Below are 113,757 nucleotides of genomic sequence, written 5' to 3'. Positions count from 1 at the left end.
ACTGCTGGGTTGGCTTTATGAACTGATCCCTGAGAATCACCAGCCTCTCGGCTCTGTTCCTAAGCTCTCTCACCCTCTTGTACTTCCCGTGGCTCTCAACCTGATACGCCAGCGTGCATTCCCTCAGATGCCTTGAAACCCTTGAAGGATGCCCCAGACGCACGAGATTAACCTTCCCCCACAGGCGCTCCACGAGGTTGTCAACGGCTACGTTGCTCTCGGCTGTGGCCAAAACCTTATTTCCGCGCTTAACTTCCTGCAGAATGAGTTCCGCAATGGTTCTCGTCTTTCCCGTACCGAACGGGCCGTGAATCAGGAAGAAGTCATCGCTCCCCAGTGCGAGCGAAACCGCCTCCATCTGGCTTCTGTTAAGCCCGGTGTCAGAGGGCTCAAACTCAGCACCGGAAGTTTCCCCCGGCTCCTCCATGCCTAGGGCAAACCTTAAAGCCCGCTTCCCGCTCTCACAGAGCTTTTCGAGATTCTCAATCTGCCTTTTGAACGTAACGTCATTGGCGTAGAGGTCTATCCGGGCATTTTTAAGGGCCCAGCGCGGAACGCTCTCAAGCGCCACAATCATATACCGCCTCCCTTTCTCAACAACGGTTCCGATTAAATCGCTCACAAGGGGATTTCCCCGGCTTATCACAACAAGATCCCCCACGCTTATCTCCGTCTTTATCTCCCTCTCACGGCCGTATTTGACAAGCCTGAAGCCGAACTCCTCACCGGCGACCCTGCCGTTAAGGCCCAAGACAGCCCTGCCGGCTTTCTCCCGATCCCTGCCGGAGAGCTTCCTCATCTCCTCCCTCATGGCGTCTATCTCTGCCTTTCTCTCAAGCTCCACGAGCTCTTTAAGGTGGTGTATGTACCGCCGGAGATTCATTTTTCTCACCCGGAGTCTGCAAATTAAAGAAGAGGCGGTCAGCCCATGCGAGTTTCCTCACCGCTCGGACGAAACTTCCCTCATCATTCCAAAGAAAAGTTGGAGGCGGAGATTAAAAAGCTTTGGAATTCTCAAAGGCCAGAATCGACTCAATATCCCTGCGGAAGGACTTAATTGCCCTCATGTGCTTCTCCTCGATTCCGCCGCAGCACGCGACCCTCCTGTAAAACCTCTCAAGCTCATTCAGGAGATACTCAAGCTCCCTCTTGGCGTTATCACTGTGGCCGTTGCTCAAAAGTTTGCCCCTCAGAAACGGCATCACTTCAAGAGGCCTTCCAAGAGCAGCCCACAAAAGTCCTTCCTTCAAAACTTCCTCCAGAAGCTCTATCTCAGAATAGCCCTTCTCCTCAAGACCTTTCCTACGAATGGGTTTGGTACTCCCCCCTCATCTTGGAATCACCGAATAAAGGGAGCAGGGAGAGGTTATTAAACTTTTTGCCGCTTTTTTGAACTTCTGACAACAATAGGAAAAATAACGAAAAATGTTTGAATCATGGACATTATTCCGGCAATATAATTGTCACTTTTTCAGACTGCAATTGCGAGGAGCGCAACTATCAGCAGTATCGGAGCGAGATGGGCAAGGGCTATGAAGACCTTCCTCATTAAAGATCACCCCGTGAGACCCTTCTGGATCGATTTAAAAACTTTATCTCCGGGAAATCAGTGCAAAACCGATTGTCATTCGAGGATTAACGCTGAAATACGATGGATGATCAGCTTACAGGCGCCCTCAGGAAAAAGCCCCTGCATAGCCACCGGGCACGGCATTATTCCAACGCTATTAGCCCCCGCAGGATATGCCTCCAAAGACAGCAGGAACCTCACAGCGCCAGAGGCATTAGAAACCCTTAAAAACCCGGAACAGATTCATGTTAAAAAGGGTGGGGAGGCTGAAATATTATGAACAAGAATGTGAAAAAATTCGAGGAGAAGATTCTCCATGCTATCAGAGGTTACACATTCGATGACGTGCTTTTAATCCCGCAGGCGACCGAGGTCGAGCCCAAGGATGTGGATGTTTCTACACGGATTACACCCGGAATAAAGCTTAACATCCCGATTTTGAGTGCGGCCATGGACACGGTTACGGAATGGGAGATGGCGGTGGCGATGGCTCGCGAGGGCGGCCTCGGGGTGATCCACAGGAACATGGGCATTCGTGAGCAGGTTGAGATGGTGAAGCGCGTGAAGAGGGCTGAGCGCCTTATAGTGGAGGACGTCATAACCATAGGGCCCGAAGAGACCGTGGACTACGCGCTCTTCATAATGGAGCGTGAGGGCATAGATGGTCTGCCGGTCGTTGATGGGGACAGGGTTGTTGGGATACTCTCAAAGAAGGACATAGCGGCGAAGGAGGGCCAGAAGGTAAGCGAGATAATGACCAAGGATGTAATCACCGTTGGCGAGGACATAAGCGTTGAAGAGGCCATGCACATAATGGTTGAAAACAAAATTGACAGGCTGCCCGTGGTGGATGGAGAGGGCAGGCTCCTGGGCCTCATAACCATGAGCGACCTCATGATGCGCCGCAAATATAAAAACGCCGTCAGGGACGGAAACGGCGACTTAATAGTTGCGGCCGCTGTGGGCCCCTTTGACCTTGAGAGGGCAAGGGCCCTCGACAGGGCAGGCGCCGATATCATAGTCATTGATACGGCACACGCACACAACCTCAAGGCCATAAAGGCAATGAAGGAGATAAGGAAGGCCGTGGATGCCGACCTCATCGTGGGAAACATCGCAAACCCGAAGGCCGTCGATGATTTAACCTTCGCGGATGCCGTTAAAGTGGGCATTGGCCCGGGAAGCATATGTACTACTAGGGTTGTTGCGGGCGTAGGTGTTCCCCAGATAACCGCAATATCCATGGTCGCCGATAGGGCGGGGGAGTACGGACTTCATGTCATAGCCGACGGCGGAATACGCTACTCCGGAGACATAGTTAAGGCAATAGCAGCTGGTGCAGATGCGGTAATGCTCGGTGGGCTCCTTGCGGGAACGAAGGAAGCGCCGGGCAATGAGGTTGTCATAAACGGGAGGCGCTATAAACAGTACCGCGGAATGGGCTCCCTCGGGGCGATGATGAAGGGCGGTGCCGAAAGATACTACCAGAAGGGGCATATGAAGACGCGCAAATTTGTCCCCGAAGGCGTTGAAGGCGTTGTCCCCTACAAGGGAAGCGTTGGTGAGGTGCTCTACCAGCTCGTCGGCGGCCTCAGAGCGGGAATGGGCTACGTAGGAGCGGCGAGCATAGAGGAGCTCAAGGAGAGGGGAGAGTTCGTTATAATAACGCACGCCGGCTATCAGGAGAGCCACCCGCACGACATATTCATCACGAACGAGGCCCCGAACTATCCGGTTGGAAAATAATTTCCCTCCCATTTCACCATATTGAGAAGAGTTATAAGCCCCGGCCCGGAGTTTTCTCAGGCGATGACAATGACGGAAGTCGGTGTGATAGGTGGGGGGATAGCAGGATTAACAGCAGCGATAGCCCTTGCCAGGCGGGGCTATGACGTGACCCTCATTCACTCGGGAATAAAAAAGACGAACTCCTATCTGGCTCAGGCTGGTATTGCACTGCCAGTCCGTGAGGAGGATTCACTGAAGGCTCATGTTCTCGACACAATCAGGGCGGGAAGGTATCTGAACGATGAGGAAGCGGTCTGGAATGTGATAGCCAAGTCCTCAGAGGCGTATTCATTTCTCCTGAGCCTCGGCCTTGAGTTTGAGGGGAATGAGGTGGAAGGGGGACACAGCTTTCCGAGGGTTTTCACGATAAAGAACGAGACAGGAAAGCACATGACGAAAATCCTCTACGTGAGGGCTAAGGAGCTCGGCGTGAATTTTATTCAGGGGACTGCCGAAGCACTGGCGGTCAGAGATAGAAGAGCATACGGCGTTTTTCTTGATGGAGAGCTTACGAAGTTTGACGCCACGGTTCTGGCCAGCGGGGGCTACACTGCGCTCTTCAAATACACGGCAGGCTCTGAGCTCAACCTCGGAACCCTCATCGGTGATGCGATCATGAAGGGCGCTCCCGCGAGGGACCTCGAATTCGTCCAGTTCCATCCGACGGGCTTCATCGCAGGGGATGGGGTAAAGCTTGTGAGCGAAGCCGTCAGGGGCGCGGGGGCAAAGCTGGTAACTGAAGACGGGGAGAGGTTCGTCAACGAGCTTGAGCCGAGGGATGTCGTTGCGAGGGCCATCTACCGCCAGCTTCAGAGAGGGAGGAGGGTTTTTCTCGATGCGACCGGCATAGATGACTTTAAAGGCAGGTTTCCACAGATATACGCCTTTCTGAGGAAAGAAGGAGTAAATCCGGAGAATGACCTAATTCCGGTATTTCCAATAGCGCACTATTCCATCGGGGGAATATCCGTTGACCTCTGGTACAGAACACCGATCAGGAATCTCTATGCCGTTGGAGAGGCAGCCAGCAACGGCTTCCACGGTGCCAACAGGCTGGCCAGCAACTCCCTGCTGGAGTGCGTCGTTTCGGGTCTTGAGGTCGTGAGAACGATATGCAGGGACAGACCGAGGATAAGGGATGTCCCGGAGATTGAATATTCGGCGGGTGAAGCCGGAAATGTTGAAGAACTCAGGGAGCTTCTCTGGAGCCATGCGGGAATAGAGAGGGACGAAAACGGTCTGAAGGATGGCCTCAAAAAGCTTGAAGATATAGAGACCGATGCCAGGCTTAAAATTCTGGCCGAGGGAATACTCAGAAACGCGCTGGCCAGGGAGGAAAGCAGGGGCGCTCATTTCAGGAGGGACTTTCCACACCCGCGAAAGGAATTTGAGAGACCCCTCTTCTGGGCGCTAAGCTTATAAGTCCTTTATCTTTAAAACATCCATCTAAACATTAACATGCCGGTGGGATAATGGATCTCCTGTACCTCCTCCTATCGTTTGCGGTTGTCATAGCCCTCATAAGGCTCAGGGTCAACGTCGGCGTATCAATATTCGCTGGCTCGGTTATCCTCGGCCTTCTCTTCGGGATGAGGCCATACGGCCTAGCCGATGCCCTCTACACATCCTCCACAGCATGGGGAACCATAAGGCTGATTCTCATCATCGTTTTTATAATGGCCCTGACGTCCGTTTTCTCCCAGATTGGCTATCTGAAGGATATGGAAACCGCCATTAAGGAGCTATTTCCCAAGGCGAAATACTCGCTCGCAATGCTGCCGGCCCTCATAGGGCTTATGCCCATGCCCGCGGGGGCCCTCGTTTCCGCGCCCATGATCGAGCAGGTGGCTAACAGGCTTAATCTGGAGCCCGAAGAGGAGACCCTCGTAAACTACTGGTTCAGGCACGTGTGGGAGCACTCATGGCCGATGTATCAGGCCATAATAATCGCCTCGGCGTTGACGGGGGTCAGCGTCAGGGAGTTCAGCATGAAGATGTTTCCCCTTACCCTCATAATGATCACAATTGGATACCTCCTCCTGATCAGACCGATAAAAGACCCTGAGGAGATTAAAGGAGACCGGCGAAAGGGAGCGGTTCTGCTGATAAAAACCACGTATCCAATCCTCGTTATAATCCTCATCTCTGTTGTTCTGGGCTATGACATGGTTTACGGCGCTTTAATAGGCTTTTTGACAGCCTTCATTCCTCACTACAGAAGGGTCAGCAAAAAGGAGATTATAAAACACGCCCTTCAGCCAAAAATTCTCTTCCTCCTCATCGCCGTGATGTATTTCAAGTACCTCCTTCAGGTTACGAATGCCGTTGAAACCCTCCCGAGAACAATCCTGGAGCTTAACCTGCCGGTAGTCCTTGTTATAGTGCTAACACCGTTTGTGGTTGGCATTATGACGGGAATAAGCTTTGCCTATGTGGGCATGGCGTTTCCCCTGCTTCTGCCATTCTTTACGGGCTTTGATAAAATAGCCCTTGCCTATCTGAGCGGATACATGGGCATGCTATTCAGCCCAGTTCATCTGTGCCTCGTTTTCTCCGCTGAATACTACAAAGCGGAACTCGGAAATGTGTACAGAAAGATGCTGGTGCCGGCCATCCTGCTTTTTGCCGCGGGAGTTTTATACATATACACAATCCTGAGATTTTAGATGCTGCTGGAATAAGCTGGATACGGCTTGATGGAGGATAAATTTGATTATTGCCTGGCACCTCACGGTTATCTCAACAGTATGTAGCCCGCAAACTTTTATAACATCCGGAAAGAGCTTTTATCAAGGTGGTGAGGGATGGATCTGGTTGATGAGATTTTAAAGCTTAAGGAGGAGAAGAACGCGATAATCCTCGCTCACAACTACCAGCTTCCGGAAGTTCAGGACATAGCCGATTTTCTCGGGGACAGCCTTGAGCTGGCGAGAAAGGCGGTGAATGTTAACGCTGACATCATCCTATTCGCGGGCGTCGACTTCATGGCCGAAACCGCCAAAATCCTGAATCCCACGAAGAAAGTGCTCCTCCCGACGAGAAGGGCAACGTGTGTGATGGCCAACATGCTGAAGGTTAAACACATCCTTGAGGCCAAAAAGCGCTATCCCGACGCACCGGTGGTTCTCTATGTGAACACGACCGCCGAGACCAAGGCCTACGCCGATGTCACCGTTACCTCAGCAAATGCCGCAAAAATCGTGGAGAAGCTCGACGCGGACACCATAATCTTCGGGCCCGACAACAATTTAGCGTATTATGTAGCAGAGAAAACCGGCAAGAGGATTATACCCATCCCTGAGGGCGGGCACTGCTACGTCCATAGGAAGTTCACCGTTGAAGACGTTGAGCGCGCTAGAAGGGAGCATCCAAGGGCAAAGCTTATGGTTCACCCCGAGTGCAACCCCGAGGTGCAGGAGAGGGCGGATTTAATAGTCTCAACCGGCGGGATGGTTAGAAACGCCTGCCAGCACGACGAATGGGTCGTCTTCACCGAGAAGGAGATGTGCTACCGCCTGCAGAAGCTCTATCCCGATAAGAAGTTTTACCCCGCGAGTGAGGACGCCTTCTGCATTGGGATGAAGTCAATCACGCTCAAGCACATCTATGAGTCCCTCAAAGAAGAGAAATACGAGGTTGAGGTGCCTCAAGAAATCGCCGAAAAAGCCAAGCGGGCAATAGAAAGGATGCTGGAGATGAGCAGGTAGTTAAGTACGGAGGGAAACTTTTCGGTTTTCTTTACCCTTAAACTGGACAAGGTGATGCAACATGGTTTCCATTAACTATCTCCTGCGCTTTCTGGAGGAGGATGCTCCCTTCGGCGACGTGACGAGCGAGGCCGTAATCCCTGAGGATCTGGAAGCCGATGCCGTGATCATAGCAAAGCAGGACGGGGTTATCGCCGGTCTGGAGGAGGCTAAGGCCCTCTTCGAGCACTCCGGCGTTGAGGTGGAGCTTAAAGTTAAAGATGGCGATGAAGTGAAGAGGGGCGATGTTATCGTTAAGCTCAGGGGGAATGCGAGGAAAATCCTCCTCCTGGAGCGCACGGCTTTAAACATCATCGGCAGGATGAGTGGTATAGCCACACAGGTGAGGCGGCTTATGGAGAAGGTTGGAGCCGTCAACCCGAATGTGAGGGTTGCCGGGACGAGGAAGACTCTTTTAAAGCCCCTCGATAAGAGGGCGATACTCATAGGCGGCGGAGAAATGCACCGCTTCTCCCTGAGCGACGCGATACTCATAAAGGACAACCATTTAGCGTTGATTCCGCTTGAGGAGGCAATCAGGCGTGCAAAGGCCTTCTCCGTTTATAAGGTCGTTGAGGTCGAGGTGGAGAGTCTGGAGGATGCTTTAAAAGCCGCCAAAGCCGGGGCCGATGTGATAATGCTCGACAACATGACGCCGGAGCGGATTGAGGAGGTTCTTGAGGCTTTAAAGCGCGAGGGGCTCAGGGAGAGGGTTAAAATCGAGGTGAGCGGCGGCATAACGGAGGAGAACATTCAAAGTTATGCAAAGCTCGACATCGATGTTATAAGCCTCGGGGCTTTAACGCACAGCGTGAAGAACTTTGACGTGAGCCTTGAGATAACCGGAAAGTCCGGAGCATGATAATTTCCTCCCATTCTACCTTCTTCCCCAGAACTTCACCCGGTTTTCATGGCAAGGTTTATATTCAAGTTTTGACTTGAATATAATTGAAAGAATTAGCTTGAAGGTGGTTGCCATGGGAAGGTTTGGGATAATTGAGATGAAGGGAACCGAAAGACTGAAGCGCGGATTTGCCAAGATGGTAAAGGGCGGCGTCATAATGGATGTCACAAATGCGGAACAGGCGAGGATAGCCGAGGAGGCAGGAGCGGTTGCCGTTATGGCCCTTGAGAGGGTTCCCGCAGATATAAGAAAGGCCGGTGGAGTTGCGAGGATGGCAGATCCGGAGAAGATTCAGGAGATTATGGATGCCGTTACCATCCCCGTGATGGCGAAAATCAGAATTGGACACCATGCCGAGGCCCTCGCTCTTGAGGCTTTGGGTGTTGATATGATAGACGAGAGCGAGGTTCTAACGCCAGCCGATCCCTACTTCCACGTTGATAAGAGGAAGTTCAGCGTTCCCTTTGTCTGCGGTGCAAGGAACCTCGGCGAGGCCGTGAGGAGGATATGGGAAGGGGCGGCGATGATAAGGACGAAAGGTGAAGCTGGAACCGGGAACATCGTTGAAGCTGTCAGGCACGTCAGACTTGTAAGCGAAAACATCAGGCTCATTCAGAGGATGACAGATGAGCAGATATACGGCATAGCTGAGAAGTTTGCGGAGCCGTATCTGAGGCTGGCCATTGAGGTGAGGGAAATAAGCGGTCTCCAGGGGCAGGTTCTTGAAAACGAGCCGGTTTATGAGGGCCACACATACGGGGACATTGTTGAGGGTATCTACAAAGTTCTCCTTGAGATAAGGAAGCTCGGCCGCCTTCCTGTGGTGAACTTTGCGGCAGGAGGGGTTGCAACTCCTGCAGACGCCGCACTGATGATGCAGATGGGCATGGACGGTGTGTTCGTCGGTTCTGGAATCTTCAAGAGCTCAAATCCACCAAAGATGGCGAGGGCAATAGTTGAGGCGGTAAATCACTGGGATGAGCCTGAGCTCATAGCCGAGATAAGCAAGAACCTCGGCGAACCGATGCGCGGAAAGGACATAGCCGAGCTTGAGGTCAGGCTTGAGGAGAGGGGAGTATGAGGGTCGGCGTTATCGGAGTTCAGGGGGCTGTGAGCGAGCACATTGAGGCCTCAAAGAAAGCTCTTGAAAACCTCGGCGTTGATGGTGAGGTTTTCTGGCTCAAAAGGCCGGAGCAGCTTGGTAGCCTCGATGCTATAATAATCCCCGGCGGAGAGAGCACGACGATTTCGAGGCTCATGGTGAAGAACGGCCTCTTTGATAAAGTCAGGGAGCTCGGCGAGAGCGGGCTTCCGGTTATGGGGACATGTGCTGGCCTCATAATGCTCTCAAAGGAGGTCGTTGGTGCAACGCCGGAGCAGATGTTCCTTGAGCTCCTCGATGTGCGCGTTAACAGAAACGCATACGGCAGGCAGGTGGACAGCTTCGAAGCATCCCTGCGGCTTTCTTTTGATGATGAACCATTTCAGGGGGTCTTCATCCGCGCTCCGCGGATAGTTGAGCTCCTGAGCAGGGAGGTCAAGCCAATAGCATGGCTCGGCGACAGGATTGTCGGTGTTGAGCAGAACAGCATCATCGGCCTTGAGTTCCACCCGGAGCTGACGGATGATACACGGCTCCACGAATATTTTTTGATGAAGGCCCTTTAGTTTAACAGTTTTTCATCCATTTTTACCCAAAAGCTTTTTTATTTTGCCATCAACGTGCTTAGCGGTGATCATGTGAAAACAGTCGTGTGCCCCTACTGCGGCTTCGGATGCAGGCTTCTCGTTGACCCGAAAACCATGAAGGTTAAACCCCACAGGGGTGAGCCCAACAGGGGCAAGCTCTGTCCCAAGGGGCTCCATGCGACCGAGTTCGTTCTTTCAGGGGACAGGCTCAGGCGGCCGCTTAAGAGAACGGGAAATCTCCTAAAACCTGTAAGCTGGGGGCAGGCAATAGATGAGATCGCATCCAAGCTGCTGGAGATACGGGAGCTCTACGGCCCGGATGCCGTGGCTTTTCTCGCCTCCTCCAAGGTTAGCAATGAGGAGAACTACCTCCTGCAGAAAATTGCGAGGCTATTCGGCACGAACAACATAGACAACTGCGCGAGGCTGTGCCACGAGGCCTCGGTGCATGCTCTCAAGATGGCTGTGGGCACAGGAGCCCAGACAAATCCCTATGAAGACCTTGAGAGGTTCGGCGTCATCCTCATATGGGGCTACAACCCCGCTGAAACACACCCCGTCGTCATGGATTACATACGCCGTGCGAAGAGGAATGGAGCGAGGATAATCGTGGTGGACGTGAGGAAAACCACGAGCATGGCATTCGCAGATTACGGCCTGATAACAAGGCCCGGGACGGACATAGTCCTGGCCAACGCCCTCATGCACGTTATCATCCACGAAGAGCTCTACAATGAGGAATTCGTGAAGGCCAGAACAACCGGCTTCTCAGAGATAAAAATGGCCGTAAGAAAGTACACCCCCGAGTACGCAGAGAAAGTCACGGGAATCCCCGCAGACACCATAAAGGAAGTCGCAAGGGAGTTTGCTTCAGCCGGAAGCGGCGCTGTGATGTGGGGCATGGGATTAACCCAGCACGTTTCGGGCGTTGAAAACGTGCTGGCTGTTATAGACCTTGCCCTGCTTCTCGGATACATAGGTGAGCGCGGTGGTCTCTATCCGATGCGCGGGCAGAACAACGTTCAGGGAGCGGCGTATATGGGAGCGCTGAGCGAGTTCCTCCCCGGCTATGTGCTTCTAACCGACGACAGATTCAGGAAGCGCGTTGCATCTCTCTGGGGGGTTGATGACCTGCCAACCGAGCGCGGCCTGTATCTAACGGAGCTCTGGGATGCCATAGAGAGCGGAGATGTCAGAGCTCTCTACATCGTCGGCGAGAACCCCGCCGTGAGCGAGGCCAACTTTACACGGGTCAGGAAGGCCCTCAAAAAGCTCGATCTCCTTGTCGTCCAGGACGTGTTTATGAGCAGAACCGCAAAGTATGCCCACTATGTTCTCCCTGCCTCAGCCTTCTGCGAGAAGGATGGTTCTTACATGAACAGCGAGCGCAGGATTCAGTGGAGCCACATGGTGTGCAGACCGATGGGAGATTCAAAGCCCGACTGGGAGATTCTGACCATGCTCGGCAAAGCCCTTGGTTTACCGGGCTTTGATTACAGTTCGGTTGAAGAAATCACCGCCGAGTACTTCCGCCTCTTCCCTGAGCTTGAGGACAGGAGTGTTGAGGAGCTTAAGCAGGGCGATGGGATATTCCTTCCGAAGAAGAGACTCCACACGTGGGAATTTGCAACAGAGGACGGAAGGGCACGGCTCATAGCGGTGGAGCAGATATCCCCCTGGGAGAAACCTGATCAGGAATATCCATTCATTCTGACGACAATACGGCTCATAAGTCACTACAATACAGGCGAGATGACCCTGCGGAGCCCCTCGCTCCTCAAGCTGATGGGGGAGCCCCGGGTGCTGATAAACCCGGATGATGCGGGGAGGCTCGGAATCCGTGATGGTGACTGGGTCGAGATTGAAACGAGGCGCGGGAAGATCAGGATGCGCGCAAAGCTCGGAAATATCCAGAGGGGCGTTGTTGCGGTTCCCTTCCACTTCAAGGCCAACAGACTGACGAGCGATGCCCTCAACAAGGCAGGGACACCCGAGTTCAAGTTTTCGGCGGCGAGGCTGAGGAAGCTCAGAAGCGGAAAGCCCACTCCGGGTACTCTCCCGTGAGGCACGCCAGACAGAGGTCTTCCATGCCCACCGCCCGCTTCAGCCCTTCAACGCTGAGATAGCGGAGGGAGTCAGCCCCTATGCTTTCCCTTATACCCTCAACACCCCTCCACGCCGCTATGAGTTCGTGTCTGGTGGGAATGTCTATCCCCATATAGCAGGGATACCTGATCGGGGGGGAGGCTATCCTCACATGCACCTCCTCAGCCCCCGCCCCCTTCAGCAGGGAGACTATCCTGCGCATAGTGGTGCCCCTGACAATGGAATCATCAACGAGAACAACTTTTTTACCCGAAACAACCTCCACGACCGGAGAGAGCTTGAGTCTGACCTTCAGCTCCCTGTAGAACTGTCCCGGCGTGATGAACGTCCTGCCGATGTAGCGGTTTTTTATAAGCCCCTCCTCGTAGGGAATTCCGCTCTCACGGGCGTAGCCGATGGCGGCCGCCCTTCCCGAATCCGGCACCGCTATAACCACGTCCCCGCACACATCGTCCTCCCTCGCGAGCTCCACCCCCATCCTGTATCTGGAGCGGTAGACATTCACCCCGTTGAGCGTGCTGTCTGGACGGGCGAAGTATATGTACTCAAAAACACAGTGGGCTCTCCTCTCCCTGGCCAGAACCTTACTCTCCGCATTCTCATCCACAAGAAAAACCTCCCCCGGCCTCACATCCCTGATTTCAAGGTCAAACATCCTCAGTGCGGAATCCTCCGAGGCGAAATAATGGCCGTCGCCGGAGCCGTAGCTCAGCGGTCTGAAGCCGAGGGGATCCCTGGCAACGAGGAGCCTTCCCTCAAAAAGAAAGGCAACCGCATACGCTCCCCTGACCTCATTAAAAACCTCCTTCATGGCCTCAAACTCGTCCCCGGTCTCCCTGAAGTGCCACAGAAATGAAACGCCGAGAAGCTCGCTGTCAATGGAGTATCTGAATTTAACCCCCTTCCTCTCATACTCCCTCCTGAGCGGGAGGAAGTTGGTCAGGGTGCCGTTGTGGGCCACCGCTATACTCCTTCCGCAGCAGACGACCTCCAGCGGCTGTGCCTCGTTCAGCGAGCCCGATGTGGAATACCTGACATGCCCAACAGCCGCTCTTCCCCTCAGCTGTCTGAGCCTGCTCCCCCTGAAGACTTCGGAAACCAGACCCCCTCCCTTTACGGTTCTGATTTTATTCCTCCAGACGCTTATTCCCGCGCTCTCCTGCCCCCTGTGCTGGAGCGCCATCAGGGCGTAGTATGCCTTTCTCCCGGCGTTCTCTGTCTTTGCAGCAAAAATCCCGCACTTCTCCCTCATGCAATCACCGGCTTGACATTTCAATGTAAATGGGAGTTTAATTTCCACTGGAACTTTACAGATTCCTGCTTAAAAACTTTGCCCTTTAATTAACAAAATCTTGTTAAGAAAAACCTTATATAATCAAAATTTTAACATTTTTATGGTGAAGGCTATGGAGGTCTACGAGGGAAAGGCCAAGAAGATGATTCCGCTCGATGAAAAGAAGCTCATCATGGAGTTTAAAGATGACGCCACCGCATTTAACGGCGAAAAGAAGGCACAGTTTAAGGGAAAAGGCTGGCTCAACGCCAGGATATCGGCGAAGCTTTTCAAACTGCTTGAGGAGGAGGGGGTAAAGACGCACTTCATAGGGGTGGCAGGAGAAAACAGGCTCATCGTTGAGAGGCTCGACATGTACCCCCTTGAGGTCGTTGTCAGGAACGTCGTTGCCGGGAGCCTGAAGAAAAGGCTGCCCCTCCCCGAAGGAACGGAGCTTGATGATCCCGTGGTGGAGCTGTACTACAAAGACGATGCCATGGGAGACCCGATGATAAACCGCCACCACGCAAGGGTTCTCGGCATAAGAAAGGATGAGCTCAGGGAGATGGAGCGGATAGCCCTCAGGGTCAACGAAATCCTCAGGGAATACTTCGGAAAAAGGGGTATCATACTCGTCGACTTCAAGCTTGAGTTCGGGAAGAACGAGCGCGGGGAAATTGTTCTCGCAGACGAGATAAGCCCCGATACCTGCCGCTTCTGGGATGCCGAGACCAAGGAAAGCCTTGACAAGGACGTTTTCAGGTTTGACAGGGGAGATTTAATCTCAGCCTATGAGGAGCTTTACAGGCGGCTCTCATAGCATTCATTCCCTCCTTTTATCTCCAATTCGAGCAGAGATTTTTGTTTCAGACCCGTTTCAGTCCTCAGTCCCCGGCCCCAAGAACCCTCCTGAGCACCGTCAGCTGCCTCTCGCTCCATGCCCCCTCCTCGAGCACAACTATTATGGTGCCACCATGAAGAAGAACATAGTCCCTTAGGATGCTGAGAAACTTTGCTATGGAGCGGAACTCGTTATACATCATCAGGTATTCGAGGCAGTCTATGACGATTATTCCCCGTGAGCCGATGCTTTCAGCCTTCATGAGATAAACGTGGGGAGTTCAACGGCCTTCTCCAGGCCGGTGGGCGGCACCGTTCGGGGACCCGGAACATTGCTGACGAAGTATGCCTCCCATGTGCCGGGGACATCCCTCATATCCCTGAGGAATGCGAGAACAGGGGAGTTGCTGAGGCGCTTTTTCATCTCCTGAAACTCCTTCTGGCCCACCACAAGGACATGAGACCCGAACTCCACCATGAAGGGTGTTGTGCTGAGCTTTTTGAACTTCTCGGAGGAGATTATGTTGAGGAGCAGCACAACCTCGATGAGCGTGAAAAGAGCACCCAGGATAAAGCCTATGGGAGCAAACCACGCCACCGGCCTCAAAAACGGATAGTCCATCTTATGGATGCCGTAGAGCATGAAAACGGCTGCAAGATACATTCCCTTCCGGGAGTATATCTCCCTGAGGCCGACGAGCAGAACTCCCGTGAAAAAGTAGAAAAAGCCTGCAATCCCATAGACGAGCGCCAGCTCATCCGGTCCCCAGCCCCTGAAGGAGGAATACCCCAGGACATACATCGTCAGTATCAGAGGGGCAATGCCCGCGGTGTTTCTGATGTAAGCGGGCGAGAATCCGATGTTCTCCTCATCGAGGAACATGAACGTACCGTAGAACAGGAGCGACACAGCGACCGCCTGAGATACCGCAAGCTCGTAGTCCCTGTTCATCACATCAAAAAGTATTGAGAGGGCGTCGACCAAGAAAGCCATCGACCATACGAGTGCAGACTTCCGCAAATGCTTTGTGTATGCCCTGAGGAGAAAAACAAAAGCGATCAGCTTCAGCAATGTGTTAAACGACTGTCCTGCAATCAGCATGCCATGCTCCACATCCTTCCCCGAATGGGATATCTTTCTGAAGGATATAAAGTTTATCACTCTCTCCGAAAGTCTGGCTACAGCCTCACCCCGTAATTCTCCACGGTGATACCGGGTTTCTCCGTAACCGCTCCGAGCTCGAAGCTCCTGAAGTATCTGTTGAGCACATCAAGCGCTTCCTCCCTCTCCTCCGGCGGCACTATGACAGCCATACCAACGCCCATGTTGAAGACCCGGAACATCTCATCAAGGGGAACGCCGTTTTCGTGGATAAGCCTGAATATCCCGTCTATCCCGGGCATTTCGAGGGAAAAGCCGTGGTGCGTGAGGCGCTTGAGGTTCAGAAGCCCGCCGCCCGTTATGTGGGCAAGTCCGTGAACCTCAACGCTTTCCAGAAGCTCCAGAATCGGCTTCACATAAATCCTCGTTGGCTCCAGAAGCCACTCCCATAGCTCCCTCCCCTCATACTCGTAGTCGAGACCGTACTTCGGGATCAAAAGCTTTCTAGCGAGGGTTAAACCGTTTGAATGTATCCCCGAGCTCTCAATGCCTATCACCGCATCTCCCGGTTTTATGTTCCTCCCCGTTATTACCCTCTCCTTCCCGACAACACCGATAGCGGTTCCCGCAAGGTCGAAGCCCTTTACGAGCTCCGGCAGAACTGCAGTCTCCCCTCCCACAACTGCCATACCGCTCTGCTCTGCCCCCTCATATATCCCCCTCGCGATTTGGGTAAAAACCTCATCGTCGGGCTCCTTAACCGCCAGATAGTCCACGAGGGCTACCGGCTCGGCTCCAACGCATATGAGGTCGTTGACGTTCATCGCCACCATGTCAATGCCCACGGTGTCGTACTTCTCAACCGCCTCGGCCACCAGGATTTTCGTGCCCACACCATCGGTCGTCATAGCGAGGTAGAACTCCCTGAAGTCCATCAAAGCGGCGTAGTGGCCTATATCCTCCTTGGGCTCGCCGAGCCTCCCCTTTCTGAACTCAAAAGATGCCTTTGCGAGTGATATGATGCCCCTAAGGGCTTTCCGGGTTTTTTCATCATCAACACCAGCCTGAGCGTAGGTTAGCATCCCAATCACCGGAGGATGTTTGGGAGCGGACTTTAAAAGTTTTGTCATTTCCATGTAAATTAAAGCAGTTGTTTCACAGGATATAAACATTAAAATGTCTAAAAACGATTATAAGTATCGGTACCGATACTAAGTATCGGGGGCGATACATATGCTTTTTGACCCGCAGCCGAAAACAAGGAGGGAGGATGTTTTTGATAGAGATGAGGAACTGGAGAGGATAACCGGCTCGATTGAAAGTTACCCCATAACCCTTATCCTCGGAATCAGGCGGGTTGGCAAATCATCCCTTCTAAAGGTTGCGCTCAATGAAAGCACCGCCACCGGGGTTTATGTTGATGCAAGGAAGCTGTATACAAATGTTGGCGGATGGATAACAAAAGATGAGCTCAAACATGAGCTTAAAAATGCCCTGCTGAATATGAAGCCCAAGGCTCTGAAGTCCCTGCTCTCATACCTGAACATATCAAAGCTCTCCATAAAGGGGTTTGAGCTTTCGTTTAAGGAATGGAGTCTGGTGGAGCTCCTTGAAAAGCTCAATAAATTTGGAGAGGAAAACGGCAGGCCTGTTGTACTCGCCTTTGATGAGGCTCAGTATCTAAAATTCTACGGAACCAAGGGGGGCAGGGAGTTCCTGGCCCTGGTGGCCTACGCCTATGACAATCTGCCCAACATACATTTTGTCTTTACAGGCTCGGAGATTGGCCTCCTTCATGATTTCCTGGGCTTCAATGATTACGGAGCATTGCTTTTTGGGCGGATATACAGCGAAATTACCATAAGGCCGTTTACAAGGGCAAAATCCCTTGAATTTCTTGAGAGGGGTTTTGAAGAGGCCAATTTAAAGGTAATGAGATGGGAGCTGGAAAAAGCTGTTGATGTTTTAGATGGAATTCCCGGCTGGCTTGTTGAATACGGATTCCACTACCTGCACACCAGGGATTCCCAGAAGGCGCTGGAGCTCACCATGAAACGGGCACGGCAAACCATGCTGGAAGAAATCAGGGAGCTTGAAAGAAGAAGCAGACGATATACCCTAATATTACGGGCGGTTGCCCTGGGATTTAACCGCTGGGAAAAAATAAAGGGATATCTTGAGGCCCATGATGGCAGAATAACAAACGCCCGTTTCTCCTCCCTCCTGAAAAACCTCGAAAAGATGAGCTGGATAAAAAGTGAACTCCGGGAGGGGAAGAAGGTATATTCCATAACCGACCCCGTGATAGAAAGGGTTCTGAAGGAAGTTTGAGTCCCCATGTGCCATTTTTTATCATTTTCATGTTCAAAAACGCTTAAATATTTGCAAATTTTAACATTATAATGTCAATCAAGTGGGTGGTGGATATGGTCATGATAAGGAACGAGATGGGAACTCCCCTGACGGATTCCGCCGTTAAGATAATGCTCCTTGGAAGCGGCGAGCTGGGAAAGGAGATAGCCATTGAGGCCCAGAGGCTGGGTGTTGAGGTGGTGGCGGTTGATCGCTATGCCAACGCCCCCGCGATGCAGGTTGCCCATAAAAGCTATGTTGGGAATATGAAGGACGGGGACTTCCTCTGGAGCGTCGTTGAGCGCGAAAAGCCCGATGCAATAGTGCCCGAAATTGAGGCCATAAACCTGGACGCTCTCTTCGAGATTGAAAATGAGGGCCACTTTGTCGTGCCGAACGCCAGGGCCACATGGATTGCCATGCACCGCGAGAGGACGAGGGAGACCCTTGCGAAGGAGGCCAAAGTTCCGACGTCACGCTACGCCTATGCCACAACGCTCGATGAGCTCTACGATGCCTGTGAGAGGATAGGCTACCCCTGCCACACGAAGGCCATAATGAGCTCCTCGGGAAAGGGCTCCTACTTCGTGAGAGGCCCGGAGGATGTTCCAAAGGCGTGGGAGGTGGCGAAGAAAAAAGCAAGGGGCAGCGCTGACAAGATAATCGTCGAGGAGCACATTGACTTTGACATCGAGATAACGGAGCTGGCGGTCAGGCATCTCGATGAGAACGGCAAAACAGTTACAACCTTTCCAAAGCCCGTCGGACACTACCAGATTGATGGCGACTATCATGCGAGCTGGCAGCCCGCGGAGATAAGCGAGAAGGCCGAGCGCGAGGTTTACCGCATAGCCAAGCGCATAACCGATGTCCTTGGAGGGCTTGGCCTCTTTGGGGTTGAGATGTTCGTTAAGGGGGATAAAGTGTGGGCCAACGAGGTCTCACCGAGGCCCCACGACACGGGGATGGTTACGCTCGCCTCTCACCCAACGGGCTTCTCCGAGATGGGGCTCCACGTCAGGGCGATTCTAGGGCTTCCAATACCCGCTGTTGAGGAGAAGGGCGTAAGGATGTTCCCTCTCCTAACCCCGGCGGCGACCCACGTCATCCTGTCGAACCAGGAGGGCTACGCTCCGAGGTTCAGGAACGTTTTCAATGCACTGAGCGTTCCGAACACAACAATCAGGTTCTTTGGAAAGCCCTCAGCATACAGGGGAAGGCGTTTGGGCGTTGCCCTCGCGTGGGACGGTGATGTGGGTGAGGCGAAGAGGAAGGCCGAGAGGGTCGCCCACATGGTGGAGCTCAGGACGAGGAGCGGGGAGTGGCAGGGGCAGGAGTTCATTAAAAAGATGCACCTGCTCTGATTTTTTCTTTTTCATAAAAATAAAGATATTAACCCCGCATCCTCTCCCTGTACTCCTCAAGCTTTTTCTTTAAGCCTTCATCCTTTAAGGCCAGAATTTCTATGGCGAGCAAAGCCGCGTTCCTGCCGTTGTCTATTCCCACCGCAGCAACCGGAACCCCGGGCGGCATTTGTGCGATGCTCAGCAGGGAATCGAGCCCGCCTAGCTTGGCCGAGACCGGAACCCCTATCACGGGTCTGGTCGTGTGGGAGGCTATAACTCCCGGTAGGGCCGCGCTTAGGCCCGCTATGGCTATGAAAACATCGTAGTCTTTCTTTGCCAGCTCCTCAACCTTCTTGGGGTTCCTGTGGGCGGATGCAACCTCAACGTCGTGCTCAACACCGAACTCCTCCAGAACCTTGGTAACCTTCCCGGCGATGTGAGAGTCGCTTTTGCTTCCCATTACCACAAGGACTTTCATGCTATCACCGCTTTCTTCTCGAATTCTCGCCTTTATAAATTTTACCATTTAAATGTCAAAATAAAGCTTAAAAACATTAAATTTTAACAAAAATTTGGTGATGGTCATGAAAGTTCTTTTAGTGGGTGGTGGTGGAAGAGAAAACGCCATAGCCGAGGCCCTTGTAAATGGCGGTGCCGAGCTTTATGTGGTTGCCAAGCATGTTAATCCCGGCATCAAAAGACTCTGCAGGGATTATGGGCTGGCCAGAGAAACGGATGTTGGAAAGGTTCTGGATTTCGCCGAAAAATGGGGCGTTGAGCTCGCATTCATAGGGCCCGAGGCACCTCTGGAGAAGGGCATCGTGGACGTCTTTGAGGAGAATGGAATTCCTGCGGTTGGCCCCTCAAAGGAGGCGGCCCTGCTTGAGACGGACAAGGCCTTTGCGAGGCGCATAATGGAAAAATACGAAATTCCGGGGAGGAAGCTCTTCAGGGTTTTTACCGACGTCGGGGAGATGAAGGGATGGATAGATGATTTCGGCAAGCCGGTTGTTGTAAAGCCCCTCGGGCTCACGGGGGGTAAGGGCGTTAAAGTTGTCGGCTACCAGCTGAGGGACAACGAGGAGGCGAAGGAGTACGCAAAGGCCCTAATCGAGAGGGATGGGAAGGTTCTGGTCGAGGAGAGGACGGACGGCGTTGAATTCACATTTCAGGTCTTCACGGATGGAAGAAAGGTAATCCCAATGCCCCTCGCCCAGGACTATCCCCACGCCTATGAGGACGATGCTGGACCCATAACCGGAGGAATGGGCTCGTATTCGTGCGAGGATCATCTATTGCCCTTCGTAACGGAGGAGGACTATAAAAAAGCATTTGAAACCCTGAAGGCGACCGTTGAGGCGATGCGGAAAAACGGAACGCCCTACAGGGGCATCCTCTACGGCCAGTTCATGCTCTCCAAAGATGGCCCGGTTATAATCGAGTACAACGCCCGCTTCGGAGACCCGGAGGCGATGAACGTTCTTCCGATTCTAAAAACGCCCCTCCTTGAAATTGCGGAGGGAATAGTTGACGAAGCACTCAAAAAAGCCGAATTTGAGAAAAAGGCGACGGTTGTCAAGTACCTCGCGCCAAAGGGATATCCCTCTGATCCAATAAAGGGCGTTAGGGTTGAAATCAGAGAGGATAAAATCAGGGAGGAGGGGGCCAGGGTTTACTATGCCTCGGTGGATGAAAACTTCAGGATGCTCGGTTCGAGGGCACTGGCGGTCGTTGGAATCGCCGGTTCTCTTGAAGAGGCGGAGAGGATTGCATCCGCAGGGATAAGGCACATTAGAGGGGAGATTTTCCACCGCACCGATGTGGGGACGAGAGAGAGCGTTGAGAAGAGGGTTAGGATTATGAAGGAGCTCAGGGGTGAATGAAATGATTGAAAGGGAGCGGATTCTGGAAGTTCTGGAGAAATACGATAGGGAAAAGGTTGTTATCGGAGCAATAGGGAGCCATTCGGCCCTTGACATAGCCGATGGTGCGAAAGCTGAGGGGCTTAAAACACTTATCATCGCTCAAGAGGGAAGGCACAGAACATACGCCGAGTACTTCAGGCAAAAGAGGACGAAGGACGGCTTAATGAAGGGTTTCATAGATGAGGTAATCGTTCTGGAGAGGTTCGGCGGAATCATCGACATTCAGGAGGAGCTGAGGAGGAGGAACGTTATCTTCGTCCCCAACCGCTCCTTCGTGGTTTATACGGGGATTGACAGAGTGGAGGACGAGTTTTTGGTGCCGCTCTTCGGGAGCCGCAATTTGCTCAGGAGCGAGGAGAGGAGCGAGGAGAAGAGCTACTACTGGCTGCTTGAGAAGGCGGGGCTTCCATACCCGGAGCCCGTGGAGCCGGAGGATATAAACGAGCTTGTAATCGTCAAGCTACCACATGCGAAGAAGAGACTTGAGCGCGGCTTCTTTACCGCCGCAAGCTACAAGGAGTTCCGCGAGAAGGCGGAGAAGCTGACAAAGCATGGCGTGATCACGGAGGAGGACCTCGCCAAAGCGAGAATCGAGCGCTACATAATAGGCCCGGTCTTCAACTTCGACTTCTTCTACTCGCCGGTTGATGAGGAGATTGAGCTCCTTGGAATAGACTGGCGCTTCGAGACCAGCCTGGACGGCCACGTGCGCCTTCCGGCGAGCCAGCAGCTGACCCTCCAGGAGCATCAGTTCGAGCCAGAATACACCGTATGCGGTCATGCGAGCTCCACCTTGAGGGAGTCCCTCCTTGAGAAGGTCTTTGACATGGCCGAGCGCTACGTTAAAGCGACCCAAAAGTACTACCCGCCCGGAATCATCGGGCCTTTCACGCTCCAGACGGCCGTTGACAAGGACTTGAACTTCTACATCTACGACGTGGCACCGAGAACGGGCGGCGGAACCAACATCCACATGGCCATGGGCCATCCCTACGGCAACGCCCTGTGGAGGAAGGAAATGAGCACCGGAAGGAGAATTGCGCTTGAGATAAAGCGTGCGATTGAGCTGGACGAGCTTGAGAAGGTTGTTACTTAACGGTGTTGAGCAAAATAAAGAAAGGAAATCATGATACCAGCGCCATTATATCCTTTTCATCTTTGCTTTTTGCGCATACATACCCGAGCTTTCTTTTCCTTGAGTAGCCCACCACAATGTTCTTTCCATTGTAGAATACGACATCATCATCCCAGATGTTTCTATTTAACTCTCTGAGTGCTCTTTCGTTAAGTCTGCCTCTAAAGACAGCGCAGATTCCATCCCTGCACTCCCAGATCTCGGTTTTTTCGGGCCAGAGGAGGTTTAGCCTTAATGCATGGCTTAAAACCTCCTCCTGGAGCTCTACACCCGGAGGAACTCCCCTAGAATGATTGTGGTTGAGTATTATCATAAGTCCCCGGGTTAGAGCCCACAGTGGAGGATCGTTGTGCTCGTAGTCGCCTCCGAGGTTAATGTACGGGTTAGCATAGAGGAATTCGGGAATCCTGCGCTTCCACATCATGAACTCGGTGATTCTCGTTAGCCGTATTATTCTGTTGGAGATGACGCGGTAGTCCTCGTACCACTTTATGTCGTTGCCCCACTTGAGGTTCACACGTTTGAGCTTTCCAAGCCATATATCCTCACTGAGCTTCGTCTTAAACAGGTTGTTTTCTTTTGCAAATTCGTAGGCTTTAAGAAAAATCTCGTAGGCTTCCCTGACGAGTTTGAACCTCCGCAGGGCGAAGTTGTAAACCACTCCCCCGCTCAGGTTCCAGATGACCTCTTGAATTGAGCCTATTGGGTCTTCAGTGTTTCCGCCCTCCACAAGCTCCCATTCTTTCTTTGCCTTCTCGTGGAACTTCCTGCCGTTCTCCTCAAATTCTTTCAGCGTTTTCTGATATTCCTCCCAGTAGTTGATTTCTTTTGGCTTAGGGAACTTGCCCAAGGTTTCTATGAGTTCTTTTGGAACTTCATAGCCTTGGGATTCAAAGTATTCTTTAAGCGTGAGAAGGATCTCTCTTGATGGAACTAAATTGCATAATTCTACGATATTTTCCTTAGATATGGAGTTGTCCTGAGTAATTTCAGAGTAAATATCACATATAATGTTCGCAATCCTGAAACTCCTGTGGATGTCTGGATATTTCCTCAAAATATTATCAATGTTCACATTCTTGGCCCTTGAGTATTCTACTATCTCCCTGAAATATGAGCATGCCTCTTTGAGGAGAATGTTTCTATCTGATGTTCCCAATAGAATAATGGATGGCCCTAGTTCATTTTTAAGTTTTGTCTCGTCACTGCTGAAAAATCCGATTATTCCCCATGAAAAAAAAGAAAGTAATTGAGGCAGCCGTTCTTCGAACTGGATCAATTGTTCTTCCATAGACAATGGTTTTCTAGTTATTAAGCTTATTCCCTCCTTGATGTCCTTCCACATACGTATGGCGGAGGTGTAGTTTCCTGCAATCGAGATGAGGTTCATAGCTATCACCTCAGCCATATATAAATGCCACATAAAGATTTGATCCTTTCATCCTGTAAACGGAAACTATACCCGGCTGACCTTCCAGATTGCGATAGTACCCGTCCCTTATCAGGGAGGTAACTCTAAAAACTGTGGTTCCCTTTGCCTCCCATTGTGTCAAAGGAATATTCGGGATATCAACATAAGGGAAATCGGGTCCTTCTTCATTGGGCTTTTTAGGCAGGGTTATATTCTTAGCATTATACACCTTTTCTATTGCAAGATATGCCACAGCCTCTCCCGTTGCTCCGATGATAAATCGAATTCCCTTTAAAGCCGCCAGTTCCCAGTTGCCCTCCTTTAAATTTTTCACAGTTGCATTGAGGGCGAGCCTCCCTGATGGGACAATGAGTATTGCCCCGACCAGTTCTCCTACAGTAACTTTGAAATCCTTATCTTTTACATGAACAAATTCCTTCACGTAAATTCTCTTGGGGAGACCTCAATAAAACTCTCTTTCATAGATGTGGATTGTCTTTTCGTCCTTTTTTCTCTCTTCTATGTAATTATAGAAGTACTGATAAGCGCTGTCGAGCTTTTCACGAATTTCGTCACCATATTTGGCATATGCAACTGCGATGCCCGCTACTATTATTGCCATTGCAAACAGAGCATATGGCCCGGTTAGAATGAAAGATCCTACAGAGAAAACTTCCACGATTCCCGAAATAACTGTGCCAACCGGGGTAGTGCCGATAGGTTTCTTCAAAAAATTCGTAGCGATGATCTCATTTTGTCTCTGCTTTTTTAAGGAAGCCTCTGAAGTATCCACCACAGCGCCGTTTATGAACTCTTCCTTACTTAGATGACTTTCAATGAATGCTTTAACCTCTTCAGGGGTTTTCAGGATGGAGTTTTCGGTTATAATAATCCTTGCCGGAACTCCGTAAATTTCGATTTCACATGCAATTACCCTGCTTTTGTCTGCTGAACTGCATTTCCTGTGGCAAGTGCTGGATTTACTATTAGTCCGAAGATCAAAATAATAACAAACATGCTAATGATTCTTTTCATCGAATCACCATAATATTAAAGCAGTTTATAAAAGTTGTTGCCAATAGTAATCTTAAAAACAACGGAAAGCTAATTTATTGACAAATTTATGTTAAAACAAACCTTAAAAACCAAAAATTTTTACATATTTTTGATAAGGTGATACCCATGAAGTGGAAGGCAAAAGTCATCGTGCGTTTGAAGGAAGGCCTTAACGACCCGGAGGGGAGGGTCATTGGAAAGGCATTCAAAAATCTGGGCTATAAAATTGAGGAGCTGAAGGTGCCGAAATACTTTGAGCTCGTTTTTGAGAGCGAAAATCCTGAGAAGGACGTCGAGGAGATGTGCAAACGCCTGCTCGCCAACCCCATTATACACACCTACGAATACGAGATAGAGCCTTTAGGTGAGTGAGATGCCGAAGTTCGCCGTTATAGTGTTTCCAGGGACAAACTGCGACTTTGAGACCCTTGAAGCGATTAGAAAAGCAGGGGGCAAAGCGGAGAGGGTGTGGTATAAAACCAGGCTAAAGGACTTCGATGGAGTTGTTTTGCCCGGGGGATTCAGCTACGCTGATTATCTTAGGGCCGGAGCGATAAGCGCTAGGGCCGGGATAATGGAGGAGGTTAAAGCCCTCGCCGGCGAAGGCAAACCGGTTTTGGGAATATGCAACGGCTTTCAGGTCTTGACCGAGAGCGGGCTTCTGCCCGGAGCGTTAAGGCCCAACAAAATACCGAGATTCCTGTGCAGGTGGGTTTACCTCAAAGTTAGCGACACCCAAACCGCGTTTACCCAGCTCTATGAAGAGGGAGAGGTCATCAGAATGCCGATAGCCCATGCGGAAGGGAATTACTACACCGACGGGCCCTCAAAGGTTCGCATAGCCTTTCAGTACAGCGATGAGAAAGGAAATATCACGGAGGAGGCAAACCCAAACGGCTCGCTCTTGAACATAGCAGGGATAGCAAACGAGAGGGGCAACGTCCTGGGAATGATGCCCCACCCGGAGAGGGCGAGCGATACATGGCTGGGAAGTGAGGACGGATTAAGGCTCTTCAGGAGCATGGTGGAGTATGCTAAGAGGTGATTCTCATGTTCCCCCACGAGGAGAAGATCATCAGGGAAAGGCTCGGCAGAGAGCCGAACGAAGTTGAGTGGGCCATGCTTGAGGTGATGTGGAGCGAGCACGCCTCCTATAAATCGAGCAGGCCCTGGTTAAAGCTTTTACCTACCAAAAACGAGCACGTAATCTTGGGCCCTGGAGAAGATGCTGGTGTTGTAAAGTTTGATGAGAACACTGCCATAGTTGTCGGAATAGAGAGCCACAACCACCCCTCGGCTGTCGAACCCTACGGCGGGGCCGCAACGGGCGTCGGCGGAATTGTTAGAGATATTCTATGTATGGGCGCCCGCCCCATAGCTTTGCTCGACCCGATACGCTTCGGGCCCCTTGAGAAGGAGCGCAACCGCTATCTCTTCGAGTACGTGGTGAAGGGTATAGCCGACTACGGCAACAGGATAGGTGTTCCAACGGTTGGGGGAGAGACGGAGTTCGATGAGAGCCTTGAGGGCTATACGCTCGTGAATGTGGCGTGCATAGGCTTAATGAGGCCCGAAGAGCTTGTGCACAGCTATGTGGAAGAGAGCGGCCTTTTGCTCGTTTTAGTTGGAAACAGGACAGGAAGGGACGGAATTCACGGGGTTACCTTTGCGAGTGAAGAGCTGAGCGAGAACGCAGATCGCTCCGCGGTGCAGATTCCAGACCCCTTCACGGAGAAGCTTTTAATCGAGGCAACGCTTGAAGCGCTGAAGACCGGGAAGGTTAGGGCCCTCAAAGACCTCGGCGGCGGCGGGCTAACGTGCGCTTCCTCGGAGATGGCGGGAAAGAAGGGTTTTGGCGCAATAATTTATGCGGATAGGGTTCCCCAGAGGGAGCCAGACATGAACGCAATGGAGGTCATGATTTCCGAGAGCCAGGAGCGGATGCTCTTTGCCATCAAGAAGGAAGATCTGGAAGAGATAACAAAGATCTTCGAGAAATACGAGCTCGAATGGGTCGTGGTCGGGGAGACCATTGAGGAGCCCCGCTACATCGTCTACTGGGGCAATGAGAAGGTTGCTGACCTGCCAGTAGACCTCTTGGCAGAGGTCCCCACGATAGAGTGGGAGGCAAAACCATATGCTCTCGAAAAGGACGTGGAAACGCCGGAGATAAGCGTCGGGGAAGCCCTCCTTAAGGTGCTCTCAGGTCCCAATGTGGTGGGCAAGGAGTGGGTCTACAGGCAGTACGACCACGAGGTTCAGGGGAGAACGGTATTAAAGCCCGGCCTTGATGCGGCGGTGCTTAAGATAAACGACGAATACGGGCTGGCTTTTGTGAGCGATGGGAATCCCTCCTACTCGTATTTAAACCCCTACCACGGCGCGATGGGGGCGGTTGCCGAGGTCGTTCGGAACCTGGCGAGCGTGGGGGCCAAACCTCTGGCGCTGGTGGACAACCTTAACTTTGCATCTCCGGAGAGGCCCGAGGTTTACTGGAGCTTCATAGAGACCATTAAGGGATTAGCAGATGGGGCAAAGGCCTTTGGCTTAGCTTATGTGAGCGGGAACGTCAGCTTCTACAACGAGGTGGGGAACAAGCCGATAAAACCGGCCCCTGTCGTTGCGGGCCTTGGAAAGGTGAAGCTTGAGCACGTCATGACCATGGACTTCAAAGACGAAGGAGACCTCATAGCCGTCGTGGGGGTAACGAAGAAGGAGCTCGGGGGAAGTGAGCTCTACCGCATCCTCGGTATTGAGGGGGGAGTGGCCCCGAGGGTTGACCCGGAGAGGGAAAGGAGGAATGCGGAGGGCATTTTGAGGGCAATAGAGCTCGGGTTGGTGAAGGCCGTTCACGATGTGAGCAAAGGCGGAATGGCTGTGGCGCTGGTGGAGATGGCCCTCGCCGGAGGGGTTGGCTTTGAAGTTGACATAAGTAAAGTTCCAGTGGAAATGGAGCTCTCCCCCGTGGAGGTGCTCTTTTCGGAAAGTCAGGCCCGCTTCGTGGTCAGCTTTAACAGGGAAAGCCTCGAAAAGCTCAGAGGGCTGTTTGACGACTTCGCCGTGATAGGGAAAGTGGGGGGAGAAGAGCTACTCTTTAAGGACAGAGAGAAAGAACTGGCAGGGTTAAGCCTGGAGGAAACCCGGAGGGCCTATAATTCGCTCCCACAACTTCTGGGTGATGGAGAATGATGATAGGCACCTACGCCTCTCACTCCGCCCTTCAGATTCTCAAAGGGGCTAAGGATGAGGGCTTTAAAACGGTCGCTTTTGGAAAGGAAAGGGTTAAACCGCTCTACACGAAATACTTCCCGGTTGCGGATGAGTTTTTGGTGGGGGAGTATCCCGAGAGGGAGCTTCTGGAAAAGGAGGTAATAGTAATCCCGACGGGCTCATTCGTGGCACACCTGGGCATTGAAAGGGTTGAGTCCATGAAAGTGCCGTACTACGGGAATAAAAAAGTCCTCAGATGGGAGAGCGACAGGAATCTGGAGAGGAAATGGCTCCAGAAAGCGGGGCTTAAGGTTCCAAGGGTCTATGGAGACCCCGACGATATTGATGTGCCCGTCATCGTGAAGTTTCACGGTGCCAAGGGTGGTAAGGGCTACTTCCTGGCCAGGGATTCGAGGGACTTCTGGGAGAAGGCCAAAAAGGCGGGCATCACGGGCAAGGAGGGCTTAAGGGGCGTTCAGATTCAGGAGTACATCCTCGGGGTCCCCGTATATCCGCACTACTTCTACTCAAAGCTCAACGGCGAGCTTGAGCTCATGAGCGTTGACAGGAGGTATGAGACCAACGTGGACGGCATCGGGCGTATAAACGCAAAGGATCAGCTTGAGCTCGGCATTGAGGGCTCCTACGTCGTTGTCGGCAACATCCCCATAGTCCTGAGGGAGAGCCTCCTGATGGACGTTATAGAGATGGGAGAGAGGACGGTTAAAGCGGCCGAAGAACTCATGGGCGGCCTCTGGGGCCCCTTCTGCCTGGAAACGATACTCACGGACGAGATGGAGTTCATAGTCTTTGAGATTTCCGCGAGGATTGTGGCGGGGACGAACCCCTTCGTAAACGGCTCGCCCTACAGCTGGCTCCGCTATGATTTCCCCATGAGCACGGGGCGGAGAATTGCAGGGGAGATAAAGCAGGCCATAGAGGAGGACAGGCTGGAGGATATTTTGACATGAAGATGATAAATAGTCTTATAAATGGTTAAATTTTATGCAAAAGAAAGTAGAAAGTAAAGGTGATCGTCATGTGGGAGAGCTTCATAGATGAGAAGGTAACCGAGGTCAGGGAAAAGGTGGGAGATGGAAAGGCCATTATAGCGCTCTCGGGGGGAGTTGACAGCTCAACGTGCGCCATCTTAGCGCACAGAGCCATCGGCGACAGGCTCTATGCCGTCTTCGTCAATACGGGCTTCCTGAGGAAGGGAGAGCCGGAGTTCGTCATAAAGACGTTCAGGGATGAGTTTGGCTTAAACCTAATCTACGTCGACGCTCAGGAGCGCTTCTTTGAAGCGCTGAAGGGAGTGACGGACCCGGAGGAAAAGCGCAGGATAATAGGAAAGGTCTTCATAGACGTCTTTGAGGAGGTTGCCCGTGAGATAGATGCCAACTTTTTAATTCAGGGCACCATAGCCCCGGACTGGATTGAGAGCAAGGGGAAGATAAAGAGCCACCACAACGTCGGCGGATTACCGGAACGTTTGAACCTTGAGCTAATCGAGCCCCTGAGGGACTTATACAAGGATGAGGTCAGGGAGGTTGCGAGAGAGCTTGGCCTTCCGGAGAGGATATACAACAGAATGCCGTTCCCCGGGCCGGGCCTGGCCGTCCGTGTGCTCGGAGAGGTAACACCCGAGAAGGTTGCAATCGTCAGGGAGGCGAACGTCATAGTCGAGGATGAGATTGAGAAGGCCAGGCTAAAGCCGTGGCAGGCCTTTGCCGTGCTTCTGGGAGTTAAGACCGTTGGTGTGCAGGGGGACATAAGGGCCTACAAGGAGACGATAGCCGTCCGCGTCGTTGAGAGCCTCGACGGAATGACGGCCAACGCCATGAACGTGCCCTTTGAGGTGCTGCAAAGGATCGCCTTCAGGATAACGAGCGAGGTTCCCCAGGTGGGGAGGGTGCTCTACGACATAACGAACAAGCCTCCGGCGACGATTGAGTTTGAGTAACTTCGATACTTTTATCTATTTTTAAAGCGAGGTATTGCTGAGGTGGAGGTTGTGGATATCATAGAGGTTGTGTATGAGAACGGCGTGCTGAAGCCCCTTAAGCCCCTAAAACTGAAGGAGGGGCAGAGGTTAGTGGTCAGAGTCTACGAGGGGAATGTTGTAAGGAAAACGGAAAAGTTCAGGAAGATTATAGCGCCGGAGAAGTTCAGCGAGAGTCCGGAGGAGTACCTGCTAAAGCTCAGGGAGGAGAAGATATGAAGGTTGTCGCGGACACTTCCGTGATGGTTAGCCTTTTCTCCAGTTTTTATCCCTATCGAACGGAGATTTCAAAGCGTATAGCCTCTCTCACAGAAATGGGAGTAATTGAGCTTTACTCTCCCCGTCTTGGTGAATTTGAGTTCATAGCTGTGATTACCCGGTTTCTTTCCAGAGAACTTGCGGAGGAGGCGTGGGGCATATACAGGTCGTTGATTACCGAGTTCCTCGGTGAGGGAGTACTATCAGACCTCCTAAGGGAGTTTTCCTTTGAAACGTCTCACCGAATCCCAGACCTCTACTTCATCGCAACCGCCCGCTATCTCAACGCTGTTCTCATAACCAACGATAAGCGAATGGCCGAGCTGGCAGGGAAACTTGGTTTGAGAGCATTTTACTTAGTTGAAGACTCCGATGAATTTTTCAAATCTCTGGAGGTGAAAGAATGATAATTATAATGGATAACCACGGGCAGTATGTGCACAGAATCTGGCGCACCCTTAGATACCTCGGCGTTGAGGCGAGGATAATCCCGAACACAACTCCTCTGGAGGAAATTAAGGCACTTGAGCCAAGGGGCATAATCTTCTCGGGCGGGCCAGATATTGAGAGGACCGGAAACTGCGGGGCAATTCTGGAGCGCTACGACGAGTTCAACGTGCCCCTTCTGGGAATATGCCTCGGCCACCAGCTCATAGCAAGGCACTTTGGCGGAAGGGTTGGAAGGGGCGAGAAAGCGGAGTACAGCCTCGTTGAGGTGGAAATCCTGGACGAGGATGACATCTTCAAGGGACTCCCGGGGCGCCTCAAAGTCTGGGAGAGCCACATGGACGAGGTTAAGGAGCTCCCGGAGGACTTCGAACTTTTAGCCAGGAGCGAATTCTGCCCGGTTGAGGCAATGAAACATAAAACTCTCCCCATCTACGGCGTCCAGTTCCATCCAGAGGTCGCGCACACGGAGCGCGGTTCGGAGATTTATAAAAACTTCGCAGAGCTATGTGGCGAGCTTTAGCCCTTTCTGTTCTTCCCGCTTTTTTTTTGGAAAACTTAAACACTTATTGGATCATGGTGGGAATATGATATCACAAGGTGGATTCGAAGGGACGTCTCTATATTCCCAAGAGCATGAGGGACAGGGTTGGAAAAGAGGTTTATCTTGTGGAAACCCCGGACGGAATACGGGCTCAAGGTTTTCGATGCCTTCCATGCCGCCAGCTGCGGAGGAGCATTATAAGCTCAGACTCCGTCTACGACAAACTCGGTATAGCACTGATAAACCTTAGAAAGCCCCCTGAGTAATTTTTTCTACCCCTTCATTTTACGATGTCAAATTGCAAAATCGAAAACCTTTTAATGTTCTGCATATTACTAATTCTAAGGGTATTGGAGGGCGCGCTCATGGGCTACACGATTTACTACAGAATAAAGCTTGATGAGCCTGAGAAGGCATTCCGCTTCATCGAGAGGGTCTGCAGGGGGCTCGGCATGGAATGCGAGCTCGAAGGGGAGGGGATACGAATCACATGTCCCTCCGTGGAGCCCCTTATAATCAAAAACGGGGAGGGCTTTGCAAAGACCTATGGAAGGGAGCCGTGCACATCCCTCTACCTGCTGCTGTTGCTGTCGCTCTCGGCTTTTGGCTCGGTTGGGCTCTGGGAGGACTGATCCCCGAGATAGACTTCCATGATTTTTCTGGGCACCGCCCCTTTCATGAGCCTCTCCTCGACGAGGAGCTTCACTATCCTGCCCTCCTTCAAATCTCCAACTTTATCGACCCAGTAGTAGCCGGGCTTCACGTTGGCGGCTATGTCATCATGGACAAACACCCTGACGAGGTCGCCCTTGATCTCCTCGACAACACCGTATGTCCAGTCCCTGCCGTATTTCGCCCTGAACATCTGTCTGAACAGCAGAACAACCGCAAATATAACTATCAGGTATGCATAGTAGTAATAAACTACGTGGGTGAGCCTTCTGAGCACCGTGTATCCCACAAAAGCCAGAAACGCTATGAGGGAGAGCCCATAGTAAAAGTATCTGTAGGGTTTAAAGTCAATGAAGAAATAGTAGTTCCGCCAGAGAAGCCTGTGGATGTAGAGGAAATAGACGAGCGCCGTGAGCATGAGCAACGGGATGCTGCGGATCAACAGCAGAATCAGCAGATTAAGGAGCAGATATGCCAGAAAAACAAGCTGAAGCTTCAGGCTTAGAAATTCATGAATGGTAATACTCTTTTTAACCAGCCTCCTCAGCAGCCTGAAATCCGGTGGCAGTTCCCTCGGTGAGGGAAATAGGAGCTCTCTAAAGGCTCCCGACAGTTTTACCGCAGCTGATTCTACCCGCTCGCCCACCACATAAAAAAAATCTTCAAGCTTCATGATTTCACCTCACTCATCTCTGAAGCAAATCCTGAGCCCCCTGGGTGCCGAAGATCGCGGCTGCGGTTTGGTTGTCTATGAACAGATATACGTCGGATCTATCAGGGGTATCCGAAATTCCATAAACCCGATATCCGGAGACCGTTGAGGCGCTTCCGAAATACTTCTGCAGGAAATAATAATCCACGCTGCTCTCCTGATTGGAGTTTAAGTCCGCAGTAGAAACACCAATGGTGCCCAGCAGATTCAGCAGAGCTTGATCATATGGGGCAGGGCCGGGAACCATGAAGCTAACAAGGCCAATTGGATAATACTGGCTTCCGTATTTAACACCGAGTTCATCCTGCATTTCGTGGGCAAGGGTTACGTACGCGTCGTGGTTTGTGCTGCTCCCCTCAAGGCGCTCAAAGAAAGACCATCCTCCATATATGCCGAAGTAGCGGTTGTCCTGAATGCAGTTTATGAAGGGCTGGATGTCGTAGGCTCTGGCAGAGGTCGCAGATACTAAAGTAGAAACTGGTTTTTGTTCCACCTGCGTTGATATTGAGACTGTTGGAGGTGTAGAAGCATATTTGCGAACGCGTATCCAGTTGATATATCCAAATCTCGTGGTTGAATCAGTGTCCGCCGCAATCTGAAGATAGAATGGACTGAGAGGAGGTGAAACAGCCGCTGTAAGCCAGCTGTTTGTATATGAATCCCAGAATTGTATCTGGGTTCCGGTATAGATAATTTCAAAGCTCTGCCAGTCTGTGGAGTATATTGGGCTCCCAGTAGCAGAGTAAACACCATAGACCCGAAGATTCTTCTCATTATATGCGTTCACCCAGAATATCCCTCCATATCCGTCGTACCATGCATAAATAGCAGAATTGCTGAGCCATGGTGTTGTATCCGTAGGAACAAGGCCTACGGTCAGATCCGTGTCATAAAAGAAATAACCTCCTAACCTCCAAACGCCTTCAATAACAACATTCGGAGTGAAGCTTCTGAGGGTGTTTATGTAATATTGATTGTTCCAGTTACCCCACATTTCAATATATCCATTTGAGACAACATATTGATTCGTGTTTGTTGTCCATTTCGTTGTGTTTAACGATGTGCCACTGAAGTCATCATAAAACTCAAATACTTTATTTGGATCCCCAAGCGTTTCTGTTCCGCTTGAATCAAAATATATTTCCAGGGTTACTTGGGAACTTGCGGGGATTGTAACGTTTACCCAGATTATGGCTTCTTCAGTGCTCGTGTTCCACTTCTCAACCCAGAAGTTGACTGGAGTACAGTTGCTGTATGTGATTTCTATTATTGGAATATTATCACCATCGCTATCCGCAGTATTGAAGAATGTATTAAGGAGCGTCAGATTTGTAACATGTGAACTATCTATATAAATAGGGACCTGGAAATCCGTTAAGTCTTGGGCCAGATTATTCTGGATTGTCACATTGAAACGATATCCTAAGAGAGAACACCATCCTGTTGCGGGGGTTACACCACTAACATTTTCAAAAACCAGAACTCCCATATCACCATCATTGAACACGTCACCCGGAGAGGTTCTCTTTCCGTCCGAGGTTGTGTTGACGATTATTGGAGAGGTTACATTGATGCTTCCGTTCGCCAGAACATATGCCTCAGCGCCGGCACCGGGATAACTGTCGCCGAAATAAATCTTATCACTTGCTATGCCTGTAGAAAGCTGCCCGATAACCGGGGACTGGGTGCTGCTTCCATTCCCCTCCAGAACCTCCAGGGGCTTGCTGAAAAGCTGGGGAAACGGTATCTGACATGCTCTCAACGATCTCTGATACTTCCCCCCGGTCATTGCAGAAAACATTGGATCCTCAAGATCCCTGATGTCAATTATAGAATAAACCCACCCCGTTCTCGGAAGTGTGCCGGAATAAACCACATTGCCATTTTTGCTTCTCACAGTCACGTTCAAAATTCTGGCTTTTATAACTATCCTGAATGAATCCAGAGGCGCCACGGTTATCTGTATGTGATCAGCAATTGTGGTGGAATTCGGCTGTATAGTGAACCCCTGTTTCCCGAGTTCGGTACTTATATTCGAAATCCAGCTTTCAATATCCTGATTTCCCATGAGTGTGGTGAGCCTTGGATAATTCTGTATCGAGGGAGAACTGCTGTTAATAATCAAATCCCGAATGGTGTTATTGACTTTATATGCTGGATTAATAAAGTTCCCTGTTACTGCAACATAATCAACAACGGCCACAATGGCTCTTTTACCCGAAATTTCCAGTGCTTTCTGAAAATCCAGCTCCAGATATGATACAACATCAAACGTGGTTTCAAGACGCATCCTTTCGCTCTGGGCATGAACAATCTGATAGGAAACATCCTCATACGTGGCCAGCAGCAGCATGAGGGGGATTAAGAGCAGAATAACTGATGAGTTTATCAGAAAGGCTCTCCTCTTCATCAGTGCTCCCTCCATACTCTGAGGGTTATCTGTACCGGGGCAAAGAGGCCGCTTGGAATGTTGCCCATTGAAGCTGTGCTTATGCTAACACCGCTCGGGAGGTCAACGTCTATGGGATTTGACGATGAACCATCATAGGGTGTGCTTTTCCACTCCCCAGGGTTCACATCACTCACATAATTCAGCTTATCAAAGAGCCTTAAAATTGCATCGTCAACCGCGTATTTATTTGGATCAAGGTCATCCACCGTCATCGATTTATACGGCGGGCTTCCAACGAGAATAGATCTCTGATAAACTGTAGAGCCGTCACTGTAGTAATATGTGAGATTATATCCCCCATATACAGGGTATCCTTGAAGAAGTTCAGGGAACACATCCCCATAGCCGGCATACGCCTGGATGAAGTATTTTATAATTCCCCTTGTCTGCTGGTAGCGGAATCCGTAGTTGCTGTCGTAAGATTCACCGTAAAATGTGTTGGTTGTCCCGTTCTGCATTATTGCATCTTTAAAGCGTGAGTATCCAAAACGGTAGAGGTACCAGTCAGCAGGACCGTTATAGATCGTCCCGTTTGTCTGGTCATTTTCCCAGAATACCAGCGGGCCTGTTGGCGAGTCTGTAAATTGAATGGCAATCAGATAGTCAGCATACCATGGTTGAGCATTTTCTGGCAGGGTGTACTGAGCTTTTATCTGGGAATAGACACCGCTCAAAGATGTTGTGCCGGAGTATTCAAAGTCATCATAGTTCAGCGAAATCGCAAGCGGTATTGAATATCTGGTTTCGAGTATTCTGGGTATCACATCCACCTTTACCCACGAGTCCCCTCCACCGTGTATAACTCTGAGCCTGACTGCACTGTCATCAAGGCCGGAGTAGTACCAGTTGCGGCCCGATGCTATGCCCGGAGAGTACCGTGCGTCAAATGCAAGAACCAGCGTGAATGCATGGTCTCCGAGGTCGGAATATGTTACACCGCAGTTCTCCAGTCCCGAAAGTATTTCCTGAGAAGAATAATCAACGACCCCATTTGAGTCAGGGGCTTTAGCGATGTTCATGTCACATACATTAGCCCCATACTGGTAGTAGAGCCTTACGGTATCAATATCAGATGTGCTCAGATGGATTGATATGCCTGTTACATTCCCTGTTGGGACTATGGAGAGGAAATACACAATCCCGGTATAGGATGTTGTGTCGTAAAGCTTGATGAAGTTTGGATTTTCTGTTGCCGTGGAATTCGTGCGGTATTTTACCAGCAGAGAGCTCCCGCTTCCAAAACCCGCCTCAAAGCTCGGCCAATCAAACCACCAAGTAGGCCAACCACAATAATTCGTCGTTATATCGGCATATACCCAGTTCAACCCGGCCCGCAGATAGTTGTGATAGGAATTATCGGAATAATAACCGGTATAATACGGGCCATGCCCGTTTATCCATGCCTCAAAGTTGTTGGCAGAAGACCTTGTGGCAAACATAGCATCTCCGTAGAACACCTCTGCATCCGAGGGAATTGTGAAGGTAACATTGGCAGTAAAATCGTTGGAATTCCCATAGTAGGTGCAACCCCCACCAAGAACCCTCTGGATTACTACCAGATTTGCATTTTCGTGAGTGGCCTTCGTCAGATATGCCCTCGCCATATACCCCCTCGGCGTCTGGTTGTATGCATATCCTGTCAGGGTTATGGTGGCCGAGGATACATCACGTGCTGTCGAATAATTGGCACCTCTTCTGGAAAGATAGGGACTTGTATAGTTGTTTATAATGAGCTGGTAGTTGTAACCCTTGAGGGTGTTGTTCAGTATATATCCGAGGATTATGTTGGCTTTGCCGGTAAGGTTTGCGGAGGGATAAACCGGAGCCGCAGCCCAGTAAGTTGCAGCTATGTCGAGCGGGGACATGCTGGGACTGACGAGGGTGGTGTTTAAAACACCGGTGGATATCCACTCATTGATCTTCTGGGGCGAAACGAGGTTCTCAAGGGACGCTGTTCTCATCAGCTCCAGTGTGCTCTGCGCGGTGCGGGTGTTCTGGGAGCGCATGTAGGTTGAATAAACGTTCATCCCCTGGCTCTCAACTGAGACCACACTAACGACGAATATCATGACCAACACAAGCGACAGAAGAGCATCAAGGGTAAATACGAATCCCCTCCGCTTCATGGCTCCCACTCCCCCTGGGTCACGCTGAACACCATAACCAACACAGGGGTAAATACAGAGCTCTCCCTCCTCATGACTCCCACATCCAAAGCTTTAACACACCGGGCTCAAGCCTCGGGGCAAGAAGGACGCCGAGTCCATTGAGGTCTCTCATGGTTACAGTACCTGCAAAGGTGTCATCATAAACCCTCATGCCCACAATCTTAACCGTGGTCTGGGTGTTGAACTCCTCGAACAGTGAAACCCACGGGACTGAAACCGCTGTGCTGTTGCCCGTATATGAATACAGCGTGGTGCTTCCCTCTATGATGCTTGCCACCACATCCGATGTTGAAGATTCCTTTTGAACTACTAAAGCTTTTCCTACATCACCGTCCAGCACTGAGAATATCACATATCCGCTCTCATCAGCCGGAACGGTTATTTCAAGCTCAGCATATGGTGGAACATTCTCCTTGAGAACACCCGCCAGAACCTCCTGCCCCTGGAATACATTAACCGTGGAATAGTACACCCTCCTGGCAACGATTACATCCTTATAATGATAGCTTATCCATCTTGCCCCTGCCTTGGAGCTGTTTATCACGCCCTCATCCGTAACGAGGGAGCCATTTATGAATGCTATCCTAAACGTGGGCTCGGAGAGGTTTGATGCGTATGTGTAGGAGATATTCACGACCTGCACCTGCAGCGGGGATGTCGATACAGCCAGATTAACGCTTATGTTGGTCAGATAGATGTCCAGCTGGAAGTCCTTCCATGAGCTGAAGTTGAGGAGGCTCTGCTTTACGGAGGAGAGGTTAACATTTCTGACCATGGCAATAAGCTTTCCATAATCTACAACATATGTGTAGTTTATGCTGCGCAGCCCCACGCTCTTCAGCCCCGAAAGGTTGCTCTCCCAGTTCTCAGGTTCTCCCGCACTCTTTGTGAGGACGTCGAGCATGTTGTCACCGAGGTTGGCCCGTTCATACCATCCCATGATGCTGTTTATCTCCGCCATCACGGATTCGTTGGTGTTGATGACTACCCCGAGCACTATCATCACGAGCACCAGTGAGAGCAGGGCATCGAGCGTGAATATCTGACCTCTCCTCATTCCACCGTCACTTCCACACCTATTATGACCTTCCGTCCGTTATAAACAATATCCCCGTTTACAATCCTTGCGGAGGAGTGCGTCACGAGATACGCCCGGATAAAGTTCAGAATTCCTGCCTCGACGGCATTTACATTGGAAATCGCTCCAAAGTTGGTTATGTTGACCGTGAGGTATATCGTACCATTGACCTCGGAGTATCTAACATCGTTCAGATACAGGTTGTATTTAACCCCCGAACCCAGCAGGGCATTCAGGGAAGAGTAGTTATATCCACCTCCGCTGACGGCAACACCCATGTTGAGATAGCTGCAGGCGATTCCAGCTGAAGAACGAACCAGTGAGAGGATTGAGGCCCCCGTATTGATGCTGATGTAGTTGGGGACTATAACCACTGCCCCGAACATTATTATCCCCATTATGATCAGAGCTTCCAGTGAGGTCTGGGCTTTACGTCCCGAGAGTGACATATATCTCATCCCCCGTTCTGTTCGCATATATCCAGAATTCGGTGGTTGCGCTGGTCAGCGTTATATTCGAGGTTACATGTAGGGGAACCGTGATGTTCTGGACGATGTAATAGCTAACACCGCCAATCGTGGCGTTGAGCTGAAGGGTGTTCGATGTGGAGTTGAGGACTATGGCTATGCTGTCCCCCGCATTTAACCTGAAAGGCAGCTCTTTCCTGATGGAATACCCGTCGCCCATTGCATAGGCCTTTACAATGCTGTCCCTGAGGCTGATCGAGAATATTTTCAGCCGGGCTGTTGCATCAAGCGTCTGTGTGTATGCAATCTGCTCGTTTGCCGTGTAGATTACACTCAGCATCGTTATCGCTATGAGGGTAACCGCAAAAAGGAGATCAAGGCTTAGCTGACCCCGTCTCATTTCAACCACCGGGGTTTATGTTTATTCTCAGCTCCCCTTTGCTGGAATCAAAGCTCCAGAGCTCGCTTATGCTCGGGTTCCACTCAACGATCACCTTTACAGTGGAGCTCAGATTCTCAGGAATGAACCTCAGGCCGTACACGGTCGTTCCGTTTACTGTAATTGAAGACCTGAATGTGGCGTTCCACACTGCGGAATCGTTATACAGCGTCCCGGGGTAGAGTGACGGTGACCAGAAGATGTTTTTATTGGGGCCTTCAAAATTCAGGGAGGGGGTCGTTGAGTTGATAACGGTTATGTTGACCCCACTGTCATATGTTATGAAGATGTAGGGGTTGTTCATGCCAAAGGCCTTTTTGAGCATTTTTGAGTCCCTTAAATATACAAGCCTGACATAACCTGTGGCCTTTGCTCCGGGGCCCTGGGCGTAGACCTGTGAAATCGTGTTTGATATAACGTTTGCAAAATTCTTCTCTTCGAGGCTTATCTGGACAAGGAGGGCCTGCTGTGAAGCGGAATTGCTGCTGAAGGATATGTTGTCTATGGAATAAGCTAACATGATCACCATGATGGCAAAGATGAACATGAATTCAAGGGAAATCTGACCCCTCCTCATCAACCACCACTCTCTGCATTGTTATTTGAGGGGGATGTATTTAACGGTTGCCCACGGGAGATAACCGCGTATCTCTGGCCACCGATTTTCCTGGTCAGAATCCCAAAATAGTCATAGTTGAAAATTTTAAACCCGTACCTGTACGGATCAAGGCCATGCTTATCCAGGAGCTCCCTCATCTCGTCTATGAAGAACTGGGAAAGCTCGTAATATATCAGGTCAAGCTTTTCCCTGCGGTAGCTCCGGGCATACAGCATGAGGGGAATATATGCGAGCCCCAGCACAATCCATGGAACACCCGTGATGGCTGTTGCGATTCCCGTGAGCACTATTATCGCCCCTATAACCCCCCAGGTGATTCCCACAATTCTCTTTATCCTCTTGGCTTCATAGACCTTCTTTTCCCATATGTCAAGGAGCATCGGATTGTAGAAATCAAATGCCGTATGCCTCTTTCCCTTCTGGATTCTCTGCCTGATAAGATCATCCCAGTCATCCTCATAATAGATAACCTCGCCCTTATTTCTCGCCCTCTCGGCATCGATGGAGGAGATAATTCTTATCATGTCCTCAGCGCTCTCGTGGGCGATATGGGAGTAAACCTCCTTCTCATCAAGCTCAAGGGCGACTTCCACGGAATCCTTTATCGCATCAGCCATCCACCTCACCCGGATAGATATCATCAAAGTCGGGCAGCCCCTCCAGCAGCATGCTCTTTTTGGTTTCGGCCTCTTTTTTTGCCTCCATGAATGAACGGGCATACCTCTTGGCGGTTATCACGATGTCCTCTATACTCTGACTCTCGTAAATTCCGCTCAACAGCGTGACGACCTCTATCTCCCTCTCCCTCGGATCAGGATAGAAGCCCCGGAAAATCTGCTTCCCCCTTATCTTTCTCGTCAGATAATCGAGGGCTTCAAATATCTCGCTCGCCTTGAGAACTTCGGGAGGGCCGTGAATTGCGACCAGCCCGTAGAGAGCTGACTCAATGTTTGCCTCCAGATAGAGTCCCTCAGATTCGAAGGATTTTACTATGAGCTTGGAGAGATTTTTAACCTTCTTTGCATCGGCCTTTGCATAGCCCACAGTGGCGAAGCTCCCGAAGGCCTTGAGAACGAACTTCAGGTCGCTGGCATCGAGAGTCTGCTCACCCGGAACATCAATCAGGGCCAGGAGGGAGGCTATTCTCTCCACTATGGTGTAGTTTATCTTCTCATATGCCCTCGTTATATCCTCCCCGCTTTCCTTGAGCTTGTTGTTGTCTATGGCTATTATGGAGTCAGCAACCTTGGAGAGCTTGTCTATGGTTATGGCCGCATTTATGGTTGGCCTTATACCCTCCTCCCTGAGCGGAAGGGCACCGATCGCCACAACGAGGGATTCGGGATACTCCTCCTTCAGAGCCTCCGCTAAGACAGGGGTTCCTCCGGCTCCAGTGCCGCCTCCAAAGCCAAAGGTCAGGAAGAATATGTCGACGTCCTCATAGCCGATCAGGGAGCCTATCTTCCTCATTACCAGCGGCAGATCCCTTTTCATGGCCTCCCTTCCAAGCACGGGATTGGCATTTACCCCCTTGCCGCCTGTAATGGATTCTCCAACCAGGATTCTCCTTTCAGGGGGTATGTGCTTCAGGTACTCAAGGTCGCCCCTCGATGTGTTTACCGCGAGCGTCTCAAAGTCGACGAGTGCAAACAGGTCTGCTATTTTAGTCCCGCTCTGTCCTATTCCTATTATCAGCGCCCTCATTTATTTAATCACCCCACCAGGATTGCCTCCATCTCGGTTAGCTCTATCCTCCCATCTCCGTTTTTGTCCGAATACCTTATTATCAGATAGTCATTGTGGAGATAGCGCACGAATCCGGACTCAAAGAGTGTCCTGACGGCACTCGTGCCCAGGGTGCCGTTGTAAAGAACGAAGAGCACATGCCCGTTTTCGGTTACCCCGGGGATGATGAGAACGGTATCCTTCGTGCTGTACTTCCTGCCCTCAATGCTTACGTAGCTTCCGTTGAACATGTATGAGATGTAGGGGTTGTAGTCATCCACGTTGAAAGTGTTGAATGTTCCGAGTGCAATGTAGTTGTCCTTCCCGGGAACGGTCTCATTTGATATCGTGGTATTAACCCCGAAAAACTTCTGAATTGCCAGCGCCACGGTTTCGGCTGTGCCATTGTCCCCGTTGGGATAGATAACCTTAAACTCCTCCCTGGACAGGGCAATGGCTATATCATAGAGATTGACGTGTGGAATAACCTTGATCTTGCTCAGATACGTGGCCGCCAGGGAGATATCAATCGGGCTGTTCAGATTTATCCTGTTCTCATCGGCCCACTTCATGAGGAGCTCCTTCGTCTCCGATGTAAAGTCATAACCGAACTTCTGCAGCAGATTGGTTACCCTCACGGTGGCTTCAACCTTCGAGCTCTCAGCAATATCCGAGATTTTTGACGAGACCTTCCAGTAGCTCCAGCTCCCATCGGGATTCCTCTGGGATATCAGCCAGCTGATGTACGGCTCTGCCTCGTCCCTTGAGAGGATGGGCTGGAGGGCATTCAGAACCTCCACGGTGGTCATGAGGTTCGGCGCTGTCATGTATGAATAAATGTAGCCTGAGACGTACATACCCCATCCTTTCTTTGAGAGTGAGAGGAGCCATGACTTTGCCCGCTGAATATCGGCATCGCTGGCCGGCACTCCAAGTTCAAGGAGGGCTCCAGCAGCAAATGCGGTATCAAGGGGCTGGGGACCGAGGAGGTCATTCCCCCACAGGCCGGACTGAAGCTTCACGCTCCTTATGGTCTCAATGGCAACCTTCCTCTCCTCATCGGTGAGCACGCCGAATTCGACGAGCGTCTTTATCAAATAATAATAGGCGGGCGTAACCGTGTGGAGCTCTTTAACCCTCTCCGTTTCCCGGATAAAATCCCTTTCAGTCCAGTTCAGCCCCTCAAGAATCCTCGGGCTTCTGAGGTAGCAGGCCTGAAGGCCTTTGAGGGCAAAGTAAGTGCTCCTGGGGTCGGAGCTGTAGCCGGGGTATCCCCATCCCCCGTCGAGGTTCTGGAGCACGCCGATGTAGGTGCAGAGCTTCGAATACGGTGTCTGGGGGCGTTCCTCAGGCTTAAGGAATGATCCTGTAACGGAAAGCGCCAGGAGGGCGTAGGATGATGTGGTAATTATATCCGATGAGGAGAACATCCAGGTCTGAGTGCTCCAGAAGAAACCCCTCTTTTCATCCTCAAGCAGAAGCAGAGCCTTGGCAATATCAAAGTTGAAGGGTTCGTAAAGCGTCAGCGCATAGGTCATTATCGCCCTGGCCTCCGTGCTCGGGGTCTCGTTGAACAGCTTTTCCTTCAGCTGCTTTAGGGTGCTGTTATCCACGGGATAGCCCACAGCCCTGTAGGCGATGAGCTTCAGTCCGAATGCCTCGTCCTCCGGAAGCTCGCATGAGGTGATGTGATTCAGATAGTCAATGGAGCCCTCTATACGCTGATCCTTCCATGTATAGCCAAGCTCCCCGAGGGCCCACACGGCCATTAATGTCGGGTAGCATGCTTCCGCTGTGTCAGGAACATAACCCCACCCGTTTTCACCCCTGCTGTCCAGGATATATCTCCTCCCTTTATCAATTGCCCCGATAATGCTGGAATAAACGTCCTGCCCCTGCATGTACATTCCCTTTACACGGGCCAGCGCAATGAGGGCGTATGAGGTATCCACGATGTCACTCGGACTGTTGGGATAATAACCCCAGCCGCCGTCCTCATTCTGCCACAGGAGGAGTTTTCGGGTTAGTTCATCCAGAACGGGTGAAACATCGACCTCCGTCTTCCCCTTCACCGAATCCAGGGCCATTATGACAAGGCTCAGCTCCTGGGTTCTGGAGATTCTGTTATAAGAGGTAACCAGAAACTGGGTTGAGCCCTGGAGAACAGGAACAGCTCCGACATTTGCATACGGAACAACCATGATTATCAGCAGGATGAGGGTGATTGCTCTCTTCATTGTACACACCTCTAAAATACTGATGCTGCTTTTGAATAAATAAACTTTTCCAAAAAAGGAGGATACTGTTAGTGGATTTAATAACGCCTTAAGGGAAATCGGAAACTTCACAGCTGCCAGATATCCGGCTACCCTGACAACATCAAAGGGAGTTCAGTGCTTTATAAAGCGCTCTTTCTTCGGCACGTCATCCCTCATTATCAGGACAACCCTGCTCGGCTCGTATTCGTCCTCCAGGTGGTATTCCGGGAGGTGCTTGAGGAGTTCTTCGGCAAATGCCCTGATCTCCCCATGATTTGGCATGTTGTTGATTGTAAGGCGGTTCCTCGAAAAGCCGACGAACATGTAGGCTTTGGCCTCCACAAACATGGGGTTTGCCTTCCTTATCAGCTTCGCGTAGCCCTTAGCGTTGTGCATGTTCTCGCCTTTAACCAGCGTTAGCCTGACCACGGTTCTCGTGGGGATGCCGTTCATCAGTTCAAGGAACTCCTTTATCCTCTCCCATCCATCCGGAATCATCGGAACGTTTACGCGGTTGTAGGTTTCGATGTCAGGTGCTGTCAGCGAGACGTAGAGCTGGGTTGGAAGTTTGTCCTCCCTTATCATCTCCTCCAGCCTTTCAGGAACGGTGCCGTTGGTTACTATGAAGGTGGTAAATCCCCGCCTGTGGAACTCCTCAACGAGGTCGCCCATGTATGGGTACAGCATCGGCTCGCCGGAGAGGCTTATGGCTGCATGCCTTGGGTTCCACGCCTCCTCGAACTTCTTCATGTTTATTCCGGGCATTCCTTTGTAGCCCACTATAAGCTTCCTCTGCGCTTTTATGCTCTCCTCAACGATGAATGCAGGATCATCCCATGGTTTTGGCAGTTCCGTTCCAAGAAAACCCTCCATCGGACGCCAGCAGAATATGCAGTTGTGGGTGCACCATGCCGTTACAGGAGTCATCTGCAGACAGCGGTGGCTCTCTATGCCATAGAACTTCTGCTTGTAGCAGAACCTCCCCCTCTTTATGCTCTCCTTTAGCCAGTGGCAGAGCTTGACGGAGCTGTGTTTGCCCACGAGGGCGTAATGCTGCTTCTGAAAGAGTCTCGCAATCTCCTCAGGCATGTTTGGATCAGAGATAACCTTAATCACCATTAGACTCACCTAACCGGGTGTTGGGGAGTGTATTTAAAAAGGTGTTGGAGTTTTATCGCCGAAAAATATTTCGGCAATCGCCAAAAAGTTTAAAAAGGGTTTGTGAATATTGGCATCTATGCTGAGGGCACAATCACTGATGGTGATAAAGAACAGGGAAAAGGTCTTCGAAGTTGAGGCTGTCGAAGAGGAATACGAGCCCCCCGAAAAACCGCGGGTCAGGTTTCTTCAGGAGGTTCGGAGGGTTCACTCAGCCTGAGCTGGTATCAGGAGTATTAAAATTCTGATCATCAACCAGCCCCATGAATTAGCCGGGCTCCTATAAGGACTATATCCTCAAAGAAGAGATGCTTCTTGGCTGTTACCTCCGCTTTAAATCCCGCATTCTCCAGTTTCTCCAGGGTCTCCTCCACCCCTGTTATTGAGCTCTGAACGATTTGAATCCTCCCCCCCGGCCTCAAATAATGCCCGGCCTCCCCAATAAATCTATCCAGAACCTCCCTTCCCCTCTCTCCGCCCACAAGAGCCATATCTATCGGTTCTTCAGGTTTGCCCGGCAGGTAGGGAGCGTTGAATGTTATGAGGTCAAATTTTTCATCTTCATCTATGCCCTCAAAGAGGTCGCTCAGACGGAATTCCACGTTCTCTACCCCATTAAGCCCTGCATTCTCCCGTGCCAGTTCAACCGCTGTGGGGTTTATGTCAGCTCCTATCACAAATTCCGCTTTTCTCGCCATCAGAAGGGCTATTATACCTGTTCCCGTCCCCATGTCAAGGGCAAAATCACCCTCCCTGACATCCAGATTCTCGGCGAGAAGAAATGTATCCTCAGCGGGCTCGTACACCTGCGGATGAAGCCTGAGCTTGAGGCCCCTGTAATGCAGCATGGCAAACACCGGGAAGGGAAATAGGAGTAGAAATGGAGAACTCAGGTCTCGGCTCTGGCCTCGATTATGGCTTTGACCCTCTTGAGCCTGAAGAAGTTCTCCCTCTCCATCTCATCGAGACGCTGCTTTATGAACTTAACAGTCTCCTCCATCCTGGGGATTATGATGTACTCAAGGGCATTTACCCTTCTCTTTGTCTTTTCGATTTCATTTGCAAGCCTCTTGAGCGTCTCCTCCACCTCGGCGAGGCGCACCGCGAGCTCAAGGACTTCCTCAAATTTCTCAGCAGCTGAATCAACCCTTGGGGAGCTGGAGATGAATGCATATCCCCTTTCGTCAGGCCTCCTCCTGAAGCTTTCCGCCTCTATCAGAGGAACAGGGACGCCCATGATGTTCCTTCTCCTTATCTCGACTTCCCTGTTGGGTTTAACGCTCAGGGCAATCTCCTTAAGCCTCAGCATGCCGGTATCTATCTCCGCCATGCGGAGCACCTCAAATGCCTCGGCCATTTTGCTGTTCAGCTCCCGCCTCAGGCTCAGCGCCTCGTCGTAGATTGTGAAAAACTCCATTACGAGGGCGTCCTGTTTATCCTTCAGGAGTTTGTGGCCTTTTTTAGCCAGCTGAATTCTCTTCCTGAGCTTGAGGAGCTCCATTCTTGTGGGCTTGACGTTGAGTATGTTCGCCATTGAAACCACCTGAGGAGCTCAGTGCTCCCTCTTCCTGTACTTCGGGTGGTATTTGAGGATGTACTCCTTCCTGACACGCTTGAGCTCGCTCTCCGGAAGTCCGGCCAAGAGCTCCCAGCCGAGGTCGAGGGTCTCAAAGATGCTTCTGTCCTCATCGTATGCCTGGGCAATGAACTCCTTCTCGAACCTGTCGGCAAAGGCCAGATACTTTTTGTCAGTCTCGCTTAAAGCTTCCTCACCGACAACCGCAACCAGATCTCTCAGAGATCTGCCCTCAGCATAGGCTGCATAGAGCTGCTGGGCAAGCTGTGGATGCTCCTCCCTCGTCCTGCCCTTTCCTATACCGTCCTTCATCAAACGGCTGAGCGAAGGCAGTACATCAATCGGCGGGTAAATTCCTTTTCTGTGAAGGTCTCTGCTGAGAACTATCTGGCCCTCCGTGATGTAGCCCGTCAGGTCTGGAATTGGATGGGTTATGTCATCGTCTGGCATCGTGAGGATGGGCATCTGGGTAATGCTCCCCTTCTTGCCCCTGACTCTGCCCGCCCTCTCGTAAATCGTGGCCAGATCAGTGTAGAGGTAGCCGGGGTAGCCCCTCCTTCCCGGAACCTCTTCTCTTGCGGCGGAAATCTCACGCAGAGCCTCACAGTAGTTCGTCATGTCGGTCAGTATAACTAAGACCTGCATGTCGTAGTCGAAAGCCAGATACTCGGCAACCGTCAGCGCCATACGCGGGGTGATTATTCTCTCTATCGCCGGGTCGTCGGCGAGGTTCAGGAAGAGCACGGCCCTCTCTATTGCACCTGTTTCCTCAAAGCTCTTCTTGAAGAAGTTGGCCTCCTCGTAGGTGATTCCCATTGCAGCGAAAACCACCGCGAACTGCTCCTCCTCACCCAAGACCTTTGCCTGCCTGGCTATCTGTGCAGCGAGCATGTTGTGCGGCAAACCTGAGCCGCTGAAGATTGGCAATTTTTGCCCTCTAACGAGCGTGTTCATACCGTCTATTGCCGAGACACCTGTCTGAATGAAGTCCCTCGGGTAGGCCCTCGCAACCGGATTGAGCGGAGCACCGTGCACATCCCTTCTGTCCTCCGGGATTATCTCAGGACCCCCGTCAATCGGCTTTCCGGTTCCGTTGAAGACCCTTCCGAGCATATCCATGCTGACAGGGACTTTAAGCGTCTCACCTGTAAATCTAACACGGGTCGTTTTAACGTCCAGGTCACGGGTTCCCTCAAAGACCTGAACAATCGCCATGTCCTCCCTGGCCTCAAGAACCTGTCCCTTCCTTTTCTCCCCGCTTTCCGTTTCTATCTCAACAACTTCGCCGTAAGCCACCCCCTTAACTCCCTGAACGATCATGAGCGGCCCGTAAATTTTGCTGACTGTGGAATACTCCATTCCCGGCATCTCAATCACGCTCCATATTTCTTAAGAAGTTCTTCAAACTGCTCATCCGTCTCATTTATGAGGGCCTTGACCTTCTCAATATCCGGCTCGAACTTCATTCTTCCTATCTTCTCCCTCACGGGGAGCTTCGCTATCTCCTCAACAGGAACACCCTTGTCCACGGCCTCCATGGTTTTATCGTAAAAGTTGAGCAAAACGCGCATCATCGTGACCTGCTTCTTCGGCGGGCAGTATGTATCGACCTCATCGAATGCATCCTGCTGGAGATAGTCCTCCCTTATCATCCTCGTCACGATCAGAACAGCCCGCTCCTTCTCGGGCAGCGCATCCGGACCAACTATCCTCACAATTTCCTGAAGTTCCGCCTCCTTCTGGAGCAGACCCATTGCCCTGTCCCTCATGGCCTTCCATTCAGGGTCGACGTTCTGATGCCACCAGTCCTTGATGGCATCTATGTAGAGGGAGTAGCTTGTGAGCCAGTTGATGGCAGGGAAGTGCCTCCTTCTGGCCAGATCAGCATCGAGGGCCCAGAAGACCTTGACAACTCTCAGCGTGTTCTGGACGACAGGCTCGCTGAAGTCACCGCCGGGCGGTGAAACCGCTCCTATGACCGAGACGCTTCCAATCCTCCCGTCGCTTCCGAGGGTTATTACACGGCCTGCTCTTTCGTAGAACTCGGCAATTTTTGATGCAAGATATGCGGGATAGCCCTCCTCACCTGGCATCTCCTCAAGTCTCCCGGAGATTTCCCTCAAAGCCTCCGCCCACCTGCTCGTGGAGTCAGCCATCAGAGCCACGTCGTAGCCCATGTCCCTGAAGTACTCCGCTATTGTAATTCCGGTGTAGATTGATGCCTCCCTTGCTGCGACGGGCATGTTGGAGGTGTTTGCTATAAGCACAGTCCTCTCCATGAGAGGCTTTCCGGTTTTGGGGTCTTTCAGCTTCGGGAACTCCTCAAGAACGTCGGTCATCTCGTTTCCGCGCTCACCACATCCGATGTAGACAACAACCCGGGCATCGCTCCACTTTGCGAGCTGGTGCTGGGTAACCGTCTTGCCGCTTCCGAAGGGCCCCGGAATTGCGGCGGTTCCACCCTTGGCCTGGGCGAAGAAGGTGTCTATCGTTCTCTGGCCTGTGATTAGAGGAACTTCCGGCGGGAGCTTGGTCCTGTAGGGCCTCTTCTTTCTGACGGGCCACCTCTGGTACATCTTAATTTCCCTGACCTCTCCGGCGGGGGTTCTGACCTTCGCTATGACCTCCTCGATTGTGTATTCTCCCTCATCCACTATCTCAACGATTTCACCCTCAATCCCCGGGGGAACCATAACCCTGTGTTCTATGATGCTCGTCTCGGGGACGACGCCGAGTATATCCCCGCCGGTAACCTTATCGCCGGCCTTAACCCTCGGCGTAAAGTGCCATTTTTTGTCCCTCGGCAGTGCAGGGGCTGTTAAACCCCTTGCAATGAAATCACCGCTTTTTTCCCTGAGAATTTCAAGGGGTCTCTGAATGCCGTCGTATATTGATGTCAGCAGACCCGGCCCGAGCTCAACGCTCAGCGAGGCACCTGTTCCGATCACAGGTTCTCCCGGCCTTATACCTGCCGTTTCCTCATAAACCTGAATGATAGCCTTGTCCCTTTCGAGTCTGATGATTTCCCCGATGAGGCCCATTTCACCGACCTTGACGACCTCGTACATCTTGGAGCCTCTCATATCATCCGCAACAACCAAAGGCCCGGTAACCCTAATTATCCTTCCCATTTTCCTTCACCTCTACCATTATCCTTACCTCTTCAGCTCAACACCTATCGCCTTCCTTACAATTTCCCTAAGCTGCTCTTCACCGAAGCGCGAACCTGTCTTATCAGGAACCTGGAGGATGATTGGAAACGTGACATCAGGGATTTCAATTCTCTGAGCCAGCCTTTCCGTTATGAAGATTATACCAATATCCTGCCGTTCAATGAGCTCCTTAATCTTGTTTCTTGCCCGCTCCGTATCGAGGGCGGTTTCTTCAAAAGAATAAACCTCATGGACTCCGGCAAGCTTAAAGCCCAGCGCAGTGTCCGTGTCGCCCATGACAGCTATCCTCATGTTAGCTCACCCACAATCTCCTTTATCCTCTCGGGGGGTATGCCATCCTCAATGAGCTTTGCAATGGCCTTAAGCTTTCTGACCTCGGCCTCTTTCCTGAGTATGAAGTTTAGGGGCACTGCCACACTCAGGGAGTAGAATCTGGTTAGCTCCCCAATTCTCTGCCTGATGTATCTCTCAAGCTCCCTGTCGAGAATTGAAAGATCCCTCTCAACCTCCTCCCTGACATTCCTTATGACCCCTCCGTACTTTGTTGAGTCGAGCTCGGCGAGCGCCATTCCAAGGTCATCCACATTGAGCAGCGTGTCGAGGGTCCTTCTGTTCAGGGTTCCGCCGGGAATCAGGGAGGGCTTTATGACATCCGCCTTCAGCCCGTGAGCCTTGCCCCTCAGGATTGTGAGGAGGTTGAGCCTGTCGATTTTGAGCCTCACGAATTCCCCGAGTATTATCCTCTCCTCGTCCTTTCTGGAGTCTGCATATTCGAGGAGCTTTGAATAGTGCATCCTGTAAAGCTGTGTCTCAAACTCATCAACACCTATCTCTCCAAGGAGGAGTCTCTGGTAGATTTCCTCATACTCGGTTCCCTCAAGGATAACGAGAATCTCCTCCATGCTCTTGGCATCCGCCATTGCCTTTATCCTGGGAACCATTGTGCCGAGGTCGGTTATATAATTAACAGCCGGCTCTCCGCTGATTTTAGCCTTAACAACGCTTGCGATATTCCGGATATCCCATTCCTGCAGGAGCAGCCTGAAGAAGGGATTAACCCTTCCGGGCAGAATTTTAAACATCAGGCTGTAAACCCCGGCAAGAGCCCTGTCCAGAGCCCTGTCTATTGATTCCGCATCATAGCTTGGAAGATTGCTCAGATAATCCCTGTAGTCGCTGTCCTCAAGGTTGATGACGAAGTTGCTCAGGGTCTTTGACTCCGCAAGCTCGTTGAACCTCTGATCGCTGAAGAGCCTTGCCTCCATTGCCATAATCCTGGCATTTGGATAGGAATACGGTGTGTACTTCCAGAGGATTCGGGTCGTCTTGTATCCCACCCAGGTGAATATCAGGGCAAGTGTGGTGTCGAGGATTCCAGTTACAGCGGTTACTTCCATCCCGATCACCCGAATAGCACGCCGGCGATTTCAGCCCTCAGCTCGCTTCTGAGCCTCTCCATTCTCGCCTCAAACCTGTTGTCCACCCTGACCGTTCTTTCCGGGCTCTCGATCAAAACTCCCCCTATAGTATCCACCTCTTCCCCGAGGGTAATCTCAACATCCCTGCCGAACTTCTCCCTGACCCTGGCCGCGAAGTCCTCGAAGTTCCTTTCAATAAGCTCAAGGGTGGCCTTATTGGAGCTTATGAAAACCCTGTCCTCATTGATCTCCCGAATACCCTGAACCGTCAGGTCAACCAGCATCCTGTAGTATTCCTCCTCCGGGAGCTCCATGAGTTTTTCCCTGAGGGCTTTCAGAACTTCCCCTATAAGCTCCTCCTGAAGGGCGAGCTTCTTCTTCCTGACCTCCAGCTTGGCACCGGCAATTATCCGCTGTTTTTCAATCTCCGCCTGCGTCTGGGCTTTTCTGAGTATCCACTCTGCTCTGGCCCTTGCCCTCCTCTCAGCCTCGGCCCTGATCTTCTCCGCCTCTTCCTTTGCCTGATTCAGGATATAGTTTATCTTCTGCTCTGCTTCCCTGTTGATTTCCTCAATGATGAGCTGTGCCCCTTCCATCGTTTCTCCTCCCGTTAAGGATTGGAGGAAGTTGGGTCAGAACCCAACTCCCGTGACTATCATTATCAGAGCACCGACGAGACCGAATATGGCCATTGTCTCAGCCATGGCGGCGAATATGATGCCCTGTGTGAAGGTCTTGGGGTTCTTGGCAACAGCACCTATGCCAGCCGAGGCAATTATTCCCTGCGGGATTGCGGAGAGGCCCGTGAGACCGACTGTAAGACCGGCACCGAGCAGTATGGCACTCTTTACGATGTTGGTCATATTATTCGGGTCAGAGAATTTGAAGCCGCCTCCGAGGATTCCTGAAACCATCAGTATCAGGAAAAGCGTGATGAGGCCGTAGATACTCTGGGTCATTGGGAGACCCTCAAGTATCAAAGCGTTTTTGAAGTTCTTTTCGTCCTCCGCGACTGCCCCAGCGGCAGCTGCACCGGCTATACCGACACCGAAGGAAGATGCCGCTCCGGCTATTCCGGCGGCCAGAGCCGCCCCCAAAGATACGTAAACTATCGGATCCATCCTTCAACACCTCCTTAAGCTTCAAACTCCAGTTCCAGTTTTGAGATTTCTCTTTTGGCCCTGAAGGGCTCAAATCTTCTACCTTCACCTGAGTAAAATGTCCCGAAAAATTCAACATAATGCAAACGTAAGGAATGAACGAAGGCTCCAAGGGAGTTTATTGCGGTCGAGAAGAACTGACCGCCTATGAAGAGAGGGATGCCGAGCACTATGCCTATCGGGACTGCACCTATCCTGATTCCCCAGACCATCTGGACGAGGATGTTGACAACCATTGCTATGCCTGCAGTCGCTAAAGCCAGCGCCATCAGCCTTGCGTAGCTCAGCCAGTTGCCCACAAATCCAAAGAAGTCGGAGATTATGAGCAGGGCTGCCAGTCCGCCGTTCTTGAGTTCGCTGAGCACGAAGAGCACAAACCCCGCTCCGAAGAGGCCCTTGGCCGGTAATGCAAGTCCCGGATAGTCCTTTGAGATTACGAAGAGCACCACGGCTATTATTATGAGCATCCATGAAAGCTGTTCCAGCAGAGCCTCCTTCGTCTCACCGTTCCTGAGTTTAACCATGAAGCCAATCGTGTAGCCTATGAACATGTGGATAAGGCCTATTGCAAGGGCAATTTCAAGCACAGTCAGGGCGCCTTTCATTGTATCCAGCAGCCTCGGCACGTGGATGCCCGCAAGGTCAAGGGCATTGCCGAAATAGCTGCCGAAGAGGATTCCAAGGAGCATCGTGAAGAAAGAGCTGAAGAGGAGTATGTTTGCAAACTTCCATGTGCCGTCCCTGAGGTGTTTGTGCCCCTTTATCAGCAGTGCAGCAACGATGCCTATTATAAGGCCGTACATGAAGTCAGTGAGCATGAAGCCGAAAAAGAACGAATAGGTGAATGCCATTATCGGCGTCGGGTCAAACTCGTTATACTTGGGAACACCGAACATCTCGGTGAGCATCTCAAATGGCTCTATAAACTTCGGATTTTTGAGCTTGATGGGGATTTCGTCCAGCTCTCCGGGTTCGGGGTCTCTGATGCTTATGTATGCCTTATTCTCGGTTATCCTTCTGATTCCACCCACCACATCGGGGACCTTCTCCTTCGGGAGCCAGCCCGTCAGGGCAAATGTCATATTGGTTCTCGCAAGGCTGCTCAGTATCGTGGCTTTGTCCCTCTCATTCTCCATCAGCTCGTGATAGAAAAGGACATCCTCATAGTACCGCTCTGAGAGCCACTCGGCCTCTTTTCTGGCCTTTTCGAACTCCGCCTCCTTCTCCCTTAGCTTTTTTCTGTATTCAGCTGCAAGCTCCCCGGGGGTTCCCTTCCCCTCCGGAATCTCAAGCCTCTCCAGGGAGTGTTTGGCCAGAACCGGGTTTGCCTTCTCATAATCCTTCCTCAGGAATACAAAGAGCACCAGATACCTGTCCTTGAGCTCCTTTGAAATGCCAACGAATTTTTCACCAACTGTCCTCTTCAGGTCTTCAAGCAGGGGTGCGTGTTTATCCTTGTCCACTGTTCCGACGACTATTTCGAGCATATCGGTTGATTTGAGGTACTCCACCTCGATGTTGAGGACGGAAAGGAGCTCCAGTATTGCAATGCCTGCCCTTATCCTCTCCATCTCGGTCTGCGTTGCGTTCAGCTTGCCCTCAACAGCCTTTATCTCCGGCTCAACCTTCTCAAGAAAGGTCTCCACATCCTTTATCAGCTGCTCGATTCCCCTGTACCTGTAGGTTTTTTTCTTCTTTTCGGGAGGGAAGAAGAACTCCCTGAGTCCTCCACCGCCCTCCTTTTTATGGGCCCTGAGAAAATCAACGAGGCGGGAGATTCCTATGCTGTACGATGCCGCTTTTCTGTAGAATTCATTGGGAACATCCTTCTGGGCGAGCTTGACCTCAACCTCCCTGACCTCAACAGCCCCCTCCTCATGAAGGTACGTCAGGACCCTGTCCTTATACCTCCCGAGGCTGATAACCTCGATCTTGGCCATCTCCTCAGGTTTAAACATTTCAGCTCCCTCTTACGAGCTTTATTCCTGCATCAATGGCCCTTTCAAAGTTCTCAACCGCCCTCGCCTTCAGCTCCTCAAGCTCCTCGTCACCCTGTTTGAGAATGAGACTGGCCTCTTTTTCACCTTCCCTCTTCTTCTCCTCGATTAAAAGAGCGCCTTTCTTCTCCGCCTCCTCAATGATCTGCCTTTCAATGGCTTTGGCCTCCTCCCTTGCCTTTAAAACGATCTGCTTGGCCTCTTCCTTGGCCTTTTCAATCCTCCCCTCTGCTGCCTTCTCAGCATCAACAATCTGTTTAATGACCTCCTCCATGATGAGCCCCCCGATGAATGTGAAAAAATACACACCAGAATTGGCTTCAGCACCTGCCTTAAATAATTTATGGTCTGCACTTGGCTACTGTATTCCCGCTATGGGCCTTAGAACCCTGAAATGACTACTGTGTCGCTGTTAAGAACGTCAAAGCCCTGAAATTGAACATGCATGAACACAGCAAAAGGAAGAGAATAAAAGAGCAAAGGAATGCTCAACCGTGTTCTTCTTTTTTCTTCTTCTCAAGTATGGATTTAATTTCATTCAACGCACTGTTCTTTGCAAAGACTATAACCTGTCCCTTGCCGGGCAGCTTGGTATCACCCGAGGGGATTGTGAGGTTCCCCTTTTCATCGTAGACCGCTATTATCAGGGAATCCCTCGGGAGATTCAGGTCCTTAACGGCTTTCCCTGCGATATCCTTCCCCTCATCGATTTTGAACTCGACTATCTCCGCTCCCTCACGCGGGAATAGAACCCTGTTGAATCCGGGGGTTATTATGTTCCTGAAGATGTACTCTGCGGCTATCTCCTCAGGAGAAATTATGAAGTCAAAGTACCTGCGGAAGTCCTCAATCTCCTCAAACAGGGCTTTGTTTTTCGGATTGCTTATCCTCAGTATCGTCTTGATCTTCGGGTTGAGGTGCTTGGCCAGAATGCAGGCAAGCAGATTGGCATCGTCCTTACCTGTGAGGGCGGCAAAAGCGGAGGCCTGCTTTATGTTTGCCTCCTCAAGGATTTTCTGGTCCGTTGCGTCGCCTTCTATTACGAGACCGTTGAGGAGGAACGAGAGCTCCTTGGCCCTCTCCTTGTTCATCTCGATTATTGTGACGTCATGCCCTTCGTTCTCAAGCATCTTGGCCACAAGGTAGCCAACCCTGCCCGCCCCCATTATGATTACGAACATCACTTCTCACCCGCAAGGAGGTATTTGGCGATTTCAGCATAGGCGGGTCTTGTTATGCCTATTCCTATGAGGACGCCGAGTATGGTCGTCACGGCAAATCCCTTGAGGCTTCCGACGAAATACACGAGCAGGAATGACATTGCCACAACGGTTGTGGTGGCCGAGGCGAGTATGACGAAGAACGCCCTCCCCATTCTCCTCAGCATGCCGAGCCTCCTCGAGATTCTGCCTGTGCTCTTTCCTCCGAGGAGCTCGTCCGTTATAACGATCTGCTGGTCGACACCGGTACCTATGGCAGCTATTATTCCCGCTATACTCGGCAGGTCGAGGTTCCACTTTATGAGGGATGCCACCCCGAGGATGATTATAACCTCAAACAGGCTTGTCGAAGCCACCGGAATGGCTATCTTAAGCCTCCTGTAGTGGAAATAGACTATCAGCAGCACGGCAATCAGAGCACCAATCCCTGCATAGATCGCCTGATTCTTGAAGTCCTCACCGAGCCTGGGCGAGATGAACTCCATGCCCACGACCCTGAGCTTGACAGGCAGCGAACCTGTCTGGAGCACCGTTGCTATTGTATGGGCCTCCTGCATGGCGCTGAGCCTGTCCGGGGAGGAACCCTGTATCTGGACGTCCTGCCTCGGAATACCCTCTGCCAGCCCGGCCCCAACAGCATAAGGCCCATAGAGACCGAGAACCCTTGTTATCAGCGCTTTGTTGCTCTCTCCATTGGCCTGAGTCGCCGTTCTGACGGTCAGGCCTTCGGCCGTAGCCTTTTCCTCAACCGCCTTTGCAAGATTGCTATCCACGTTGATAAGGACTATCCTGTCCTTCTTCATATCCCTGGCCATTTTGATTATCTCATCGGCGCTCTGGTTTTTGTATATGACCGGGGTTATGTGAAAGGCCTTTGTAACCCTCTCCATCAGGGTGGGGGCTGTGGGGGCCTGGGAATTGAAGTCGGTGCTGTTCATCTCATCGTAAATGCTCTTGGGCATTATCATGAGCGAGTTCTCTGGGACATCAAGGAAGAAATCAACCGGATAGCCGGCCTTACCCTTGGCAAGCTGGGCAAACTTTTCAGCCGCAGCCTTTGAAATCCTGAAGGGAACCTCCCAGCTGGTGTCCTGAACCTTGTACGGGAACACCTGTTCAACATCCTTCCCTGTTGCAAAAACATCCCCCAGGAATTCCATGTAGAAGACACCCTGCTGCTCAATTACCTGCTTTATTCCCTGTGCCTGCTCCGCCGTCGTGACATTGGCGACCTTGACGAGGATTATCTGATTCCCCTGAGCCTCCACGGTTATATCCTTAACACCAAACGTGTTGAGCCTGTTCTGGAGCGACATTACGACCGTGCTCATAACATTGGATGAGACCGGTTTCTCCGTCTCCACGACGAGGGCGACTCCACCGCTGATATCTATACCGTAGGTGAGAGGCCTGACGGCCAGCGTGAGAATTGACCCAAGAAGCACGAAGGTAAGGAGCAGCACCCTCCAGTTCCTGAGCAGATTTTTTCTCTTCTTACTCATTTTTTAACCCTCCCTGCACCCTTGCGGAGAATATACCATCTGAGAACCCCGGCATTGAAAACCCAAGTGTTCATGAAATCAGCTAAAAGACCGAATATGAGGACGATGGCTATGCTGTCTATAACCTGGGATGTTGATATTGCGAGCAGCACTATAAGGGCTCCAAGGGTCGTTGTGCTCATCGTAAAGCCCGTCGAAACCGCGGAGAGGTAGGCCTCTTCAACGGTGTCCTCCTTTCTCCTCAGCAGCCTCGTTGTCAGGAGGATGTTGCTGTCGACGGTGTAACCTATGAGCATCAGCAGGGCGGCTATTGTCGCCGTCGTCAGCTGAATGCCCACAACCGACATGAGGGCAAGCGCTATCGTCATGTCAGAAAAGGCTGAAAAAACTATGGCGCTTGCAGACACAGGGTTTCTGAAGAAGAGGAAAACAACAACAGCCATACCGATGAAGGCAAAGACTATTGCCTTGATTCCCTGCTGCTGGGCTATCTTACCGAACGTGGGCTGAACCTCACTGTGGGTATATTCAGCGTTCGGATATCTGGCCCTCATAATCTTGATTATTGCGGTTGGATCGGTTCCCACAGGAGCGTATATCCTGACACCCTTCTGATTTATGCCCGAGAAGCTCTCAACCCTTACCTGAACCCCGAGCTCCCCGCTCACATACTTCGCCAGAGCGTCGGGATTTGCGTCAATTCCCTGGGCAGTTACGACAACGCCGCCCCGCAGGTCAATTCCGAGCGTCGGAAAATGCACCGCAAGGATCAGAGCGGCGATTATGAAAACCGCCAGAGGTATCATTATCATCTGTCTGATATTCATCCTTACCAGAAATCCCAGTTTTTCCCGCTTTTTATTTCGCATGCTCTCTGAAGCAGAACGCGGGATGAAGTCTTCAGGCTTTTTCTTTTTGGTTCTGGCCTTTGCCATAATTACACCCCTTTAAGATTTTTTACACAGTGCTGGATTTCCATGTTCTCAATTGCTCGATAGTTGGGGGTAATGAGTTTTAAAATTAATGGTCGCTGTTAATCAACCTTGGTGTGGTTTTACCTTCCGGGGCATATTCCACCGGCAGGGGCTTAAGTTTAAAAGGCGAATGTGGGAAGTTGAAGATAGGTGAGAGCCATGGAGACGATAGGATTTCACTATGTTGTCGAGGCAGCGGGCTGCGATGAAGAAATCCTCCAGGATGCTGACAGGATAAGAAGAATTTTCCTTGAAGCCGCTAAAGCCGGCAGCATGGAGGTTAAAGCGAGCTACTTTTTTAAGTTCTCCCCCACAGGCGTGAGCGGTATGGTTATAGTTGCCGAATCCCACATATCCATCCACACATGGCCTGAGAAGAGGTATGCGGCCATAGACGTCTACACCTGCGGCGAGACAGCTGACCCCGAGAAGGCAGTGGATTACATACTCGATGCTATTAAGGCCGAATACGCCCACGTCTCTGAAATAAAGAGGGGCATAGAGGAGGACGATGACACATTTACCCACATGATCCTCACATGGGAGGAGAAGCTCGACAGGAAGAACGGGAAATAGGCTAACGTCTCCTCCTCAGAAACTCCCCCACATCGGTAACGTTCAGGATAAATTTTTTTCTGCTCCCCGGATTTATTCTCCCTATCCCAAGGGGAATGCCATTTTCATCCAGGATAACCAGCTTCTTTGTGCCCTGCCAGCTGTATCTCCTCACGCCGCTCCTCGGCACGTCCTTTCCGGTCGTGAAGAGGAAGCCCGCCTTTGGAGTCAGAACCGCGTAGTTCTTCCGAACATCAACGAAGTAGAAAAACTCCACGTTGGGGTAGAACTTCTCGACGAGGTTCTTATCCACCTTTATGGTGCCGACGAAGCTTCCAAAGGCGTAGGGCTTGAGCTTTAGATTTTCAATATCCCTCCAGACACGCTCATTGACGGCATAAACGTCCCTGAATTTGCCCTCCACCACGGCAAAGAAGTTATGTCTAAGCTCGCCGTACTTCTCTGCCTCCCTCAGTATGAGGTCAAGCTCCCATGATGAGGCACGGCGGTATCTGAGTTCCCTCTCCATGATTTTCCCCTCAACCTCAGGCTTAAAAGCTTAGCCCGTCGTGTTTGAAGGACTGACGTTCTCGGGAGGGGCAATGATAACGGTGGCGTTATCCGGGATTTCCCCTGTGTGGACGTGAGCGTGGTAGTCCTGAACGACCCATTGTGCCGTTAAAGCACTCACGAGAGCCGAGATACCGAGGAGGGCCATCACCACGAAGGCGAGCCTAGGAGAAACCCCGGCCCCACGGAAAAGAAGAAACATTCCAACGAGAGACGAGATAAACCAGAGTGCGAAAAGTCCCATGAAAAATGGTGATTCATTGAGGGACTCCATGATAACAGCACCAGAGCCAACCGCCCCAATCCCGAAGTAAGCCACGCCGAGGGGCCTGCCCTTACGGAAATCAGGGGTGGAAAGATTGTAGAGAGCAAAAATCCCCAGAGCGAAATAGCCGATTACAAGAGGAGGCAGGGCCCAATGGAGGGAGTTCGGAATTATTACGGAGAACATAACGGCTGGAAAGCCGTAGAAGGCCAGGTTAACCCCTGCCTGAATGAGGAAGAGAGCAGGCAGCAGGTAGGATTCCCGGTCCGCCATGATAAAAGTTTGTCCAGCATGTATATTTAAGTTTCGAGTTCATTGAGCTCGGCCATGGTTCTCTCGAACTCCCTCTCGAATTCAACACCGAGCTCCGCTATCTCCTCGGGGGTTATCGTCGTTTCCGGCTCCTCCGCATTTATTCCGGGACAGCTCTCATCGTAGTAGAGCCACAGGATTTCGCCTTTGTACTCGAAGGGCTCTTCGCCATCAACGCCGAGGGGTTTATGGGAGACCATGAACGGATAAATCCGGCAGACCAGGGGATTGTAATCGTGGATTCTGCATTTCCCTGTTTCCGGGTCGTGGAAGACGCAGCCGAGATCCCACTCCCTGTAAGCCATGACAAATCTTATCCTCCCGTTTTCAGCCGTGAGGAGGACGAAATCCTCCACATCATGCCCCTTCCCGGCTATGCGCTCTATATCGTGCAGCGTGAGATAGATAAAGCGCTCCCGGCAGCAGTCCAAACAGAATTTGCACTCAAAATTAACCTTCTCCCTGAAGGGTTTCGGTTTGAATCGCATGCTTCTCCTCCATGGTATGAAAGGTGCCAAAACTTTTAAATCTCCCGGAGCCAAGTTAAAATCATGAAAGCACGTTCTGCCGTGGTAATCATCGCGATGGTATCCATTGTGGCACTGCTTTTAGCATACACGCCGCTGACTGTTTTTGAGGGGATTGCATTTTCGAAGGCAGACAATGCAAGGCTCCTCTTTGAGAGTAACGACGTAATCGGCGGGGCAAAGGTTCATATCTCGCTCGATATAGCCTTTAACGGATGGAACGCCACAATAACCGGAGTCCAGGATGTTGAGCTCTCCCTAAAGTCGCCTGCTGTTGTCCCCCTCCTCTTCGAGAACTCGTCCGTTTTGAGCATGAAAATCAAGAGGATTGAGGTGAGCGGTGCGGAAGCGGCTTTAAATGCCTTTTATGATGGAAGATACGGTCTCATTCTACTCAGGATAACCCCAATTGAAGAGGTTCAGCGGATCAGGATATTCTACACCACCAATTACCAGCCCCTGCTGGATATAGACACGAGGGATCCAATTGAATGGGAAATGAAGGCAACTGAAGATTCCTTTTATCTCCCGCCTGAAGCCTACATGCCTGTTCTCCAAGTAAAAGGGAATTTCACAATGAATGTGAAGTCATATCCAAAAGGATATACTCTTGCAGGCCTTCTAAAGTTACCGAACGCTGAATACAAACCACTTCTCCCCCAGAATGCCACATTTCGTACCGGCGGGAGCAGGCTTTATATCCTCCTCGGAAGGTGGAATGTTTACAGAAAGAGCGTCGCAATAGGCGGGAAAAATGTGGAGGTAATAGCACTCACAGATGAGGGGAGCTGGGCTGTCGATGAGCTTGCAAAAATACTCAAAGTTTATTCTTCCTATCTCATTCCCTATCCCTATGATGATCTGATATACATACAGTTTAAAGGACATGGCGGATACAGCGGGCACGGCCTTTACGGTGGAGCGCTGGCAACTCAGTTTAATAAGGTGATTCCCCATGAGGTCGCCCACAACTGGTTCGGGGCATACGCAAGCCTCTGGATACTGAATGAACCCTTTGCCACGTACATCTCAGTTTCTCTGAACAATCTGACCCCTGAACGTGCGGATCTATGGGAGGGGCTCTGTTTCAGCTCAAAGAGAAGAACACCGATAGTTGAGATGAACGGGGTGGATATATCCCGGATTAGCGACACGACCGCAAACCTCTACTACCGCGGCGGCTTTGCTCTTCGCTCCCTTCAGTTCGTCGTTGGAAACAGGACATTCTTCAAAGGGTTAAGGGAACTCCTTGAGGTGTGCCACGTCAGGAACTGCACCAAAACTGAAGAAACGCCAAGCCTTTTCGAGGGAATCCTCGAAAACATGACCGGCGAGAACTTGGGGTGGTTCTTCAGGGAGTGGTTCTATACAGCGGATTATCCAAACTTCACGGTTTCCAATCTAACGCTCGCTCAAAATGGGGATTACACCCTAACACTCGGCATAAGCGAGGAAAACGGCTTTGCGATGCCCCTTGAGGTGAGGATTGTCACACCCGCGGGGAACATAACGAAGAGGATTTTCGTGAATGGATCGGCGGTTTTGGAGGTTGAGACCAAGGAGAGACCCTTAATGGTGATTTTGGATCCCAACGACTGGATCGCAAACGTCAACGGCTCATCCTACAGATTTAACTGGGAAAAACTCGCATTCGAGAAAATCAAGAAAGAGGAAATGGAGATCAGCGGAATAAGAATACTCATCAACTGATTCATGTGTTTAAATGCCCGTCGAACTCCTCACCTGCCACGAAGTCGGCATACCTTTTATCCAAACGTTTGCTCACATAGGGCCCGTCCTTTCTGTAGCCGAACTTCCTGTAGTAGCCCCTGACGCCGACGCCGCTTATGACGAGCATCTTCCTAACGTCGAACTCCTCCCTCGCTATCCTCTCGGCCTCGGCCAGAAGCTCCTTACCATAGCCGCGGTGCTGCCACTCGTATCTGGGCTTCCCCCCTATGGGCACGAGGGGTCCGTAGACGTGGAGCTCCCTGACAATGGCCGAGGGGATGCGGTTGATTTCCTTCCTGTGGGCCTTCTCGCTCGGTATCCTCAGCCTCAGGAAGCCTATCAAAATGTCGTTCTTAACGTCCTCGAAGCTCAGGAATACCTCATGGCCCCCGCTCGCCTCGTAGTCCTCCCTCAAAAGCTTTACATGCTCAACATCGGGCTCCACCCCGAACTTCTGCATCATGTGGCCGACTTCTCTAAAACGGATTTCTCTTGGGCGAATACCGCGCTTCACAAGCTCGTTAAACACAAGCTGGCCAAGGTTGGAGTGTTTGACCCCATCAACGATGAGCTGAACCGGAATGTCGCGCTGGATTCTCATCACCCTGACCCACTTGGGGAAGAGCTTATAGGCCTCAACTAAGAGTTCAAGGGCTTCCCCGGTGCGGTAGGGGCGGTATTTTCCAGATTTCCACCAGCGGTAGAGCGGGGCATCTGCAGTAACGAGGGTTGGATAAACCTTCAGCATATCCGGCCTGAAGCGGGGGTCGTCGAATATTATCCTGAACGCCTTTAAATCCCTCTCAAAGCTGCTCCCCGGAAGGCCGGGCATCATGTGGTAGTTGACTTTAAGACCTGCATCTTTGAGGAGCTGCGTCGCTTTAACAACATCTTCCACGGTGTGGCCCCGCTTAACGCGCTCGTAGATGAAGTTGAAGACGGTCTGAACGCCGAGCTCAATCCTCGTGGTGCCAAGCCTGAGCATCCTGTCAATTTGCCTTTCAAAAGACCAGTCCGGCCTCGTCTCTATCGTCAGGCCGACCATTCTGACCTTCGCCCTCTCGTTTCTGCGCTGCTCATCCTCAAGGTAGTAGTAGGGTTTTTTGTGGGTTTTCTCCCAGGCATTCCTGAACTTCTCATCTTCCTCAAAAACTGACCCATCTTTGTGGACTATCAGCCTGACGAGCTTTTCCTCAAGGTTTTCCACATCTTTGAAGTGCGGGAAGTCGTTCATCGCTTTGAATGCCTCTTTAACAAACCACTCCTGGTAGTCCAGATCAACTGCCGGGAAGGTTCCGCCCTGAATTATAACCTCCACCTTATCAACATCGTGGCCTATGTCTGTGAGCTGCTTAAGGCGGCGCATCATGATTATGTAAGGATGATAGGCGCTCTGAACGGCCCTCAAAGCCGAAGGCTCCTTTCCGGTGTAGCTCTGGGGGGAGCCGACGCTCGGCCCGCCGGGGCAGTATATGCACCGCCCGTGGGGGCAAGGGAAGGGCTTCGTCATCATCGCCACTACCGCAACACCGCTTATCGTTCTCGTCGGTTTTTTCTTCAGCAGTTCCCTGAACTCCCCTCTCCTCTCCTCCGGAATCGCCTTGAGAATGTCCGAATTAGCCGGAATCTTTGAGAGATGATACTTCCTTGATACAGCCATCTTATATCTGTTAAGCTCCTCCCGGCTCTTTATCTCGCCGTTCACAACCGCCCTCGCCAGCTCTTCAATGGCCCTCCTATAGCTGCCCATTCCAACACCTCTCGGCTTAAATTGATGGAGGGTTTTAAAAGGGTTTGTTTGTGAAAAATACAAAACGACTCTCCCAACTTAAATGTCGCTACCGATTATTCTCCATATCTTCCAAAGACCTATTAACAACACAAACAGGAGCACCGTAATTGCGACGGTCAAAGAAATTAAAATCACTCCAAGATAACCAGACGTAAAAGAAAATAGGTATATTAAAATGATAGATATCTCAATAAAAGCCAGCACTGAAACTAGAAAACATCCATCCAAATAATCTTTAAACAAACTCCGAAGAGCATCATGGTTTTTTTCACCCTTAGCCATGGGGGATATTTTCGATAATGCATCATAAATAATAGGTACAGAAACAAAAGGAAACAACAGAACTGCTACTGAATAAGCTAGTAGTACATTTAGTATATTAGAGTTAATGTTTACAGGACCAACTATCAATACAATGAGTGCAAAGGATATTATGGCCACCGAGATGCTAAGTATTATGCTTGTTCGGTTTTCAAGCATCATTCCACCTCCTCTAGGTACTGAATAATGCCATGAGGACATTAAAAAGGTTAAGAACTAGTTTTAATCTGGCTGATGACATCAGGAACCACACTTTTTAAAGTATTAATAGCATGCGTAGTACTTGTTGAACGATAAACATTACCATTTGCGTCTTGAGCTAATTCAAACTTCCTTTTGAATATTATTGCTTGTTTTTTCAGATCAATTTTTATCGGTTTTCCCACGTGTCCTCTACGAGCATATATCACAAATGACTTAGTAAAGTCATAAAATTCCTCAAAGATAGCCCAAAGCTCATCAAGGCTTATATCGAGTTCACCTCCCTTAGAACTTTTAAATGAAAGCCCCAATCTCTTAGGATTTGAACTAAACAAAGAGGCTAAGAGATTATGTGGGATATTTCTAGCGAATTGTTGGATAACTGAGTTAGATTCTAGCTCAATGTGGACCCGTTTTATGCTGTCATACCCCCACAATAACTCATGAACATCCCTAACAAAAAGCCGATGTGCTTTAATTTCGATATTTGAATTTCCGCCAGACTGAATCCAGAAATGTTTCAAGTACTCACATAATTTACCAATCCTCGGTGCAAAGAAGTTATACTCATGAAGAGCATATATCCCCCAATCAAACTCGAATAACAAGAAATGTGCAGGTTCAAATAGATACGTTCCAGAGGGCAGGTTCAAATATTGAGTTGCCCCGTTAGATGCGTCCAATGTCTCAGGAAGACCAGTTTCTCTAGCCCATCCAAACTTCAACCACACAAAACGGATAGAGTTTCCATTTACAAACTGTGTGCCAGTGCCATGTTGTGCCAAATACAAATAACTCACATTACTAATAGGTAACAATAAAGCGGAAGGATTGTTCTGACGCTGAACATTAAACCAAGACATTAGACTAAGGACATCATTAAAAGATATATTTCTCACATTCAACTCGTAAGTGTGGATACTTCTCTCTACCGAAACCATTACAAATCACCAAATACTTCAAAGTAATTAAGGATTTAAAAATATTGCCTTTTATTACCTTTATTTAGCAATTTAGTTAATGATAATGGATAATTAACATATTGTGGATGAAATTTTAAAGGGTTTGCGGGACATATTCAGTTACTGAATAATTCACCAAGTGAATAGGTGATAACCATGAACCGCGATGAGCTCGTTTCATTCCTCGACGAATACCTCAACATCTCCGCCTTTCCGGATAAATCCAGCAACGGTCTCCAGGTTGAGGGAAAGGAGGAGGTTGAGAGGATAGCCTTTGCAGTTGATACGACGCTGAAGACCATAGAGAAGGCCGCCAGAGGAAAGGCGGATATGCTTATCGTCCACCACGGCATGATATGGGGCGGTCTCGGCTATATCACAGGAATGCACTACAGGCGTTTGAAGGCGCTGATAGAGAACGGCCTGAACCTCTACGCGGCCCACCTGCCGCTCGATGCCCACCCAGAGGTCGGGAACAACATCGGGCTTTTGAGACTCCTCGGTCTTGAGCCTAAAGAGCCCTTTGGAGAGTACGGGGGCCTGAGCATAGGCTTCATCGGCGAGTTCGAGAAAGAGGAGCCCATCGAAAAAATCGCCCAGATTATGGCGGAGAGGCTCGATACAGCGGTGAGAACATACGAGTTTGGCAAAAGAAAGATAAAAACCGTCGGGGCTATAAGTGGAGCGGGAGCCTTTGCCCTTGAGGAGGGGAAGAGGAGGGGCGTTGACCTGCTCATCACGGGGGAATTCACCCACGCAGACTACCTGACCGCCATCGACCTCGGGATGAGCGTTGCTGTGGCGGGGCACTACAAGACGGAAACGCTCGGCGTTAGGGCCCTGATGGAGGTTGTCAGAGAGCGCTTCGGGCTCAGCGTTTTCTTCATAGACGAGCCTACCGGGCTGTGAGCTCCCCAATTTTTTCAACAAACTCCTCCGGCTGCAGTATTAGAAGCTTCATCTCAAGCTCTTCCTCAATGAATGAAGCAACCCACCCAAGCCGGGGCATCTTAAACGGATAAACAACCCACAGCTCGGGGAAGCCGGCACGGTGGGCTTTAACAGCATTATAAAGAACCCTCTGGCGGATCCATTTGAATGAATTCTCCAGCTCGATGGCGAGGAGCTTTTCATCACCCCTGAGAATCGCCAGATCAATTCTGCCTCCATCCTCGGTTCTGTACTCGGGAACAGCTCTCAGACCGAGTTCTTGAGTGAGGGAGATGATTTCCCGGGTTAGGGTTTTGACTTTGATAGCAATCACCTAACCAAACATCGTTGGAAAGCATAAAAACCTAGAGCATAAGCATAAATCACCTAAGATCCACTCTGCTAAAGATAACCAGTGAAAGGATAAGATAAAGTCCCGCCGAGGCTATGCCTATGAGTGCATCATCTGCAGAGAGCGTTCCGTAATCCAGCGTGCTTTGAATTGAAAGTGCCGGGATGAGGAGCTTCTCAGCAATGTTGGGAGATGTAATACCCACCATTGCCCCAAAGAAGACAAAGACAACACCGACTGACCAGAAAATCCTCAGCTCCCTGCCGAGGAAAATTGCAGGGATAAGGGAAAAGGCAGCCACGCCGAGGAGGAAAAGCATCAGTGCCGAAGCTGTCAGCAAAATCGTATGGGTATTGGGATAGTAGTGCCACTCGATGGGCGTTGCTATCACGGCAAAGAATACCGAAAGAAGCGCAACCGCCCCGAAGTGCTGAAGGAGCGCCGAGAACCTCTTGACTGGCTTCGACATTACGAGCGGCTCCCTAGGAAGCTCGGTAGCGTGAAACGCTATCAGAATCCCACCGAAAATGGTCATGAAGAATGTGTAGTTGCTGACCACAGTCTGGGGCGTCAGGACTTTGTCAGGATCGCTGAAAAAGCTCACAGTGTACAGGATAGCTATAAGGAAGAGGCCGTAGAGGGTCTTCGAGTGCAGATACTTCATGAACTTAAGCTTAATCAACCACATTTCAATCCCTCCATTCGCGTTTTTTCATCACGACGAGATAAAGCAGGGAGTAAAGGCCGATTGACATCAGCTGATAGAGAACACCGTGGTAGGAAGAAAGGAGAGGGTTCCAGAGTGAAAGGAGGGGGTTAAGCCGGAATAGGGTGAGGAAGGTGAGAAGGAAAAGAATCGGCAGGAGCGTCGAACGTTTCACCCCAACGCCAACGCTCCCGAAGAAAAGGCCCGCAGATACGCCGGAAACCACCGTAAGCACCGCGCTGAGAAAGTTTTTGGTGAGGACAAACGGGACAAGAGGAATCAGAAAGACGACGAGGTAAGAGAGCATCAAGCCAAGGGAGTACTCAAGTCTCGACACCGGATTTTTAAGCTCAAAAGCAACGCTTTCAAATGCTATCGAGCAGAGAGGGAATGCAAGAATGAATAGGAAGAGCGAATAAGTCATTGAGGGAGTAGTCGATGGAGAAAGCAACAAGTATCCCACTCCAACCACCAGAAAGACAGCAACAACCTTCCACAGGCTTAAAAGACGGGCCTCGATGAGCCACAGCAAGCCAATCCCCAGAATCAATAACGAAGAAGAATTTAAAAGGATTACTCAAAAATATAAAATCAGCCAAGCCTCTTCTTCACCGCTTCAATCGCCTCCTCCGCCTTGAGGATGTTCTTTATTTTACCCTGTGCGAGCTCCTTCCTTCCGCCACCGCCACCGCCCGCAACCGACGTTATAATCCTTACGAGATCACCTGCTTTCAGGTCAAGCCCGTCACCCACACTGATGACCACGGCATTTGTATCCTCGCTTATCAGGGCAACCACCCTTCCCGGCTTTCTGAGGCTTAATGCGGCTTCCCTCAGGTTGTCTATGTCACCCTCAACAACCGCCCCTATGAACTCAATGTTTCCAACCTTCTCGGCCTTTCCTTCAAGCTCATATACGAGGAGCTTCGCGAGCTCCTTCTTCAGCCTCTCAGCTTCTTTCCTTGCCTCCTTCCACTCGTTGAAGAATCTCTCGGCGGTCTCGGGGAGCTTTTCAGGTGGCACGCGGAAGACCTCGCTCGTCCTCTTGAGTATGCTCTCGGTCTCCTGCATCCAGTTTATCGCTGCTTCACCGCATGCAAAGATTATCCTCTCAACTCCGTCCTGTATCCTCTCAGTCCTCAGGATTTTAATCGGGCCTATCAGACCGGTGTTCGGCAAATGCGTTCCGCCGCACGCCTGAACGTCCCAGTCCTTGATGTTGAGCACCCTGATAATCCTTCCCGGCACAACTCCGCCCTGGTAAAGACGGAAGCCATACCTCATCTCGGCCTCGGTCCTCGGGAGCCACTCCCACCTGACGGGTCTGTTCTCCATCACAACCCTGTTGGCGAGCCGCTCTATCTCCCTCAGCTCCTCCTCGCTTATGCGCTTGTAGTGAGCGATGTCTAAGCGAGCCCAGTCGGTGTGGAGCTGGCTTCCTGCCTGCCAGACGTGCTTTCCGAGAACTCTAACTAAGGCCCCCATGAGGACGTGGGTTCCGGTGTGGTGGCGCATGTGCTGGATTCTCCTCTCCCAGTCGACCCTTCCACGGGCTTTAGCCCCTTCTTTGAAAGCTTCAGGCCTCTCCACCCTGTGGAGGATAACCTTTCCGACCTTCTGGACGTCCAGAACCCTAACGCCGTTCAGTTCGCCAAGATCGCAGGGCTGGCCCCCTCCCTCGGGGTAGAATGCCGTCTGATCAAGGATTACCCACTCACCGATTACCTTGAGGACGTTCGCCTCGAACTCCTTCATCATGGGGTCTTCATAGTAGAGGGTTCTCGTATCCGGAATATCCTGAAGGAGCTCAAAGTCCACCATTTTCCCTGCCTTTTCTTCTTTCTCCCCCGTTTTCTCCGCTTCCTTTGCCACGAGGGTGTAGAAGTTGTCGGGAATGTGAACCCTGATTCCCTCCTTTTCAGCAACCTCCCTCACTATCTCCGGGGTAAGACCGTGGCTCTCATAGAAGAGTATGAGCTTTTCAAGGGGTATCTCATCTTTTCCAGCTTTCTTCAGTTTCGCTATTTCCCTCCTCACGAGGTCGCTTCCCCTCTTAAGTGTCTCCTGATAGCGCTTTTCCTCGATGCTAACAATATCGAGGATTACATCCTCCATCTCCTTAAATTCGGGGTAAGTTCTGTGGAGGGCCTTGATGTGCATGGCCATTATCTCGCTCAGCGGCATCTGAAGACCGAGCTCCCTCAGATGCCTTATGCTCTTCCGTATTAACAGGCGCGCCAGATAGCCGGCCTTGACGTTTGAGGGAATAACACCATCGGCGAGCATGAAGGTCAAAGCTTTGGTGTGGTCTGCTATGGCGTAGATGAGCTCGTAGGGGTGCACTGCCTTTTCAAGCTCCTCAACGCTTATCCCCACCTTGTTTGCAACCTCTCTCCTGAGAACCCTGAGGTCTCCCATGTCCTCGATGTCGAACATCCCCGCTAAACGGGAGTTCTCCATGAGTATCCTTTCGTCTATCTTCTCTATCCCTGCCTCCTTCTTCAGCGGCTCTACGACGTAGCCCAATACAGCATCGTAGGCCGTAGGCGTCCCCTGGCTCATCCAGACCAGACGCTCAAGGCCGTAGCCCGTATCCACGACTCTGGTTTCCATCGGGACGTATTTATCGCCCTTAATCTCAACGATGCGGCTCGGGCTGGCATTTGGAGGAGCCAGCTTATACTGCATGAAAACGAGCGTCGCAACCTCCAGACCGCGATACAGAACTTCGAATGCGGGCCCCGCGTTTCCTCCCCCCGCCCACGGGTTCTCCTTGAAGGTTATGTCCTCTCCCTTCATGCCGAGGTCTTTTGTGAAGAACTCATATGCATACTCCACAGTCTCATCCATCCAGTAAATCGGCTTCCCCGGGTAGTTAAAGGCATGATGGGCCATCATCTCGAATATCGTAAAATGCCTCCCAGTTATCCCCACATTGTCTATGTCGGTGAACCTTATGGAAGGCTGGGAAATTGTCAGGGGATTTGCAGGGGGATCAGCTTCACCGCTTATGACCCAGGGCTGGAAGTCCATTATGCTCGCACCAACGAGGAGGACATCATCCCTCCACCTCGGAAGAACGGGATAGCGCTTAACCCTCCCGTGTCCGTGCCTCTCAAAGAAGCCTAAAAACGCCTCACGCATCTCCTCAAGGCTGTACTTCTTCGGTATCCCCGGCTTTCCTATGAAGGCATACTCATCACACGGCGGGTCTCCGCAGGTCTCTCTGTCCGGGTCGAGCGTCCAGAAGGGCTTGCCGCAGACCTTGCATGTTTTCCTGATCCATCCTTCCTCCTTGAACATGCGCGTGCTCATATCCATTGACATTTTTATCACCTTTCTACTTTCCAATCCGACAATCACAGCAACCTAAGCTATGATGAATCTCCACTTAAAAAAGGCTTTCGTTTGAAGTTAACTTTACCCGAAACGGGCTGGTGGTCTGCAGGTGTGGTCTTAAACCGGATGGTCTGGAGCGTTCGTGAGGGGTGAGGTCGATGAAAACGGGAGAACGTTTACTCACATCTCCCAAAACTCACGGACAGACCCTCACTCCTCCTCATTCAGGAATATGATGGGAAACTTCATCTTCTTCAGAAGCTCAACCATCCTCTCATACGTCTTTTTCTGCATCTCCAGCCTGTGCTGAAGGCTGAGATTCTCCGCCGCAAGCCGGTTGACCTCATCGTTCTTCATCCTCAGCTGGGTCTTCAGCTCGATTATCTCCTCCTCAAGCTCAACTATTGACCTTTCCAGCCGCTCTATTTCTTCATACAGCTCCCTGCAGAGACGCTCCCTTATCATTTGGGTCAGCCCCGCGAAACCTCTTCATCACTCAGGGGGCTCCAGACTCATCATCCCATCTTCAACTATTGTCCTGCAGGGTTATATTATTTGCCATGCCTGACGTATTGACGGATTCTTGAGGAGTTTTTCATATAACAATCAAAAGCCTTAAATATATTGCAGTACTTAAATTTCCTTTGTAAAATTCAGCTATATACCAGCGGCCTCTGTTTTGACGTACAGTAATTCAGCAGCGCACCACTACATGGAGGTGTTTGTATGGGAGCTGTGATGAACTTTATTAACTGGCTGGATGGTATGGTTTGGGGTCCCCCCATAATGATTTTGCTTGTTGGTACCGGGCTTTTCCTGACCATCGTACTGGGAGGAATCCAGATAAGGCGTCTTGGATGGTCGATCAGGTATACCTTCGGTAAGGAAGGAAGGGCAAAGACTGGAGAGGGAGATATCAGCCCGTTTCAGGCATTGATGGCAACGATTTCCGGAACAGTCGGTATAGGCAACATAGCGGGTGTGGCGACGGCAATTTACCACGGTGGCCCGGGCGCACTCTTCTGGATGTGGGTTACAGCCGCGGTTGGTATGGCCACGAGATATTCAGAGGGTCTCCTTGGTGTGGCATTCAGAGGAAAGCTTCCTGACGGCACAATGATTGGAGGTTCATTCAACGCCCTGGAAAGGGGATTCGCGGAGGTTGAGGTTTCGCCGAATGCAAGGTATCTCGCATCAATATTCATGCTGATATTCGCGCTCTTCATAGGCCACGACGCCACAAAGCTCGGCGGAGGACTGATGGTAGTAGCCTATATCATAGCACTGCTGTTCCTCATACTGGCATACTACCTCATCAGGGGCCATGCCATGGCCTCACTCGGAAAAGTCCTTGCAATACTGTTCTCAACTTTCGCGGCAATCGCAGCCTTTGGAATTGGAAACATGACCCAGTCAAATTCGCTGGCATTGGGTATGAAGGTTGCATTCCACGTGCCGTTCTGGGTTACGGGTGTTGCATTTGCCATCCTGACCTTCATAGTCACCATCGGAGGAATCAAGAGAATCGGTGAGTTTACAGAGTACCTCGTTCCGTTCATGGCAATAATTTACTTCATCTTCGCAATCGGTGTGTGGATCAAGTTTGCAGGTAAGCTGCCAAGCGCAATAGCGCTGATATTCAAGGACGCCTTTACGGGACAGGCCGTTGCCGGCGGTGCCATCGGTACTGTCATAAGATGGGGTGTCGCAAGGGGTCTGTTCTCCAACGAAGCCGGTTTGGGAACGGCGAGCATGGCGCACTCGGCCGCAAAGACTGACAACCCCTCAAGACAGGCCCACGTCGCAATGCTCGGTCCCTTCATTGACACACTCATAATCTGTTCGCTGACAGGAATCTCAATCGTCGCCACAGGTGCATACACCACAGGCAAAACGAGCACAGCCCTGACACAGGAAGCCTTTGCAAGGGCCTTTGGACATGCAGGCGAAGTTATGGTCGTTATAGGCGTCATACTCTTCGCATACTCAACGGTTCTCGCATGGAACTACTACGGAAGACAGAACATCATGTATCTGACAAAGTGGATTACCGGTGACCCCGAGAAGTTCGCAAGCCTCTATCCAAAGTTACACCTGGCGTATAACATACTGTGGGTCATATTCATCTACATCGGTGCAACGACCGTGCTTGAAAACGTCTGGACATTCTCCGACATGATGAACGGTCTCATGGCAATACCGAACCTGCTCGGACTTGTTGTGCTGTATACAGTCATCAAGAAGTACACCGACGAGTTTGTATCCGCACATCCATAAACCCCTTTCTTTTCTTTCCCAGTTCTGAAGCTGCTTGGAGGTGATTTGATGGCTTCTAAATCCGAGAAATCTGGGAAACCTGAATATCCAAAGCTGGTCACAGCTCCCCCCGGCCCCAAAGCCAGAGAGCTCATCGCGCGTGAGAAAAAGGTCGTTTCTCAGGGGCTCGGCGTCAAGCTTTTCCCGGTTGTTCCCGAGAGGGGCTACGGAGCTTTAATAGAGGATGTTGATGGTAACGTCTTCATAGACTTCCTCGCCGGAGCTGCTGCAGCCTCAACGGGCTACGCACACCCGAGGCTTGTAAAAGAGGTGCAGGAGCAGGTTGCAAAGATCCAGCACTCCATGATAGGCTACACCTACAGCAAGAGGGCCATAGAGGTGGCCGAGATTCTGGCCGAAAAGGCCCCCATAAGGGATGCCAGGGTTCTCTTCGGGCTCAGCGGAAGCGATGCAATGGATTTAACCATGAAGGTCGCACGTTTTGCAACGAGGAAGCCGTGGTTCATAGCCTTCATAGGGGCATACCACGGGCAAACCTACGGGGCGACATCCATAGCGGCATTCCAGAGCTCCCAGAAGAGGGGGTTCTCCCCGCTGGTTCCCAACGTTGTGTGGGTTCCCTATCCCAACCCCTACCGCAACCCATGGGGAGTAGACGGCTACGATGAACCGGATGAGCTCATAAACCATTTCCTCGACTACCTTGAGAGCTACATCCTCGCCCACGTGGTCCCCCCCGACGAGGTGAGCGTTTTGATTGCGGAGCCAATCCAGGGCGATGCCGGAATAGTTGTGCCTCCGGAGGGCTTTTTCAGGGAGCTGAAGAAGGTTCTGGACGGATACGGCATTCTCCTTGCAATGGACGAGGTGCAGACGGGTATCGGAAGGACGGGAAGCTGGTTTGCCAGCGAGCACTTTAAAGTCGAGCCCGACCTTTTGGCCTTTGGAAAAGGCGTCGCCAGCGGAATGGGACTGAGCGGCGTTATCGGAAGGGTCGAACTTATGGAGATGACGAGCGGTTCGGCACTGCTGACGCCCGCCGCAAACCCCGTGATTTCAGCCGCAGCATATGCAACGCTGAGGATAATCGAGGAGGAGAACATCCTTGAAAACGTCCGGAAAGTCGGAGATTTCATCATCAATCGCCTCAGGGAAATGCAGGAAAAGTATGAGGTCATAGGCGACGTCAGGGGGAAGGGCCTGATGATAGGCGCCGAAATAGTGAAGCCCGGCTCGAAAGAGCCCGACCCCGAGCTCACGGGAAAGATATGCTGGCGTGCCTTCGAGCTTGGCTTAATACTTCCAAGCTACGGCATGTTCGGGAACGTCATAAGGATAACGCCGCCCCTCGTGATCACGCAGGAACTGGCTGAGAAGGGCCTTGAGATTATGGAGCAGGCGCTGAAGGATGCTCTGGCAGGGAAGGTGGCGCACAGGACTGTCACGTGGCACTGATACCTATATTGATGAAGCCCTTTTCATAATTTATTTTTTAAACTCCTGCTCCAAATTTTTTCCGGGTGATATAATGGGATTCAGGGAATTTCTGGAGGAGTGGCGCAGGAGATGCCCGTTCATAAGAACAATCGAGAAATGGAGGTTCGAGAGGAAGAGGAATAAGTTTGAGGTTAAGAAGAGATAGCCGGAGTGGAGGTGACAGGGTTTTGAAAGTAAAAGGAGGGCCTTGACAATTCGTCACCCGAGCATCCTTTTAACTTCCTCCACCACTTTTTCAACTTCAACCGCCTTCTGCTCCCCGGTTTTCATGTCCCTCACCGTTGCCCGCCCTTCGGCGAGGTCTTTTCTCCCTATGATGATAACCACGGGCACCCCAAGCCTGTTCGCGTGATCCAGAGCCTTCCTCAGCTTTCTCCCCTGAAGGTCATATTCGGCCTTTATTCCAGATTTCCGGAGTATCCGGGTTATTTCAGCAGCCTTCAGCCGGATTTCAAGTTCTTTCCCGATATAGACAACGAAGACGTCCGGTCTGAGCTCAAACTCCGGGAGAATGCCCCTGCTCTCCAGTATCGGGATCAGCCTCTCAATTCCTATTGCAAACCCCGTTGCAGGCGTTGGTTTCCCGCCGAAGACCTCAATAAGGTTGTCGTATCTCCCGCCGCCTCCTATCGAGCCTATTCCAAGATCATTGGGCGCTATGGCCTCGAAAACTATGCTCGTGTAGTAGTCAAAGCCCCTCGCAATCCCAAAGTCTATCAGGGCATAATCATAAACCCCGTAGGCTTTGAGCAGTTCAAACAGCTCCTCAATCCTTTTCAGCTCTTCTTTTGCCGCTTCACCCGTAAAAAGCTCACGGGCCTTCGGCAGAACCTCATCGGGTTTTCCTTTCAGTTCAATGAGGAACAGAACTTTTTCCACCGCATCGTCGTTCAATCCGAAGTCCCTGAGCGAGGCAATGAACTCCTCCCTGCTCATCTTGTCCTTCTTATCCACCAGGCGCATCAGGCCAACATCATCCTCGACGCCGAGCATTTTGGCAAACTCATCGAGGAGGAGCCTGTCCCCTATGTTGACCGTGAAGTCCTTCAGGCCGGTGGCGAGGTAGCTCTCAACCATGAGGGCTATAACCTCAGCATCGGCTTCAACATTCGGCGAGCCTATGAGCTCGACTCCAGCCTGCCAGAACTCCCTGAGACGGCCGCTCTGGGGCTCCTCATAGCGGAACATGTTTGCCATGTAGTACCACTTCACGGGCTTTGGGGCGTTCTGGAACTGGTTGACAAAGAGGCGGGCGACGCTTGACGTGAGGTCAGGCCTGAGGGAAACCTCCCTTCCCCCCTTGTCCCTGAAAGCGTAGAGCTGATTGACAACCTCCTCACCGCTCCTGAGCTGAAACAGCCGGGTGTATTCAAACGTTGGGGTTAGAATCTCGCTGAAGCCATACAGCTCGAAAACTTCCCTGATTCTCTCGAAGACATACCTTCGCTTTGCCATCTGTTCAGGAAGCAGGTCTCTCGTCCCTTTAACTCTCTCAATCTTTCCCATTCTCTCCACCTAAGCTTAAAATATTGGGTGGGTTTATAGGTTTTCCGCATGGAGCATGGAGAGGTATATTCCCGCAGCACCCTGAACCATCATCTGGGCACCTATGGCCATCGTGAAGAGCCCTATGATCCTTATGAAGACCCCGAGGGTCGTCTTTCTGACGTTCTTCATGGCATAGAGCGCCGCGGCCATCACCATAGCTGTCAGGAGAATCGCGATGAAGATTGCAGCCGTGGAAACAGCCATCCCGTACTCAGCCGTCAGCGTTATAGCCGTCGTTATTGCAGCAGGTCCTGCTATCAAAGGGGTGGCAACCGGAACAGCGGCCAGGGCAAGTATGTTCTTCTCCTTTTTCAGCGTTACCATTCCACCGCTTTCCAGAGCTTCGAGACCTATCTTGAACAGCACGAAGCCCCCTGCGACGCGGAGGGCGTTCAGGTCTATGTGGAAAATCTCCTGCAGGATTATCTTGCCAGTGAGTGCGAAGAGAACGAGGAGAATGAATCCTATCATGTTTGCCCTCACTATGAGGGTCTTTATGTCCTCTATGTGAAAGTCCTCCCTGAGAAGGCTAACCAGGAGTATCTTATCGCTTGGGTCTATCATAATGAGCATCAACAGGGCCGAGCTGAGTATTTCAGCCATCATCAGTTCCGGGAAATGAAGGGGACTTTATAAATTTATGGAATGCCCAAGGGGAGGAGTCAGGCAATCCCGGTGTATAACCACTTCAGGAGGGGAGGTGTTATGAGGGTGGTGGTGAAGACCATCAGTATCGCCACCGTCAGGGCATCGGCCCCTATGGATCCGCTTGCCATGGCAACAGCGAGCATGGCAAGCTCAACTCCAAGCCTCGGTATCATCCCGACCCCTATCCTCAGGGAGGCCTTTCTGTCAAAGCCGCTTATACTGGCACCGAAACCGCACCCTATTATCTTGCTCACTATGGCTGCGATTGTGTAGAGAACCGCAAAGAGGCCGGCATGGATGATGTAGTCAAGCTCAATCCTCATACCCACCTCAACAAAGAAGAGGGGTATGAAGAGCGAATATCCGATAACATTGACGTGGTCGAATATCTGCTTTTTCTGGTGGCTCTGCCCGAGGGCAAGGCCCGTTAGATAGGCTCCGAGAATGGAGGCGAGGTTGAGATGCTCGGCCAGATATGCAAATAGCATCAGAAATACGAGGGCGAATGCCGTGGTTGCCTCTGGGAGCTCTATCCTCGATATTCTCCTGAACGTAATCTCGGCCAATTTTGGTCCAAAATACAGAAAGACGAGAAGAAATCCGCTGACCTCAAGGAGAATCTCGGTTATGGCGGTGTATTCAACGTTTCCCCCTCTTACGATGGAGAGCGCTATCGTGAGGATGAGTATTCCGAGGACGTCATCAACCACGGCAGCCGCAAGAATCGTGGTGCCCTCCCTCGTGTTCAGCTTCCTCATCTCCATGAGAACCTTGACGGTTATGCTGACGCTCGTTGGTGTCATTATTGCTCCATAGAGGACGGCCTCGTGGATTTCGACAAAGGGATAAGCGACCAGAAATCCCATCAGGAAAGCCACAGCAACTCCAATGCCCGCAACCACAATGCTCGGCCTCCCAACACGCCTGAACTCCTCCATATCGCTCTCAAGGCCAGCCAAGAAGAGAAGGAGGAGAACACCGAGATTTGAGAATTCCCGGATTACAGGGTTAGTCTCGAAGAATATGCCTATCAGGAGCCCCCCGATTATCTGACCAAGAACCACCGGCTGGCCAGCTTTTTCAAACAGATAACCGAGCAGCTTGGCGGTTGCGAGCATGAGGGCGATGAAGAGGAGTATCTCCATATCACTCCCTCGAAAAGGCCCATTTAAGGAGGAACGGGGTTACAAGCGTCGTTATGACGACCATGGTAACCGGAATCGAGAATACCCCCCTGTCAAAGACCCCCTCATTGAGGGCAACGTTGGCCATGATGAGGGCGACCTCCATTCTCGGTATCATGCCAACACCGACCTGAAGGGCTTCAACCGGCCTGAAGCGGGATATAATTGCACCTGTGCCGCAGCCGAAGACCTTGCCGAAAATCGCGAGCATCGAGTATACAAGTGCAAACATGCCCGCGTGCTCCAGTATGTGTATATCGGTCTCTATCCCTATGCTGACGAGGAAAACAGGTATGAACAGGGAGTAGCCTATTGTCAGGGTTTTATCCGTGACCTTTCTGGCCTCGCTGCTTCCGGCTATTATCAGCCCCGCCAGATACGCACCGGTGATGCCCGCTATCTGGAACTGCTCGGCGAGATATGCAAAGACGAGCATTATCGCTATTGCCGTTGCTGTAACGGTCTCAGGCAGGGTTATCTTCTCGGATGCCCTGAGGGCCTCCTTGACGGCGGGTGTTCCGAGCAGGAGTCCCAGTATGAAGAAAACGGCGATTTCACCGAGGATTATAAGCAGGTCTTCTGCATAAACACTCCCCTTCGTGTTCAGACCGACGAGAATCGTGAGGATTACAATGCCGAGGACGTCATCAACCACGGCAGCCGCAAGAATCGTGGTGCCCACCTTGCTCCTGAGCCTCTTCATCTCCATCAGAATGCTCGTGGTCAGACCGACGCTCGTCGCTGTAAGGATACCCCCGAGGAAGAGCGACTGCACCTTGGGATATCCCCAGACCAGAGCGCTCACATACCCGAGCGTGAAGGGTGCCATGACGCCGAGAACGGCCACCATAAAAGCGGGCACGCCGACGTGCTTGAACTCCTCAACATCTGTCTCAAGACCCGCCAGAAAGAGCAGCATGACAACACCGAGGTCTGCTATGAGCTTAACTCCCTCATCGAAAGCGACGACATCAAGGAGGGAGGGACCGATGACCATGCCTCCCACGAGCTGCCCGAGGGCTGCAGGAAAGCCTAAACGAACCGTCAGATAGCCAAACAGCTTTGCAACTACCAGTATCAGCGCAAGCTCAAGGAACACGTCCATAGCTATCATCTCGTTGCCCGGGCTATCCAGAGACCACCCTGATCAGGCGGATGATATCCTTCACCTCAAGGACGCCGTGAACTCTCTTTCCCTCATCAACAACAGGGAGGTGGTGCTTGCCGGTTTCTATCATAATCTTTATGGCCTTCCCGAGGTTGTCATCAACACGGATTGTGATGGGCTTTCTGACCATTATGTCCTCCACACAGGAGGCGCGTGAAAGGGAGTATTTCTTCAGCAGCCCGACACCGACTATGGAGTACCTCCTCGGGGGTTCAAAGAGATGCAGTATGTCCTTCATTGTTATAAAACCGATGAGTCTGCCCTCCTCATCAACCACGACGGCGGAGCTCTCCTCCCCCCTCAGTTCGTGAACGACTTTAACGAGAGAATCCGACGGGTGAAGCTTCAGAAAATCCCTGTCCATGGCTATCCTGACAGGCACCTTTGAGATGTACCTGATGTTATAGCTCAGCTCCTCCCTGCGCCTGAGCCGGACAAGATGCCTCTTGCCCACTATGATAGACATTTTTTTGGCTTTATTCTCCTTGCTCCTGGAGGACATCATGAACACCACTGAAATAATTTACATATGGGAATGTTTAAATGTTTCGGATGCGGAAAATCTTTTTTACATTATCATGTGAATTCATGAAAGGATTTGAAGCCGAATGAACAAAAACATTTAAATACCCCGGGGCTTAGACTTTGACAAGGGAAATATGGTTTCCGAAAAAAAGGCTGATGTTCTGATAGTTGGGGCAGGCCCTGCAGGCCTTTTTGCGGCCTACGAGCTTGCAGAAAAAAGTGATTTTAAAGTTCTCGTCGTTGATGAGGGAGGGGATATAGACCAGCGCGTTTGTCCGATGTACGAGCTCGGCTACTGTGTCGCCTGCAAGCCGTGCCACATAATGAGCGGCATAGGCGGAGCAGGTGGCTTAAGCGACGGCACCATCAACCTGCGGCCGGACATAGGCGGAAATCTGACGGATTTAACACACGACGAAAACTATTCATGGCAGCTCGTCTGGGAGGTTGACAGAATTTTTCTCAGACACGGTGCTCCAAAGAACATCTTCAAAGGGAATCCGGAGCAGATAAGGGATTGGGAAAGGAGGGCAGCACAGGCTGGGGTAAAATTCATCCCCATAATCCAGAGGCACATAGGCTCCGACCACACGCCGGAGGTTATAGGAAGCATAAAACGGCACCTGGAGAGCAGGGGCGTTAAATTCCTCCTCTGGACAAAGGTGCTGGAGTTCAGGCAGGGCGAGGCCGTGCTGAAGAGGGGAAAGGACATTTTTACGGTCAGAGCAAGGTATATCATCGTTGCTCCCGGAAGGGGAGGGGCGGACTGGTTCCACGATGTTGCCCGGAAAATAGGTCTGAAGGCCCGGCACGGCCCCATAGATGTCGGCGTGCGCGTTGAGGTTCCGGCAATAGTTATGGAGCCCATAACGGGCATAAACCATGATCCCAAGTTCCACATCTACACCGACACCTACGACGACTTCGTGAGGACTTTCTGCACAAATCCAAACGGCTTCGTTGTTGAGGAGCGTTATGACGGCTATGTTGGCGTCAACGGCCACTCCATGAGGGACAGAAAGAGCAACAACACCAACTTTGCCTTTTTGAGCAGAATAGAGCTTACGGAGCCGGTGGAGGATACGACGGCCTATGGAAAGAGCATAGCACAGCTCGCAACGACTATAGGCGGGGGAAAACCGCTCCTCCAGAGGCTCGGCGATTTGAGAAGGGGAAGGAGGAGCACATGGACGAGAATAAGGAGAAGCGATGTCGAGCCGACTTTGAGGCACGCAACCCCCGGGGACATTGCGATGGCACTGCCGCACAGAATTGTCACCAACATTCTTGAAGGCCTTGAAAAGCTCGACAGAGTAATTCCCGGAGTTGCAAGCGACCATACACTGCTCTATGCTCCGGAAATAAAATACTATGCCATGCGCGCCGAGGTGGATAAAAACCTCGAAACGAGCATAGAGGGCATCTTTGCAGCAGGTGATGGGGCGGGGCTTTCAAGGGACATAGTAAATGCCGCTGCAACGGGAATTCTGGCGGCGAGGGGGATACTCAAGAAGGAGGGCCTCTTCACGGAGAAGGACTTTAGAAGGCCGGGGAACTGGAGGCATGCCATAGAGGACATGGAGGAGTAAGTTTTTAACTTCCTCCTTCTTCCACATTTCGGTGAAGGGAGATGCCCGTGAAATGCAGGTTCTGCGAGAGGCCGGCGTTTATAAAACTTCACTATCCCAAAATGTACCTCTGCCCGGAGCACTTCACCGAATACTTCGAGAGAAAGGTGAAGAGGACGATTGAGAGGTATAAACTCCTCAGGCCGGATGAGAGAGTTCTGGTCGTTGTGAGCGGAGGAAAGGATTCCGCGGTTACCGCTCACGTCCTCAAGAAGCTCGGCTATTCCATAGAGTGCCTCCACATCAACCTGGGAATAGGGGAGTATTCCGAGAAGAGCGAGGAATATGCCAGAAAGCAGTGTGAAGGCATAGCCCCACTCCACATCGTGCGCGTTAAAGAGCTCCTCGGAAAGGGCATCGGCGAGGTGAGGACGAGGAGACCGACCTGCTCCTACTGCGGGCTAACGAAGAGGTACATCTTCAACAAGTTTGCCTACGACAACGGATTCGATGCGATAGCGACGGGCCACAACCTCGACGACGAGGCGAGCTTCATCTTCGCCAACCTGATGAACTGGAACACGCAGTATCTGGCCAAACAGGGGCCCCTCCTGCCGGGAGAGGACAGGTTTGTTAAGAAGGTGAAACCCCTATACGAGCTCACCGAGAGGGAGGTCGTTGCATACGCTTTAGCGAACGGGATAGAGTATCACATGGAGGAGTGCCCGCATGCGGCGGGGGCAACGACGCTTGAATACAAAAGCATACTCAACGACATGGAGGAGAAACGGCCGGGGACAAAAATCAACTTCGTCAAGGGCTACCTGAGGAAGAAAAAACTCTTTGAGGCCGAGCTTGAGGAGTATGAGCTCGGAAAATGCAGCGTCTGCGGCATGCCGGCACAGGGCGAAAGGTGCTCCTTCTGCAGATTCTGGGGGCTTGAAACGGCTCTGGACTTCAAAATAAATAAAAATAATAAGACGATAAAAACCTAAAACCTTAAAACCCTTTGTGCACGTATTACCCCCAAGGTGGTACCATGAGGGTTGTTTTTGAGACGCTCTGGGATTCGATAATCCCCGGAGAGGTAGTGATAATGGAGCGCCTGAGCCCGGGTTTATCATATATAGGCCTCTATGATCTGGTCACATGGGGAATCAGGAAGGGATATTCAATACTCATAGTCGATGTTATGGACTCCCTGCATCTATACAGGGCAAAAATGGAGCTCGCCGGGCTGAATGCAGAGGTTCTGGACGATGTGGAGGTCATAAAAATCGGAGGCATGATTGAGACCGGCAGAGTGCGCTACAGGATTGATGAAACCTCTGAACCTAGGATTATGATGCAGAAGTTCAGAATGGCCTATGACTCCATACTTGGGGAGAGAAAGGACGGAATCTCGCTTGTAATTTCCGTCGGCATGGACAAGCTGTTTCTAACGCCGGCCTCCTCGGGAGATGTCCTCACGATAATAAGCGCCCTTCATCGATACGTTGGGGACAGAAGGCGCATAGCCGTGTATATGCTGAAGGTGAATGTGCTGGCCCACGTTGCGCCCTACGTAATTGACCTCATGGAGGATCTCGGCACAACAATTATCAGAGTTTCGAGAAAGGGGAGGCAGGCGGAGTTCAACGTCGTCAAGGCAATAAACAGGGAGATTATGGGACTAACAGTTAAAATTTAAAATTAAACACATTAAATAAAATTAAAATTCCCTGAACCTCAGCCTGAAATCAAGCTCCCCCTCAACGGGGAACAGCAGGGTGTAGCTCACCCCCTGCTGGATGAAGTCCCATCCGGCCTCGCTCTGGGAGAGCGTCTTTATCGGGAACTTCCAGACCCTTGCCTCTCTGCTCACCTCTATCCCGATTTTTCCGATGCCATAGGGGTCGTTCACTTCAAAGCTCTCGGCCTCAAATTCTCCCGGCTCCTCCATAACGCTGTGCACGGCTAGGTTTATCTCAACCCCGAAGAGCGCCTTCACGGGACTTTTAACCCTGTAAGCTGCCTCAAAGCCGTCATTAAGGAGTCTGAAATTCTTCTCTACTTTAGCCGGTTTGGAGTCCACCAGTCCATCGCGCCACAGCCTCAGGCTCTCCCCGAATTCAAAGCGGTATGGCTGGTTTATGAAGTCCCCGAGCTCTCTGTAGCGCACGAGGCGGTAGCCGTCAAGCCCTGCATCCGGGCTCAGGAAGTGATCCTGGAGGATTGCCCTCAGCTGCCAGTCGTATGCCAGCTCGCGCTTTATTTCATCGGGGATGCTCCTCCCGACCTCGTGTATGCTCGCAACGCCGTCCTCGGATCCCTCCGAAGGGGTGGCGGCCTCAGGAACATCGTGGTAGTGCTCCCACCTCCTCGCCAGGACATCGTTGTAGTTTACCGCTTTTTTCTTTGAGCTGAACTCAAAAAGCGCCCCGCCGTAGGAGGGCTTGAAGACAGCGTAGAAGCCTTCATTCTCCACAAAGACCTCCTCCCTGCCATCAAAATCAATGTCCCTCACAAAGCTTCCGGTGGGAATGAAGCTGTTGGCCCTGATTATGTTCTCCCATACAGTCCTGCGCAGGTGCGGGAGATAAACACCGCCAAAGACCCCGTGCCAGTATGCATCGTTGCACTGGGCCCTCAGCAGGAATCTTCTCGCCTCGGGGCTGTCCCTCACGAGCTTGCTGACCATCAGCATCCTCTTGTGCATGTAGTTGCTCTCGGGGTACTTGAAGAAGAAGTTCTTCCAGATGCCGCCGCGCACAAAAACACGGTACTTCTCAAACTGCCCCTGCTCCTTCAGCTTCTCAACGAACTCAACGAAGAGCTTTGCCTGCCTCGCAGGTAGAGACCACTCGCTCATCTCGAAGTAGGAGGCTATGGGCAGGTATACAAGCCCCCGGGGTTTGAAGTTTGAGAGATATTCGCTGTATGTCATGAGGTTGATCCTTTCATTACTTGTTACGGCCTCAAAAAAGCTCTTTAGCCAGCCCTTCTCATAGACCCACTCATGGGTTCCAGGCCAGACACCGAACTTCTCACCATCATCATGAAAGACGGCGACCTTTGATGGGTCATCATCCGTGAGGCCACCCAGATACTCCACAGTCTTCTCCACGGGCCTGAAGGGGATAAGATAGCGGAGCTTCTCATCTATCGGAAAGACCGCTATGACCTCACCGCCGTCCTCGGTGTAGTATGGCCAGTAGAGCTCCTCCTTGCTGAGGCCGGCGCTCATGAAGTGGTAATCATCGACTATGACGTATTCTATTCCTGCCTGACGGAGGCTCTTCACAAGCTCCGGCTGCCATACGCGCTCCGTCAGCCAGACGCCCTTCGCATCATACCCGAGCTTTTTTGCAAACTCCTTTAAAAGCCTGATCTGCTCGATTCTGTCCTCCTTGGGAATCGCAGCTAAGACCGGCTCATAAAAACCCGCCACGACAATCTCAAGCTGCCCCTTCCTCACAAGGGAGCGGAGAAGATCAATATATTCCGGTTTGTTCCCCTCAAGCCATTCAAGGAGGGGGCCGCTTATATGAACCGAAACCTTCATACCGGGATAATCTTCGAGAATCTCCATAAACGGGCGATATGAGTGCTCATAGGCACTTTCAAACACCCATCCAAAGTTCCCCAGCGGCTGATGATTATGAATCCCAAAGATGAAATTCACCATCCGGACACCTCCATCGGTATTATCACTATGAGTGATATTCAAAAAGGTATATAAATATTTTATGCACATATATCAGCAAGGGTGACTAAGTATCACCCGGGGTGAACAAAGATGAAGAAGGGTATGGTGCTGTTTTTAGTCGCGGTTATGATTTTTGGAGTAGCGCCTACGGTAAAGCTTGCAAGCGCCCAGCCTCCCCAAGTAACCATAGACGGAAACCTAAGCGACTGGCCGGCAAACCTCCTCTACAGCGACCCCGTTGGAGACGGCAAGTGGGGTGCCAACAATGACATAAAGACCTTCGGATTCTTTACCGACGGAAATTATCTTTACATAGCAGGCGTATTCAAAAAAGAGGGCTATAACAACTTTATGGCAATGATTGACCTCTCAACGAGGACTGGATACCCGGTAACCACAGGCCATCCATGGGGCAGAAGATATCAGTTCGCCGAGGGAGACATTGATTTTGTTATAGAGTCATGGGAAAGCGGCTTTGTTGCATGGGTTGTAAACAGCGACGGGAGCTTTACAGACATAAGCTCACAGGTAACCTCCGCCTACGGCTCGGACAACGGATGGGTTGTTGCGGAGTTCAGGATTCCCCTCTCCGTGTTCGGGGACATATCACTTGACGGACTGAAGGTCAGGGGAGTTTCGACGCTCACGGGAGGATTTGATGGAACCAACCAGTGGCTGAGCGATGTGTGCCCCGACCAGGATATCTTCCCGAGCTGGGGAACATGGGGAGACGTTCCGGCACCCGCGGTTCTGTGGAAGTTCCTTGAATACGACCCGGCAACAGAAACACTAAGCCTCGTCGTCACAAAGCTGGTGAGCTTAAGCGTTGGCATTTCCTCAAACGTCAGCGATGTGGAAGCAAACCAGCCCGCAAACATCACGGTAACCGTCACCAACGATGGGGCCTTCGCCGCTGATAACGTCAATGTAACCCTCTACGACAACGATGTGCTGATTAAGAACTGGACGGTCATGGTTCCGGCCAAAGGGAAGGTGTCCCTGAGCTACATCTATGAATACGACGAGCAGAAAACAGGAGTCCATCAGCTGAAGGCAGTGGTCGAGTATGAAGGAAAGAACATAACGGCCTCCTACAGGCTCTACGTGGGAGAAATCGAGATCAGAAGACAGAAGATGATGACCGCAGGGATGTATATCTGGCCGAACTTATACATGAAGAGGTACGAATGGAGCCTGAAAGCCCTTGAAAAGGCCAAAGGCCTGGCGCTCACAAATGAATCCATGGCCCAGATAGAGGACATTGAAAAGAAGCTTGCAGAGAACCACAAGCTGTTCAGAAAGGGATTCACGCTCCTGCAGGGGAACAACCCCTCACCCAGAGGAGCATTCCTCGTGGCCTCCGCATACTACAGGATAAGACGCATTCAGGGCGAGATAACCTCCCTGCTCAAGGAGCTTGAAGCAAAGGGAGTTATGAGCAAGGTTACCAAGGTTGCAGAGGATGTGAAGCACGGCCAGGCCGGAGCAAACCTGAAAGCCCTCTACCTCGGATCGGATGACAAATACTATTACGTGGTCGTGACGACCAACAACACCGAGAACTGGGACGTCGCCTATGGAATCGCCATAGACGCAAAGGATGGCGGCTACAACGGAACCTCAGATTCATGGGGAAGGAACCTGTGGTTCTCCTTCAGCCCGGATTATGAGGCCTATGTATACTGGAATGCGGAAGACAAGTCCGTGGATGCTATGAGCTTTGCAGAGTGGAAGGCCGGAAAATGGGAGTACTTCAAACCGGGCGGGGCAGGAGTTAAAATCTCATACGTTACCGGTTCCCACGGGATAAAGCAGCTCGTGTTCATGATTCCGAGGTCGCTCATCCCCGACCCGGAGAAGGCCAGGGTCAGTGCGTTCGTCACAGGGGCGGATTCGGGAACCTCAGCCGTCGACTGCCTGCCCTACGACAGGACAATGAACGACCAGGCGAATGAGTGGAACGACCTTGACTGGATAACCACATACGCCACCCTCAACGGAACCGGGAGTGAAGTCCCGAAGAAGATAACCATTGACGGAGCCCTTGCGGACTGGACGAACGCCAAGGTCGTGGTCAGAGGAAAGAACTCCGGATATGCAGGGGCAAACCTCGTGATGCTCGGCGTGGACTACGACGATAACTACCTTTACATAGCCCTCGAAGCAAACAACAGCGAGAACTGGGATCTGAGCTATGGAATTGCTCTGGACGTTAAGGAAGGAGGCTACACCGGGGACAGGGACGCATGGGGCAAGCTGATAAAATTCACGGAGGGAGTGGACTACGAAATCTACGGCTGGTGGAACAGCAAAACGAAGAGGCTTGAGTACAACTTCGGCAAGGACACTGGGATGCAGATGGTCAAGTATGAGGATGGGAAATGGACGTACGACTGGAACAAGCAGTTTGAGGGCTTCAAGACGGCATACTTCGGAGGAGCCTCAGGCCTGCAGACGGTCGAGATCAGAATCCCATGGAAGGCCATAGGAGGAAAGCCGAAGGAAGTGAAGATTATGGCATGGATAGCGGGAGGCGACAACACGTCGGCGGTTGTAACGCTCCCGGACGACAAGGCGGTTCACGACAGCGCAAACGAGTGGAGCGACACGGACACGCTGAGCAACTTCGTTAAGGTTATGATTTCCTGATTCTGATTTCTGTTTTATTTTTTATCCTTTATCCTTTTCATTATTAATTTTAGTCATCAAAAATTTTGATTCCCGTTCTCATACAAGCACTTTAAACAGGTAGATGCTCATGGCCACCGCCAGCTGATTTGAGAAGTTGTCATCCGGGGGAAGGTCGTAAAATTCGGCCAGCATACCCGCAAGAGCCCCCACAGCGGCATATGGAAAGCTCATCAGGAGGAGCAGAATGGCAAGGGCGGAGATGAGGTATGCCATACTGCCCTCAACACTCTTACCGTTCCTGAAGCGATATCTTCCAAAGGTTTTGCCTATTATCGCCGCCATCGCATCCCCCACCGTGGCGACTGCAATCGCTCCAATCGCCATATCCCTCGGAAAGAAATAGACAACTATGAATGCCCCGGCAGCAAAGTATATGTGTGCCGCAATTCCGCTCCGCTCCTCCTCACGGGTTATCTCATCTATGTTCTTCTCAAGGGTAGATATGACCTCCTCCTGAACATAAAGGCGGAGTATCTTCTTTATCTTATCCCTGAAAGCCTCGACAATCCTGAAGGGCTCCAGAATAAGGAAGGCAACCATGGCAGCCCCGATAAACGTGAGCGTGAATGTTCTGTCGGATACTGCATAAACCGCCGGAACTATCAGGCCCGTGAGGTGAAGGGCCTTTCTCTTAAGCTCTCTTTTCATGCTCACGTCTTATCACCTCCAGAGCCTCAAGGAGGTTCCTCACGACATAGTCTGCATTCTTTGCCCCCCTGCCCCTGAAATAGCCCCGGTTTACGAGAATCGTTACCGCTCCAATCGATTTTCCTCCCCTCATGTCGGTCTCGTCCCTGTCGCCGATCATGTATACCTCGGATTCCCCAGGGAAGAGCTTCCTTGCAAGGATGAAGTTGTGGAGCTCAAACTTGCTGTGTCCGGTTTCCCCGCTTATTATGATGCCGTCAAAATAGTCCTTTATGCCGAGGTACTCAAGCTTTTTTCTCTGCCAGTAGCTTGAGGAATCCGTTATCAGGACAAGCCTTGCACCCATGTCCCTGAGTCCGTCAAGAAAAGGTTTTGCATCCGGAAAAAGCCTGAGATTGGAGAAGAAAACCCTGTCGACAAGCTCGAACATCTCGTCAAGCTCATCCTGCGGCACGTGTTCGTAGACCTTCCTCATGACCTTTTCAAGTATCCTGTCGAGATCAAGCAGATGAAGCTCCCTTATCTGCTCCAGATCCCTGTATCTGCTGGTAACTATGTAAAAAAACGCCCTGAACTTCCTCTTTCTGAGCAGGTGGGGGAGCAGTCTCAGAATGGTGTATTTCCCCGCCTCCCACGTGTTGCACAGCGTATCATCGAGGTCAACGAGCACAAGCATATTCAAACCTCCACCTTCCGGTTTTTAATTTTTGGGTTTTCAAACGATATTCTGGCCTCCTCAGCTCTGAAAGGTGAGGTCTGGAAAAGAAAATTAGGATGGATCGGCCGCCTTCTTTCGAGCCATTATTTAGCTTATCCCAGCCGCATCTTAAAACAAGAAACCAAGAAACAAGATTTAAAAAAAGAGTGCATAATTTCCATTGATGGGCATGAGAGGGGAACTCCTGATAGCCGGTGGAATCGTGCTTATCCTCATTGGATTCATGATGATATTCTTAGGAACGATTATGAGCGCCAGCGGTCAGGGCGAAGTCGAGGGCGGGGGAGTCATAATGATAGGCCCTGTTCCCATAGTCTTCGGAACGCAGAGGGGCGCAACCCTGGCGATGATACTTGCTTTGCTCCTGATGATCCTGTGGATTGCAGGAGCACTGCTCTGGAGGAGGGGATGAGGTGAATTTTTCATTTGTGGCAACGGAGAACATGCATAGAGCACTCCCCAAGGAGGGAATGATGTGAATTACCTCTTCGCACTGGCTATTCTGCTGGTTGTTGCAAAGAGCCTTGAGTGGCTTTTTGAGAGAAGAAGCATCCCTCCCATAATAGCCCATGTTCTGACGGGAATAATCCTCGGGCCCTTCATCCTCGGAGTAATTCAGCCCCTCGGAGAGCTCAAGGTTCTATCCGAGTTCGGACTGCTCATGATGATGCTGTACATGGGTCTAACGAGCAATTTCTCAGCAATAGCCCAGAACACAAAGAAATCCATCATCGTTGCGGCAATGGGGGTTGCGTTCTCATTCTTCCTCGGGTTTGCCACGGTGATGACTTTCGGGGAGGGCCTGGCAGCTGCCATATTTGTCGGCATAACCCTCGGGAACACCGCCATAGAGGTTACGAGCGGAATACTCGTCAAGGAGAGGGTTAAAAGGGAGGTCTCGTCAATCCTGATGGGCGCCGCTTTCGTTGATGACATCATAGCCGTCTATCTCATAGGCATAATCACAGCTCTGGCCAGAGGGGAGTTTAAACCCCATTCTCTGCTCCTGCTCACGATTAAAATCGCCCTGTTCATAGCCGGCACTTTACTGCTATCGGAGTTTGTTTTCAAACGCGCCAGGAGTTTCAGCCATATAATCAAAAACCTGAACGTCTTCTTCACATTCACCCTCATACTGACGTTTTCACTGGCGCTGCTCGCAGAGACAGTCGGACTGCACTACATCATCGGGGCCTATCTGGCAGGGCTAACAATCAGCAGGCTCAGGGAAAGAAGGGACCCAATGATAATAAGCCGTATAAAGCTGAATGAGCTCATAGAGAACCTGCAGGTGGTTCTTACAGAGTTCTTCATCCCACTGTTTTTCATCTATGTGGGCCTGATGTTTAACCCGAAGGTTAGCGAGATAAACCTCGCCCTGATACTGACCCTCTACGCCGCGGCAGTCCTCGGAAAGCTGATAGGCTGTTCGCTGGGAAGCAGAATCTTCGGGATTGAATGGAAGGATTCCATACTCATAGGGATAGGCATGGGCGGGAGGGGAAGCCTGGAGCTTGCAATTCTAAAATTCGGCCTTGACACCGGCATAATAAATCAGGCCCTCTTTGCAGGGGTTGTAACGGTCTCCATGATGACAGCCTTAACGACGCCCTTCTTCTTCAGGAAATACCTCAGAAGAATTAGAACCGAGAGATAGAGCTGGGTTTGAGGTTTTGCGCTGTTCGAACACGCTCCCCCACATACAAACACCAAGAGATGAAGGCAAAGCTTAAATTGAAAAGCCTGAAGCTTAATCAAGCGGGTGAGAAAATGCTAATGTTTCCGGAAAAAGGTGCGGATGAGAATGAGGTTCTGGCTGAGCTTGAAAAGAAGATTGAGAAAGATTTAACCTTCGATTCTGGGAAAATCTTGGGGTCAATGTGCACCTATCCCCACCCCCTCGCCCGCAGGGTAATCGGGAAATACATTGACAGGAACCTCGGCGACCCGGGCCTCCACCCCGGAAGCCAGGAGATAGAGCGGGAAGCTGTTCGTATGCTCGGCTCCCTCCTCCATCTGAACAGAGCATATGGAAATATAGTTTCCGGAGGGACTGAAGCAAACATCCTGGCAGTAAGGGCATTCCGCAACACGGCCCGGGTTGAAAAACCGGAGCTGATTCTGCCGGAGAGTGCACATTTCTCGTTCCTCAAGGCCAGCGATTTGCTTGGGGTAAAGCTTGTGTGGGCTGGGCTGAAGGAAGACTATTCTGTGAATGTTGAGGATGTTGAGGACAAAATCACGGATAACACGATTGGAATAGTCGGTATAGCCGGAACCACCGGCCTGGGTGTCGTCGATGACATCCCAGCGCTGAGCGACCTCGCAGTCGACTACGGGATACCCCTTCACGTTGATGCGGCCTTCGGCGGCTTTGTAATACCCTTTGCAAAGGCTTTAGGTTATGATCTGCCCGATTTCGACTTCAGGCTCAAAGGCGTGCAGAGCATAACGATAGACCCGCATAAGATGGGCATGGTTCCCATCCCTGCTGGAGGCATAATATTCAGGGAAAGGAAATTTCTGGAATCAATAAGCATACCCGCACCGTATTTAGCCGGGGGGAAGGTCTGGCAGGCAACAATAACCGGAACACGCCCCGGAGCAAACGCTTTAGCGGTGTGGGCAATGATAAAGCACCTCGGCTTTGAGGGATACAAGAGGGTCGTGAAGGAGGCTATGGAGCTGTCGAGGTGGTTTGCCGGGGAGCTGAAGAGAATACCGGGCGTTTACCTCATCAGGGAGCCTGTTCTGAACATAGTCTCATTTGGAACCGAGAACCTTGAGACAGCGGAGGAGGAGCTTAAAAGGCGGGGATGGGGTATAAGCGCCCACAGGGGCTACATAAGGATAGTCATGATGCCCCACGTGAGGAGGGAGCACCTGGAGGCGTTTCTGGGTGATTTGATGGAGATTTTGAAATGTGTATAACCAATTAATACTCATCCAACTCAACCAAAAGAGTTTTATAAATTCAGTTTACGTTATTATAAGGTGCTTGGGATGATTATCCATCTAAGCACTAAGAAAATGGCAACATATCTCCTGATTTTTTTACTAATCGAAACGGCAAATGTCTCAGCATATCATCCAATCATTGTTGGAGATGCCTTCAGGATTGAATTCTATGGGGATATGTTGAACGACATTAAAACTGATTATCATCTTGAATTCCTTCACAACACAGTTCAGGCATGGATAGGTTACACTCCTTGGGCGAAATATCCCGGAGAATGGAGGAATATCCAGTCACTCATTTCACTTTCTCATGCATATGATATACCCGTTGGAGTAGCCACGGGATGGCATGTTGGGGATTCCGTAGATGATCCATACAAGTCTGAGATTGGCTTTCTGTATTATTACAGGCATTTAATTCCCTATTCAAAAAAATGGAGGTATCCCAACGGAACTATATCCGAAGATCCATACAGTGTGGGCCTATCCAGATCATTTTCCGGATATTTAACGATTAGAATTCTGGGAGAAGAACTTGGGAGAAGGGACTTTTACGGGATGATGCAGCCCCAGAATCCATACTGGAGAGATTTTCTCCTGTACTGGACAAGAAAAGGCATTGATTCTGGAGCGGATGCAATATTCTTTGACAGTCCCGACGCCATTTTCACATTCGTCTGGGGCGGAGGTTGGGGATGCAAGGACACATGGGAAGGCCGGAGCTTCATAGAACACCTGAAATCAAAATTCACAAAAACACAGCTTTTCGAAATGGGAATTAAAGACATCGATAACTTCTGCTTGAAAACATATTTGAAAAACAAATACCGGTTAAAGGCAACATATTCAAACCCTATCCCCTTCAGGGAAAGATTTTTAACCTCGTGGCCACCTGAATCGGTAGAATTTGATAACAATATTGAGGTTTTATCGGATCCTGTTGTAAAGGAAGCACTGCTTTACTGGTATCAATCCGCTATATCTCTGGTCAAGAACATCTCAGTAGAAACCAAGAAATATGCCAGAGATAGCGGAAAAACGGTGTTCCTAACAACAAACGAGTACTTCTCGTGGATTCCCCATATAACCCTGACACCGTACATGGATGCCGTTTATGTTGAAGACAGTCAGTTCAGACCGTTTCCATATCAGACCAACGGATTGGTGTGCAAGCTTGCAGGCGCTTCCTCCAACTTTACAAAGCCGGTTTGGGTTGGGGAATTTATCCTCTGGTTTGCAAACCCGTTTGAGCCAGACGAACCACCTGCAGACGTCTCCACACTTATAAAGCTGAGGGTTGCAGAGATATACAGCAATCCAGACTGCATAATGCTTGTGCCTTTTGGAACCGGATCACCCAACGAAGGATGGCCACCCCACAGATTGGTGGATGGACCCGAAAGGAAAGAAGTGTCCAAGTATTACCGCTTCATTGCAAATCTGAGGGATCTGTTCGAAAACACCCGCTCCTACTCTAACGTCGCCCTCGTAGTCTCACTTCCAACAGCAATATGGCAGTATTTCCCGGCACTGGGGATTTACGATAGCGATGAGTATTACGATGAAATCCGTGGCTGGGCAAGGGCTTTGGAGGAAATGCATATCCCATATGATGTCCTGTTTCTCGGAATGGATGATATATTGGACACAGACTCTTACAGAAGATTAAAGAACTATAAACTTCTGATAGCTCCCGGATTAAGCAGGATTTCTTCACGTGACTTGAATGAAATGGAGAAATTCCTAAGAAGCGGAGGCCGGCTGATCACCAACAACGATTTTGCTCTTTATGATGAGATGAACAACAAGCGAAACGACAAGGATAGAATGGATATCCTCAACAATAGAAACGTCATCATTGTAGATAAAGTAGGTAAATCCTACTGGGACTCTTTAGGAGAGAGAAAGCCCGATAGCACTTTGTTCAATTATATAAGGACAAAAGTGAATTACGCCTTGGAAACACACAGGATCCTTTACACAAATGCATCTAAAGAAGTTATGATAACTCCTCTCAAAAAATCCGGTACTGATGAACTCATTCTAAGCCTCGTTAATTACAACTATCATTATGATAAAATACACGACTGGACAACTCCAGAGAAAAACATAGAAATCAAGCTGAAGATTCCGAAAAACTACGAAATTCTGCAGGTTTTCTCCATCTCCCCTGAAGAAGGCAGGGGATATCTTAAATACACCCAGCATGGAAGTTCTGTAATATTAAATATTGATAGGCTGGACACATGGAAGCTTGTGGTAATTGAGCCCGTGCGAACTGGCCTCCCGTTAAATCTGAACGGCGTGCTTTACGCGGTATAGACGCTACTCTGTAACCCCCTGAATATCCACGTGCACAAATGCAGTATCCACAGCATCAAGCCTCTCTATCCTCCGCTTCACCTCCTCGCTTATGTCATGGGCTTTCTTCAGATCAAGCCCCGGCGGAACCTCTATATGGAGCTCAACATGGAGCTTTGGCCCGACATAGTGCGTCCTCAAATCGTGCACACCCACGACGCCCTCAACACCAAGGGCGGTTTTCTTTATTCTCTCACAGATTTCAGAGGGTGCCGAGGTTCCTGTGAGGAAGTTTATGTTCCGCGTGACTATCTCCAGAGCGACCTTTGCTATGAAGAGGGCAACGGTCAGACCGGCCAAGGAATCCCCGTACCTGAACCCGAATTTCTCGGTCAGCAGTCCAAAAAGCACCGCTATTGTGCTCAAAACATCGCTTCTGTGGTGATATGCATCGGCTATGAGTATCTGGTTGTTGAGCTTTCTCCCCACATTGAGGGCATATCTGGTCATGAACTCCTTAAAGGCTATTGAAAAAACCGCAACACCGAGCATTATGGAGTTCACTTCGATCGCCCTGCCCTCCATCATTCTCCCCAAGGAATCCCTCCCGATTTCATAGGCAACCAAGAGCAGCGCCAGCCCCATGAAAAATGCAAAAAGCGGCTCAAAACGGGAATGGCCGAAGGGATGGTTTTTATCCGGAGGTCTGGAGGATATCCTTATCCCGATGAGGCCGATAATACTCGTCACCACATCGCTGAGGGAGTGGACTCCATCGGAAATTAGAGCCAGACTTGAATACGCGAGACCCGCAGCTATTTTAACCGCCGCCAGAAAAACGTTCCCGATGATGCTGAACCAGATTGGCTTTAATTCCTCCCTCATGATATCACCACGATTTTGTGCATATGCACATAACATTTAAACCTTGCCGTCTCCCATTCGAGAATTTAACTTTATTAAACTTTCTAAATTTATTAGGGCAACCTAAAAAACACAAATAAAAATAACGGTCAGTCCGTCACTCCATCATCACACCTCAGCCAAGGCTGAAATCATCATCCCAAGAAAAGTATGGGAAGGGATTTAAAAGGGTTGCTCAGAGATCACCTTTCCTTCCTCATCAATCGGTTCGCCCATCACTCATCATTGCAGTTGATTATCCAACCTTCAGCTTAAAGGGTTTTCCCAGACACATTCGCACTGCAGGGTCCGGCAGCTGGAGTTACTGCTCCGCATATATGCTGAGGGCAACCCGGGATACATCTGTCTGGCACTCATTGCCGGCGTTCTCCGAAAGCTTCAGGGTAATTGAGACCTCTATGCTATCCCCTTCGGTCAGTTTTCCCGAGAAAATGGTTATCACGGTGTTGTTGAGATCCGCAAGCGTTTTTCCCACATAGCCATCAAGGGATGTGCTCTGTCCGTTATGTTTCACCTCAAAGCCTGTTATCACCAGATTCCCGCTCAGCTCTCCAGTCTCTGGCGTATTATCGACCAGAGCCTCAGCGGCCGAAAGCTCGCCCTTCTCAGCATCCGTGATGTTGAACCTCATGGAAATCAGGGAAACCGGGTAATCTCCCCTGTTTTTTATGTAAAACCTTACCGTCTTCTCATCTCCCGGCTTTAGATCAGAAAACTCGAACAGCTTGTAATCGTCGTAGTATCTGCTTCCGTCCCTGCTTATCCCGATATCAAACTCTCCCGTGGAGATTTCGTTTCCTGTGGACCTGGCAACGTCGCTGAAGTAGGACACCCCAACCTTAATCCCTCCGGCAAACAGGAGTACCGACATCCCCAATGCTACCAGCCAGAGTCGTTTCATTCATACCACCCAATGAAGTTATCACTCAAGATTCTAACTGGAGCTTTATATATTTTTCGGTCATTGACAAGTAAAGACTGCGGGGAATGCTTTTATAAACATTCACGGCAAGTTATGGAAGATGCCGGAAAGCCTGAAATTGAAACTTATAAAGAACGCAGGCTGGCTTTTTGGGGCCGAGGTAATATCCAAGCTGCTAGCTTACGGTCTGATAGTTCTCATAAGCCGAATCCTCGGTCCAGAGGGGCTGGGGCAGTATTCATTCATCTTCTACTATGTCGGGCTGCTTGGGATATTCTCCGACCTTGGAGTTGGCTTCTACTTCATGAGGGAAGTAGCGAGGGATAAAAACAAGCTCCCGAAGCTCTTGCCGGACGTTCTCGGATTTAAGATGGTTCTCGCCGTCATTAATTTTGCAATAATTATGATTCTGACAGTCTTCCTCCCCAAGTCGGGATGGATGAAGCTTTTGATAGTGCTGGCCGGGGCCGAGGCTATGCTGACATGGCTTTCCTATCTCTTCATCAACATCATGTATGCTCACGAGGTAACGAAATATGCCGCTCTCGCCCGGACTGCTGAGAGAGTATGGGCATTCATTGTTGGAGGCATCGTTCTCTATTATTCCAGATCACTTTCGCCCTTTGTTGTTGCCCTCCTTGCCGGATATGTTCTCAGGGAAGTTATGAGGATAAAGTTCGGGATGAAGTTCGTGGATGCAATAAGGATAAGATTCAGACCGGGTGTATGGATCAGCCTGCTAAAAAAATCCTACCCCTTCTGGCTCATCGGGCTTTTTACCATGATTTACTACCGCACGGACATGGTGATGCTGAGCCTGCTGAGGGGGGATTATGAGACCGGGATTTACAGGGCGGCTTATACGCTGATTGAGGTTTCGCTATTTATTCCGAACATAGTTGTCTCAACGACCATGCCCTCGATGGCGAGGCTCCATAAGGAGGACAGAAAAACGCTCGAAGTTCTTTTCAAAAAGAGCTTTCAGATGCTCATCCTTATGGGACTTGCTGGGGCTGCAGGATATATAATCTTTGCGAGGTTTGGAATACTCGTCGTGTTCGGGGAAAAGTTTCTTCCAAGCGTCTCGATTTTGAGGATTCTGGCGGTTGCAGTGCCATTCATGTTCTTGAACTCCCTCTTTGGGAGCTACATGAACGCCACGGGAAGGGAGCTGACGTTTACAAAAATAACGGGGTTTACTGCACTGCTTAACGTCCTTCTTAACTATATCCTCATACTGCACTACGGAGCCGCCGGGGCGGCGGTGGCGACGGTGGTGAGTCAGGGGATGGCAAGTGTTTTAACCCTTATAGTTATATTGGGAATGGGGTGAGCCTTATGAGTGTCTATCCCCTTATAAGCATTATAACTCCAACTTATAACCATGAAGAGTTTATCATAGATTGCATCAGAAGTGTTTTATCTCAAACATATAAAAACTGGGAAATGATAATTATCGACGATGGGTCAAAAGACAACACGATTGCAATCGTTGAAAAATACAGGGATTATGATGATAGGATCCACATTATAAAACAAAAACATCGAGGAATATGGCAGTTAAACAAAACATACAACAAAGCTTTCAAATTCTCAGATGGAGATCTCATAGCGATCTTGGAAGGAGACGATTTTTGGCCTCCATACAAACTAGACATTCAACAAAGAGCATTTAAAAAGGACGAGAGTATTGTCCTAGCTTGGGGAAAAGCATATCTATTTTATCAAGGCCGTATTTTGGGAATAACTCCAAAAAATATCAAAGTCTCCCGGATAAACAAAGAAGAGTGGTATATACCCCAATTGCTTCTTAAAAATTACATTCCTGCCGTCACTGTCATGATAAAGAGAGAGGCGTTAGAATCAATCGGCGGTTTTAAACAAAACCCAATTGCACCATATGTTGACTATACCACTTGGCTAGAGTTGTCATTACTCGGGAAATTTAAATTCATCAACAACATTCTCGGATACTGGCGAAGACATCCTTCTCAAATTACCAACAATGCTACTATTGAGATTGCAAAAGCTGCAAAAGAAATTTCAAGTGAATTTGTCAAAGGTCATCGCATTATATTAAAACAGAAGGGGATTAATATAAAGAGAATAGAACAGGAGATACAAGAAACATACGAAAAGAGACTCTCTGTGGCATATTTTATGAAAAGCTTATCTGAATTGAACAAAGAAAAATTATCTTTTTTCATAGATGAGGCCTTATTTAGAGGTAATCTTACAATCAAGTTAAGAGCATTATTGATTAAGAATCATATAAAAGCCCCACATTATATCATTCTACCAAAGTTTTATTATAAATCTTGATCATGTGTTTTGCCACATTTTTCCAAGTAACCTGTTCCGCATACCTCCTTATCTTTTCTCTGTCCCATTCTTTATCGAGGGCTATTAAAATTTTCTCAGCAAGGCACTCCGGATCAGCAGGCGGACAGAGCAGACCGTAATCTCCGGAGATTATTATCTCGGGAACGCCCCCAACGGCTGTTCCCACAAAGGGTAAACCAACACCAAGAGCCTCAGACATAACAGTTGGATTACCTTCACTCAAACTCGGTAAAACGAAGATGTCAGCAGCATTCATCCAAATTGGAATCTCAGAATGAGGCCGAGCTCCCACAAGCCTGACTATTCCCTCAAGGTTAAGCCTCCTAATCTGAGCCTCCAGCTCTTTTCTTAACGGGCCATTACCCACAATATAGAGCACCACGTCTTTTTCAACATTTGCTATTTTCCTGATTGAGTCTATAAGGTAACTGTGACCTTTAACCGGGACTAAATTTGCAACGTTTAGCAGCACCCTTTTATCCTGAGGTATCCCTAGCTTTACCCTTGCCTCGAATTTGTCCATGGGCCTGAACAGTTGAGAATCAAAACCATTTGGAACTACGCTCAATCTGTCCTTTGGGACACCAAGCTTTTCCGTTAATATCTGAAAGTTGCTTTTACTGACGGTGATTATGTGATTTGCAGAATTCAGTGCAAACCTAATTTTCTCAAACCATTCCCCGCTCCGAAATGGACTCTCATAGACATCATAGCCATGGGCTGTGATAATTAAAGGCGTCTCAAATCGATCTTTTAACTTTGCACCAGCATACCCGCTCGGCCAAGTAAAGTGAGCATGAATCAGGTCAAATTCAAGCTTTTCAGCAGTGATAACTCTCAAAGCAGCTTTAAAGAAGTTGTCTCCAAGTCGTTTTCTATAGAATTCAACCGGTAAATGGAAAAATCTTGGAAAGAACACCCTTACGTTATCATGCACATAATCCCGAAGATTCCTGTTTACTCCCCATGGCTGGGGAGAGATAACATAAACTTCATCAAAATAATCCTTCAGATAACTAACCTGCTCCTTAACAAATATTCCCCCATAATGAGAATTATCCTCATTTGGATACGAGTTCGTGATTATTAAGAGATTGCGCATAAAGCATCACCAGCTTTTTCTCTTCATTTTTCCAGTTCCACTTCTTAATAATCCTGCTGGGGCTAAATTTGAGCTTTTTATTTTCAACGAACTTTAGGACTTGTTTCAGATGATGCAGATTTAACTTTTTAATAGCAATTCCGCATTTATATTCCCTTACAAAATCCTCCATTAGAGAATCTGCATTAACTATACTTGGTATGCCCATCACAGCAGCCTCAAAAACTTTTATTGCAATAGCTCTTTTTATGTTCTCTCTTTGGGGATACCATGCAAAAATAACATCACAAAGCATGTAATAGTTAGGAATTAGTCTGTAGTCAATGCTTCCGATAAATTCAATATCCAGCTCAGGATATTTCTCTTTTACAAGTCTCTTTAATTTGTCCGTAACCCTCCCCTCACCGACGAAGAGAATTTTATATCTGTGTGGGGTGTTTTTTGCAACCTCAAACAGCGGTATGAAGTTTGAGACTGTTCTCTGTGCTCCTATAAAGCCAATTGTAAATTTTTTTGATGGTTTAACTCTGAGTTGGGGATAATTCAAGAATGTTTCGACATCTGGAACATTCCATATTGAAATAACCCTTTCCGGAATAATTCCTTCTTTAATATAATATTCTCTCAACCCTTCATGTTTTCGTCCTATCGACTGTGTTGCTACTATAAGGATGTCAGTACACTTTGCAAAGAGTATGTCTATGATTTTGACTAACTTCCCAAGCAAATTTTGATCCCCTTCCATAGAAAAAAACGTGAAGTAAAGATCATGCACATCATAAACCCACTTTATCCCCTTAAGTTTTTTGAAAATAAATCCCAAGATAGCGGTATCGAAGTCGTGAGTGTGGATAGCATCGGGCTTTAACTTCAATATAACTTTAAACGCCTTGAGATAGAAAAGGGGAAGCTTCAAAGCCATTAACGGGCCGTATTCAGCTTTGGGGCCAAGACGAATGACCCTAAATCCTTCAATTTTTTCTTCTTCTGGGTATCTCCCCTCCCTATCCCAGGCAATAACATAAACCTCATGTCCTGCTTTGGCCAAACTCTTAGCTTCTTTGTAAACCCGGGGATCCGGTTTGAAGGGATTGCTAACCGTCATTACAATTTTCATTTTATCACCTGAACGCTCTCTTTCCAAACAACAGTCCCGCAATGAAGCCGAGGCTTATTAGATTATGAAATACGAACATAATTGGAGACAACACGATGGAAGAGACATCCTTTGACTTTAAAGCAAGTCTTATGCTCTCCCCAACCAAAATCATCCAGTATCCAAAAAACAGCCAGAGCAAAGGTCTTAAAAATGGGATGGCAAGTTCAAAGCCCAAAAATCCCATGGGGAAAAGCCAGGGGAGAGAAAAATATCCCTTCCTGATGGCCATACTCTTAACCGCACCGTAGTTGAAAGTCTGTCTCAAAAAGCCCCTCCATGTTGAGCGGGCGAAGTAGTGGCTTTTAATTTCCGGGTTGAAGAATAGCTTATACCCCCGTTTATTTATCCTTAGATTGAACTCAAAATCATTCCCCGTCAGCATATCCTCGTCAAAACCCCCAATTTCCTCAGCTATCTTTCTATCGTACAGGGCAAAAGCGACCGTCCTTGCAAAATGGGGCTTTTCTTCATACCAGAAGGTGCTCGCTCCGCTGAGGGGGGAGGAATATATTAACGCCACGAGCCTTGCCAGCCAGTTTTCATAGAGCTTTATTATCTTCCCACCAACACCGGTCAGCTTTGGTTCTCTCTTCCTGACCTCAAGAAACGTTTCGACGCTCTTCCTCAGAAAATCTCGATCTGGGTATGCGTGAGCGCCGAAGATTATGAAGAGCTCCCCCTTTGCGTCTCTGAGCCCCATATTGAAAGCATAGACCTGTCTGCGCTTTGGATTGGCTTTATAATGCACCAAGCCAGGGTAGCGCCTTTCAAATTCCCTTATTATTTCCGCAGTCTTATCAATGCTCATACCGTCATAGACAAGAATCTCATATCTATCCTTTGGATAATCCTGATTAACCCACTCTTCAAGACACTTCCGGATGTATTTCTCCTCATTATAGGCAGGGATTACAACACTCACAAAGGGGAGCATGATTCCACCGCTGGCAAAGTTTATATTGGAGGGGGCTTTTAATATTGTTGGTGTTCAAAATGGCTCAAAAGTTTTTCGTCCATCCTCTGGCTGTTGTTGAGGAAGGGACCGAAATCGGCGAAGGAACGAGAATATGGCACTTCGCCCACGTCCGCAGGAACGCGAAAATCGGCAAAAACTGCAACATTGGAAAGGACGTTTATATTGATGTCGACGTTGAAATCGGGGACAACGTGAAAATCCAGAACGGCGTAAGCGTCTATCACGGCGTTAAGGTCGAAGATGACGTTTTCCTCGGCCCGCACATGACGTTCACGAACGACCTTTATCCAAGGGCATTCAACGAGGACTGGGAGGTCGTGCCCACCCTCGTCAAAAAAGGCGCAAGCATTGGAGCCCACGCCACGATAGTCTGCGGGGTTACGATAGGCGAGTACGCGATGGTTGGCGCTGGGGCGGTGGTTACAAAGGACGTTCCGGCATTTGGTCTCGTCTACGGCAATCCAGCAAGACTAAAAGGCTTCGTCTGTTACTGCGGGAGAAAACTGAAGGAGAAAACTGGCGAGGATGAAGAACATCTCATCTTCAAGTGCTCTCACTGCGGAAAAGAAGTTAAGATAAAGAAGGAAGATTATGAAAAATACCTGAAGGAAAAAGACCTGTGAGGCGGTGAAAACACTTAAATATGTGAATTCACATAGTAATGCCTGGTGATCCCATGCCCAATATAACCCTGTCAATCCCTCCGGGAGTATACGAAAAGATGAAAAAGCACAAAGAGGTCAAGTGGAGTGAGGTTGCCAGGAAAGCCATAATCGAATACCTTGAAAAGCTGGATGAGGGGGCGCTTGAGGTTCCCGGCGAACAGCTTCTTGAAGAGCTTGGGGAAGATTTTGTAAAAGATCTTGAAAGCATACCGGATGAAAAATTTGAGGAATATTACAAAAAAGCGAGGGAAGCAGAATGGAAACGCCTGAAAAGCTTTATGACACGAACGTATTAATAGAGGCCAGGAAAAATAAGAAATCCCTGCAGGGATATACCACTGTTTTCAATCTCGTTGAATACCCAAAAGGCGCGTTATTTAAGCTTACTCTCATCTACCCCTCGAAAAAAGAGTATAGGCTAGCCATAAAACTTTCAAAAGAACTTGTCAAAAGAGGACATCCACTTCCGGCTGTTGATGTCCTTATTGCCGCAATTGCATTGAATAGAAACCTCACAATAGCCACGAAGGATAGACATTTTCTTTTAATTAAAGAGATATATCCCGATCTCAAGATTGAAATATGGGAGGAATGAGGTATGATACCAATCGCAAAACCCCTAATCGAAGAGGAAGAAATTAATGCGGTTGTTGAAGTTTTGAAGAGCGGTATGCTCGCCCACGGGAAGGAAGTCGAAGCCTTTGAGAAGGAGTTCGCCCAATACCTGGGAGCAAAGCACGGGATAGCCGTCGCCAACGGAACCGCCGCGCTGGACGTCGCTTTGAAAGCCCTCAAGATCAAAGCCGGGGATGAGGTCATAACGACACCCTTCACATTCATAGCCTCGGCCAACTCAATACTCTTCCAGGGTGCTAAGCCTGTTTTCGCCGATATCGATCCAGAAACCTTCAACTTGGATCCGAACGAGGTTCTGGAGAGGATTAACGATAAAACCAGGGCGATAATAGTCGTCCACCTCTACGGCCAGCCCGCCGATATGAGGGCCTTCATGGAGATTGCGGAGGATCACAACCTCTATCTCATCGAGGATTGTGCTCAGGCGCATGGAGCGGAGTTCGAGGGGCAGAAGGTCGGCACTTTTGGACACATTGCGGCATTCAGCTTCTACCCGACGAAGAACATGACGACGGGAGAGGGGGGAATTGTGGTTACGAACGATGAGGAGCTGGCTAAGAGGGCTAGTTTAATACGGAACCACGGGCAGGCGGAGAAGTATTTGCATGAGGAGCTCGGCTATAACTTGAGGATGACAAACATTGCTGCAGCCATTGGAAGAGTCCAGCTGAGAAAGCTCGATGGGTGGAATGCTGAGAGGATTGAGAACGCCAGGCTCTTGACGGAGGGAATAGGCAAGATTGAAGGCTTAACGCCGCCTCACGTTGATTCCCGCGTGAAGCATGTTTTCCACCAGTATGTGATTAAGGTGGAGGACGAGTTCCCGCTGGGCAGGGATGAGCTGGCTCAAAAGCTCAGGGAGAAAGGCGTTGGGACGGGGATACATTATCCGATGCCCGTTCACCACCAGCCCCTATATCAAAAGCTCGGCTATCCAGAGGATATCTGTCCAAACGCTATAGAAGCGAGCAGGAAAGTCCTGAGCCTGCCGGTACATCCCGCCGTGAGCAAGGAGGACATTGATTATATACTCGAAACGCTTAATAAAATAGCGGGTGAGTGAGGTGGAAATAATAGAGGTTGTGTATGAGAACGGTGTTTTCAGACCATTGAAAAAAATCAAGCTGAAAGAGGGAACCAGGGCCAGGGTTATACTCAACTCTCCCAAGGGTCTCCTGGAGATTATAAGGAAGTACCAGAAAAAAGTTGACACGGATGTGCTTGAGGAGTTCCTGGAGGAGAGGAGATGATAGTTATTGATACCTCCGTTTTCATTGATCTATTTTTTAGATACAGGGACGAAAGGACGAGGAAAGCAGAAGCCGTGTTTGAGGTAATAGAGCAAAAGAACATCCCAATCCTGGAGCCCGAGATTTTTAAGCTTGAACTGATCTCGCAGCTCGTGAGGAGAATGGAGAAGAGTGACGCAATCCTCACGGGGGAAGAGGTGTTTAAGAGAACAAATTTCGTATCACTGGATACATTGATGGAGCTGGCGTTTATGATATCCCTTGAGACCGGTTCAAGGGCTACGGATTCATTTTACATCGCCGTGGCAAAGATCAATGACGTGCCAATAATCTCCAACGACAGGTTTCAGGTGCGTAGTGCGCGCGAATTTGGTGTAACCGCTTTTTATATTACCGAAAATCTGAATACTGCCATTGAGTTTTTGGAGGGATTGTAATGCTCCGCGTTGGTGTTGTTGGCGTTGGAAACATGGGGTATCATCACGCGAGGGTTTATTCTGAGCTTGCCAGGGAAGGGAAGGTGGAGCTCGTTGGAATTGCCGATGCCAACTTCGAGAGGGCCAAAGAGGTCGCCAAGAGGTTTGGCGCAATCCCCTATGCGAATTACAGAGAGCTGGCAAAAGAAGAACTGGACGCCGTCAGCATAGCGGTTCCGACTTCACTTCACAGGCAGGTGGCATTGGAATTCATAGGGAAGGGAACGAGCGTTTTGGTGGAAAAGCCGATAGCAGACACGGTTGAGAACGCCAGGGCGATAATAGAAGCCTCCAAGGAGGAAGGAGTTACGCTCATGGTAGGCCACATTGAGAGGTTCAATCCCGCAGTCCTGAAGCTCAAGGAGGTAATAGAAGGAGGGGTTCTCGGAGAAATCGTCACAATGAACGCCAAAAGGGTAGGGCCCATGGTGGTCAGAATCGCCGATGTCGGGGTGATAATAGACCTCGCGGTTCATGACATTGATGTAATGGGGTTCCTAGCAGGTTCGAGGGTGAGGGAGGTCTATGCAAAGGCGAGGAACGTCAAGCATCCCGCAAATGTTGATGACTATGCCCTCATAATGCTAACCTTCGAGAATGAAATCAGCGGCGTCGTCGAGACGAACAGGCTAACGCCCCACAAGACGAGAACCCTGAACGTGGTGGGAACCAGCGGGATAGCCTATCTCGACTACATAAACCAGAGCCTTACAATCTACGATGAGCAATGGGTCAAGGAGGCGAAGATACAGAAGAAGGAGCCGCTGAGAAATGAGCTCGAACACTTCATCGAGTGCGTTGAGGGCAGAAAGAGACCCCTAGTATCCGGGGAGGAGGGGCTTCACGCACTGGAGGTAGCGATTAGAGCTTTAGAGAGTGCGGAAGAGGATAAAATAGTAAAACTGGGTGAGTGAGGATGAAGCTCATCGGGCTGGGGAGGGAGGAGGTCAAATCAGCCCTCAAAAATGGGGACATTACTATAGCCGTCTACGGCATGGGCAAGATGGGGTTGCCTCTGGCCGCGGTTTTCGCTGACCACGGGGCCAGAGTCATAGGTGTTGACATCAACGAGCGCATTGTGGAGAGGATAAACCGCGGCGAAAACCACGTCAGGGAGGAGCCCGGGCTGGACGAGCTCGTGAGGAGGAACGTTGAGGCCGGCCGCTTAAGGGCAACTGTGGACGGTGTTAAAGCTGCAAAAGAGGCCGATGTAATGATAATCCTCGTGCCCACCCTGACAGACGAGAGGGGCAACATAAAGCTCGGCCCGGTCTACGATGTGGCGGAAAAGATTTCTCAGGGACTTGAGGAGGGTGATATAGTCATCACCGAAGCAACAATGCCGCCCGGCACGACTGAGAGTTTAATTCCAATCCTCAAAAAATCCGGCTTGAAGCTTGGCGAGTTCGGCTTAGCGCATGCCCCCGAGAGAACCATGACCGGAACCGCCATTAGAGACATCACCGGTCAGTACCCCAAAATCGTCGGGGCGAACGATGAGAAAACGCTTGAAGCGGTGGTTGGAATCTACGAGACCATCAACAGGAAGGGCGTAATCCCGATAAGTTCCATCAAAGCGGCTGAGGCCGTCAAGGTCTTTGAAGGCGTTTACAGGGACGTGAACATTGCCCTGGCCAACGAGCTGGCGATGTGGTGTGAGGAGCACGGGCTGGATGCGCTTGAGGTCTTTCGGGCTGCCAACACTCAGCCTTACTGCCACCTGCACATGCCCGGGGCCGGGGTTGGCGGGCACTGCTTTGCAAAAGGCGAGTTTGTCTTTCTGGACAAAAACGGGCTCGAACCGCTAACCGTTGAGGAACTATTTGATGTGATTGAGGGAAATGTTGAGGAGACCAATGGAGTGCTAATAAAACGCCCCGAAAGGGAATACCGCATACTGTCCTTTGATCCAGTTTCCGAGAGGCCCACCCTTGAAAGGGTAACTCTGGCTACGAAAAGAAGGCTCAAACCCGGAGAGAGAGTCCTTGAGATAAAAACAAGAACCGGAAGGAGCATTAAGCTGACCGAGAATCACATAGTATGGGTTTATAAGGATGGCAGTTTCATTGAAAAGCTGGCAAAAGACGTCAGAGCCGGGGACAGGATAGCCATACTGACCGAGTTGCCCCAGAAAGAGACTCCCAGGGTTCTTGATGTCATATCAATACTCTCCGAGAATCCGGACGGCTACAGGGTGAAGTTTGCGGAGATGCCAAAAGATGTCAGGGCACTTCTTCACTCCAAACTTGCCCCAAAATCCTATGAGTACGTGAGAAATAATTATATACCTCTTGAATACTACGGTGAGTTCCGGAGAACACTTCCCGAACCCAAAGCGATAGCAAGGGGCAGGGGACCAAGCTACTCGGAATTCCCGCCTGAAGTCATGATTAACAGGGAATTAACAACCCTCTTGGGATATTACATATCCGAGGGCTGTATAACCGCTGACAATTCCTCGAGAACAAGATTCTCATTCAACATTAATGAAACTGAGTACATTGAAGAGGTAAAAAGCACCCTCAGGAAGATTGGCATACGCTATTCTGAGTATACTCAGGACAGCGTCCACCACATTAAAGTCTCATCAAGAGCTTTTGCCGAGCTCCTCAAGTTCCTTGGAACGGGCGTTAACTCCTATGATGCCAAAGTTCCGGGTTTCATCCTCTACAGCAGAGCCCTTCAGAGGGGAGTTCTAAGGGGGATAATAAATGGGGACGGAAGCGTCTCAGTATATGAGGGCAAACACCGGATGAAAAAGAACGGCAGGGAGTATATTACCAACAGAGTAAGCGCAAGCGTTGAAGTGGCAACTGCCAGCGATAAGCTCGTCCAGCAGCTTTTCCTCATGTTCCAGAACCTCGGCGTTGTTCCATCCTACAAGAGGAATGGAAACGTCCATATACTGCGTATCTTCGGCCCTGACAATCTTGAAAAACTCAGGGGAATCGTGAGCGGTGAGAAGGGGAAGAAGCTCAACTACTACCTGAGCAACATAAAGAAACGGGAGAGGAACTCAACATTTAAACTCATGGGAAGTTTTGCACTCGTTGAAGTCAAAGAGATAATGCCAGTTGAATACGATGACTACGTTTACTCCTTTGAGGTTGAAGGAACCAACACCATAGTGACAACTTCAGGTATAATAGTGCACAACTGCATTCCGGTGTACCCCTGGTTCGTCATTAATCTCGCGAAAAAGACCAATCCTCGCTTAATAAAGACCGCAAGGGAGATTAATGATTCGATGCCCCACCATGTTGTTGAGCTTACTGTTAAAGCGCTCAACGAGGCTGGAAGACCGCTTAAGGGAAGCAATATTCTCGTTCTCGGTCTAACCTTCAGGGGCGGTGTGAGAGAGTTCATGAAGGCCGCTGCGAAGCCGATAATTCAGGAACTGAAAGAGTGGGGTGCGAACGTTTACGCTTACGATCCCCTCTGCACTCCCGAGGATGCGGAGCGGTTTGGTGCCGAGTGGAAGGAGGACTTCAAAGGCGTGGATGTCATTGTAATCACGGCAGACCACAGGGAGTTCAGGGAGCTCGACCTCGAAAAGCTTGCGGGAGAAATGCGGAGCAAGGTGATCGTGGACGGAAGAAATGTCATTGAGACAGAAAAAGCCCGGAAACACGGATTCATATACGTTAGGGTAGGCAGGGTATAGTTCATTGCTTTTTTCTTTTGAAAACTCCGGGGATGCAGCATTCGGAGGGGGCGCTAAACCAATAATCCACCGAGGGATAAGATTGAGATGTGTCTGTGGAATGAACTGACAGAAGTAGTGATGTGCCCACAGGCTGAACCCTCGCAAATGGAAGGAGGTCAGTTTTTTAAACCTATCCCCCCATGTGATATTAGGTGAATCAAATGAGCATCACTCTCATCACGGTACTCTTTGGCATAGCAGTTTTCTGGATACTGATGTATCTGCTCTTCGGCAGAAACCCCGAAGAGAAAGAGGAAGGGCTTGAGGTAGACGGGATTGTGGCTATGTGGAGGACAAAGAGGCTCCTCGGGTTTATAGAGGGCCTTGCCCGGAGATACAGGCGTTTCTGGGGGATTTATGGAGACGTAGGCATAGTCCTCGGTTTTGCAGGAATGGCCTTCGTATTCTACATGCTCTTCAAGACCGCCATGAAAACCGTGACCAGCAGGGGTGCGGCTGCGGGAGTCCAGCTCGTCATCCCCGGCGTCACAATCCCCCTGTGGTACGGACTCATAGGGCTGGCGGTTGTTCTGGTTGTGCATGAGCTGAGCCATGGTGTCGTTGCCCGTGCCGACGGCATACCCCTGAAATCCGTTGGGCTTGTTTTATTTCTGGTGCTGCCAGGGGCGTTTGTCGAACCCGATGAGGATGCCATAAACCGGGCCCCGCTGAGAAAGAGGCTGAGGGTCTATGGAGCGGGATCAATGGCCAACATAGTAACGGCCCTTGTTGCCCTTCTGATAATAAATCTGGCTATAGCCCCACTCCTCCAGCCGAATGGAATTCAGGTTGCGGGGGTTATCCCCGGAAGCCCGGCCGATGGGGTGCTGCAGAAGGGAGATGTTATAGTGGGCATAGACGGACATCAGATCACCACGGTGGAGGGCTTCATGAGGTTCATGAACACAACAAAGCCGGAACAGGTGATAACCCTCCAGATTCTAAGAGGGGGGAAGGAAACGGAGGTCAGGATAAAACTGAAGGAGCACCCCGAGAGACCCGGAAAGGGCTATATAGGAATTTATCCTGCACAGAGCGTGAAATCCAAAATCGGAGGGGAATCCGCGGTTATCCCGCTCTTCTTCACGCTCTACTGGATATACGTCCTCAACATAGGCATCGGCCTGATGAACCTCTTCCCCCTCGTTCCCCTCGACGGCGGCAAAATGCTGGACGATGTCGTGAAGGAGTACCTCCCGGACAGGATAGCCAGACCGGTCAGATACGCCACCATAGGCGTGGCACTCTTCCTGCTCGCCCTCAACCTGCTCCCGGCCTTCAGGAATCTGCTGGGGTGAGCACCTGCCATTTAATCATCATTTAATAATTACCTTCCCCCTTTTCAGCCTGAACTCATACGTGCGGGGTTCGAAGTCAGGGAGAGGGGATTTTCTGATGAACATCTCCTCAAAAGCCGATGATGTCGAGTTGAACTCCACGATGTACTGGCTGTAGAGGCTAACCCATGAGACAAACTCCTTTGATACCCTGTCCCTGTTGAGGAGGAAGATGTTTAAAGGTCTCTTTCTGCTCTCACTCAGGCGTGCTTTTTCCTTTTCAGCGAGATTTCTCTGGAGAATCTTTATCACATTTTTCTCACCGAGCAGAAACGCAAGGCCCTCAAGGGTCACATTTATTCCCACGCTCCTCCTCTCACTCCCCACCCTTTTCAGGATTTCCCTGTAGAGAGCCGTGAACTTGGGCAGATACGTCGATATGTCGACACCCTGAGTTGAGTAGACGTAGGCTGTTTTCTAAGTAATGTCTTTCAAAAGATTTAAATACTTTTGTTGCATATTCTTACTTGGGTGTCAGTGATGCCAAAGTATTACAAACCTTCGGAAGTTGCGGAGCTTCTCAACTACAATAAAGTCACCATAATCCGCTGGATTCACGCTGGAAAAATCAAGGCAATTAAAATAGGCCGGGACTTCAGAATTCCTGAGGAAGAAGTCCAAAAACTACTCGGCAAGAAAAAAGAAACAACCAGAGCAATCCTCTACGCCAGAGTCTCAGGAAGAGATCAGAAGAAAGACTTGGAAACCCAACTCAAAACCCTCGAACAATACGCCATCAGCAAAGGCTACCAAATCGTGGATGAGGTTAAGGAAATCGCCTCAGGACTGAACGAAAACAGGAAAGGCCTCAAAAAACTCATCAATTCAGCCAAAAACAGGGAGTATGACGTTCTCATCATAACCTACCCCGACAGACTCACACGATTTGGGTTCAAATACCTGGAAGAACTCTTCTCAGCCTACAACGTGAGAATTGAAACAGTCTTCAAGAAGGACAAAACTCCAAAAGAGGAACTCGTTGAGGATTTAACCGCCATAATAGCCAGTTTTGCGGGCAGACTTTACGGGTTGAGGAGCCACAAGAACAGGAAGCTCGTTCAGGGCTTCAAAAAACTCCTCACGGAGGTTGAGGGTGAGTGAGACTAACCCGAACAATCGTCCTTGAGAGCCTTCCACTCACGAAAAGAAAGTTCGAGGCGATAAAAGAAGTTTATGGCGAATATTCAGAAATTCTGGAGTTCCTAACAGATTACACCGTCGAGAACAAGGTGAAGAGCCACCTGAAACTTCGGAAACTCTTCTATCAAAAACTAAAGGAAGAGCATGATTTACCCACCCACTATTACTACACTGTCTGTCAGGATGCAGTAACGAGGGCGAAGAGTTTCCTCGAACTGAAGAAAAAAGGGAAGGCCAGAACAGAGAAACCAGTAATCAGAAAAGTTTCCCTCTGGCTGGATGACGTTCTGTGGGATTACAAACGATTTCCACAGTTCAACTCACTTAGAGACGGGAGGAAATTCCTCATAATCGGCCTGACGACGAAGAAAGGACGGATAAAACTCCCGTTGAAACCACACAAACTCTTCTTCAAGTATCTCAACGAAGGATGGAAAGTCAAGGCGGGCGTGAAACTCAGGTTAATTGAGGAAGAACGAAAAATCATCGCATATTTTGTTTTTGAGAAAGAGTTTGATGACTCATCGCTGAGTGGAAACTTCCTCAGCGTGGATTACAACGCTGACAACGTTTCTCTTGGCACCCGTGAGTTTTTGATTCAGGTTAGGACGGATTTGGGGAGATTGACGAGATTTTATTCTGACGTGAGGAGGAGGATTCAAGAGACTCATCCTATTGGTTGGAAACGAAAACTCCCCTCAAGGAAGGGGAGAAAACTCCTCAAGAAGTTTGGACGGAGAAAGAGGAATAAGAGAGTTGATTTGCAGAGGAAGTTGGCAAAACGGCTCGTTGAACTTGCAAAGAAGTTAAACGCTACGGTCGTTCTTGAGGATGTCCCAGAGAACTTCAATCAAAAGATTGTGAGAAAGAGGAAAAAGAATGAGAAGAGGTTAAGGAATACGCTCCACAATATTGGTATGAATGGTTTTCAAAGGTTTGTCCTCGAAACGGCAATTAAGTGTGGTGTTCCAGTCGTTTTTGTTAATCCGTCTTACTCCTCCCGTGTTTGCCCTCGCTGTGGCGCGTTTAAGGTTAAACCTGATGACGACGCTCTGCGTCGGAGGGTTTTTGAGTGTCCTGTTTGTGGGTTTTCCCTTGACAGGGATTTTGTTGCCGTGTTAAACTTGTTGGGGCTGTTTCCGTTCAGCCCGAAGGTCAATGAACCATTAGTTAAGGGCTTGGTAAGCCCCGTGACGCTGGTGGTTGAGGCCAACCTCCTGCACCACAAGAACTCATTAATAGTGATTACTCAGGCAATACAACAAAAATAGGTGCAGGAGGAAACGGTATATCATAGTCTAGCCCGTAAAACGACCCGAACACCTCTATCACGCCTAGGTCACCGCTCTTCCCGTATCTGTGAAGGTCAAAACCCACACTGCTGAGTTCCATTGAAAGGGGAGTTACCGGCATTGAATTGTTGATTATGATGCCGAAATCCCCCTCTTTAATCCTGTTTTCCAGGATTTTAACCCCCAGGCCCCACCCGTAGGAGTATGTGTCGTATATTATGAGGAAAATGCTATCCTCCAGAAACCCTCCGCCAATGGCAGAATCCAGCTCCCCAATTCCAGTGCTCAAAAGCTCCATGGCAGCACCCCCATGTATACTGGAAAATCATGACTTAAATTTTTTCTTTGAAGACGGTGAGATTTTTAAAGATTGTCGAGATTTCAGGGAGGGGAGAGAAAGATGAAGTGTTCAAAATGTTCAAGGGATGCCGTGTATCATGCCCGCTATGAGGGGAAGTACTACTGCAGAAAACACTTCAACGAGATGGTCGAGAGGAAGGTTAAGGGGCACGTGAAAAAATACAGGTTGATTGAGAAGGGTGAGAGGATAGCTGTCGGTGTTTCCGGCGGGAAGGACAGCGTTGTCCTGCTCCACCTCCTCGCAAAGCTCCGCGAGAGATTTCCCTTCGAGCTGGTTGCGGTAACGATAGACGAGGGTATAGCGGGTTATCGCCCGCCAAGCGTTGAAATCGCAAGAAAAAATGCGAAGAAGCTCGGAATAGAGCACAAGGTTTATTCGTTCAGGGAATACATCGGTTTCACCCTCGACGAGACGGTTGAGATAATGGGGAGCTTTGAAAGGGGAGAAAGGGTTGGGGCCTGCTCCTACTGCGGCGTCTGGAGGAGGTGGCTCCTCAACTATGCGGCCAATGACGTGGGGGCGGATAAGCTTGCCGTGGGTCACAACCTCGACGACGAAGTCCAGATGTTTCTGATGAACATAATGCGTGGCGATGTGGCGAGACTGGGGAGGACGGGGCCGTACTACGAGGTAATCCATGAAGACCTCGTTCCGAGGATCAAGCCGCTGAGGGAGGTGCCGGAGAAGGAGATTGTGCTTTACGCCGTGCTGAACAACATTGAAGTTGATTTTTCAGAATGCCCCTATGCGGTTGAGGCCTTCAGGGCGGAGATAAGGGACTGGATCAACGAGATGGAGGAGAGACATCCGGGAACGAAGTACCAGATACTGCGGAGCTACGACAAGCTCTTCCCGCTCATAGCAAAAACATACGTTAAACATGAGCTCAACCGCTGTAGGATATGCGGCCAGCCCACAACAGGTGAGATATGCAAGGCCTGCGCCTTCAGGTTGCAGGTTGAGAGGAAGGCGAGGGAGAAGGGAATAAACTTCAGGGTTGGTGACTGACCTCCTCCCTGTCCTGAAGGGCGAGGGTTCCAACGAGCTAACCCCTCGCTATTGACGGGGAGGTTTGAGGGGTCTCCATCGGGAACCCTTTCAAGGGTTCCCTGAACCCCTCGGGGAGGGTCTTCCCCCCATTACCCCTACCTGCCAGAGCAGGCAGGCTCGGGGTTATCGCTTCAAAGCCCCCCTCCAAACTCCAACTGCCCGAAGGACGCCCGTCATCCCCGCTCTGGCGGGGACACGATGAAAGCCCTCCAAGAGGGCTATCCCTGAAAGGACTCTCTCCAAGTCCATTACCACTCCAAAACTTAAAAGGCTTTCGGTGATTTGAAAGGCAGACTCAAGAACACTGCATCCCCTGGCTTTCGGAAGGGTTAAACAACACTTTATAAATGGGTGGTTAGTATACTGAACAACCTTTAGCTTTCCGGTATAACCAGATGGGGGTTTCTCCTTGAGAATCCTTGAGACCGCGGTTTCCTTTGAGGAGCTCAGGGATATAAAGAGAATGAGCGGAGCGGATATCAGGCTCACCCTTCTAAAAAAGGTCGAGAGAAACGGCATTCTCCTAAACGTGGTTCTGATAGAGGGCAAAGCCGGGGAAGTCGAGCGCTTCATGGAGAAGCTCCGACTGGCCAGAGCCGGCGGATAGTTTGGAGGGCAAACTTCTGGCAGGGTATTTAAAGAGGGAATATCAACTTTTTCCGGTGGGAACATGGAGGAGCTGAGTGAAGCGTTAAAGGCGGTTGAAAAACAGCTCAACTTCGCGAGGAAAGCCTACCGCTCAATCGTCTACCTCTACTGGGCGGTTGCTTTTCCCGTGATATACGTGGTTTCATCTGTCGTTTCAGCCTATACCGGAATGTCTGTGGGCTCAGGTTTGGTTCTCCTCTCCGCCGCTGGGATACTGCTCTTTGTTGTGGAAGAGAGCAGAGCGTTGAGGAATGTGATCAGAATAGAAACCGCCCTGGGAAGAAAAAGGGGAGTGAAGGTAAAATACCTCCTCGCG

General features: G+C 50.3%; 113 protein-coding genes (2 of these 113 only partly in view). 53 read left to right on the top strand and 60 right to left on the bottom strand.

What is annotated here, in order from left to right; genetic code table 11:
- Positions 1-883, bottom strand: partial view of an IGHMBP2 family helicase gene (locus ACYQ27_RS00880; RefSeq protein ID WP_456453900.1) — the beginning only. 1,103 nt of this gene lie to the left of the window's left edge; the window shows 883 of its 1,986 coding nt (coding positions 1-883); the start codon lies at positions 881-883; its stop codon lies beyond the left edge, outside the window.
- A gap of 112 nt (positions 884-995) precedes the next feature.
- A complete protein-coding gene (locus ACYQ27_RS00875) occupies positions 996-1,202 on the bottom strand; it encodes a hypothetical protein (RefSeq protein ID WP_456394132.1) in 207 nt (68 codons plus the stop codon).
- A 330-nt stretch (positions 1,203-1,532) separates the two neighbouring features.
- Here ACYQ27_RS00875 and ACYQ27_RS00870 point away from each other — a divergent pair, with 330 nt between their 5' ends.
- The 9 genes from ACYQ27_RS00870 to fdhF all read left to right on the top strand — a co-directional run bounded on the left by ACYQ27_RS00870 (position 1,533) and on the right by fdhF (position 11,761).
- Positions 1,533-1,850, top strand: coding sequence for a hypothetical protein (locus ACYQ27_RS00870; protein WP_460040788.1), 318 nt, complete (start codon positions 1,533-1,535; stop codon positions 1,848-1,850).
- A gap of 8 nt (positions 1,851-1,858) precedes the next feature.
- Entirely contained in the window at positions 1,859-3,316 is a 1,458-nt protein-coding gene (gene guaB, locus ACYQ27_RS00865; RefSeq protein ID WP_460041754.1) for an IMP dehydrogenase, read from the top strand.
- A 69-nt stretch (positions 3,317-3,385) separates the two neighbouring features.
- Positions 3,386-4,780 (top strand): L-aspartate oxidase, encoded by a 1,395-nt coding sequence (locus ACYQ27_RS00860; protein ID WP_460041753.1) that lies wholly within the window; start codon positions 3,386-3,388, stop codon positions 4,778-4,780.
- Between the two features lie 50 nt (positions 4,781-4,830).
- On the top strand, positions 4,831-6,024 hold the full coding sequence (locus ACYQ27_RS00855) for a TIGR00529 family membrane protein (RefSeq protein ID WP_460040787.1): 1,194 nt from the start codon (positions 4,831-4,833) through the stop codon (positions 6,022-6,024).
- A 138-nt stretch (positions 6,025-6,162) separates the two neighbouring features.
- Positions 6,163-7,065 (top strand): quinolinate synthase NadA, encoded by a 903-nt coding sequence (nadA, locus tag ACYQ27_RS00850; RefSeq protein ID WP_460040786.1) that lies wholly within the window; start codon positions 6,163-6,165, stop codon positions 7,063-7,065.
- A 61-nt stretch (positions 7,066-7,126) separates the two neighbouring features.
- Entirely contained in the window at positions 7,127-7,966 is an 840-nt protein-coding gene (nadC, locus tag ACYQ27_RS00845) for a carboxylating nicotinate-nucleotide diphosphorylase (RefSeq protein WP_460040785.1), read from the top strand.
- Between the two features lie 115 nt (positions 7,967-8,081).
- On the top strand, positions 8,082-9,089 hold the full coding sequence (gene pdxS / locus ACYQ27_RS00840; RefSeq protein WP_460040784.1) for a pyridoxal 5'-phosphate synthase lyase subunit PdxS: 1,008 nt from the start codon (positions 8,082-8,084) through the stop codon (positions 9,087-9,089).
- Positions 9,086-9,676, top strand: coding sequence for a pyridoxal 5'-phosphate synthase glutaminase subunit PdxT (gene pdxT, locus ACYQ27_RS00835; protein ID WP_456453767.1), 591 nt, complete (start codon positions 9,086-9,088; stop codon positions 9,674-9,676). The genes pdxS and pdxT overlap by 4 nt, the downstream gene beginning before the upstream one ends.
- Before the next feature lie 72 nt (positions 9,677-9,748).
- Positions 9,749-11,761 carry a formate dehydrogenase subunit alpha gene (gene fdhF, locus ACYQ27_RS00830; protein WP_460040783.1) on the top strand — a complete coding sequence of 671 codons (2,013 nt, stop codon included), beginning with the start codon at positions 9,749-9,751 and terminating at the stop codon, positions 11,759-11,761.
- Here the strand turns inward: fdhF and purF are convergent.
- Entirely contained in the window at positions 11,724-13,055 is a 1,332-nt protein-coding gene (gene purF / locus ACYQ27_RS00825; protein WP_460040782.1) for an amidophosphoribosyltransferase, read from the bottom strand. The genes fdhF and purF overlap by 38 nt on opposite strands.
- A gap of 154 nt (positions 13,056-13,209) precedes the next feature.
- Here purF and purC point away from each other — a divergent pair, with 154 nt between their 5' ends.
- Complete coding sequence (gene purC, locus ACYQ27_RS00820; RefSeq protein WP_456394158.1) at positions 13,210-13,896, top strand: phosphoribosylaminoimidazolesuccinocarboxamide synthase; 687 nt, start codon at positions 13,210-13,212, stop codon at positions 13,894-13,896.
- Between the two features lie 64 nt (positions 13,897-13,960).
- Here purC and ACYQ27_RS00815 read toward each other — a convergent pair whose 3' ends face one another.
- The 3 genes from ACYQ27_RS00815 to purM form a co-directional block, all read right to left on the bottom strand.
- Positions 13,961-14,179 carry a DUF835 domain-containing protein gene (locus ACYQ27_RS00815; RefSeq protein ID WP_460040781.1) on the bottom strand — a complete coding sequence of 73 codons (219 nt, stop codon included), beginning with the start codon at positions 14,177-14,179 and terminating at the stop codon, positions 13,961-13,963.
- The gene (locus ACYQ27_RS00810; protein ID WP_460040780.1) at positions 14,176-15,030 is read right to left on the bottom strand and encodes a hypothetical protein; all 855 of its coding nucleotides are present in this window, start codon (positions 15,028-15,030) and stop codon (positions 14,176-14,178) included. Before ACYQ27_RS00810 ends, ACYQ27_RS00815 begins: the two co-directional genes overlap by 4 nt.
- A 65-nt stretch (positions 15,031-15,095) precedes the next feature.
- The gene (gene purM / locus ACYQ27_RS00805; RefSeq protein ID WP_460041752.1) at positions 15,096-16,100 is read right to left on the bottom strand and encodes a phosphoribosylformylglycinamidine cyclo-ligase; all 1,005 of its coding nucleotides are present in this window, start codon (positions 16,098-16,100) and stop codon (positions 15,096-15,098) included.
- A gap of 151 nt (positions 16,101-16,251) precedes the next feature.
- Between purM and ACYQ27_RS00800 the strand changes: the two genes are divergently transcribed.
- The gene (locus tag ACYQ27_RS00800) at positions 16,252-17,349 is read left to right on the top strand and encodes an AAA family ATPase (RefSeq protein WP_460040779.1); all 1,098 of its coding nucleotides are present in this window, start codon (positions 16,252-16,254) and stop codon (positions 17,347-17,349) included.
- 95 nt (positions 17,350-17,444) lie between these two features.
- On the top strand, positions 17,445-18,734 hold the full coding sequence (gene purT / locus ACYQ27_RS00795) for a phosphoribosylglycinamide formyltransferase 2 (protein WP_460041751.1): 1,290 nt from the start codon (positions 17,445-17,447) through the stop codon (positions 18,732-18,734).
- Positions 18,735-18,762: 28 nt separating this feature from the next.
- Here the strand turns inward: purT and purE are convergent, their stop codons facing one another.
- Positions 18,763-19,194: a 5-(carboxyamino)imidazole ribonucleotide mutase gene (gene purE / locus ACYQ27_RS00790; protein WP_460040778.1), complete on the bottom strand. Its 432-nt coding sequence runs from the start codon at positions 19,192-19,194 to the stop codon at positions 18,763-18,765.
- Between the two features lie 106 nt (positions 19,195-19,300).
- Between purE and purD the strand changes: the two genes are divergently transcribed.
- Both purD and ACYQ27_RS00780 read left to right on the top strand, forming a co-directional pair.
- A complete protein-coding gene (gene purD, locus ACYQ27_RS00785) occupies positions 19,301-20,599 on the top strand; it encodes a phosphoribosylamine--glycine ligase (protein WP_460041750.1) in 1,299 nt (432 codons plus the stop codon).
- A 1-nt stretch (position 20,600) separates the two neighbouring features.
- Positions 20,601-21,737, top strand: a complete 1,137-nt coding sequence (locus tag ACYQ27_RS00780; RefSeq protein ID WP_460040777.1) for a formate--phosphoribosylaminoimidazolecarboxamide ligase family protein — start codon at positions 20,601-20,603, stop codon at positions 21,735-21,737.
- A gap of 28 nt (positions 21,738-21,765) precedes the next feature.
- Here the strand turns inward: ACYQ27_RS00780 and ACYQ27_RS00775 are convergent, their stop codons facing one another.
- The 3 genes from ACYQ27_RS00775 to ACYQ27_RS00765 are packed head-to-tail and all read right to left on the bottom strand — an operon-like array spanning position 21,766 to position 23,980.
- Positions 21,766-23,166 (bottom strand): hypothetical protein, encoded by a 1,401-nt coding sequence (locus ACYQ27_RS00775; protein WP_460040776.1) that lies wholly within the window; start codon positions 23,164-23,166, stop codon positions 21,766-21,768.
- A 10-nt stretch (positions 23,167-23,176) separates the two neighbouring features.
- Complete coding sequence (locus ACYQ27_RS00770; RefSeq protein WP_456452278.1) at positions 23,177-23,629, bottom strand: hypothetical protein; 453 nt, start codon at positions 23,627-23,629, stop codon at positions 23,177-23,179.
- Positions 23,630-23,650: 21 nt separating this feature from the next.
- A complete protein-coding gene (locus tag ACYQ27_RS00765) occupies positions 23,651-23,980 on the bottom strand; it encodes a hypothetical protein (protein ID WP_460040775.1) in 330 nt (109 codons plus the stop codon).
- Between the two features lie 389 nt (positions 23,981-24,369).
- Here ACYQ27_RS00765 and purS point away from each other — a divergent pair, with 389 nt between their 5' ends.
- The 9 genes from purS (at position 24,370) to ACYQ27_RS00720 (ending at position 31,336) form a co-directional block, all read left to right on the top strand.
- Positions 24,370-24,615: a phosphoribosylformylglycinamidine synthase subunit PurS gene (gene purS / locus ACYQ27_RS00760; protein WP_460040774.1), complete on the top strand. Its 246-nt coding sequence runs from the start codon at positions 24,370-24,372 to the stop codon at positions 24,613-24,615.
- A gap of 1 nt (position 24,616) precedes the next feature.
- A complete protein-coding gene (purQ, locus tag ACYQ27_RS00755) occupies positions 24,617-25,288 on the top strand; it encodes a phosphoribosylformylglycinamidine synthase I (RefSeq protein WP_460040773.1) in 672 nt (223 codons plus the stop codon).
- A gap of 5 nt (positions 25,289-25,293) precedes the next feature.
- Positions 25,294-27,432, top strand: coding sequence for a phosphoribosylformylglycinamidine synthase subunit PurL (purL, locus tag ACYQ27_RS00750; protein WP_460040772.1), 2,139 nt, complete (start codon positions 25,294-25,296; stop codon positions 27,430-27,432).
- Positions 27,429-28,424: a formate--phosphoribosylaminoimidazolecarboxamide ligase gene (locus ACYQ27_RS00745; protein ID WP_456452676.1), complete on the top strand. Its 996-nt coding sequence runs from the start codon at positions 27,429-27,431 to the stop codon at positions 28,422-28,424. Before purL ends, ACYQ27_RS00745 begins: the two co-directional genes overlap by 4 nt.
- 68 nt (positions 28,425-28,492) lie before the next feature.
- Entirely contained in the window at positions 28,493-29,416 is a 924-nt protein-coding gene (gene guaA, locus ACYQ27_RS00740) for a glutamine-hydrolyzing GMP synthase (RefSeq protein ID WP_460041749.1), read from the top strand.
- Positions 29,417-29,458: 42 nt separating this feature from the next.
- Positions 29,459-29,674 carry an antitoxin AF2212-like protein gene (locus ACYQ27_RS00735; protein WP_456452672.1) on the top strand — a complete coding sequence of 72 codons (216 nt, stop codon included), beginning with the start codon at positions 29,459-29,461 and terminating at the stop codon, positions 29,672-29,674.
- The gene (locus ACYQ27_RS00730; RefSeq protein ID WP_456395263.1) at positions 29,671-30,120 is read left to right on the top strand and encodes a type II toxin-antitoxin system VapC family toxin; all 450 of its coding nucleotides are present in this window, start codon (positions 29,671-29,673) and stop codon (positions 30,118-30,120) included. Before ACYQ27_RS00735 ends, ACYQ27_RS00730 begins: the two co-directional genes overlap by 4 nt.
- Positions 30,117-30,683, top strand: coding sequence for a GMP synthase subunit A (locus ACYQ27_RS00725; RefSeq protein ID WP_456452668.1), 567 nt, complete (start codon positions 30,117-30,119; stop codon positions 30,681-30,683). The genes ACYQ27_RS00730 and ACYQ27_RS00725 overlap by 4 nt, the downstream gene beginning before the upstream one ends.
- Before the next feature lie 341 nt (positions 30,684-31,024).
- Complete coding sequence (locus tag ACYQ27_RS00720; RefSeq protein WP_460040771.1) at positions 31,025-31,336, top strand: hypothetical protein; 312 nt, start codon at positions 31,025-31,027, stop codon at positions 31,334-31,336.
- Here ACYQ27_RS00720 and ACYQ27_RS00715 read toward each other — a convergent pair.
- The 11 genes from ACYQ27_RS00715 to twy1 form a co-directional block, all read right to left on the bottom strand.
- Positions 31,276-32,049 carry a DUF2101 family protein gene (locus ACYQ27_RS00715; RefSeq protein WP_456452662.1) on the bottom strand — a complete coding sequence of 258 codons (774 nt, stop codon included), beginning with the start codon at positions 32,047-32,049 and terminating at the stop codon, positions 31,276-31,278. The two genes, ACYQ27_RS00720 and ACYQ27_RS00715, sit on opposite strands and share 61 nt — an antisense overlap.
- 13 nt (positions 32,050-32,062) lie before the next feature.
- Positions 32,063-34,498 (bottom strand): DUF2341 domain-containing protein, encoded by a 2,436-nt coding sequence (locus ACYQ27_RS00710; RefSeq protein WP_460040770.1) that lies wholly within the window; start codon positions 34,496-34,498, stop codon positions 32,063-32,065.
- Positions 34,498-36,666 carry a TPM domain-containing protein gene (locus tag ACYQ27_RS00705; protein ID WP_460040769.1) on the bottom strand — a complete coding sequence of 723 codons (2,169 nt, stop codon included), beginning with the start codon at positions 36,664-36,666 and terminating at the stop codon, positions 34,498-34,500. Before ACYQ27_RS00705 ends, ACYQ27_RS00710 begins: the two co-directional genes overlap by 1 nt.
- A 70-nt stretch (positions 36,667-36,736) precedes the next feature.
- Complete coding sequence (locus tag ACYQ27_RS00700; protein ID WP_460040768.1) at positions 36,737-37,765, bottom strand: hypothetical protein; 1,029 nt, start codon at positions 37,763-37,765, stop codon at positions 36,737-36,739.
- Complete coding sequence (locus ACYQ27_RS00695; RefSeq protein ID WP_460040767.1) at positions 37,762-38,244, bottom strand: hypothetical protein; 483 nt, start codon at positions 38,242-38,244, stop codon at positions 37,762-37,764. The genes ACYQ27_RS00700 and ACYQ27_RS00695 overlap by 4 nt, the downstream gene beginning before the upstream one ends.
- The gene (locus ACYQ27_RS00690) at positions 38,216-38,653 is read right to left on the bottom strand and encodes a hypothetical protein (protein WP_456393975.1); all 438 of its coding nucleotides are present in this window, start codon (positions 38,651-38,653) and stop codon (positions 38,216-38,218) included. The genes ACYQ27_RS00695 and ACYQ27_RS00690 overlap by 29 nt, the downstream gene beginning before the upstream one ends.
- Before the next feature lies 1 nt (position 38,654).
- Complete coding sequence (locus ACYQ27_RS00685; RefSeq protein ID WP_456453737.1) at positions 38,655-39,269, bottom strand: class III signal peptide-containing protein; 615 nt, start codon at positions 39,267-39,269, stop codon at positions 38,655-38,657.
- Complete coding sequence (locus tag ACYQ27_RS00680; protein WP_456453736.1) at positions 39,269-39,928, bottom strand: hypothetical protein; 660 nt, start codon at positions 39,926-39,928, stop codon at positions 39,269-39,271. Before ACYQ27_RS00680 ends, ACYQ27_RS00685 begins: the two co-directional genes overlap by 1 nt.
- Positions 39,921-41,015, bottom strand: a complete 1,095-nt coding sequence (locus ACYQ27_RS00675; protein ID WP_456393981.1) for an FtsZ/tubulin family protein — start codon at positions 41,013-41,015, stop codon at positions 39,921-39,923. The genes ACYQ27_RS00680 and ACYQ27_RS00675 overlap by 8 nt, the downstream gene beginning before the upstream one ends.
- Positions 41,016-41,023: 8 nt before the next feature.
- A complete protein-coding gene (locus ACYQ27_RS00670) occupies positions 41,024-43,273 on the bottom strand; it encodes a prenyltransferase/squalene oxidase repeat-containing protein (RefSeq protein WP_460040766.1) in 2,250 nt (749 codons plus the stop codon).
- A 153-nt stretch (positions 43,274-43,426) separates the two neighbouring features.
- Positions 43,427-44,413 carry a 4-demethylwyosine synthase TYW1 gene (gene twy1, locus ACYQ27_RS00665; protein ID WP_460041748.1) on the bottom strand — a complete coding sequence of 329 codons (987 nt, stop codon included), beginning with the start codon at positions 44,411-44,413 and terminating at the stop codon, positions 43,427-43,429.
- A gap of 118 nt (positions 44,414-44,531) precedes the next feature.
- Here twy1 and ACYQ27_RS00660 point away from each other — a divergent pair, with 118 nt between their 5' ends.
- Complete coding sequence (locus ACYQ27_RS00660) at positions 44,532-44,672, top strand: hypothetical protein (protein ID WP_456393987.1); 141 nt, start codon at positions 44,532-44,534, stop codon at positions 44,670-44,672.
- A 31-nt stretch (positions 44,673-44,703) separates the two neighbouring features.
- Here ACYQ27_RS00660 and ACYQ27_RS00655 read toward each other — a convergent pair whose 3' ends face one another.
- The 13 genes from ACYQ27_RS00655 to ACYQ27_RS00595 form a co-directional block, all read right to left on the bottom strand.
- Positions 44,704-45,300, bottom strand: a complete 597-nt coding sequence (locus tag ACYQ27_RS00655; RefSeq protein ID WP_460040765.1) for a HemK2/MTQ2 family protein methyltransferase — start codon at positions 45,298-45,300, stop codon at positions 44,704-44,706.
- Between the two features lie 41 nt (positions 45,301-45,341).
- On the bottom strand, positions 45,342-45,986 hold the full coding sequence (locus ACYQ27_RS00650) for a V-type ATP synthase subunit D (RefSeq protein WP_456393991.1): 645 nt from the start codon (positions 45,984-45,986) through the stop codon (positions 45,342-45,344).
- Positions 45,987-46,004: 18 nt separating this feature from the next.
- The gene (locus tag ACYQ27_RS00645; protein WP_456453931.1) at positions 46,005-47,396 is read right to left on the bottom strand and encodes an ATP synthase subunit B; all 1,392 of its coding nucleotides are present in this window, start codon (positions 47,394-47,396) and stop codon (positions 46,005-46,007) included.
- 5 nt (positions 47,397-47,401) lie between these two features.
- A complete protein-coding gene (locus ACYQ27_RS00640) occupies positions 47,402-49,159 on the bottom strand; it encodes an ATP synthase subunit A (protein WP_456453930.1) in 1,758 nt (585 codons plus the stop codon).
- A 24-nt stretch (positions 49,160-49,183) separates the two neighbouring features.
- Positions 49,184-49,492, bottom strand: a complete 309-nt coding sequence (locus tag ACYQ27_RS00635) for a V-type ATP synthase subunit F (RefSeq protein ID WP_456393994.1) — start codon at positions 49,490-49,492, stop codon at positions 49,184-49,186.
- Positions 49,489-50,598: a V-type ATP synthase subunit C gene (locus ACYQ27_RS00630; protein WP_460040764.1), complete on the bottom strand. Its 1,110-nt coding sequence runs from the start codon at positions 50,596-50,598 to the stop codon at positions 49,489-49,491. Before ACYQ27_RS00630 ends, ACYQ27_RS00635 begins: the two co-directional genes overlap by 4 nt.
- Positions 50,599-50,603: 5 nt before the next feature.
- Positions 50,604-51,215: a V-type ATP synthase subunit E gene (locus tag ACYQ27_RS00625; protein ID WP_456393996.1), complete on the bottom strand. Its 612-nt coding sequence runs from the start codon at positions 51,213-51,215 to the stop codon at positions 50,604-50,606.
- A 36-nt stretch (positions 51,216-51,251) separates the two neighbouring features.
- The gene (locus tag ACYQ27_RS00620) at positions 51,252-51,740 is read right to left on the bottom strand and encodes a V-type ATP synthase subunit K (RefSeq protein ID WP_456393997.1); all 489 of its coding nucleotides are present in this window, start codon (positions 51,738-51,740) and stop codon (positions 51,252-51,254) included.
- 14 nt (positions 51,741-51,754) lie between these two features.
- On the bottom strand, positions 51,755-53,737 hold the full coding sequence (locus ACYQ27_RS00615; protein WP_460040763.1) for a V-type ATP synthase subunit I: 1,983 nt from the start codon (positions 53,735-53,737) through the stop codon (positions 51,755-51,757).
- A gap of 1 nt (position 53,738) precedes the next feature.
- Positions 53,739-54,050: a V-type ATP synthase subunit H gene (locus tag ACYQ27_RS00610; protein WP_456453928.1), complete on the bottom strand. Its 312-nt coding sequence runs from the start codon at positions 54,048-54,050 to the stop codon at positions 53,739-53,741.
- A gap of 214 nt (positions 54,051-54,264) precedes the next feature.
- On the bottom strand, positions 54,265-54,957 hold the full coding sequence (locus ACYQ27_RS00605; RefSeq protein ID WP_456394000.1) for a potassium channel family protein: 693 nt from the start codon (positions 54,955-54,957) through the stop codon (positions 54,265-54,267).
- On the bottom strand, positions 54,957-56,498 hold the full coding sequence (locus tag ACYQ27_RS00600) for a preprotein translocase subunit SecD (protein WP_456453927.1): 1,542 nt from the start codon (positions 56,496-56,498) through the stop codon (positions 54,957-54,959). Before ACYQ27_RS00600 ends, ACYQ27_RS00605 begins: the two co-directional genes overlap by 1 nt.
- Positions 56,495-57,433, bottom strand: a complete 939-nt coding sequence (locus ACYQ27_RS00595) for a protein translocase subunit SecF (protein ID WP_456394002.1) — start codon at positions 57,431-57,433, stop codon at positions 56,495-56,497. The genes ACYQ27_RS00600 and ACYQ27_RS00595 overlap by 4 nt, the downstream gene beginning before the upstream one ends.
- Before the next feature lie 198 nt (positions 57,434-57,631).
- Between ACYQ27_RS00595 and speD the strand changes: the two genes are divergently transcribed.
- A complete protein-coding gene (gene speD, locus ACYQ27_RS00590) occupies positions 57,632-58,048 on the top strand; it encodes an adenosylmethionine decarboxylase (RefSeq protein ID WP_460041747.1) in 417 nt (138 codons plus the stop codon).
- 1 nt (position 58,049) lies between these two features.
- On the opposite strand, the gene ACYQ27_RS00585 is transcribed toward speD, so the two are convergent.
- The 3 genes from ACYQ27_RS00585 to ACYQ27_RS00575 are packed head-to-tail and all read right to left on the bottom strand — an operon-like array spanning position 58,050 to position 59,662.
- Positions 58,050-58,556 carry a PUA domain-containing protein gene (locus tag ACYQ27_RS00585; RefSeq protein WP_460040762.1) on the bottom strand — a complete coding sequence of 169 codons (507 nt, stop codon included), beginning with the start codon at positions 58,554-58,556 and terminating at the stop codon, positions 58,050-58,052.
- A gap of 30 nt (positions 58,557-58,586) precedes the next feature.
- Complete coding sequence (locus ACYQ27_RS00580) at positions 58,587-59,135, bottom strand: hypothetical protein (RefSeq protein WP_460040761.1); 549 nt, start codon at positions 59,133-59,135, stop codon at positions 58,587-58,589.
- Between the two features lie 26 nt (positions 59,136-59,161).
- Positions 59,162-59,662 carry a YkgJ family cysteine cluster protein gene (locus tag ACYQ27_RS00575; protein WP_460040760.1) on the bottom strand — a complete coding sequence of 167 codons (501 nt, stop codon included), beginning with the start codon at positions 59,660-59,662 and terminating at the stop codon, positions 59,162-59,164.
- Positions 59,663-59,725: 63 nt separating this feature from the next.
- Here ACYQ27_RS00575 and ACYQ27_RS00570 point away from each other — a divergent pair, with 63 nt between their 5' ends.
- Positions 59,726-61,411 (top strand): M1 family aminopeptidase, encoded by a 1,686-nt coding sequence (locus ACYQ27_RS00570; RefSeq protein ID WP_460040759.1) that lies wholly within the window; start codon positions 59,726-59,728, stop codon positions 61,409-61,411.
- 1 nt (position 61,412) lies between these two features.
- Here the strand turns inward: ACYQ27_RS00570 and ACYQ27_RS00565 are convergent, their stop codons facing one another.
- From ACYQ27_RS00565 to ACYQ27_RS00555, 3 genes are all read right to left on the bottom strand, one after another.
- Entirely contained in the window at positions 61,413-63,182 is a 1,770-nt protein-coding gene (locus ACYQ27_RS00565) for a tRNA uridine(34) 5-carboxymethylaminomethyl modification radical SAM/GNAT enzyme Elp3 (RefSeq protein ID WP_460040758.1), read from the bottom strand.
- Positions 63,183-63,260: 78 nt separating this feature from the next.
- Complete coding sequence (locus tag ACYQ27_RS00560) at positions 63,261-63,707, bottom strand: hypothetical protein (protein WP_456453243.1); 447 nt, start codon at positions 63,705-63,707, stop codon at positions 63,261-63,263.
- Between the two features lie 47 nt (positions 63,708-63,754).
- A complete protein-coding gene (locus ACYQ27_RS00555) occupies positions 63,755-64,471 on the bottom strand; it encodes a hypothetical protein (RefSeq protein ID WP_456453245.1) in 717 nt (238 codons plus the stop codon).
- A 393-nt stretch (positions 64,472-64,864) separates the two neighbouring features.
- Between ACYQ27_RS00555 and ACYQ27_RS00550 the strand changes: the two genes are divergently transcribed.
- Positions 64,865-65,617 carry a Nif3-like dinuclear metal center hexameric protein gene (locus tag ACYQ27_RS00550; RefSeq protein WP_456453247.1) on the top strand — a complete coding sequence of 251 codons (753 nt, stop codon included), beginning with the start codon at positions 64,865-64,867 and terminating at the stop codon, positions 65,615-65,617.
- Here the strand turns inward: ACYQ27_RS00550 and ACYQ27_RS00545 are convergent.
- The 5 genes from ACYQ27_RS00545 to ACYQ27_RS00525 form a co-directional block, all read right to left on the bottom strand.
- Positions 65,604-65,972: a hypothetical protein gene (locus ACYQ27_RS00545; protein WP_456453249.1), complete on the bottom strand. Its 369-nt coding sequence runs from the start codon at positions 65,970-65,972 to the stop codon at positions 65,604-65,606. The two genes, ACYQ27_RS00550 and ACYQ27_RS00545, sit on opposite strands and share 14 nt — an antisense overlap.
- A 49-nt stretch (positions 65,973-66,021) precedes the next feature.
- The gene (locus ACYQ27_RS00540; RefSeq protein WP_460040757.1) at positions 66,022-66,678 is read right to left on the bottom strand and encodes a hypothetical protein; all 657 of its coding nucleotides are present in this window, start codon (positions 66,676-66,678) and stop codon (positions 66,022-66,024) included.
- 1 nt (position 66,679) lies between these two features.
- Positions 66,680-67,246 carry a hypothetical protein gene (locus ACYQ27_RS00535; RefSeq protein WP_460040756.1) on the bottom strand — a complete coding sequence of 189 codons (567 nt, stop codon included), beginning with the start codon at positions 67,244-67,246 and terminating at the stop codon, positions 66,680-66,682.
- Positions 67,247-67,287: 41 nt separating this feature from the next.
- Positions 67,288-70,023, bottom strand: a complete 2,736-nt coding sequence (gene alaS, locus ACYQ27_RS00530) for an alanine--tRNA ligase (protein ID WP_456453255.1) — start codon at positions 70,021-70,023, stop codon at positions 67,288-67,290.
- A 222-nt stretch (positions 70,024-70,245) separates the two neighbouring features.
- Positions 70,246-70,500: a hypothetical protein gene (locus ACYQ27_RS00525; RefSeq protein WP_456395749.1), complete on the bottom strand. Its 255-nt coding sequence runs from the start codon at positions 70,498-70,500 to the stop codon at positions 70,246-70,248.
- Between the two features lie 261 nt (positions 70,501-70,761).
- On the opposite strand from ACYQ27_RS00525, the gene ACYQ27_RS00520 reads away from it, so the two are divergent.
- Entirely contained in the window at positions 70,762-72,312 is a 1,551-nt protein-coding gene (locus tag ACYQ27_RS00520; RefSeq protein ID WP_460040755.1) for an alanine/glycine:cation symporter family protein, read from the top strand.
- A 48-nt stretch (positions 72,313-72,360) separates the two neighbouring features.
- A complete protein-coding gene (locus ACYQ27_RS00515) occupies positions 72,361-73,767 on the top strand; it encodes an alanine/serine racemase family protein (protein ID WP_460040754.1) in 1,407 nt (468 codons plus the stop codon).
- Positions 73,768-74,007: 240 nt separating this feature from the next.
- Here the strand turns inward: ACYQ27_RS00515 and hisS are convergent, their stop codons facing one another.
- From hisS to ACYQ27_RS00490, 5 genes are read right to left on the bottom strand one after another with little or no spacing between them, the layout of a single operon-like run.
- Positions 74,008-75,315: a histidine--tRNA ligase gene (hisS, locus tag ACYQ27_RS00510; protein ID WP_456395766.1), complete on the bottom strand. Its 1,308-nt coding sequence runs from the start codon at positions 75,313-75,315 to the stop codon at positions 74,008-74,010.
- 33 nt (positions 75,316-75,348) lie between these two features.
- A complete protein-coding gene (locus ACYQ27_RS00505; RefSeq protein WP_456395746.1) occupies positions 75,349-75,963 on the bottom strand; it encodes a MarC family protein in 615 nt (204 codons plus the stop codon).
- Between the two features lie 56 nt (positions 75,964-76,019).
- Positions 76,020-77,150, bottom strand: coding sequence for a cation:proton antiporter (locus ACYQ27_RS00500; RefSeq protein ID WP_460040753.1), 1,131 nt, complete (start codon positions 77,148-77,150; stop codon positions 76,020-76,022).
- A gap of 1 nt (position 77,151) precedes the next feature.
- A complete protein-coding gene (locus tag ACYQ27_RS00495; protein WP_456395764.1) occupies positions 77,152-78,294 on the bottom strand; it encodes a cation:proton antiporter in 1,143 nt (380 codons plus the stop codon).
- 22 nt (positions 78,295-78,316) lie between these two features.
- Positions 78,317-78,862, bottom strand: coding sequence for a CBS domain-containing protein (locus ACYQ27_RS00490; protein ID WP_456395762.1), 546 nt, complete (start codon positions 78,860-78,862; stop codon positions 78,317-78,319).
- A 154-nt stretch (positions 78,863-79,016) separates the two neighbouring features.
- Between ACYQ27_RS00490 and ACYQ27_RS00485 the strand changes: the two genes are divergently transcribed.
- The 3 genes from ACYQ27_RS00485 to ACYQ27_RS00475 are packed head-to-tail and all read left to right on the top strand — an operon-like array spanning position 79,017 to position 82,140.
- Positions 79,017-80,471: an NAD(P)/FAD-dependent oxidoreductase gene (locus ACYQ27_RS00485; RefSeq protein ID WP_456452644.1), complete on the top strand. Its 1,455-nt coding sequence runs from the start codon at positions 79,017-79,019 to the stop codon at positions 80,469-80,471.
- 47 nt (positions 80,472-80,518) lie between these two features.
- Complete coding sequence (ttuA, locus tag ACYQ27_RS00480) at positions 80,519-81,445, top strand: tRNA-5-methyluridine(54) 2-sulfurtransferase (protein ID WP_460041746.1); 927 nt, start codon at positions 80,519-80,521, stop codon at positions 81,443-81,445.
- A gap of 44 nt (positions 81,446-81,489) precedes the next feature.
- Positions 81,490-82,140: a DUF257 family protein gene (locus ACYQ27_RS00475; protein WP_456452646.1), complete on the top strand. Its 651-nt coding sequence runs from the start codon at positions 81,490-81,492 to the stop codon at positions 82,138-82,140.
- A gap of 21 nt (positions 82,141-82,161) precedes the next feature.
- Here the strand turns inward: ACYQ27_RS00475 and ACYQ27_RS00470 are convergent, their stop codons facing one another.
- Positions 82,162-84,117, bottom strand: a complete 1,956-nt coding sequence (locus ACYQ27_RS00470) for an alpha-amylase/4-alpha-glucanotransferase domain-containing protein (protein ID WP_460040752.1) — start codon at positions 84,115-84,117, stop codon at positions 82,162-82,164.
- A 111-nt stretch (positions 84,118-84,228) separates the two neighbouring features.
- On the opposite strand from ACYQ27_RS00470, the gene ACYQ27_RS00465 reads away from it, so the two are divergent.
- Positions 84,229-86,787, top strand: a complete 2,559-nt coding sequence (locus tag ACYQ27_RS00465; RefSeq protein ID WP_460040751.1) for a CARDB domain-containing protein — start codon at positions 84,229-84,231, stop codon at positions 86,785-86,787.
- Positions 86,788-86,865: 78 nt separating this feature from the next.
- Here the strand turns inward: ACYQ27_RS00465 and ACYQ27_RS00460 are convergent, their stop codons facing one another.
- Both ACYQ27_RS00460 and ACYQ27_RS00455 read right to left on the bottom strand, forming a co-directional pair.
- Positions 86,866-87,483, bottom strand: a complete 618-nt coding sequence (locus ACYQ27_RS00460; protein ID WP_456452652.1) for a diacylglycerol/polyprenol kinase family protein — start codon at positions 87,481-87,483, stop codon at positions 86,866-86,868.
- Positions 87,461-88,153: an HAD family hydrolase gene (locus tag ACYQ27_RS00455; protein ID WP_456394883.1), complete on the bottom strand. Its 693-nt coding sequence runs from the start codon at positions 88,151-88,153 to the stop codon at positions 87,461-87,463. Before ACYQ27_RS00455 ends, ACYQ27_RS00460 begins: the two co-directional genes overlap by 23 nt.
- Before the next feature lie 211 nt (positions 88,154-88,364).
- Between ACYQ27_RS00455 and ACYQ27_RS00450 the strand changes: the two genes are divergently transcribed.
- From ACYQ27_RS00450 to ACYQ27_RS00435, 4 genes are all read left to right on the top strand, one after another.
- Complete coding sequence (locus ACYQ27_RS00450) at positions 88,365-88,607, top strand: TIGR00304 family membrane protein (RefSeq protein ID WP_456394882.1); 243 nt, start codon at positions 88,365-88,367, stop codon at positions 88,605-88,607.
- A gap of 63 nt (positions 88,608-88,670) precedes the next feature.
- The gene (locus ACYQ27_RS00445; RefSeq protein WP_460040750.1) at positions 88,671-89,852 is read left to right on the top strand and encodes a cation:proton antiporter; all 1,182 of its coding nucleotides are present in this window, start codon (positions 88,671-88,673) and stop codon (positions 89,850-89,852) included.
- Positions 89,853-89,971: 119 nt separating this feature from the next.
- Positions 89,972-91,126, top strand: coding sequence for a tyrosine decarboxylase MfnA (gene mfnA, locus ACYQ27_RS00440; protein ID WP_460041745.1), 1,155 nt, complete (start codon positions 89,972-89,974; stop codon positions 91,124-91,126).
- Between the two features lie 63 nt (positions 91,127-91,189).
- Positions 91,190-93,475: a type 1 glutamine amidotransferase family protein gene (locus tag ACYQ27_RS00435; protein ID WP_460040749.1), complete on the top strand. Its 2,286-nt coding sequence runs from the start codon at positions 91,190-91,192 to the stop codon at positions 93,473-93,475.
- A 3-nt stretch (positions 93,476-93,478) separates the two neighbouring features.
- On the opposite strand, the gene ACYQ27_RS00430 is transcribed toward ACYQ27_RS00435, so the two are convergent.
- Positions 93,479-94,339: a cation diffusion facilitator family transporter gene (locus ACYQ27_RS00430; RefSeq protein WP_460040748.1), complete on the bottom strand. Its 861-nt coding sequence runs from the start codon at positions 94,337-94,339 to the stop codon at positions 93,479-93,481.
- Between the two features lie 340 nt (positions 94,340-94,679).
- Positions 94,680-95,279 (bottom strand): TasA family protein, encoded by a 600-nt coding sequence (locus ACYQ27_RS00425; protein ID WP_456452658.1) that lies wholly within the window; start codon positions 95,277-95,279, stop codon positions 94,680-94,682.
- A gap of 121 nt (positions 95,280-95,400) precedes the next feature.
- Here ACYQ27_RS00425 and ACYQ27_RS00420 point away from each other — a divergent pair, with 121 nt between their 5' ends.
- Positions 95,401-96,633: a flippase gene (locus ACYQ27_RS00420; RefSeq protein WP_460040747.1), complete on the top strand. Its 1,233-nt coding sequence runs from the start codon at positions 95,401-95,403 to the stop codon at positions 96,631-96,633.
- 5 nt (positions 96,634-96,638) lie between these two features.
- On the top strand, positions 96,639-97,622 hold the full coding sequence (locus tag ACYQ27_RS00415; RefSeq protein WP_460040746.1) for a glycosyltransferase family 2 protein: 984 nt from the start codon (positions 96,639-96,641) through the stop codon (positions 97,620-97,622).
- Here ACYQ27_RS00415 and ACYQ27_RS00410 read toward each other — a convergent pair.
- Genes ACYQ27_RS00410 through ACYQ27_RS00400 form a run of 3 tightly spaced genes read right to left on the bottom strand, consistent with a single transcriptional unit; the run spans position 97,591 to position 100,838 of the window.
- Positions 97,591-98,745 carry a glycosyltransferase family 4 protein gene (locus tag ACYQ27_RS00410; RefSeq protein ID WP_460040745.1) on the bottom strand — a complete coding sequence of 385 codons (1,155 nt, stop codon included), beginning with the start codon at positions 98,743-98,745 and terminating at the stop codon, positions 97,591-97,593. The genes ACYQ27_RS00415 and ACYQ27_RS00410 overlap by 32 nt on opposite strands.
- On the bottom strand, positions 98,705-99,862 hold the full coding sequence (locus tag ACYQ27_RS00405; RefSeq protein WP_460040744.1) for a glycosyltransferase: 1,158 nt from the start codon (positions 99,860-99,862) through the stop codon (positions 98,705-98,707). The genes ACYQ27_RS00410 and ACYQ27_RS00405 overlap by 41 nt, the downstream gene beginning before the upstream one ends.
- 4 nt (positions 99,863-99,866) lie before the next feature.
- Positions 99,867-100,838, bottom strand: a complete 972-nt coding sequence (locus ACYQ27_RS00400) for a glycosyltransferase (RefSeq protein WP_460040743.1) — start codon at positions 100,836-100,838, stop codon at positions 99,867-99,869.
- 59 nt (positions 100,839-100,897) lie between these two features.
- Between ACYQ27_RS00400 and ACYQ27_RS00395 the strand changes: the two genes are divergently transcribed.
- From ACYQ27_RS00395 to ACYQ27_RS00355, 9 genes are all read left to right on the top strand, one after another.
- Positions 100,898-101,503, top strand: coding sequence for an acyltransferase (locus ACYQ27_RS00395; RefSeq protein ID WP_460041744.1), 606 nt, complete (start codon positions 100,898-100,900; stop codon positions 101,501-101,503).
- A gap of 53 nt (positions 101,504-101,556) precedes the next feature.
- Positions 101,557-101,841 carry a hypothetical protein gene (locus ACYQ27_RS00390; RefSeq protein ID WP_460040742.1) on the top strand — a complete coding sequence of 95 codons (285 nt, stop codon included), beginning with the start codon at positions 101,557-101,559 and terminating at the stop codon, positions 101,839-101,841.
- The gene (locus ACYQ27_RS00385) at positions 101,802-102,140 is read left to right on the top strand and encodes a type II toxin-antitoxin system VapC family toxin (protein ID WP_460040741.1); all 339 of its coding nucleotides are present in this window, start codon (positions 101,802-101,804) and stop codon (positions 102,138-102,140) included. Before ACYQ27_RS00390 ends, ACYQ27_RS00385 begins: the two co-directional genes overlap by 40 nt.
- A gap of 3 nt (positions 102,141-102,143) precedes the next feature.
- Positions 102,144-103,244, top strand: a complete 1,101-nt coding sequence (locus ACYQ27_RS00380; protein ID WP_460040740.1) for a DegT/DnrJ/EryC1/StrS family aminotransferase — start codon at positions 102,144-102,146, stop codon at positions 103,242-103,244.
- Entirely contained in the window at positions 103,237-103,431 is a 195-nt protein-coding gene (locus ACYQ27_RS00375) for an antitoxin family protein (protein WP_460040739.1), read from the top strand. Before ACYQ27_RS00380 ends, ACYQ27_RS00375 begins: the two co-directional genes overlap by 8 nt.
- Positions 103,428-103,868 (top strand): type II toxin-antitoxin system VapC family toxin, encoded by a 441-nt coding sequence (locus ACYQ27_RS00370; RefSeq protein WP_456453193.1) that lies wholly within the window; start codon positions 103,428-103,430, stop codon positions 103,866-103,868. The genes ACYQ27_RS00375 and ACYQ27_RS00370 overlap by 4 nt, the downstream gene beginning before the upstream one ends.
- Positions 103,868-104,821, top strand: coding sequence for a UDP-N-acetylglucosamine 3-dehydrogenase (locus ACYQ27_RS00365; RefSeq protein ID WP_460040738.1), 954 nt, complete (start codon positions 103,868-103,870; stop codon positions 104,819-104,821). The genes ACYQ27_RS00370 and ACYQ27_RS00365 overlap by 1 nt, the downstream gene beginning before the upstream one ends.
- Before the next feature lie 2 nt (positions 104,822-104,823).
- A complete protein-coding gene (locus ACYQ27_RS00360; RefSeq protein WP_460040737.1) occupies positions 104,824-107,571 on the top strand; it encodes a nucleotide sugar dehydrogenase in 2,748 nt (915 codons plus the stop codon).
- Positions 107,572-107,774: 203 nt separating this feature from the next.
- Positions 107,775-108,911 carry a site-2 protease family protein gene (locus tag ACYQ27_RS00355; RefSeq protein WP_456454182.1) on the top strand — a complete coding sequence of 379 codons (1,137 nt, stop codon included), beginning with the start codon at positions 107,775-107,777 and terminating at the stop codon, positions 108,909-108,911.
- Positions 108,912-108,929: 18 nt separating this feature from the next.
- Here ACYQ27_RS00355 and ACYQ27_RS00350 read toward each other — a convergent pair whose 3' ends face one another.
- Positions 108,930-109,256 (bottom strand): hypothetical protein, encoded by a 327-nt coding sequence (locus ACYQ27_RS00350; RefSeq protein WP_456454180.1) that lies wholly within the window; start codon positions 109,254-109,256, stop codon positions 108,930-108,932.
- 174 nt (positions 109,257-109,430) lie between these two features.
- Here ACYQ27_RS00350 and ACYQ27_RS00345 point away from each other — a divergent pair, with 174 nt between their 5' ends.
- Positions 109,431-110,051: an IS607 family transposase gene (locus tag ACYQ27_RS00345; protein ID WP_456453996.1), complete on the top strand. Its 621-nt coding sequence runs from the start codon at positions 109,431-109,433 to the stop codon at positions 110,049-110,051.
- Positions 110,048-111,361, top strand: coding sequence for an RNA-guided endonuclease InsQ/TnpB family protein (locus ACYQ27_RS00340; RefSeq protein WP_456453995.1), 1,314 nt, complete (start codon positions 110,048-110,050; stop codon positions 111,359-111,361). Before ACYQ27_RS00345 ends, ACYQ27_RS00340 begins: the two co-directional genes overlap by 4 nt.
- Here the strand turns inward: ACYQ27_RS00340 and ACYQ27_RS00335 are convergent.
- On the bottom strand, positions 111,336-111,680 hold the full coding sequence (locus ACYQ27_RS00335) for a hypothetical protein (protein ID WP_456453994.1): 345 nt from the start codon (positions 111,678-111,680) through the stop codon (positions 111,336-111,338). The genes ACYQ27_RS00340 and ACYQ27_RS00335 overlap by 26 nt on opposite strands.
- A 102-nt stretch (positions 111,681-111,782) precedes the next feature.
- Between ACYQ27_RS00335 and ACYQ27_RS00330 the strand changes: the two genes are divergently transcribed.
- The 3 genes from ACYQ27_RS00330 to ACYQ27_RS00320 form a co-directional block, all read left to right on the top strand.
- Positions 111,783-112,751 (top strand): TIGR00269 family protein, encoded by a 969-nt coding sequence (locus tag ACYQ27_RS00330; RefSeq protein ID WP_460040736.1) that lies wholly within the window; start codon positions 111,783-111,785, stop codon positions 112,749-112,751.
- Between the two features lie 451 nt (positions 112,752-113,202).
- The gene (locus ACYQ27_RS00325) at positions 113,203-113,400 is read left to right on the top strand and encodes a TIGR04140 family protein (RefSeq protein ID WP_460040735.1); all 198 of its coding nucleotides are present in this window, start codon (positions 113,203-113,205) and stop codon (positions 113,398-113,400) included.
- Positions 113,401-113,463: 63 nt separating this feature from the next.
- Positions 113,464-113,757, top strand: the 5' portion of a protein-coding gene (locus ACYQ27_RS00320; protein ID WP_460040734.1) for a hypothetical protein. 288 nt of this gene lie beyond the right edge of the window; only the first 294 of its 582 coding nucleotides appear in the window; its start codon is at positions 113,464-113,466; its stop codon lies off the right edge, out of view.

This window comes from Thermococcus atlanticus (genome assembly GCF_054657855.1).
This window is presented reverse-complemented; position numbering and strand designations above follow the sequence as displayed.

Excerpts from the sequence above, each read along its gene's own strand:
- nadC (WP_460040785.1), top strand. The coding sequence starts at position 7,127 with ATGGTTTCCATTAACTATCTCCTGCGCTTTCTGGAGGAGGATGCTCCC.
- ACYQ27_RS00615 (WP_460040763.1), bottom strand. The coding sequence starts at position 53,737 with ATGTTTAAACCTGAGGAGATGGCCAAGATCGAGGTTATCAGCCTCGGG.
- ACYQ27_RS00690 (WP_456393975.1), bottom strand. The coding sequence starts at position 38,653 with ATGAGACGGGGTCAGCTAAGCCTTGATCTCCTTTTTGCGGTTACCCTC.
- ACYQ27_RS00455 (WP_456394883.1), bottom strand. The coding sequence starts at position 88,153 with ATGCTTGTGCTCGTTGACCTCGATGATACGCTGTGCAACACGTGGGAG.
- purQ (WP_460040773.1), top strand. The coding sequence starts at position 24,617 with ATGCCGAAGTTCGCCGTTATAGTGTTTCCAGGGACAAACTGCGACTTT.
- purF (WP_460040782.1), bottom strand. The coding sequence starts at position 13,055 with ATGAGGGAGAAGTGCGGGATTTTTGCTGCAAAGACAGAGAACGCCGGG.
- purM (WP_460041752.1), bottom strand. The coding sequence starts at position 16,100 with ATGCTAACCTACGCTCAGGCTGGTGTTGATGATGAAAAAACCCGGAAA.
- alaS (WP_456453255.1), bottom strand. The coding sequence starts at position 70,023 with ATGTCAATGGATATGAGCACGCGCATGTTCAAGGAGGAAGGATGGATC.
- ACYQ27_RS00720 (WP_460040771.1), top strand. The coding sequence starts at position 31,025 with ATGTTCTGCATATTACTAATTCTAAGGGTATTGGAGGGCGCGCTCATG.
- ACYQ27_RS00495 (WP_456395764.1), bottom strand. The coding sequence starts at position 78,294 with ATGGACGTGTTCCTTGAGCTTGCGCTGATACTGGTAGTTGCAAAGCTG.
- ACYQ27_RS00705 (WP_460040769.1), bottom strand. The coding sequence starts at position 36,666 with ATGAAGCGGAGGGGATTCGTATTTACCCTTGATGCTCTTCTGTCGCTT.
- ACYQ27_RS00680 (WP_456453736.1), bottom strand. The coding sequence starts at position 39,928 with ATGGCTGATGCGATAAAGGATTCCGTGGAAGTCGCCCTTGAGCTTGAT.
- mfnA (WP_460041745.1), top strand. The coding sequence starts at position 89,972 with ATGTTTCCGGAAAAAGGTGCGGATGAGAATGAGGTTCTGGCTGAGCTT.
- ACYQ27_RS00525 (WP_456395749.1), bottom strand. The coding sequence starts at position 70,500 with ATGATAAGGGAGCGTCTCTGCAGGGAGCTGTATGAAGAAATAGAGCGG.
- twy1 (WP_460041748.1), bottom strand. The coding sequence starts at position 44,413 with ATGGTGATTAAGGTTATCTCTGATCCAAACATGCCTGAGGAGATTGCG.
- ACYQ27_RS00485 (WP_456452644.1), top strand. The coding sequence starts at position 79,017 with ATGGTTTCCGAAAAAAAGGCTGATGTTCTGATAGTTGGGGCAGGCCCT.
- ACYQ27_RS00565 (WP_460040758.1), bottom strand. The coding sequence starts at position 63,182 with ATGGGCAGCTATAGGAGGGCCATTGAAGAGCTGGCGAGGGCGGTTGTG.
- ACYQ27_RS00635 (WP_456393994.1), bottom strand. The coding sequence starts at position 49,492 with ATGAGGATAGCTGTCATGGGCGACACGGACACTGCGCTGGGCTTTAAG.
- ACYQ27_RS00800 (WP_460040779.1), top strand. The coding sequence starts at position 16,252 with ATGCTTTTTGACCCGCAGCCGAAAACAAGGAGGGAGGATGTTTTTGAT.
- ACYQ27_RS00625 (WP_456393996.1), bottom strand. The coding sequence starts at position 51,215 with ATGGAAGGGGCACAGCTCATCATTGAGGAAATCAACAGGGAAGCAGAG.
- ACYQ27_RS00420 (WP_460040747.1), top strand. The coding sequence starts at position 95,401 with ATGCCGGAAAGCCTGAAATTGAAACTTATAAAGAACGCAGGCTGGCTT.
- ACYQ27_RS00675 (WP_456393981.1), bottom strand. The coding sequence starts at position 41,015 with ATGAGGGCGCTGATAATAGGAATAGGACAGAGCGGGACTAAAATAGCA.
- ACYQ27_RS00395 (WP_460041744.1), top strand. The coding sequence starts at position 100,898 with ATGGCTCAAAAGTTTTTCGTCCATCCTCTGGCTGTTGTTGAGGAAGGG.
- ACYQ27_RS00860 (WP_460041753.1), top strand. The coding sequence starts at position 3,386 with ATGACGGAAGTCGGTGTGATAGGTGGGGGGATAGCAGGATTAACAGCA.
- ACYQ27_RS00745 (WP_456452676.1), top strand. The coding sequence starts at position 27,429 with ATGATGATAGGCACCTACGCCTCTCACTCCGCCCTTCAGATTCTCAAA.
- ACYQ27_RS00360 (WP_460040737.1), top strand. The coding sequence starts at position 104,824 with ATGAAGCTCATCGGGCTGGGGAGGGAGGAGGTCAAATCAGCCCTCAAA.
- ACYQ27_RS00730 (WP_456395263.1), top strand. The coding sequence starts at position 29,671 with ATGAAGGTTGTCGCGGACACTTCCGTGATGGTTAGCCTTTTCTCCAGT.
- ACYQ27_RS00520 (WP_460040755.1), top strand. The coding sequence starts at position 70,762 with ATGGGAGCTGTGATGAACTTTATTAACTGGCTGGATGGTATGGTTTGG.
- ACYQ27_RS00585 (WP_460040762.1), bottom strand. The coding sequence starts at position 58,556 with ATGGAGAGGGAACTCAGATACCGCCGTGCCTCATCATGGGAGCTTGAC.
- ACYQ27_RS00335 (WP_456453994.1), bottom strand. The coding sequence starts at position 111,680 with ATGGAGCTTTTGAGCACTGGAATTGGGGAGCTGGATTCTGCCATTGGC.
- ACYQ27_RS00570 (WP_460040759.1), top strand. The coding sequence starts at position 59,726 with ATGAAAGCACGTTCTGCCGTGGTAATCATCGCGATGGTATCCATTGTG.
- ACYQ27_RS00715 (WP_456452662.1), bottom strand. The coding sequence starts at position 32,049 with ATGAAGCTTGAAGATTTTTTTTATGTGGTGGGCGAGCGGGTAGAATCA.
- ACYQ27_RS00370 (WP_456453193.1), top strand. The coding sequence starts at position 103,428 with ATGATAGTTATTGATACCTCCGTTTTCATTGATCTATTTTTTAGATAC.
- ACYQ27_RS00410 (WP_460040745.1), bottom strand. The coding sequence starts at position 98,745 with ATGCGCAATCTCTTAATAATCACGAACTCGTATCCAAATGAGGATAAT.
- ACYQ27_RS00670 (WP_460040766.1), bottom strand. The coding sequence starts at position 43,273 with ATGAAGAGAGCAATCACCCTCATCCTGCTGATAATCATGGTTGTTCCG.
- nadA (WP_460040786.1), top strand. The coding sequence starts at position 6,163 with ATGGATCTGGTTGATGAGATTTTAAAGCTTAAGGAGGAGAAGAACGCG.
- ACYQ27_RS00595 (WP_456394002.1), bottom strand. The coding sequence starts at position 57,433 with ATGGCAAAGGCCAGAACCAAAAAGAAAAAGCCTGAAGACTTCATCCCG.
- ACYQ27_RS00560 (WP_456453243.1), bottom strand. The coding sequence starts at position 63,707 with ATGATGCTTGAAAACCGAACAAGCATAATACTTAGCATCTCGGTGGCC.
- ACYQ27_RS00630 (WP_460040764.1), bottom strand. The coding sequence starts at position 50,598 with ATGGAAGTAACCGCTGTAACTGGAATCCTCGACACCACACTTGCCCTG.
- ACYQ27_RS00660 (WP_456393987.1), top strand. The coding sequence starts at position 44,532 with ATGCTGAGGGCACAATCACTGATGGTGATAAAGAACAGGGAAAAGGTC.
- ACYQ27_RS00355 (WP_456454182.1), top strand. The coding sequence starts at position 107,775 with ATGAGCATCACTCTCATCACGGTACTCTTTGGCATAGCAGTTTTCTGG.
- ACYQ27_RS00725 (WP_456452668.1), top strand. The coding sequence starts at position 30,117 with ATGATAATTATAATGGATAACCACGGGCAGTATGTGCACAGAATCTGG.
- ACYQ27_RS00580 (WP_460040761.1), bottom strand. The coding sequence starts at position 59,135 with ATGGCGGACCGGGAATCCTACCTGCTGCCTGCTCTCTTCCTCATTCAG.
- ACYQ27_RS00605 (WP_456394000.1), bottom strand. The coding sequence starts at position 54,957 with ATGTTCGTAATCATAATGGGGGCGGGCAGGGTTGGCTACCTTGTGGCC.
- guaA (WP_460041749.1), top strand. The coding sequence starts at position 28,493 with ATGTGGGAGAGCTTCATAGATGAGAAGGTAACCGAGGTCAGGGAAAAG.
- ACYQ27_RS00430 (WP_460040748.1), bottom strand. The coding sequence starts at position 94,339 with ATGAGGGAGGAATTAAAGCCAATCTGGTTCAGCATCATCGGGAACGTT.
- ACYQ27_RS00870 (WP_460040788.1), top strand. The coding sequence starts at position 1,533 with ATGAAGACCTTCCTCATTAAAGATCACCCCGTGAGACCCTTCTGGATC.
- ACYQ27_RS00390 (WP_460040742.1), top strand. The coding sequence starts at position 101,557 with ATGCCCAATATAACCCTGTCAATCCCTCCGGGAGTATACGAAAAGATG.
- ACYQ27_RS00775 (WP_460040776.1), bottom strand. The coding sequence starts at position 23,166 with ATGAACCTCATCTCGATTGCAGGAAACTACACCTCCGCCATACGTATG.
- ACYQ27_RS00330 (WP_460040736.1), top strand. The coding sequence starts at position 111,783 with ATGAAGTGTTCAAAATGTTCAAGGGATGCCGTGTATCATGCCCGCTAT.
- ACYQ27_RS00515 (WP_460040754.1), top strand. The coding sequence starts at position 72,361 with ATGGCTTCTAAATCCGAGAAATCTGGGAAACCTGAATATCCAAAGCTG.
- ACYQ27_RS00650 (WP_456393991.1), bottom strand. The coding sequence starts at position 45,986 with ATGGCGAACATACTCAACGTCAAGCCCACAAGAATGGAGCTCCTCAAG.
- ACYQ27_RS00855 (WP_460040787.1), top strand. The coding sequence starts at position 4,831 with ATGGATCTCCTGTACCTCCTCCTATCGTTTGCGGTTGTCATAGCCCTC.
- ACYQ27_RS00645 (WP_456453931.1), bottom strand. The coding sequence starts at position 47,396 with ATGCCGGGAATGGAGTATTCCACAGTCAGCAAAATTTACGGGCCGCTC.
- ACYQ27_RS00610 (WP_456453928.1), bottom strand. The coding sequence starts at position 54,050 with ATGGAGGAGGTCATTAAACAGATTGTTGATGCTGAGAAGGCAGCAGAG.
- ACYQ27_RS00415 (WP_460040746.1), top strand. The coding sequence starts at position 96,639 with ATGAGTGTCTATCCCCTTATAAGCATTATAACTCCAACTTATAACCAT.
- ACYQ27_RS00815 (WP_460040781.1), bottom strand. The coding sequence starts at position 14,179 with ATGAAGGCTGAAAGCATCGGCTCACGGGGAATAATCGTCATAGACTGC.
- purS (WP_460040774.1), top strand. The coding sequence starts at position 24,370 with ATGAAGTGGAAGGCAAAAGTCATCGTGCGTTTGAAGGAAGGCCTTAAC.
- purT (WP_460041751.1), top strand. The coding sequence starts at position 17,445 with ATGGTCATGATAAGGAACGAGATGGGAACTCCCCTGACGGATTCCGCC.
- ACYQ27_RS00780 (WP_460040777.1), top strand. The coding sequence starts at position 20,601 with ATGATTGAAAGGGAGCGGATTCTGGAAGTTCTGGAGAAATACGATAGG.
- ACYQ27_RS00655 (WP_460040765.1), bottom strand. The coding sequence starts at position 45,300 with ATGCTGCATTACAGGGGCCTCAAGCTCAGGCTTCATCCGCAGGTGTAC.
- purE (WP_460040778.1), bottom strand. The coding sequence starts at position 19,194 with ATGAAAGTCCTTGTGGTAATGGGAAGCAAAAGCGACTCTCACATCGCC.
- ACYQ27_RS00500 (WP_460040753.1), bottom strand. The coding sequence starts at position 77,150 with ATGGAGATACTCCTCTTCATCGCCCTCATGCTCGCAACCGCCAAGCTG.
- purL (WP_460040772.1), top strand. The coding sequence starts at position 25,294 with ATGTTCCCCCACGAGGAGAAGATCATCAGGGAAAGGCTCGGCAGAGAG.
- ACYQ27_RS00640 (WP_456453930.1), bottom strand. The coding sequence starts at position 49,159 with ATGGGAAGGATAATTAGGGTTACCGGGCCTTTGGTTGTTGCGGATGAT.
- ACYQ27_RS00400 (WP_460040743.1), bottom strand. The coding sequence starts at position 100,838 with ATGCTCCCCTTTGTGAGTGTTGTAATCCCTGCCTATAATGAGGAGAAA.
- ACYQ27_RS00475 (WP_456452646.1), top strand. The coding sequence starts at position 81,490 with ATGAGGGTTGTTTTTGAGACGCTCTGGGATTCGATAATCCCCGGAGAG.
- ACYQ27_RS00465 (WP_460040751.1), top strand. The coding sequence starts at position 84,229 with ATGAAGAAGGGTATGGTGCTGTTTTTAGTCGCGGTTATGATTTTTGGA.
- purD (WP_460041750.1), top strand. The coding sequence starts at position 19,301 with ATGAAAGTTCTTTTAGTGGGTGGTGGTGGAAGAGAAAACGCCATAGCC.
- hisS (WP_456395766.1), bottom strand. The coding sequence starts at position 75,315 with ATGGGAAAGATTGAGAGAGTTAAAGGGACGAGAGACCTGCTTCCTGAA.
- ACYQ27_RS00700 (WP_460040768.1), bottom strand. The coding sequence starts at position 37,765 with ATGAGGAGAGGTCAGATATTCACGCTCGATGCCCTGCTCTCACTGGTG.
- ACYQ27_RS00470 (WP_460040752.1), bottom strand. The coding sequence starts at position 84,117 with ATGGTGAATTTCATCTTTGGGATTCATAATCATCAGCCGCTGGGGAAC.
- ACYQ27_RS00405 (WP_460040744.1), bottom strand. The coding sequence starts at position 99,862 with ATGAAAATTGTAATGACGGTTAGCAATCCCTTCAAACCGGATCCCCGG.
- ACYQ27_RS00490 (WP_456395762.1), bottom strand. The coding sequence starts at position 78,862 with ATGATGTCCTCCAGGAGCAAGGAGAATAAAGCCAAAAAAATGTCTATC.
- ACYQ27_RS00550 (WP_456453247.1), top strand. The coding sequence starts at position 64,865 with ATGAACCGCGATGAGCTCGTTTCATTCCTCGACGAATACCTCAACATC.
- pdxT (WP_456453767.1), top strand. The coding sequence starts at position 9,086 with ATGAGGGTCGGCGTTATCGGAGTTCAGGGGGCTGTGAGCGAGCACATT.
- ACYQ27_RS00710 (WP_460040770.1), bottom strand. The coding sequence starts at position 34,498 with ATGAAGAGGAGAGCCTTTCTGATAAACTCATCAGTTATTCTGCTCTTA.
- pdxS (WP_460040784.1), top strand. The coding sequence starts at position 8,082 with ATGGGAAGGTTTGGGATAATTGAGATGAAGGGAACCGAAAGACTGAAG.
- ACYQ27_RS00695 (WP_460040767.1), bottom strand. The coding sequence starts at position 38,244 with ATGAGATATATGTCACTCTCGGGACGTAAAGCCCAGACCTCACTGGAA.
- ACYQ27_RS00575 (WP_460040760.1), bottom strand. The coding sequence starts at position 59,662 with ATGCGATTCAAACCGAAACCCTTCAGGGAGAAGGTTAATTTTGAGTGC.
- ACYQ27_RS00425 (WP_456452658.1), bottom strand. The coding sequence starts at position 95,279 with ATGAAACGACTCTGGCTGGTAGCATTGGGGATGTCGGTACTCCTGTTT.
- ACYQ27_RS00540 (WP_460040757.1), bottom strand. The coding sequence starts at position 66,678 with ATGTGGTTGATTAAGCTTAAGTTCATGAAGTATCTGCACTCGAAGACC.
- ACYQ27_RS00380 (WP_460040740.1), top strand. The coding sequence starts at position 102,144 with ATGATACCAATCGCAAAACCCCTAATCGAAGAGGAAGAAATTAATGCG.
- ACYQ27_RS00620 (WP_456393997.1), bottom strand. The coding sequence starts at position 51,740 with ATGGATCCGATAGTTTACGTATCTTTGGGGGCGGCTCTGGCCGCCGGA.
- speD (WP_460041747.1), top strand. The coding sequence starts at position 57,632 with ATGGAGACGATAGGATTTCACTATGTTGTCGAGGCAGCGGGCTGCGAT.
- ACYQ27_RS00685 (WP_456453737.1), bottom strand. The coding sequence starts at position 39,269 with ATGAGGAGGGGTCAGATTTCCCTTGAATTCATGTTCATCTTTGCCATC.
- ACYQ27_RS00345 (WP_456453996.1), top strand. The coding sequence starts at position 109,431 with ATGCCAAAGTATTACAAACCTTCGGAAGTTGCGGAGCTTCTCAACTAC.
- ACYQ27_RS00505 (WP_456395746.1), bottom strand. The coding sequence starts at position 75,963 with ATGATGGCTGAAATACTCAGCTCGGCCCTGTTGATGCTCATTATGATA.
- ACYQ27_RS00385 (WP_460040741.1), top strand. The coding sequence starts at position 101,802 with ATGGAAACGCCTGAAAAGCTTTATGACACGAACGTATTAATAGAGGCC.
- ACYQ27_RS00450 (WP_456394882.1), top strand. The coding sequence starts at position 88,365 with ATGAGAGGGGAACTCCTGATAGCCGGTGGAATCGTGCTTATCCTCATT.
- ACYQ27_RS00875 (WP_456394132.1), bottom strand. The coding sequence starts at position 1,202 with ATGCCGTTTCTGAGGGGCAAACTTTTGAGCAACGGCCACAGTGATAAC.
- purC (WP_456394158.1), top strand. The coding sequence starts at position 13,210 with ATGGAGGTCTACGAGGGAAAGGCCAAGAAGATGATTCCGCTCGATGAA.
- ACYQ27_RS00600 (WP_456453927.1), bottom strand. The coding sequence starts at position 56,498 with ATGAGTAAGAAGAGAAAAAATCTGCTCAGGAACTGGAGGGTGCTGCTC.
- ACYQ27_RS00365 (WP_460040738.1), top strand. The coding sequence starts at position 103,868 with ATGCTCCGCGTTGGTGTTGTTGGCGTTGGAAACATGGGGTATCATCAC.